Source organism: Paracoccus broussonetiae, from assembly GCF_031854425.1.
Lineage (GTDB): Bacteria > Pseudomonadota > Alphaproteobacteria > Rhodobacterales > Rhodobacteraceae > Paracoccus > Paracoccus broussonetiae.
In genome coordinates, this window is record NZ_JAVRQI010000001.1 from 278,875 (window position 1) to 390,381 (window position 111,507).

Genomic DNA, 111,507 nt, shown 5'->3' on the forward strand with positions numbered 1-111,507 from the left:
TAGAACTTGTTGACCTTGCGGATCTCGACGGCAGAAGCCTGCATCGCTCAGGTCCTTTCGATCAGATGTTTGCTGATGCGCGTCTCAAGCCGGCGGCCAAGACGCGAGATGGTTTCGACCAGAACCCAGAAGAACAGCGCCAGGACGAGGTTGGCCTCGAGATAGCGGAAGGTTTCGGCCGACATGCGGTTCACCTGATACATCAGCTCGGGCACGGTGATGATGGACAGGATCACGGTTTCCTTGGTCAGGATGATCGAGAAGTTGATCAGCGCCGGCAGCGCGGAAACCAGACCAAGCGGCAGCAGGATGCGCCGCACGATAGAAAGCTCGGTCATCCCGATGGCGCGGGCGGCCTCGATCTGGCCATGCGGCACCGCGCGGAACCCCGAGCGGAAGATCTCGGCGAAATATGGGCTGCCGTAAAGGGTCAGGCCCAGAAGGCCCGCGGGCAGCGCATCAAGCCGCAGCCCGATCAGGGGACCGCCGTAATACAGCACGAACAGCTGCACCAGAAAGGGCGTGCCGCGGATGATCTCGATATAGGCCTGAATGATCCAGCGCACCCAGCGCGGGGCATAGCGCTGGACCAGCGCGATCAGCAGACCCAGCCCCATGCCGAAGATGGTGCCAAGGATCCAGCACAGGATGGTGATGCCAAAGCCCCTGAGGAGCGCAGGGCCGTATTGCTGAAAGATGCTGAAATCCATCAAACGGCCGTCCTGTGTTCGAGATAGCGGCCCAGTGCCGCAAGGCACAGGTTGATCGCCAGATAGATGATGGCCGCGGCGATATAGACCTCCAGCGGGCGGAAGGTCGTCGCGGCCTGCGCCTGGCTTGCGCGCGTGATTTCAAGGATGCCGACGACCGAGACCAGCGAGGATGCCTTGACCAGCAGGATCAGTTCGTTGACCAGCGCCGGCAGCGACATGCTGAAGGCTTGCGGCAGGATCACACGGGTCCAGACGTCGCGCGGCCCCATGCCGATCGCGGTGGCCGCTTCGGCCTGGCCCTTGGGCAGCGCCGCGATGGCACCCCGCCAGATTTCCGAGATATAGGCCGAGGCGCAGATGCCGACGCAGATCACGGCCGCCGCGATCGGCGGGATGTCGATGCCGATCACCGGCAGCGTATAGTAGAAAACCAGAAGCTGCACGAGCAGCGGCACGCCGCGCAGGAAGCTGACCCAGACCGACGCGAAGCGGCGCAGAAGGCCATAGGGCGACAGGCGTGCGGCACAGATCAACGTCCCGATCACCAGCCCCAGCACGATCCCCAGGACCGAGATCAGCAGCGTATAACGCGCCGCCCAGACGAGCGGCCAGAAACTTTCAAGAAAGACCGGGATGGAAAACATGCATGTCTCACCTTGGCCCAGAAAGACGGGCGGAGGAATGCGTCCCTCCGCCCGCTGACAGGCTTACTTCGTCGGAACTTCGCGGGGCAGCTCGGTATAGGAACCCAGCCACTTTTCCTGGATCGCCTTGACGCGGCCGTCATCCGTCATCTTCAGCAGGGCGTCGTTGATCGCCTTGGCAAACGAGTCGGAATCCGCATCCTTGCGCAGCACCCACGAGAAGTACTTCGGCTCGCCGAACTTCGCCGGCTCGAACAGCGCGAAGGATTCGGGGCGGTTCTTGACCAGGTAGGTCAGGTTCGGCAGCGAACCCGCGACCGCATCCAGACGGCCCGCGGCGAGGTCGGCATAGGCCTCGTCGGTGGTGCCGTATTCCTTGATCGTCACGCCGCCCAGGCTCGCGCCATAGGCTTCAAGCTGCTTGAACTGCGCGGTGCCCTGCTGGACGCCGACGGTCTTGCCCTTGATGTCCTCGGGCTTGGCCAAGTCGCTGTTGGCGGCCTTGACCAGCGCAACGGTGGCATCGGCGATCGGCAGGGTGAACGTGTAACGCTCAAGCCGTTCGGGCGTGATGGTCACGGGGGCGATCACGATATCGAACTTCTTGACCTCAAGGCCCGGCAGCTCGGCGGTCCAGGGAATGTCCTGATAGACCGGTTCGACGCCGATTTCCTTCGACACTTCGTCAAACAGATCCTTGGTCATCCCTTCATAGGTGCCGTTGTTCAGCATGTCGAAGGGCGTGTAGTGCATGTCGGTCGCAGTAACGATCTTGCCCGCCGCCTTGATGTCGGCCAGCTGGTCGGCCGAGGCCGCCGTGCCCGCGCCAAGCGCGATCAGGCTGACAAGCGCGGCCCGCAGGGTCATGTTGAAACTCATGTCTTTCTCCTTGTTGGTCGGGTGATGGGGGCGACGGCGGTTCGTTGCGTCGTCGTCCCCCTTGGATCAGAGAATGCCGGGCAGATTCAAGCCATGCTCACGCGCGCAATCCTGCGCGATGTCATAACCTGCATCCGCATGACGCATCACGCCCGTCGCCGGGTCGTTCCACAGCACGCGGGCAATGCGCCGGTCGGCATCTTCGCTGCCATCGCAGCAGATGACCATGCCCGAATGCTGGCTGAAGCCCATGCCGACACCGCCGCCGTGATGCAGGGACACCCAGGTCGCGCCCGATGCTGTGTTCAGCAGCGCATTCAGCAGTGGCCAGTCGGACACAGCGTCCGAGCCGTCCATCATCGCCTCGGTTTCCCGGTTGGGCGAGGCGACCGAACCCGAGTCCAGATGGTCGCGGCCGATCACGACCGGGGCCTTAAGTTCGCCATTGCGCACCATTTCGTTGATAGCCAGACCCGCGCGGTGGCGATCCCCCAGACCGATCCACATGATCCGCGCCGGCAGGCCCTGGAACGCGATGCGCTCCTGCGCCATGTCCAGCCAGTTGTGCAGATGGTGGTTGTCCGGGAACAGTTCCTTCATCTTGGCGTCGGTTTTGTAGATATCCTCGGGGTCGCCCGACAGGGCGGCCCAGCGGAACGGCCCGACACCACGGCAGAACAGCGGGCGGATATAGGCGGGCACGAAGCCGGGGAAGGCGAAGGCGCGCTCGAAGCCCTCTTCCAGCGCCATTTGGCGGATGTTGTTGCCATAGTCGACGGTCGGGATGCCGGCATCCGCAAAGGCGACCATCGCCTCGACCTGAACGCGCATGGAGGCGCGAGCGGCCTTTGCGACGCCCTTCGGGTCGCTTTCCTGTTTCGCGCGCCATTCCGCGACGGTCCAGCCGATCGGCAGATAGCCATGCACCGGGTCATGCGCGCTGGTCTGGTCGGTGACGATGTCGGGGCGGACACCGCGCTTGACCAGTTCCGGGAAGACCTCGGCAGCGTTGCCGATCAGGGCCACGGACTTTGCCTCGCCCGCCTTGGTCCAGCGGTCGATCATCGCCAGCGCCTCGTCCAGGTCGTGGGTCTTTTCATCGACATAGCGGGTGCGCAGACGGAAATCGGCGCGGGTCTCGTCGCATTCGACGGCCAGACAGCAGGCCCCGGCCATGACGGCGGCCAGCGGCTGCGCGCCGCCCATGCCGCCAAGGCCGCCCGTCAGCACCCATTTGCCTTTCAGGTTGCCGTCATAGTGCTGGCGCCCTGCCTCGACAAAGGTCTCGTAGGTGCCCTGAACGATGCCCTGCGTACCGATATAGATCCACGAACCGGCGGTCATCTGGCCGTACATGGCCAGGCCCTTCTTATCCAGCTCGTTGAAATGGTCCCAGTTCGCCCAGTGCGGCACCAGGTTCGAGTTCGCGATCAGCACGCGCGGCGCGTCCTTGTGGGTGCGGAAGACACCGACCGGCTTGCCGGACTGGACCAGCAGCGTCTCGTCCTCTTCCAGCTTGCGCAGGCTGTCGACGATCAGGTCGAAATCCTTCCAGGTGCGCGCGGCACGGCCGATGCCGCCATAGACTACCAGCTCATGCGGGTTCTCGGCCACGTCGGGATGCAGGTTGTTCATCAGCATCCGCAGCGGTGCCTCGGTCAGCCAGCTTTTCGCGGTGATCTCGGTTCCGGTCGCGGGATAGATGTCGCGGGTGTTGTGACGGGGGTTGTCCATGTCATGCCTACTCGGTCAGGCCAGCATATTGCCGGAAATGATGATGCGTTGAATTTCCGACGACCCTTCGTAGATGCGCATGATGCGCAGGTCGCGGTTGATGCGTTCGATGGGGAAGTCGCGGGTATAGCCATAGCCGCCCAGCAATTGAAGCGCGGTGTCGGCGATCTTGCCCGCCGCCTCGGAGGCGGCAAGCTTGGCCATCGACGAAGCGAGCGAAAAGCGCCCGCCGCCATGATGAGCCGCCTGACGCTGGCGCGCCGCGTCCTGAGACAGCAGCAGCGCCTGACGATAGGCCAGCCCCATATCCGCGATCATCCACCGGATGCCCTGTCGGTCGCTGAGAAGCTGGCCACCGATGACGCGGTCCTTGGCATAGCCGATCGCGGCCTTCATCGCGGCTTCGGCAAGGCCGAGGCATTGGGCCGCGACCTCGATCCGGCCATTGTCCAGCACCTGCATGGCGGTGCGGAAACCCTTGCCCTCTTCGCCCAGCAGCGCGTCGCCAGGCAGGTGGCAGTCGATGTTCAGGGTGAAGACATGGCCGCCCTTCAGCCCCATCGTCCGCTCGGGCGCGCCCGGCTCCAGCCCCGGCGTCCCTTTCGGCAGGATGAAGGCCGAGATGCCGCGATGGCCCTTGTCGGGATCGGTCACGGCATAGACGACGATGAAATCCGCCACTCCGCCATTCGAGATGAAGCATTTCGTGCCCTTCAGATGCCAGCCTTCCGGCGTGCGGCGGGCGCGGGTCTTCATGTCGGCGGGATCGGAACCGGCGGTCGGCTCGGTCAGGGCGAAGGCCCCCAATGCCTCGCCACTGGCCGCGCGGGGCAGCCATTCCTGCTTCTGCGCCTCGGTTCCGCCCAGCAGGATCGAGTCGGTCGCAAGGTAATGCGCCGTCAGGGCCGAGGCGGTCGACCCGCAGGCCCCCGCGACAATCGCCACCGCACGCAGCAGGGCCGGGGCAGAAATGCCGCTGCCGCCATATTCCTCGGGCAGGTTCGCCCCAAACATCCCGGCCTCGGCCAGCGTGACCAGTTGCGCATGGACAAAGGTCGAGTTTTCGTCGGTCTCGGCAGCCTTCGGCGCGATCTGTTCGGCACAGATCCGTTCCAGCATGTCGCTGAACAGCCGCTCCTCCTCGGCCAGCATGTGCCAGTCGTCGTTCATGCCATCTCCTCCAGTCCAAGATCGCGCAGGATCGCCGCGCGGTCGCCGCCCAACGCCGGGGACGAATGTGCCGCGACGGGCTTTTCGCCGTCGAAGCGCACCGGCTGGCCGATGGTCGGCGCCATGCCCAGCAGATGATGCGGCAGGCTGCTGACCAGCCCCCGCGCCAGCGCGTGTTCGTTCCCGGCTGCCCGCGCGATGTCCCAGATCGGCGCAGCTGGCAGGCCCGCCCCGGCCAGCGCCGAGACAGCCTCTTCGGTCGACAGGGCGCGCGACCAGTTCTCGATCAGCGCCTTCAGCGCGGATTCATGTGTCGTGCGGCTTTCGTCACTGGCAAAACGCGGATCCGACGCTGCCTCGGGCGTGCCGATCAGGGTTGCAAGCGTCGCGAACTGGCGCGCGTTCAGCACCGCGATGACCACCTGTCCGTCGCGGGTCGCGAAGCAGCCGAAGGGCGTCGACAGCGGATGGCGGTTCCCGACGCGCTGCGGCAACTGGCCCGCGTAAAGATGCAGCGCGTGGCTGGTCGTCAGCATCGAGAACAGCGCGTCATACATCGCGACATCCAGCACCGCGCCTTGCCCGGTCCGGTCGCGCTGGACCAGGGCGGCCATGATCGACCAGCTTGCGAACAGGCCCGCGATCAGGTCGGCGATGCTTTCGCCGGTCTTCAGCGGCGGACCACCCTCTTCGCCGGTTCCGGCCATCAGGCCGGACATGGCCTGCACCACCAGATCATAGGCCGGCAGGTCGCGGAACGGCCCCTCCTGCCCGAAACCCGAGATCGAGCAATAGACAAGGCGCGGGTTTGCCGCGCTCAGCGCCTTTGGCCCCAGACCCAGCCGCTCGGCCACGCCGGGACGGAAATTCTCGACCACCACGTCGACGCGGGCGGCCATGGCCTGCGCCAGTTTCAGATCAGCAGGATCCTTCAGGTCCAGCGCGATGCTTTGCTTGCCGCGATTGTTCAAAGTGAACAGCGCGCTTTCGCCGTCCTTGAAAGGGCCGATATGGCGATAGTCGTCGCCTTGCGGCGGCTCCAGCTTGATGATCTCGGCCCCCAGATCGGCCAGAAGGGCCGTGCAATACGGCCCCGCCAGCACGCGGGACAGGTCGAGGACGCGGATGCCCGAAAGCGGCTTCATGCGCGCAACTCCGGCGCAAGTGCCGCGAGGCGTTCAAGGATCGCCTTCAGCGTGACGCGCAGCACCTCGGCCTTGGCCTCGTCATAGGCAAAGGGCGGCGTTTCCGTAGCGAGATGGCTGGATTGCGCCAGCTCCATCTGGATCGCGTGGACGCCAGTACCGGGCTGTCCGTAGTGGCGCGTCGTCCAGCCGCCCTTGAAGCGACCGTTCAGCACATGGGTCCGCCCGGTCGCGGCGCAGGTGTCGAAGACAGCTTTCTCGATCCGCGGATCGCAGGCTGCACCGCTGTTCGTGCCGATGTTGAAGTCGGGCAGCGTGCCTTCGAACAGGAACGGGATATGGCTGCGGATCGAGTGGCAATCATAAAGGATTGCCACGCCATGCCTTGCCCGCACCCGCTGGATCTGCGCGTCAAGCGCGGCGTGATAGGGGGCGTGGAAACGCGCCTTGCGGTCCGCGATCTCTTCGGCCGTGGGTTCCTCGGTCCAGATCGGGTCGCCGTCGAAATCGGTGACCGGGACAAGCCCGGTGGTGTTCTGACCGGGGTAAAGGCTTGCATCGTCCGGCCCGCGATTTGCGTCGATGACATAGCGGTGAAAAGTCGCCCGCACCGTGGTCACGCCGGGCAGCAGCCCGTCGTAAAGCCGCTCGATATGCCAGTCGGTATCGGCCAGCACCTGCCCGCGCGGGTTCAGCCTGGCCCGGACATCCTCGGGAAGCCACGTCCCGGTATGGGGCAGGCCAAGGATGACGGGGCCTTCCCCCTCGTGAATTTCGACGGGGTTCACAGCGCCACCTCGGCCAGCAGGTCGGCAGAGACGGTCCCGGTCAGCACGCCGTCGCGGACAAGCCGCGCGGCCTCGGCAAGATCGGGAGCCATGTAGCGGTCCTGATCCAGCGCGGGCACGGTCTCGCGCAGCTTTGCGATCACCGCCTGCAAGGGGCCCGAGGTCGCCAGCGGCGCCCGGAACTCGACCCCCGCCGCGGCGCAAAGCGCCTCGATCCCCAGAATATGGGCCAGGTTCGCGTTCATGCGCTTCAACCGGCGCGCGCCATGCGCGGCCATGCTGACGTGATCCTCCTGATTGGCCGAAGTCGGGGTCGAGTCGGTCGAGCAGGGATTCGCCAGATGCTTGTTCTCGCTCATCAGCGCGGCGCTGGTGACTTCGGCGATCATCAGGCCGGAATTCAGGCCCGGATCGGGGGTCAGGAAGGGGGGCAGATCATGGGACAGCGCCGGGTCCACCATCAGCGCGATGCGCCGTTGCGAGATAGCGCCGATCTCGGCGATGGCCAGCGCGATCTGGTCGGCGGCAAATGCCACCGGCTCGGCATGGAAGTTCCCGCCCGAGACGATCAGGTCGGCGCTGGTCAGCACCAACGGGTTGTCGGTCGCGGCATTCGCCTCGATCTCCAGCGTGCGGGCGACCTGCCAGAGCAGGTCGATGCAGGCGCCGGTGACCTGCGGCTGGCAGCGGATGCAATAGGGATCCTGCACGCGGGTATCGCCCTCGCGGTGGCTTTCGCGGATCTCTGACCCCTCCATCAGCGCGCGGATGGCGCGGGCGGCGACGATCTGGCCGCGATGGCCGCGCAGCGTGTGGATCTCTTCAAGGAAGGGTGCGGTCGAACCCATGATCGCATCGGTCGACAGCGCGGACGTGACCAGTGCCGCGCGCGCCGCCGCAAGGGCGTCGAACAGCCCGGCCAGCGCGAAGGCGGTCGAGGCCTGCGTGCCGTTGATCAGCGCCAGACCCTCTTTCGCGGCCAGCACGACCGGTTTCAGGCCAGCGGCAGCCAGCGCCTCGGCCCCCGAGGTTTCGCGCCCGTCAAAGGTGGCGCGCCCCTCGCCCAGCATGGCGGCGGCCATATGCGCCAGCGGCGCAAGGTCGCCCGACGCGCCGACCGACCCCTGCGAGGGGATCACGGGCAGGACGCCGCGGGACAGCATGTCCTCGATCAGCTGGATGACCTCGGGGCGCACGCCCGAGGCGCCGCGGCCCAGCGACAAGAGCTTCAGGACCATGATCAGGCGCACGGTTTCCGGTTCGACCGGCTCGCCCACGCCGCAGCAATGCGACAGGATCAGGTTGCGCTGCAGTGTCGCTGTATCCTCGGACCGGATCTTGATCGAGGCGAGCTTGCCGAAGCCGGTATTCACGCCATAGACCGGGACCGCGCCGTTCGCGGCAGCCTCGATCCGCGCGGCGGATGCGGCGATACCGGGCCGCGCGCTGTCGGCCAGCCGGACGGCAAGTCCTTGGCGCCACACCTTTTCAAGCTGGACCAGCGTGGTGTCACCGGGGGTCAGGATCAGTTCAGACAAGTTCGCCTCCGACAAAGCGGGTATGAAGGGGATTGAAGCCGATGCGATAGGTCAGTTCGGCCGGGTGCTGGATGTCCCAGACAGCAAGATCGGCGCGCAGGCCGGGCGCGATCACGCCACGATCCGACAGGCCCAGCGCCGCTGCGGCATGGCGCGTCATGCCGGTCAGGCATTCGGTGGGCGTCATGCGGAACAGCGTCGCCCCCATGTTCATCGTCAGCAGCAGCGAGGTCATGGGCGAGGTGCCGGGGTTGCAATCGGTCGCCAGAGCGATCCTGACGCCGGCATCGCGCAGCGCCTGCACCGGCGGATATTGCGTTTCCCGCAGGGTATAGAAGGCGCCGGGCAACAACACCGCAACGGTGCCCGAGACGGCCATCGCGTCGATCCCGTCCTGCCCCAGCCATTCCAGGTGATCCGCGGACAACGCGCCATGCTGCGCCGCCATCGCCGCGCCGCCCAGATCGGACAACTGCTCGGCATGCAGCTTGACCGGCAGGTCAAGGCGCGCAGCGTGGTCAAAGATCCCCGCCATCTCTTCACGGGAAAAGGCGATGCCCTCGCAGAAACCATCGACAGCATCGATCAGCCCCTCGGCATGGCCCCGCTCCATCCCGGCGATCACGACATCGCGGATATACCCCGCGCGGTCGTCCTTGTATTCCGGCGGCAGGGCATGGGCGGCCAGCCAGGTGGTGCGCACGGTCACCTTGCGCAACTCTCCGATCCGGCGCGCGACGCGCAGCATCTTCAGCTCGCTTTCGACATCCAGCCCATAGCCCGACTTGATCTCGATCGTGGTGACGCCTTCGGCCAGCAGCGTGTCGACGCGCGGCAGGGCCGAGGCCAGCAGCGCCTGTTCGTCCGCTTCCCGCGTCGCGCGGACGCTGGACAGTATGCCACCGCCAGCCCGCGCGATCTGTTCATAGCTAGCGCCTTCCAGCCGCATCTCGAATTCGCGCGCCCGGTCGCCGCCAAAGACGATGTGGGTATGGCAATCGACCAGCCCCGGCGTGACCAGCCGCCCGCCAAGATCATGGCGGGGAAGCGTGGTATATTCCGCGGGCAGCGCCGCTTCCTGCCCGACCCAGATGATTCGTCCGCCCCCAAGGACTGCGGCGCCCTGTTCGATCAGGCCGTAACCGCCTGATTCAGCGTCCATGGTGGCAAATCTTCCGTGGGTGAGAAGCAGCATGCCGAAGCTCCCGCATTGATTTCTTGCTTTGCTTATGTCTAAACTTAATTATACTCTATGTCTAAACTTATTTTGGCGAAAAGAAGGGCAACGACATGGCGCGGATCTGGGCTGAGCGGGCCTTGCTGCCCGAGGGCTGGGCAGAAAACGTATCGGTGACGATCGAACAGGGCCGCATTGCCGCGGTCGAACCCGGCACCGCCCCCACCGGACATCGAGTCGGCCTGCTGCTTCCGGCACTTGCGAACCTGCACAGCCACGCCTTTCAGCGCGCCATGGGGGGCCTCAGCGAGGCGAAGGGGCCGGAACCGCGCGACACTTTCTGGACATGGCGGCAGATCATGTACCGCTTCCTTGACCATCTGACGCCCGATGATGTCGAGGCGATCGCGGCCCTCGTCCAGATGGAGATGCTGGAGGCGGGCTATGCCACCAATGTCGAGTTCCATTACCTGCACCACCGGCCGGGCGGCGGGCATTACGACAACATCGCCGAGATGTCCGAACGCGTCGCCGCCGCCGCAAGCCGCACCGGGATCGGCCTGACCTTGCTGCCGGTGCATTACCAGTTCGGCGGCGTCGACCGCCGCGCCTTGACGCCCGGCCAGAATCGCTTCGGCACCAATCCGGACGAGTTCCAGCGGCTGCTGGAGGGGGCCGAACGCGCGCTGGCCACGCTGCCCCCTGATGCCGGGATCGGGGTTGCCCCGCATTCGCTGCGTGCCGTCTCGCCCGAAGGCTTGCGCCTGTGCGAAAGCCTGCGCCCGGATCGCCCGCTGCACATGCACCTGGCCGAGCAGGTCCCCGAGATCGAGGAGATCAGCGCCGCCTATGGCCGCCGCCCGGTCGAATGGCTGCTTGAGAACCATCGGCCCGACCGGCGCTGGACGTTGATCCACCTGACGCACATGACCGAGGACGAGACCCGCCGCCTTGCCGCGACTGGCGCTGTCGCGGGCCTGTGCCCGATCACCGAATCATCCCTTGGCGACGGCATCTTCAATGGCACCATCTGGGCCGAGGCAGGCGGGCGGCTGGGTTTCGGCTCGGACAGCAATATCCGCATCTCGCTGGTCGAAGAGCTGCGCACCCTTGAATACAGCCAGCGCCTGCGCGACCGCGGCCGGGCGATCCTGGCCAGGCCGGACCGCTCGACAGGGCGCGTCATCTATCAGGCCGGACTTGACGGCGGGGCGACGGCGGCGGGCCGGGAAACGGGCGCGATCCGCGCGGGGCTTTGGGCCGATCTTTGCGCCGTGGACCTGAAGAATCCGGTAATGTTCGGCCGCGACGGAGACCAGATGCTGGACAGCCTGATCTTTGCCGGGCACGACGGGCTTGTCAGCGACGTCTGGTCCGCAGGCCGCCACATGGTCCAAGGTGGCCGCCACCTTGAGCGTGACGCGATCATGGCCGAATATCTGGCAGCCATTTCCCGCGTGCAGGAGCGCATGTGAACGACCGCCCCGCCCCCTCGTCCTCGAAAGCACAGGCCATCGTGGCCGAGGTCCGGCGGCGCATCGTCGATCGCGAATGGCGCCAGGGCGACCGCATCCCGGACGAGGCGGCGCTGGCCATCGAGTTCGGCGTCGCCCGCGCCACTGTGAACAAAGCCCTGCAAATGCTGGCAGATGAGGGGCTTCTGGACCGCAAGCGCCGGGCGGGCACGCGTGTCACCGTGAACCCCGCGCGCAAGGCGACGCTGACCATCCCGATCGTGCGCGAGCAGATCGAGGGTGCGGGCATGATCTATCACCACCGCATCGTCTCGCAAAAGACAGCGCTGGCGCCGGACGAGGTGGCCCAGCGGATGGACCTGCCCCCCGGCCGGATGCTGATCCATCTGCAGACCGTTCATTACGGCGACGCCAAGCCCTTCCAGGTCGAGGATCGCTGGATCAACCCCGTCGCCGCCCCCGGCGTCGAACTGGTCGATTTCCAGCGAATCAACCCGAATGAATGGCTGGTGCGCAACTTTCCCTGGCTGCGGGCCGATATCGAGTTCCGGGCCGAGAATGCCGACGCGCGCGACGCCCGGCTGCTCGATACCCGGCAGGGAACGGCGCTTCTGATCCTGCAACGGACCACCTGGAACGACCTTGGCGCGATCACCGCGGTGCGTCTTGCGTTCCGTCCCGGCTATTCCCTGACGGCCAGCCCCTAGTGCGGCTTCACTTTTTGCGGCCCTTTGGCTAATAGGCTTCCCAATCCCAAAAAGGAAAAGCCATGGCCAGCGCCAATCTCAACATCATGATCAAGGCCGCGCGCAAGGCGGGCCGCAGTCTCGTCAAGGACTTCCGCGAGGTCGAAAACCTTCAGGTCAGCGTCAAGGGCGCGGGCGATTTCGTCACCCGTGCCGACCGCGAGGCCGAACGGATCATCAAGGAAGACCTGCGCGGCGCGCGTCCGAACTATGGCTGGATCGGCGAAGAGACCGGCGAAGAGGCGGGCGAGGATCCCACCCGCCGCTGGATCGTCGACCCGCTGGATGGCACCACCAACTTCCTGCACGGCCTGCCGCACTGGGCCGTCTCGATCGCGTTGGAGTATAAGGGCGAAATCGTCGCGGCCGTGGTCTATGACGCCGCCAAGGACGAGATGTTCACCGCCGAAAAGGGCGATGGCGCCTTCCTGAACGACCGCCGTATCCGCGTCTCGGGCCGCCGCCAGATGATCGAATCGATCTTTGCGACCGGCGTGCCTTTCGGTGGGCGTGGCACCCTGCCCGCGACCATCCGTGACCTTAGCCGGCTGATGCCGGTCACTGCTGGCGTGCGCCGCTGGGGCGCGGCATCGCTTGACCTTGCCTATGTCGCCACGGGTCGCTTCGACGGCTACTGGGAACGCGGCATCAAGTCCTGGGACATCGCCGCGGGCATCCTGCTGGTGAAAGAGGCGGGTGGCTTCGTCGAATCGATCCGCTCCGAGGACAACCCGGTCGAATCCGGCTCGATCATCGCAGGCAATGCACAGTTGTTCGAGCCCTTTGCGGAAATCATCCGCAGCCGCGACTGAGCCGGTTGACCTTTGCCCCAAGCGGGCGCATGGCTGCCATACCACAGGAAAGCCGCCATGACCAAGAACAGCCAGACGGGGCCTGCTTTGGCCCCGCCCGCCATGCCCAATGCTGCCACGGCTGAAGACCGCCAGGGCAAGGCGATCCTGATGATCTGCGCCTCCGCCCTGATCTTTGCGGCGCAGGACGGGATTTCGCGCTATCTGGGCACGGCCTATCCCCCGACATTCATCATCATGCTGCGCTACTGGTTCTTCGTGGCCTTCGTGCTGGTGCTTTGCGCCCGCGCGCCCGGCGGCATCCGGGCCGCGATGCGGACCCGGCGGCCGGTGACGCAGATCTTTCGCGGCGTCCTGCTGGCGCTCGAAGTCGTGGTCACGGTCGAGGCCTTCGTCCGCCTTGGCCTGATCAACACCCATGCGGTTTTCGCCTGCTACCCGCTGCTGATTTCGGCCCTGTCCGGCCCGATCCTTGGTGAGAAGGTCGGCTGGCGGCGCTGGGTCGCGGTCGGGGTCGGATTCGCGGGCATCCTCGTCGTGCTGAAACCCGGAAGCGGGGTCTTCACGGCCGAGGCCGCCCTGCCCTTCCTTGCCGCCGGTATGTTCGCGCTTTACGGCCTTCTGACGCGGCTCGTGGCGCGCGATGATGGTGCCATGGTCAGCTTTTTCTGGACCGCGGTGGGCGGCGCCGCAGCGATGACGGTGATCGGCATCGGGGATTGGCAGCCGATTGCGCGCGCCGACCTGCCCTGGCTACTGATCCTCTGCTTCTGTGGCGCGGTCGGGCACATGCTGCTGATTAAGGCCTATGAATTCGCCGAGGCTTCGGCCCTGCAGCCCTTTTCCTATACTCAGCTGGTCTGGGTCAGCATCTTCGGCGTCGTGATCTTCGGCGAAACGCTGGCTCCGAACGTCGCCATCGGCGCGGCCATCGTGGTCGGCGCGGGGCTGTTTACCTGGTGGCGGTCTCGGCTGCGGGAGAAGGCAGCGCGGGGCTGATCGCCGCGCCAGCGGGCAGGCTTGCGGCGGCGCTTGCCTCTTCGATGACAAGCGCGGGGCGGACCACCTCGGCCAGAACCCCGCCTGCCCCCATGAAGGCCAGCGCGCGCGCCGACATCGGCGGGCGACTGGAGAAGGCCAGCCGGATCGGCGGCTGCGGTGGCACGGGCATCATGCCGCCCCCGGTCAGGTCGAAGGTCGGCACGATCGGCGCGGGATGGCCCATGATCCGTGCGCGATAGATCGGCAGCGCCTCGGCCACGCGCATGACATAGTTGCGGGTTTCATCCAGCGGGATCATCTCGACCCAGTCGACGGGATCGGCCGATCTGCGCAGGTCGCCGAAATCATCAAGCCAGCGCGCCGGGCGCCCCGGCCCGGCATTATAGCCCGAGCTGACCAGCGCGATCGAGATCCCGAAGCGTTCCCGCAACCCCGCCAGATAGGCCGAGCCGAGGCGCGCATTATAGGCCCCGTCCTGTGTCAGGCGGCCCTGCTCGAATGGCTCGCCGACCTTGCGTGCCATCGCGCGGGCCGTTTCGGGCATGACCTGCATCAGCCCCAGCGCACCGGCATGGGACGAAACCGTGTGGTTGAATTCGCTTTCACGCCGGGCAATCGCCATCACCAGTTCCGGCGGCAGGCCGAATGTGGTCTTTTCCAGACCCGTCAGCGGAAAATAGGCAGCGGGATAGATGACGCCCTTGGCCGCCGCCGCCTTCGCCAGTCGCAGGGCATACCAGGGACGACGCACCTCAAGCATCAGCCGGGCCATGCGCCCGATATCCTCGGGGTCGGCGGTCTCGGCCAGATGCAGGAAGAAGCGCCCCGCCTGATCGGTATCCCCTGCCGCCAGCAGCCAGACGCCCGCCTGCCAGACCGGGTCAAAGCGCAGCTTGCTGCCCCGCCAGTCGGGCAGGCTGTCTGCGGCCAGTCCCGGCTGCGCCAGCGCGGGCTGCATCGGCTGGCCCAGCTTTTCGGCGGCAAGCTGCCCGTAATAGGCGGTCTGCCAGGTCGCGGCATGGCCATAGGCTGCCCGCGCCTCGTCCGTTCGCCCAGCAGCCTCTTGGCTGCGGCCCTGCCAATAGAATGCGCGGGCCAGTGAAATCGGGCTGGTCACGCCCGCTTCAAGTCGTTTGAAATGCCCCAGCGCGCGGTCGAATGCGCCCTGTTTCAGCGCCGCATATCCCGCGATCCATTCCAGATCGATGAAGGACTCGTCGCCCTCGGGCAGGAAATGCGGTGCGGCCAGCTTTTCGGCCAACGCCCAGTCGGAACGGCGCAGCGCGGCGCGGGCGTAATCGGCGCGCGCATCAGCCCATGCGGCAGGGTCACGCAGCGCCTCGGCGCTGGTCGAACGCTCGATCATCAGGTCGCGGGCAAGGTCGGGCATCTTCGCGCGCGCGCGCCAGCGGAACCGATCCAATGCCAGTCCGGCATCATCCCGCTGCGGTTCGGGCAGGGCCAGGATCAGCGCATCGACACCAGCCTGTCCGGCCTGCAGCGCGATCCGCGCGCGGCCGACCTCTTGCGCGGGGACTGAAGCCAGGGGCAGCAGCTTCTGCGCCGCGGCCCATTCACCCTGATCCAGCAGGCTGGCCAGCCGGGCATCGTGCAGACCCCTCAGTTCCGCGCCATAGATGGCCACGAAATTCTCGCTATCGGCATCGCTCAACGGCTGGCTGCCCCAGAACCGCGCAAGTTCCGCCGTCGCGGCCGTCTGGTCCGTCGCCTTCAGCGCGGTGATCAGCGCCTTGGCGCCGGCCAGGGTATCGGGCTGGCGGTCGCCGAACCACTCCACGATCTCGGCCGGGGGCAGGTCTGGACGCAGCAGCGCATCGCCCCGTCGATACAGCAGCGCCATTCCGGGCCAGTCGCGATGGGCACGGGCAAAGGCCAGGTATTCGGGCCAGCTTCCCTGCCCCGCCCGCAGCCTTTGCCACTGGATCAGCGCCGTCCCCATGGGACCCGATCGCGCCGCTTCGGTCGCGGCGGTCGTCCAGTCCCGCGCGCCCGACGCCGCCAGGGCCCGCGCGATGGCCTTGGCATCCTCGGCGACAGCCGGGATCGGACCGGCAGCCAGCAGGACTGCCAGCGACCAGACCAGAATCCTGTCGCGCAAAGGATACATCATGGCCCCCTTTGTGCGGGGAAGCGAAGGGCCGCGCAACTCACATCCTTGGCAAGCGGCCCTGCCGGCTGTAAGTCCGACGGATATGCAAACTCAGGATACCGTCATGTTCAAAGGCTCTCTGCCCGCGCTGGTCACGCCATTCACCCCCCAAGGGGAGGTGGATCTCCCTGCGCTGAAGAAGCTGGTCGAGTGGCATATCTCGGAAGGAAGCGACGGCCTGGTGCCCGTCGGCACCACCGGCGAAAGCCCGACCCTGAGCCATGACGAACACCGCCAGGTCGTGGAAGAGGTCGTCCGCGTCTCGGCCGGGCGCATCCCGGTCATCGCGGGCGCTGGCTCGAACTCGACGCGCGAGGCGATCGGGCTGGTCCAGCACGCGCAGGCCGCGGGCGCCGATGCCGCGCTGGTCGTGACCCCCTACTACAACAAGCCGACCCAGATCGGGTTGGTCGCGCATTTCACCGCTCTGCACGACGCGAGCGAGCTGCCGATCATCATCTACAACATCCCCGGCCGCTCGGTCATCGACATGACCCCGGAAACGATGGGCGAGCTGGCGAAGCTGCCGCGCATCATCGGCGTCAAGGACGCGACCGGCAAGCTTGAACGCGTGTCGATGCAGCGCGCGACCTGCGGCAAGGATTTCGTCCAGCTTTCGGGCAATGACGACACCGCGCTTGGCTTCAACGCGCATGGCGGGGTCGGCTGCATCTCGGTCACCGCGAACGTGGCACCGAAACTCTGCGCCGAGTTCCAGGCCGCGACCCGCGCGGGCGATTACACCAAGGCGCTGGAATACCAGGATCGCCTGATGCCGCTGCATATCGCGATCTTCCTGGAGCCGGGCGTCTCGGGCGCGAAATACGCGATGTCGAAGCTGGGCCTGTGCTCGGACCGCGTGCGCCTGCCGCTGGTCGGCCTGACGGACGAGACGAAGGCAGCGATCGACAGCGCACTGGCCCATGCCGGCCTGATCTGAGGATCGCCCAGAACGCAACCGCGAATGGCCGCCCAAGGGGCGGCCGTTTTCGTTCCGCCCTTACCGTGGCGCGGAATAGACCACCGACCAATAGGCGACGCGGCCATCGGGCGACAGCGCGTGACCGATTCCCATCTCTTTCAGCTGGGGGATGACCGTGTTCGCGCGGTGCTTTTCGGACCGCGCCCATTCGCTCAGCGTGCCGTTCAGGTCGAAGATCGAGGATGCGCCGGCAGCGATGTTCTCGGCCGTGATCCGGGGCTTGTAGCCCAGTTGCTTGACCCGCATTCCCGGCCCGGTCGAGGATGTGCCGCGATGATCCATCACCCCCCGGCTGGCCATGTCACAGGCCTGAAGCTCGGCCGCGCGCTGCAGGCGGGCATTCAGGCGCAGCGCCGGAAGCCCGGCGGCCGCGCGCACCGCGTTGCTGTGGGTCAGCGCCGCGCGCGCCTGATCGCGGTCAAGGCTTTGGCATTGTGCCGTCCCCGCGACCGAAACCGGAACCGCGCCATGCCCGTCGGTCCTGACGATGCCGCGCGGCATCGCCGATTTGGTCGAGACCGCCACGCTCCCCGGTGCCGAAAGCGCTGCCTGCGCGCAGGCCGCCAGCACCGCACAGGCGGCAAGAAGGGTCAGTTTCCCCATGATGCTATCCAGAAATTGCCAGGTCGCGCGAAACTGGCATGACGGCAGCGGTATGAAAATGGAACCGACGGTATTTTAAGGTTTTTCCAGGCACCGTGCCGGGGTCAGTGACCACGCCCGGCATCGTGATCCGGGTCGTCGAAGGTCGACCATGTCTGGCCCGGCGATGGCTCTGGGATCTCGTCCGGGCGCCAGTTCATGTGCATGTTCGCCTTGGCGATGACATTGCCGGTGACGGGGGCCGTCAGGAACAGGAACAGGGTGATCAGCAGCTCGTGCCAGGTCACGCCCTGCCCCTGCGTCGGGAACCACACCAGCGACGCGATCAGGACCGCCCCCACGCCCAGTGTCGCGGCCTTGGTCGGGGCATGCAGCCGGGTCATCGGATCAGGCAGCTTGACCAACCCGTAGGAACCGACCAGCCCGAAGAAGCCGCCGATCACCAGCAGTGCCGAGACAAGGATTTCCGCCAAAAGCTCCATGCTGCCCCCCTATTCGATGATATCGCCGCGCAGGATGAATTTCCCATAGGCGACGGTCGAGATGAAGCCGACCATCGCGAACAGCAGCGAGGCCTCGAAATACATGCCGGTGCCCTTGTCGATGCCGAACAGCGCCAGCAGTGCGATGGCGTTGATCGTCATCGTGTCCAGCGCCAGCACCCGGTCGGCGATCCCCGGAGCGCGCACCACGCGATACAGGCAGAACAGCATTGCCAGACCGAAGCAGCCATAGGCAAAGGCAAGGGCATAGCCGATCATGCGAAGATCTCCTTCAGCCGGGCCTCGTAGCGGGTCTTGATCTCGTCCACGACCGAATCCGGGTCGGGGGCATGCAGGCAATGGACCAGCAGCGCCTGCCCGTCCGCCGACAGATCGCATGTCAGCGTGCCGGGCGTCAGGGTGATCGTGGCAGCAAGCGCGGTGATCGCCTCGGGCTGGCGCAGTTCCAGCGGGATGACGATCCATGCGGGCTTCAGCGCGCGGCGCGGCAGGAACAGCACGATCTTCGCCACGGCGAAGTTGGCCTTGACGATGTCAAGGATCACGACAGCAAGATAGCCGGGAATCCGCCCCGGAGATTTCAGCCGGGCGCTGTCCGGCCAATATGGCGCGGTCAGCCAGGGAATCACGATTCCGATCATTGCGGCAAAGACCAGCGAGCCGACCGCCCAGCGGTTGACCAGCAGCATCCAGACCACGGCCAGCGTCACCGACAGATAGGGATGGGGCAAAAGTCGGCGCATCATTTCGTGCCCTCCTGCCCTTCCAGCACCGCATGCAGGTAAAGCGCGGGGTTGTGCAGCTGATCGGCCGTCGCGCGCGCGAATTGCGTCACCGGCCCGGCAAAGACCGTCAGCGCGACGATTCCCGCCAGCAACGCGCCCACCGCCACCGCCGCCAGCGCCGGAGAGGCCGCATCTCCCAGATCCTGGATATGCTCGTCCGGCTCCAGCTTGGTCGGGATGCGCCTGCCTCGGCTGGGAAGGGGGGCGGGCTCATGCGGGACCGGACGCTCCTGCAGGCCATAGGGCTTCCAGAAGACCAGCGACCCGGCGCGGACCATGCCGTAGATCGCGATCAGGGATGAGACCAGCACCGTCGCCCAGATCCAGACCACCTGCGGCGCGGTGCGCGTCGCGTCCAGGACCAGAAGCTTGCCGATGAAGCCGGAAAAGGGCGGCATTCCCACCACCGCGATGGCCGTGACAAAGAACATCGCACCGATCAGGGCATTGCCCGGCATCACCGTGTCCAGACGCAGCCACAGGTCGCCGCGCCGGGCGCCGATCATGTCCACGATCAGGAACAGCGCCGCCCCGGCAAGGGTCGAATGGATGATGTAATAGATCGCCGCCGTGGTCCCCTGCGGCGTGAATTGCGACACCGCAATCATCAGCGTCCCGACGGACCCGATCGCGGCATAGGCCGCCAGCCGGCCCAGGTTGCGCGTGCCCATGATGCCGATCTGGCCGATCGCCAGCGTGAACAGCGCGGCGGGCAGCAGCAGGTCCATGACCACGGATTCGATGACGGTGTCCTGCGGAAAGACCAGCGTATAGAAGCGCAGGATCGCATAGACCCCGACCTTGGTCATGACCGCGAACAGCGCCGCAACCGGCCCCGGCGCGTTGGCATAGGTCGAAGGCAGCCAGAAATGCAGGGGCACCAGCGACGCCTTGATCGCGAAGACCAGCATCAGCAACACCGCCCCGGTCCTCAGCAGCGCCGTATCCTCGACCGGCATCACCGCCACGCGCGCCGCCATGTCGGCCATGTTCAGCGTCCCGGTGACGGCGTAAAGCACCCCCAGCGCGACCAGGAACAGCGTCGAGCCCGCCAGGTTATAGGCAATGTATTGCACGCCCGCGCGCAGGCGCATCGGTCCACCACCGTGGATCATCAGCCCATAGCTGGCAATCAGCAGCACCTCAAAGAAGACGAACAGGTTGAAGGCGTCACCGGTCAGGAAGGCGCCGCAGACGCCCATCAGCTGGAACTGCCACAACGCATGGAAATGCCAGCCCTTGCGGTCCCAGCCCGAACCAAAGGCGTAAAGCTGCACCGCCAGCGCCAGCGTCGCCGTCAGCGCGACCATCAGCGCCGACAACCGGTCCAGCATCAGCACGATCCCGAAGGGCGCGGCCCAGTCGCCCAGACGATAGACCTGGACCTGGCCCGATGCGGCAAGCACGTTCAGATAGATCGCGACCGCCAGCAGCGCCGCGGTCCCCGCGATGGAAAAGACGCGCTGCAACAGCAGGTCCGCCCGCATCCACAGGATGATAAGCGCGCCGATGACCGCCGGCAGGATGACGGGAGCAATCAGGACATGGCTCATGCGCGAAAGTCTTCCCGGCTGCGGGCCAGATCCGGTTCCCGGTCGGCGCGGGGCATGTCGACGCGGTCATCGCCCCCTTCCAGAAAGGCGCCAAGCGCCATCATCACCGTCACTGCCGTCATCCCGAACGAGATGACGATGGCGGTCAGCACCAGTGCCTGCGGCAGGGGGTCGGTATAGGCGGTCGCCCCCTCTTGCAGGATCGGGGGCCGATCAACGACCAGTCGCCCGGTCGAGAACAGGAACAGGTTGATCGCATAGCTGAGCATGGTGGTGCCCAGCACCACCGCAAAGCTGCGGCGGCGCAGGATCAGATAGATGCCCGCCGCGGTCAGCATCCCTATTGCGCTGGACAGCAAAAGCTCCATCAGCGGCCTCCCTTGGATCGGCTGGGGTTGATGTCCATCGGCTCGGCATTGACGGTCTCTCCCGCCTGCCGGGCGATGCGCGACAGCGAATTCAGCGCCAGCATCACCGCGCCGACAACGCACAGGAATACGCCAAGATCGAAGCCCATCGCCGAGGCCAGCTCGAACTTCTCGATCCCCGGCAGCTTCACATAGCCATAGACCGAGGTCAGGAATGGCTCGCCCGCGAACCAGGCGCCGATGCCGGTCGCCCCTGCCGCGATCACGCCCGCCCCAATCAGCGCGTGATAGGGAACGTGGTTGCGTTCCTGCGCCCAGGCAAAGCCCGAGGCCATGTATTGCGATACAAGCGCGATGGCCACCACCAGCCCGGCGATGAAGCCCCCGCCTGGCGCGTTGTGGCCACGCAGGAAGATATACAGGCCGACGACCAGCGACATTGGCAGGATCAGCCGGGTGATGACCACCAGAAGCAGCGGGTGTCGCGCCCCCGCCCGGCGGCTGTCATGGGTCCAGTTGCGCAGCCGCCGGCCGCTGGCGCCCAGAAGCAGCGTTTCGGTCAGGGCAAAGATGGTCAGCGCGGCAATGCCAAGAACGGTGATCTCGCCAAAGGTGTCATAACCGCGGAAGTCGACCAGGATGACGTTGACGACGTTGTCCCCTCCGCCCAGCTTGTGGCTGTTCTCGATCATGTAATTCGCGATCGAAGGCAGTGCGAAATCGCTGCGCATGACGGCATAGGCAAGCCCGCCGAAGCCCAACCCGGTCAGCGCCGCGATGAAGGCGTCGAAGCCGCGCTTGCCGTCGCGGCTTTCGCGCAGCGTGCGCTTGGGCAGGAAGTTCAGCGCCAGCAGCAGCAGAATGATCGTCACCACCTCGACCGAGATCTGGGTCAGGGCAAGGTCGGGCGCGGATAGATAGACGAAGCAACCCGAGACGATCAGCCCGATGATCCCGACCAGGACCAGCGCCAGCACCCGCTGCCGGTGAAAGGCGACCATGCACACCGTGGCGACCATCAGCAGCACCCAGCCGACCAGCGGGACCACCGAGATCGGCAGCATCGGACGGGAGGCACCACCGTAACCCCCGGTCGAAAACGCCCAGCCGCCGCACAGCAGCACCGTCAGCGAAAAGGCCGCGAAGGCCCGCGCCATCGAGCCGTTGGTGAATCGGTCCGTCAGCCGGTGCGACAGGCGCAGCGACCAGTCGGTCAGGGCGTCGAACATGACCTTGGCATCGGGTCGCCAGAATCGTGCGCGCAGCGCCTCAAGCCCGGCATAGCGCGCCAGCACCAGCGCGCCGCCAACGATGGCGATGACGGACAGCAGCAAGGCCAGCGTGATCCCGTGCCACAACGCCAGATGCGGATGTTGTGTGCCCTGCGTGACCGCCGCGGCCGAGGCATCGACCAGCCAGCCGACCATGGTGTTCGGGAACAGCCCGACCAGGACCACCAGCACCGCAAGGATGGCGGGCCCCGCGATCAGCCCAAGACCGGGATCATGCGGCTTGTGGGGGTAATCGTGACGCTCGGGGCCCAGGAAGACGTGCCAGATCAGGCGCAGCGAATAGGCGACCGAGAAGATCGCGCCAAGCGTCACCATGACAAAGACCAGGCTGCCATTGCCCGCCCAGTCGGTGCGGGTTGCGCCCTCAAGCATCATCTCTTTCGACAGGAAGCCGTTCAGGGGCGGAATGCCCGCCATCGACAGTGCCGCGATGGTCCCGATCAGGAACGTGACCGGCATCAACCGCCTGAGGCCGCCAAGCCGGGCAATCGAGCGTGTCCCGGCCTCGTGGTCGATGATCCCGGCGGTCATGAACAGCGCGGCCTTGAAGGTCGCGTGGTTGATGATGTGAAACACCGCCGCCACCGCCGCGCTCTCGGTCCCGAAGCCCAGAAGCATGGTGATCAGGCCCAGATGCGACACGGTCGAGAAGGCGAGAAGCGATTTCAGATCGTCCCGGAACAGCGCGATCCACGCGCCGATGATCATGGTGACAAGGCCGGTGGTCGCGACGATGTAGAACCATTCCGGCGTGCCCGAAAGCACCGGCCAAAGCCGCGCCAGCAGGAACAGCCCTGCCTTCACCATCGTCGCCGAATGCAGATAGGCCGAAACAGGGGTCGGCGCGGCCATCGCGTGCGGCAGCCAGAAATGGAACGGGAACTGCGCCGATTTGGTAAAGGCGCCCAGCAGGATCAGCAGCAAGGCGGGCAGATAAAGCGGGCTGGCCTGAATCGCCTCGCGCGCGTTCAGAATGTCCGAGATGTCATAGCTGCCCGCGATATTCCCCAGGATCAGCATCCCCGCGATCATGGCCAGCCCGCCGAGGCCAGTCACGGTCAGCGCCATGCGCGCGCCCTGCCGCCCTTCGGGAAGGTGCTTCCAATAGCCGATCAGAAGGAAGGACGAGAGCGAGGTCAGCTCCCAGAAAACCAGCAGCAGCAGGATGTTGTCGGACAGCACGATGCCCATCATCGCGCCCTGGAACAGCATCAGATAGGTATAAAAGACCCCGACCGGATCTCGCCGCGACAGGTAGAAGCGCGCATAGGCGATGATGAGCAGGCCGATCCCCAGGATCAGGATCCCGAACAGCAGGCCCAGTCCATCGATGCGGAAATTCGCATTCAGCCCAAGTTGCGGCAACCATTCGAACCGGGCGGTCACGACCTCTCCGGCCAGAATCGCCGGGATGTGCAGGCACAGTCCCAGCAGTGCCGCGGCGGTCGCCGTGGCGCAAGAGATCGCGGCGACGTCCCGTCCGGAACGGATCAACAGGCCCGGCAGCAATGCGCCGATGAAAGGCAGGGCGGCGATGAGTGCGGGCGACATGGATCCTCTTTCCGGCTGCGCCCTTATGTCCTTGAGACGGTCCCGCAATGTCAACCCGAAGTCGAACTTGCGGCTAGGCGATGTTCGCCTTTCGTGCTAACCATCGGGGAAAAATCGGGACAGGCATGAAGATTATCGGCATTGATCCGGGCTTGCGGAACATGGGCTGGGGCGTGATCGACGTCGATGGCCCGCGCCTGCGGCATCTGGCGAACGGCATCATCCATAGCGATGCGGGCGATCTGGGGCCGCGACTGGCCGTGCTGTATCGCGGCCTTTGCGAAGTGCTGACCCAGCACGCGCCCGACGCCGCCGCGGTCGAACAGACCTTCGTCAACAAGGACGCCGTGGGCACGCTGAAGCTGGGTCAGGCGCGCGGCATCGCGCTGCTGGCCCCGGCGGCCGCGGGGATCGAGATCGGCGAATACGCCCCGAATGCCGTCAAGAAAAGCGTCGTTGGGGTCGGCCACGCCGCCAAGGAACAGATCCAGCATATGGTGCGCTTCATGCTGCCCGGCGTCGAATTTGCCGGACCGGACGCCGCCGACGCGCTGGCCGTGGCAATTTGTCACGCCCATCACTTGCAGGGCCGCGCGCTCCGCATCAAGATCAAGGCATGAGGAACAGCATATGATCGGACGCATCGCCGGGATCATCCTGCACCGGGCGCAGGACCATGTCCTGATCGACGTGCGCGGCGTTGGCTATATCGTCCATGTGAGCGAACGGACGGCAGCCAGCCTGCCCCCCGCCGGACAGGCGACCGCGCTTTATACCGAACTTCTGGTGCGCGAGGATCTGCTTCAGCTTTTCGGCTTTCCGACGCTGCTGGAAAAGGAATGGCACCGTCTGCTGACCTCGGTCCAGGGGGTGGGCGCCAAGGTCTCGCTTGCGATCCTTGGCACGCTCTCGGCCGAGGGTCTGTCGCGCGCGCTGGCGCTTGGCGACTGGTCGGCCTTGCGCAAGGCGCCGGGTGTCGGGCCGAAGCTTGCCCAGCGGATCACGATGGAGCTGAAGGACAAGGCCCCCGCGATCATGGCGCTTGGCGGCAGCCTGACCGTCGATCCGGGTCCCCTGCCCGATTCCGAAGTGGTCGAGTCCCCCGCCGCGACACGAACCGCCCCCGCCCCGCGCATCGACGGCAATGCGCAGGCAACGGCGGATGCGCTGTCTGCGCTGTCCAATCTGGGCTATGCTCCGTCCGAGGCGGCGGGCGCGGTGGCCGAGGCCCAGGGCCGGGAACCGGGCGCCACCACAGCGGCGTTGATCCGCGCCTCGCTGAGGCTTCTGGCTCCGAAGGAATGAGGTCGGGCATGATGGGGAACCTGCGCACATTCATCCTGATGGCCGCGATGACCGCACTGGTCATGGGCATGGGCTATCTGCTGGGCGGGACGGGCGGTGCGGTGATCGCGCTGGTCATCGCTGGCGCGGGCAACATGTGGGCCTGGTGGAACAGCGACAAGGCGGTGCTGCGCCAGCAGGGCGCGATGCTGGTCACGCGCCAGCAGGCCCCGGAACTGATCGACATGGTGGCCGGACTGGCGCAACGGGCGAACCTGCCCATGCCCAAGGTCTATGTCCTGCAGACCGACCAGCCCAACGCATTCGCCACCGGCCGCAATCCCCAGAACGCTGCCGTCGCCGTGACGCAGGGCATCATGCGCGTCCTTGACCGCGACGAACTGGCCGGCGTGATCGCCCACGAGCTTGCCCATATCAAGCATCGCGACACGCTGACGATGACCGTGACCGCCACGATGGCCGGGGCCATCGCGATGCTGGGCAACATGCTGATGTTCTCGGGCCTGTTCGGCGGACGCAACGACAACCGCGGTGGCGGGCTGGCGGCGATCCTTGCCATGGTCTTCGCCCCGATCGCTGCGGGCCTGGTGCAGATGGCGATCTCGCGCACCCGCGAATACGAGGCTGATCGGACCGGGGCGCAGATCTGCGGCCAGCCCCTGGCGCTGGCCGGTGCGCTGGCAAAGATCTCGCGCGCGGCAGGTCAGGTCGTGAACATCCCGGCCGAGCGAAACCCCGCCTCGGCCAGCATGTTCATCGTGAACCCGCTTCACGCGCTGCGGATGGACCGCCTGTTCGCCACCCACCCCGCAACCGAGGATCGGATCGCCCGCCTGCGCGAGATGGCGGGCCGCGGCGGACAGGGTGGCAGCGCCCCCTGGGCTGACGCCCAGCCGGTCCGGTCGCGGATCCCGCCCAGCGGTGGCCCCGATTCCGGGCCCTGGGGCAAGGGATGATGCAGCCCGATCCAATGCTGCGCCCCGAACCGATGGAAACGGATGGCGAGGATCGCGCGCTGCGTCCGCAGATGCTGTCCGATTTCGTCGGGCAGGCCGAGGCGCGCGCGAACCTGCGCGTCTTCATCGAAAGCGCCCGGATGCGCGGAAAGGCGATGGACCACACGCTGTTCCATGGGCCTCCGGGGCTGGGCAAGACCACGCTGGCGCAGATCATGGCGCGCGAATTGGGCGTGAATTTCAAGATGACCTCGGGGCCGGTCCTGGCCCGCGCGGGCGATCTTGCCGCGATCCTGACCAACCTCGAGGCGCGGGACGTCCTGTTCATCGACGAAATCCACCGGATGAACCCGGCGGTCGAGGAAGTCCTGTATCCCGCGATGGAGGATTTCGAGCTGGACCTCGTGATCGGCGAGGGTCCCGCCGCCCGCACCGTCCGGATCGAGCTTCAGCCCTTTACCCTGGTCGGGGCGACAACGCGGCTTGGCCTTCTGACGACGCCGCTGCGCGACCGCTTCGGCATTCCGACGCGGCTGCAATTCTATACCATCGATGAGCTTGACCTGATCGTCACCCGCGGCGCGCGGCTGATGGGCATCCCTTCAGAACCGGCCGGCACGCGCGAAATTGCAAAACGCGCGCGCGGCACGCCGCGGATCGCGGGCCGCCTGCTGCGCCGGGTGATCGACTTTGCCCTGGTCGAGGGTGACGGCCGCCTGACACGAGAGATTGCGGACAGCGCCCTGACCCGGCTGGGCGTCGATCATATCGGGCTGGACAGCGCCGACCGCCGTTACCTGACGCTGATGGCCGAACATTACGGGGGCGGCCCGGTCGGTGTTGAAACCTTGTCCGCCGCCCTGTCCGAAAGCCGCGACGCCATCGAAGAGGTCATCGAGCCCTTCCTGATGCAGCAGGGGCTGGTCAGCCGCACCCCGCGTGGAAGGATGCTGGCGCGGCTGGGCTGGCGGCATCTGGGGCTGGACGCACCACGGATGCAGGACAGCCTGTTTGATGACTGAGGTCGAAACCCGCATCCGCGACAGCTTCGACCGCCAAAGCATGATGCTCACTCTGGGCGCGACCTTGGCCGAGATTGCGCCGGGCCGGGTCGTCATCCATGCGCCGATCCTGCCCGGATCGCTTCAGCAGCACGGGGCCGGCCATGCGGGGCTGGCCTTCAGCATCGGAGATTCCGCCGCGGGCTATTCCGCGCTCAGCCTGATGCCCGAGGGTGCCGAGGTGATGACGGTCGAAATGAAGATCAACCTGATGTCCCCGGCCATTGGGGACCGGCTTGAGGCCGAGGGGCGGGTCATCCGCCCCGGCCGCCGCATCATGGTCGTGGCCGCCGATGTCTGGGCCGTCAGCAACGGCACCCGAAAGCATGTCGCGATGCTGCAGGGGACGATGATCCCGGTCTAGCCTTCGGCACCGGGCGGAGCGGACAGGACACGATCCTCCTGCGCGATGAAATGCTCCATCATCAGGCGCCACAGCGCGTCGGCAAGGCCGGGATCCAGCCCCTCCTGCGTGGCAAGGCGACGGGCATTTGCCGCAACCTCCTCGACCCGGCTGTCGATCCGGGCGGGCAGGTGTTCACGGGTCTTGATGCGCGCGGCCTGATCGATCAGGCGCGACCGCTCGGCCAGCAGCGCGATCAGCCGCGCGTCCAGCGCGTCGATCCGGCGGCGCAGCGCGGGCATCTGGGAATCGGGCGAAAGCTTCGGTTCGGTCGGGTTCATGCCGTGCTTTTACGCCGGAACGCCCCGCCGCCGCAAACGTGCATGATGCCTGACTGTGGCCCCGCTGCCATGCGGAACGGCGCATTTCCGCCGGGCCGGGGAACGCTCGCCACGCGTCAGGGTTGATCTGGACCGGGGGAAACAGGCCCCCGTCCAAGAAGGAGGAGACCGATGAAGGCAGCAAGTATTGCGATCAATATCGGTTTCGGCCTCAGCATCGCACTGGGCGCAGTGGCGCTTCTGGTGCTTTGATCGCGGTCGGACTCTGACCGGACACATGCAAAACCCCCGGCCAACAGGTCGGGGGTTTTTCGTTTCAGGTGATCGCAGATCTCAGCCCTGCGGCTGGGGTGCCGGGGTGGCGTCGGCCGGTCCCGCCGTTACGCCCGCGCGCGGGATCGAGGTGACCGACGGGATCGAAGAGCCGGGCGTATCGTCGTCCCCGCCCAAAGTCTCGCCCCGGATGATCTTTCCGATATCCTCGCCAGTCAGGGTCTCGTATTCCAGCAGCCCCTTGGCCATGCGCTCGAATTCCTCGGTCTTCTCGGTCAGGATCCGATAGGCGTCCTGATAGCCCTGTTCGATCAGGTCATGGACTTCCTGCTCGATCAGTTCCTTGGTCGCTGCAGAAACCGAGAAGCCGCCGGTATTGCCCGAATAGCCCTCATGCGCCTCGGCATAGTCGATATTGCCGACCTTGTCCGACATGCCCCAGCGCATCACCATGGCGCGCGCAAGCTGGCTCGCCTGCTGGATGTCGCCCGCCGGGCCGTTCGAGACGCCCTCTTCCCCGTACTTGATGATCTCGGCCGCCTTGCCCGCCATGGTCATGGCCAGCTTCTGCTTGGCCTCGTCCTTGTGGTAGTTCAGCCGGTCCATCTCGGGCAGCGAGACCACCATCCCCAACGCGCCACCGCGCGGAATGATCGTCGCCTTGTAGACAGGGTCGCATTTCGGCAGGCTCAGCCCGACGATGGCGTGGCCGGCCTCGTGATAGGCGGTCTTTTCCTTCTGCTCGGGCGTCAGGACCATGCTGCGGCGTTCGACGCCCAGCATTACCTTGTCCTTGGCATTCTCGAAATCCTCCATCGCGACGAAGCGACGGCCCAGGCGCGCGGCCATCAGCGCGGCTTCGTTCACGAGGTTCATCAGGTCCGCGCCCGAGAAGCCGGGCGTGCCGCGTGCGATGATGCGCAGGTCGACATCGGGGCCGACCGGCACCTTGCGGCTGTGAACGGCCAGGATCTTCTCGCGCCCCTTGATGTCCGGGTTCGGGACATAGATCTGGCGGTCGAAGCGGCCGGGGCGCAGCAGCGCGGGGTCCAGCACGTCCTTGCGGTTGGTCGCGGCGATGATGATGACGCCTTCGTTCGCGTCAAATCCGTCCATCTCGACCAGAAGCTGGTTCAGGGTCTGCTCACGCTCGTCATTGCCCCCGCCGATGCCCACGCCACGGGCACGGCCCACGGCGTCGATCTCGTCGATGAAGACGATGCAGGGGGCCGATTTCTTGGCCTGCTCGAACATGTCGCGGACACGGCTGGCGCCGACGCCGACGAACATTTCGACGAAGTCCGAGCCCGAGATGGTGAAGAAGGGCACGCCCGCCTCACCCGCAATGGCGCGGGCGAGCAGCGTCTTGCCGGTGCCGGGCGGACCGACCAGCAGCGCGCCTTTCGGGATCTTGCCGCCCAGGCGGCTGAATTTCTGCGGGTTGCGCAGGAATTCGACGATCTCTTCCAGCTCTTCCTTGGCCTCGTCGATGCCTGCGACATCGTCAAAGGTCACGCGGCCATGCTTCTCGGTCAGCAGCTTGGCCCGCGATTTGCCGAAGCCCATCGCGCCGCCTTTGCCGCCGCCCTGCATGCGGTTCATGAAGAAGATCCAGACGCCGATCAGCAGCAGGAACGGCAGCCAGACGCCCAGAAGCGACATGAAGCCGGATTGTTGCTGGCGTTCGACGCGGACTTCGACGCCCTTGTCGATCAGGCGGTCGGCGATTTCCTCGCCTTGCGGGCGGACGGTCGAGTATTGTTTGCCGTCCTTGGCGGTGATGCCGATGGTTTCACCGTCAATCGTGACGGCGTTCACCTCGTCCTTGTCGACCCGCTGGATGAAGTCGGAATAGCTGATCTGGCGGCTGTTCATCTGCGACGAGCCGTCGCTGAACAGGTTGAACAGCGCCAGAATCATCAGGAACAGCACCACCCAGAAGGCGATATTGCGCGCGTTGCCCAAAGGCATATCCTCCACGGGTAGACAGGCTTTGGCCTGAAAATAGGGATTCCGGCGTCAGGTTCAATGAGTATACAGCAAAGCCATGAACTCTGGGACGCCGGCAAGCGGTCTTGCGGTCATTTCCGCCCGCGATTCCAGCAGCGGTGCGGCGATCAGTTGGGCCCCTTTCCAAATGCCGGGGCTGGCTGCGGCCTCGTCGCGGGCAAGGCCTGACAGCCGCCATTTCAGCCCCGGCAAGGGATCGTATCCCAGCGCACGGACCTGCTGGTCGGCGCAGAGGCCGGACAGAAGCCAGCGCCCGTCCCAGCGGCATTCCCCCTGCGCATCCGGCACGCCCGGCGCCCCACGGGCCGCTGCCACAGGCTCACGCATGATCCGCAGCCAGTCGCCTGCCGGCTCGGCGATCGCGCCCTCCAGCGTGGCCCTCGCCCCCGTCAGGATGGCGGTCAGGGCGCGCAGAACGGCCTCGCGCCGCGGCGGGTAGTCGGCGCCGCCGACAAGACGCAGCCCCGCGACAATTAGTCGCCGCCTGACTTCTTGCGGCGCACGGCGAAAGGGCGTCCAGGGCAGATAAAGGCTGCCATTGCGAATCTCGGCACCGGATGCCGCAGCCGCAGCCACGTCTTGCAGGGCATCCCGCGCGCTTGCCAGATTCGCCGCCGATTGGGCAATCCGCGCGGCGGGCAGGCCAAGGGCCTCAACCGCCTTGCGAATGCGGACACGGTCATAATCGGCATTCTCGTTCGACGGATCATCAACCCAGCCGATGCCCCGGGCGGTCAGCCAGTCGCGCAACTCGGCGCGCGAGACGGCCAGCATCGGCCGCAACCAGACCGTGCCGTTTGCGCGGCGGCTTGCGGACATGCCAGCCAGCCCGTCGACGCCCGCGCCCCGAGCCAGCCGCATCAGCACGGTTTCCGCCTGATCGTCCAGCGTATGCCCCAACAGGACCGCGTCCAGCCGGTTCTGCGCCGCCCAGTCGGAAAGCAGCCGCAGGCGGGCATCCCGCGCCGCGGCCATCAGGTTGCCGGAAGCGGGCCCCCGCTGCCAGGAAAGGGTCGCATGGTCTATCCCCAGAGCTGCCGCCGCGCGGCCCGCCCCCGCCGCCTCGGCCGTGGATTCGGGGCGCAGGCCATGATCGATGGTCGCGGCCATCAGGCAACGGCCCCGCGCCCAGCCCTGCGCAAGATGCAGCAGCGCAGTCGAATCGCCCCCGCCGGAAAGCGCGATGCCAAGGCGCGACATGTCGCCCGCCAGCCGGTCAAGGGCAGCGTGGACCCTGCGCGTGACGGGGTCGTCGGTCGTGGGGTCGGGGTCTTCGTCGCAAGGGCCTGCGGGATCACATCCCATCGGCCATGTCCGCCGCCTCTTCCGGGTCCATCATGGCCGGATCGGTCGCGTCATTCATGTCGGCACCCAAGTCGACGCCCGGCTCGGCACCCATGCCGGCATCGGGCTGGGCCGCGCCTTCGGTCACGGCGGCGCATTGCGCATCGGCGATCCGCTTTTCCGCCTCGGCCGCTTGCGGGGCATCGGGGAAGCGGGCCAGGATTTCCTGAAGATAGAAGCAACCTTCCTGCGGGCCACCCTTGGCGCTCATGGCGCGGGACAGGCCCAGAAGGGAATCGGGCGCCTGCGGCCCGTTCGGATTGGCAGCGAAGCTTTCAAGCCAGGCGATTCCTGCCCCGGACAGATCGCCCGCAGAATCCAGCGCCGCCCCCCGCAGGAACAGCGCCTCGGCGGTCAGTGGACCGCCAGCATGGGTTTCGGCGACGGCCGCGAAGAGGTCCGCAGCACGACGAAAGTCACCTTGACCGAGCACCTCCCGGGCCCGGTCAAAATCGGCCCGTTCCGCCGCGGTGGCGACCCCGGCCGAGGGGAGCTTGGTGGCCGGACCGGTCAGCGCGCCGCCCCGGTCCGAGGATGGCATGGGCGACGAGGCGCCGCTCTGCTCGCCCAGTGTCGGTGTGGTCAGGCTGCCAAGGTCGCAGCCCTCCTCCATTTCGCAAAGCCGGAACTCGATGTCGCCGATGCGGCTGGTGCCGTCCTTGACGATGCGGTCGACGCGGTTCTGCAACTGCTCGGTCTGGCCGGTCAGTTGCTGAAGACGCGCCTCCATCGTGTTCATGCGGTCGATGGCGCTGTCGCCGCCCGCCGCGGCAAAGCCCGCCGGGCCCGAGGCGACCAGCTCGCCGCGCAGCCCCTGAAGGTCGGCGGTCAGCTGGTTCAGCTCGGCGCGGATGTCGGCCAGGCTTTGCTTGTCCTGCGCCGCGGCGGGCAGCGCGGCCAGCACCAGCCCCGCCGCAAGCATCATGCCCCGAAGGCGGCCCATCACATGCCCGCCCCTGGGCTGACCACGGTCACCGCGCGGCGGTTCTTGGCATAGCAATCCTCGGTCGAGCAGACGGCAAGCGGACGCTCTTTGCCATAGCTGACCGTGCGCAGGCGACCCGAAGCCACGCCTTGCGAGATCATGTATTCCTGGACCGAGTTCGCACGCCGCGCGCCAAGGGCCAGGTTGTATTCCCGCGTCCCCTGCTCATCCGCGTGCCCCTCGATCAGCGCCGAGAAGCCCTGGTTCTGGTTCAGCCAGCCGGCCTGGTTGGCCAGGATCGTGCGCGCCTCGGGGGTCAGCGTCGACTGGTCGACCGGGAACAGGACGGTATCGCCCGCCACCGCCTTGAAATGCTCGGCCGTGCCGGGCAGCACGCCGGTCCCGACCCCGCCTGCGCCCATGTTCGCATAGGGGTCGTTCACCATCGCCCCCTGCTGGGCCGGGCGCGAACAGGCCGCCATGGTCAGCATCGCGCCGATGGCGGCAATTTTCACGAAAGTCTTCATCATCCTGTCCCGTTCCCGCGGTTACGGCAGCAACGGACCCCAGTCGGGATCCGAGGCCGCGCCATTCAACTTGACCGGGCGCATGTTCCGCCCGGTGATATCGACCGAGTGCAGGCGAGGTTCGCCGTCGCCGCCCGGAGTGACGCGCGTGAACATCACGACGCGCCCATTGGGGGCCCAAGTCGGGCCCTCGTCAAGGAACGATTCTGTCAGCATTTTTTCTTCCGATCCATCGGTTCGCATGACTCCGATGTGGAATTTTCCGCCCACCTGCCGGGTAAAGGCGATCATGTCCCCGCGCGGCGACCAGACCGGCGTGCCATAGCGGCCCTCGCCAAAGCTGATGCGCTTGGCGTCGCCGCCATTGGCCGACATGATGTAAAGCTGCGGCACGCCCGAGCGGTCGCTTTCAAAGACGATCTGCTTGCCATCGGGGCTGAAGCTTGGCGAGGTCTCGATCGAGGGCGCGTTCGTCAGCGGGCGCTGCGCGCCGCTGCCGGCATCCATCTGGTAGATGTCGGTATTGCCGTTCTTCTCCAGCGAATAGACGATCCAGCGCCCGTCGGGCGAGAAGCGCGGCGAGAAGCTCATCGTGCCCTGTTCGCCCGCCAGCGCCCGCACGCCCAGCGAATTGACGTCCATCAGCATCGCCTGCGGGAAGCCGCTGGCATAGCTGGTGTAAAGCAGGCGCGAGCCGTCGGGCGAGAAGCGCGGCTTCAGCACCAGCGTGGAATCATCGGTCAGCCATTTGATGTTGGCCCCGTCGTAATCCATCACGCCCAGCCGTTTGCGGCGGGCGTCCTTGGGACCGCTTTCCTGGACAAAGGCGACACGGCTGTCGAAATAGGGGCCTTCGCCCGTCAGGCGGGCATAGACCTGGTCCGCCGCCTTGTGCGCCGCGCGCCGCCAGTTGCCGGTCGAGGCGTCGAACTGCATCCCGTCGCCCAGGGGCTGGCCCGCGAAGACGTCGAACAGGCGGAACTTGACGATCACCTTGCCACCTTCGACACGCACCGCGCCCGTCACCAGCGCCTGCGCATTGATCGCCTTCCAGTCCTCATAGGAGACCGGTGCGTCAAAGCTTTCGGGGCGCGCAATATGGGCGCTGGCCGGGATCTCGCGGAACAGACCGGTGCCGGTCAGGTCCGCCGCGATCAGGTTCTGCACCTGCGCAAGATATTCGCCCGCGCCGCCCTCGTCATGGAACTTGGCAATGGCGAAGGGCATCGGTTCGACCACGCCGTCGGTGATCTCGATCCGCAGGGGCCCGTCCTGTGCCAGAACCGGCGCGGCAAGGCCAAAGCTGGCCAGGATCATGACCGGAGCCATGACGGAGGTCGTCAGGAATTTACGCAACATGTATCGCCTCTGAAGGTCTGGTTGCAGAATATCGGGTCGGTCGGCTGCTTTCCACCGTCACTGGATGCGAGCCCCACCACCAGGGTTGAAGTCAATGATCGTTGTCTTCCAACGGTTATATTTCTCGGAAGGCAGCGGATAGCCGTCCTTCTGGCAGCGCAGAATGGCGCGCCGCGCCGCCTCATAGGCCTGTTTCGCCGCCGCGTCCGACCCGCCGGAATGGTCGATCATCTTCAGCGAATTCGCCTCGACCCGGCCGTCCGGCGACATCGAGAACTGCACCGAGACCTTGGTCCGTGATGCCTCGCTGGACAGCGAGCCAATGTTCCAGCACGCCTCGACCGCGACGCGGAAGCCGTCCTTTTCGCCTTGGTTCAGCGGTGGGCCACTGGCCGCCGCACCGCCCCCGCCCGTACCGGCGGCGCCTTCCTTGTCCTTCTTGGCCTCGGCCTGTGCCGCCTTCTTCGCGGCCGCATCCGCGGCCTTGCGCTCGGCCTCGGCCTTTTCCTTGGCCTTGGCCGCAGCGGCGGCCTCTTCGGCTTCCTTCTTCTCGGCGGCGCGTTTTTCCTCGGCGGCCTTTTCGGCGGCGGCCTTTTTCTCGGCCTCTTTCTTTGCCTTGGCGGCAGCTTCGCGCTTTTCGGCCTCGGCCTTCTCTGCAGCGGCTTTCTCGGCCTCTGCTTTCTCGGCAGCCGCCTTCGCGGCTGCGGCCTTGTCCGCGGCAGCCTTTTCTTCTGCAGCCTTGGCGGCCGCCTTTTTCTCGGCCGCACGTTTCTCGGCAGCGGCCTTTTCCTCTGCGGCTTTCTCTTCGGCAGCTTCGGCGGCCTCGGCTGCGGCCTGACGGCGCGCGCGCGCGTCGGCCTCGGCGGCCTTGCGGGCGGCCTCTGCCTCTTCGCGACGCTCGGCGGCCTCGCGGCGTTCTTCCTGCGCGCGCTCCTCGGCGGCACGGCGTTCGGCTGCTTCCTCGCGTCGCTTGGCCGCGGCTTCGGCGGCGGCGGCTTCAGCCGCCTCGCGTGCCAGCACCTGCTCGCGCTGACGCGCGGCCTCGGCGGCTTCCTGACGGGCACGGGCCGCATCGGTCACACCCTGCGGGCGGCCGTTCGGACGCGACGCCGCAATCGGCGCATCCACCGAACGCTGAGGAATCGGGGCCGGAGCCTGTGGTTGCGCCGCTTCGCGCGACGGGTTCGGACGCGAGGCATCTTCCGGAAGCGCGGCCGGATCGTCGGACGCTGCGGGCTGGTTCGGCTGCGGTGCCAGAGTCGCGACCGCGACGGGTCGGGCCTGATCCTGAAGATCCGACAGATCGGGTTGCGCCTCGGGTCGTTCGGCGGGGGCCGTCAGCTCGGCCGCATCCGAAACTGGCGCGGGCGGGCTTTGCGCTTCGGGCGCACCGGTCACCACCTCGTCAGCGGGCGGGCGCGGCTGGGCCGGGGTGGACTCGGCCAGATCGGCAAGGGGGGCACTTCCCTCGGCCGCCGAGGCCAGGGCCTGGAATTCGGCCTCGGACATGGTCGAGACCTCGGCCATGCGAATCGCGTCATGCGGTTGCGGACGGAACAGCGCCCCGCCCACGATCGCAAAGCCCAGCAGGCCGACATGCGCGACGCCCGAAACCCAATAGCCGATGCGATCGGCGCGATCCATGGCGTCAGCCTTCGGGGTTCTGGCCGTCCATCCGGGGCCCGCCCGAATCCGTCACCAGCACGATGTTGTTGAAGCCAGCCGCGTTCAACGCCCCCATCACCTCCATGATGCGGGCATAGGGGATCGAGCCGTCGGCGCGCAGATAGATCTTGTCGCTCTGGCGCTCTTCGGCCACGGCACGCAAGCGCGTGACCAGCTCATCCTCGGGAACCTCGGTGGTCATGACCATGATCGGACCCTCGGGCGTGACGGAAACCGACAGCGGCTCCTCAGGCTCGGCGGGCACCGATTGCGCGGCAGTCTTGGGCAGCTCCAGCGGAACGCCCACGGTCAGCAGCGGCGCGGCGACCATGAAGATGATCAGCAGCACCAGCATCACGTCCACGAAGGGCGTGACGTTGATTTCGGCCATGGGCTGGGACTTGCCGCGCCCCCTGCGCCCGCGGCTGCTGCGCTTGACGACCCCGGCCCCCATCAGTCGTCTTCCAGCTGGCGCGACAGGATGGTCGAGAACTCATCCGAGAAGGATTCGTAGTTCCCGACGATGCGGTCGGAATCGGCGCTGAGCTTGTTGTAGAAGATGACCGCCGGGATCGCGGCCAACAGGCCCAAGGCGGTCGCGACCAGCGCCTCGGCGATGCCGGGGGCGACAACGGCCAGCGAGGTATTCTGCGAAATCGCGATTTCCTCGAAGGCGGTCTTGATCCCCCAGACGGTACCGAACAGCCCGATGAAGGGCGCGGTCGACCCGACGGTCGCAAGGAAGGGCAGCCCGCGGGTCAGGCGGTCATTCTCGCGGTTGATCGCGACGTTCATCGCGCGGTCGATCCGCGCCGTCGCACCGGCGATCAGCCCGCCATCGTCGCGGTGGCTGCGGCGCCATTCGGTCATGCCCGCTGCGAAGATCCGCTCGGACGCGCCCGAAGGCTCCTCTCCGACACGGTCGAACAATTCGTCAAGCGGCTGGCCCGACCAGAAGGCACGGTCGAACCGCCCAGCTTCGCGCTTGGCGGCAGCAAAGCTGATGAATTTCTGGATGATGATCGCCCAGGCCCAGAACGAGGCCAGAATCAGCATGATCATGACGATCTGGACGGTCAGCGACGCGCGCGCGAAAAGAGCGATCAGTGAAAAGTCGACCGGCTGACCGGCTCCGACGATTTGTTCCATGAAATAGGCCTGTGCTTTTTGCACCGCTGCGCCGCGGCTTCTGGCGTCGATTACCAGAATGCCCGCAACAGACAAACCCCAACAGCGTCAATTCTGCGTCAGATGCAGCCCTTTGCATCACCGGGAAAGACCGCGGCGATGTCGGCGGGAATCCGGACAGGCCGTCCGGCATCGTTGATGCAGACGAGCGTCACCACCGCCTTGAACAGCACTGCCCCGTCCCGCATCACCTTCTGGCACATCGAGATGCGCGCCGCGCCGCAATCGTTCAGGGTCGAGACAACCTCCAGCACATCGTCGAACCGCGCTGGAGAGATGTAATCGGCCTCGATCCGGCGCACGACAAAGACCATGCCCCGCTGCTTCAGGCCAACCTGGTCTATCCCCAGCGCGCGCAACCACTCGCTGCGGCCGCGTTCGATGAAGCGCAGATAGTTCGCGTAATAGACGATCCCGGCAAGGTCGGTATCCTCGTAATAGACGCGGATGGGAAAGCTGTGCATCGGGACAATCCTCAGACAGGCAGCCGCGCGGCCAGACGCAGCGCGTGCGACGCATCGCGCGCAACCACCGGCAGCGCCGGATCATAGGCGGCGCGGATCAGGTCAGCGACCTGCCGCGAAGGTTCCACATCCCGCGCAAAGGTCAGCAGCGAACGCATCACCATCGTCTCGGCCAGCCCGGCGGGGTGCGCTTCTGCCAGCCCCCCACCCATGTTCACAAAGTTCATGCAGGCCCTGATCCCACCATCGGCATCAAACCGGAAGATGCGGTACTGGTCCGCGGCCTGGGTGGTCAGCCGCTCGACAAGCTCGCCCTGCCCAGTCAGCCGCTCAAGATCCGGCATATCCGCCAGCTCCTGCCAGTCGCGCACGAAAAAGGACAGCATGTTCGCGCCCATCTCGGGATCGGTCTCGGCCATGGGATGACCGGCATGGGCCAGCGCGGCGCGGGTCACGGCGCGAAAGATGTCCAGCGTCTCGTCGGCAAGACCGAAGATCACCGGGACGACCGGCCGTCCCCAGCGCGCGCAAAGAAAGCGCCCGTCACGGGTGAACAGCCCGGCGATCTGGTCGGGATCAAGCACCACGGTCCCTCATCATCCTTTTCCAAATACCCTCGGGGTTGAATTGCGGCAGGGCCGCAAGAGGGGCTGAAAGCCCCTAATGCCGATCCCTGCGAAACTCAACCGACGATCGTGGCCTCGGTTGCCGCCCGCAGCTCGTCCTCGGTGACGCCATCCGCCAGTTCGACGATCCGCAGCCCGCCCGGGACGACATCCAGCACGCCAAGGTTGCTGATGATGCGGTTGACGACGCCCTTGCCGGTCAGGGGCAGCGTGCATTCGCGCAGCACCTTCGATTCGCCTGCCTTGTTGGTGTGGTCCATGACCACGACCACGCGCTTGACGCCCGCGACCAGGTCCATCGCACCGCCCATGCCCTTGACCAGCTTGCCGGGGATCATCCAGTTTGCCAGATCGCCATTCTCGGCCACTTCCATCGCGCCAAGGATCGCCATTGCGATCTTGCCGCCCCGGATCATGGCAAAGCTTTCCGCGCTGTCGAAGAAGGCGGTCTGCGGCAGTGCGGTCACGGTCTGCTTGCCCGCGTTGATCAGATCGGGATCTTCCTCGCCCTCGAAAGGAAACGGCCCGATCCCCAGCATCCCGTTTTCGGATTGCAGGGTCACGTGGACCCCCTCGGGGATATAATTCGCGACCAGCGTCGGGATACCGATGCCAAGGTTCACGTACCAGCCGTCCTGCAGTTCCTGCGCGGCCCGCGCCGCCATCTGGTTGCGGTCCCAGGGCATCACGCGGTCTCCTTTTTTCGGGTCGTGCGCTGTTCGATGCGCTTTTCGTGCTGCCCTTGGATCAGGCGATGGACATAGATGCCGGGCAGATGGATCGCATCGGGATCAAGGCTGCCGGTGGGCACGATCTCCTCGACCTCGACGATGCAGACCCGCCCGCATTTCGCCGCGGGCACGTTGAAGTTGCGCGCGGTCTTGCGGAACACCACATTGCCGGATTCGTCGGCCTTCCAGCCCTTGACGATGGCAAGATCGGCGATGATCCCGCGTTCAAGGATATAGGTTTCGCCGTCGAAATCCTTGTGCTCCTTGCCCTCGGCGATCACCGTGCCGACGCCGGTCCGGGTGTAGAAGCCGGGAATGCCCGCGCCACCCGCCCGCATCCGTTCGGCCAGCGTGCCCTGGGGGTTGAATTCAAGCTCAAGCTCACCCGACAGGTACTGGCGCATGAATTCCGCGTTCTCGCCGACATAGGACGAGATCATCTTCCGGATCTGGCGGCTGTCCAGCAGGATGCCCAAGCCGAACCCGTCGACGCCGCAATTGTTGCTGGCGACGGTCAGATCCTTCGTTCCCGCCTCGTGGATCGCCCCGATCAGAAGTTCGGGGATGCCGCACAGGCCAAAGCCCCCCGCGGCGATCAGCATTCCGTCCTTCAGGACCCCGTCCAGCGCCTCAGTCGCGCTGCCATAGATCTTCTTCATCCGCTCCTCCGCCAATGCCCGGAAATTTTTGGCGGGCTTGCGTGCCGGAGTCAACGCGCCGCACCGCCGCGTGACGGTTGCATATGCAACCGTCCGCGGGATGCCACGATATCGGGCTTCTATTCGTCGGCAGGCTTCGCCTTGGGCGCGGCCTTCTTCGCGGCGGGCTTCTTGGCCGCGGGTTTCTTGGCCGCAGGCTTCTTCGTGGCGGGCTTTTCAGCCTTGGCCGCCGCCTTCTTCGCCGGTTTCTTGCCGGATTTGGATGCCTTTTCGGCAATCAGTTCCAGTGCGCGCTCCAGCGTGACGGAACCCGGCTCCAGGTCGCGTGGCAGGGTCGCATTGACCTTGCCCCATTTGACATAAGGCCCATAGCGCCCGCTCAGCACCTGGATCGGCCCGCCTTCGGGATGCTCGCCCAGTTCCGCCAGCGGCGCGGCGGCGGCGGCGCGACCACGCACCTGCTTGCTGGCAAGTACCTCGACCGCGCGGTTCATGCCGATGGTGAAAACCTCGTCCACCTCGGGCAGGTTCGCATATTTCGACCCGTGCTTCACATAGGGACCATAGCGGCCGATCCCGGCCTCGACAGCGACGCCATCCTCGGGATGCGGCCCGATCTCGCGCGGCAGCGCCAGCAGCGCCAGCGCGCGCTCGAGATCGATCGAGGCGATTTCCCAGCCCTTGGGGATCGAGGCCCGCGGCGGCTTCGGCACTTCGGCCGTGGCCTCGCCACGCTGGACATAGGGGCCGAAGCGGCCGTTCTTCAGGCTGATCTCGTCGCCCTTATCCTCGCCCAGCACCGTATCGCCGACGACCTCACCCTCGGGGCTGCTGATCGGGCGGGTGAAGCGGCACTCGGGATAGTTCGTGCAGCCGATGAAGGCCCCGCCCGACCGCGCCGTTTTCAGATGCAGCCTGCCCTTGTGGCAAAGCGGGCATTCGCGGGGATCGCCACCATCGGCGCGCGGCGGATAAAGATGCGGTGCCAGCGCCTCGTCGATCGCCTCCAGCACCTCACTGATGCGCAGCTCGCTGGTCCCTTCCAGCGCCGCGGTGAAGTCCTTCCAGAAACGGCGCAGCACCTCGCGATAGGCGCGCTCACCCGACGAAATGTCGTCAAGCTCGCCCTCAAGGCTCGAGGTGAAGTCATAGCTGACATAGCGCGGGAAATATTTCAGCAGGAAGATCGTGACCAGCCGTCCCTTGTCCTCGGGGATCAGGCGGTTCTGCTCCTTGCGGACGTAGTCGCGGTCCTGAATGGTGGTCACGATGCTGGCATAGGTCGACGGCCGGCCGATCCCCAGCTCTTCCATGCGCTTGACCAGCGTCGCCTCGGTATAGCGGGGGGGCGCCTGGGTGAAATGCTGCTCGGGGCTGACCGAGCGCTTGTCGGCCTTTTCGCCTTCCTTGATCAGCGGCAGACGGCGGCTGTCCTCGTCTTCCTCGTCGTCGCGGCCCTGATCGTAGACCTTCAGGAAGCCGTCGAACATCATGACCTGGCCATTGGCCCGCAGACCGACCTGCGCGTCGGCCGACGCAATCTCGACGGTCGTGCGCTCCATCCGCGCCGATTCCATCTGGCTGGCAATGGTGCGCTTCCAGATCAGGTCATAAAGCGCCTTCTGGTCCTTCTCGGCCACCGGCAGCTTGTCCGGCGACATGAACATGTCCGTCGGCCGGATGCATTCATGGGCTTCCTGGGCGTTCTTGGCCTTGTTCTTGTACATGCGCGGCGATTTCGGCAGGTACTCCTCACCGAACCGCTTCTTGATCGCATCGCGGGCGGCCATCACCGCCTCGGGGGCCATGTCGATGCCATCGGTCCGCATATAGGTGATATGGCCGGCCTCATACAGCCTCTGCGCCGCCGACATGCAGGCCTTGGCACCCATGCCCAGCTTGCGGCTGGCCTCCTGCTGCAAGGTCGAGGTCATGAAGGGCGGCCAGGGATTGCGGCTGGCGGGCTTGGCAGTGACGCTTGTCACGTTCAGGTCGCGCGCGGCAATGGCCGAAACCGCCAGCATCGCATCCTTCTCGGTGGCGATGTCGAAACGCTCCAGCTTCCTGCCGCCATAGACGGTCAGTGTCGCGTCGAACTGGTCGCCGCGCGGGGTCGCCAGCTTGGCATGGACCGACCAGTATTCGCGGGCCCGGAACGCCTCGATCTCCATCTCGCGGTCGACGATGACGCGCAGCGCGACCGATTGCACCCGACCGGCCGATTTCGCGCCGGGCAGTTTGCGCCACAGCACCGGGGACAGGTTGAAGCCGACCAGATAGTCCAGCGCGCGGCGCGCCAGATAGGCATCGACCAGCGGCTGGTCGATCTGGCGCGGGTTGGCCATCGCCTCGGTCACGGCGTTCTTGGTGATCGCGTTGAAGGTGACGCGGCTGACCCCGGCGCCCTTCTTCAGCGCGGGTGCCAGCGTCTCCAGCAGGTGCCAGGAAATCGCCTCGCCCTCGCGATCGGGGTCGGTGGCAAGGATCAGGTTCGGATCGGATGCCAAGGCATCCTTGATCGCCTTGACGTGTTTCTTCGACTCCGACGCAACTTCCCATTTCATCGCGAAATCGGCTTCCGGATCGACGCTGCCATCCTTGGGCGGCAGGTCGCGGACATGCCCGAAGGACGCCAGAACCGTATAGTCGTCGCCCAGATACTTGTTGATCGTCTTGGCCTTGGCCGGAGATTCGACGACGACGACAGGCATGGATAATCCTTCGAGATGATTCGGGCCGGAAAAATGAGCATAGCCCGGCGCAGTGTCAACGCCGGGCATTCATCGTTTCAAAAATACCCCACGGGGGTCCGGGGGTGTGAAACCCCCGGCAGCCGCCTCAGACGCCGTCGCCGACAAAGGCCTTTTCGACCACGAACTCCTTGGGATCGCTGTTGGCGCCCTCGGTCAGGCCAAAGCCTTCCAGCACCGCTTTCACGTCGACGTTGAAAGCCAGGCTGCCGCAGACCATCGCGCGGTCATTGGCAATATCCATGGGCGGCAGACCCAGATCCTCGAACACCTTGCCCGAGGTCAGGTTGTCGGTGATCCGGCCCATGAAGGGGCTCTCTTCGCGGGTGGTGGTCGGGTAATACAGCAGCCGGTTGGCGAAATCCTCGCCATAGATCTCGCCCAGCAGCGGGTCATGCTTCAGGTTCTCGACCAGCTCGCGACCATAGGTCAGCTCCTCGGCGGTGCGGCAGGTATGCATCATGATGACCTGCTCGTAACGCTCATAGGTTTCCGGGTCGCGCATCAGGCTGGCAAAGGGCGCAAGCCCGGTCCCGGTGGCCAGGAACCACATCCGCTTGCCCGGCAGCAGCGCGTCCAGCACCAGCGTGCCGACCGGCTTCGGACGCAGGATGATTTCGTCGCCCGGCTCGATCAGTTGCAGCTTCGAGGTCAGCGGCCCGTCCGGCACCTTGATCGAATAGAATTCCAGCTCATCATCCCAATTGGGCGAGGCAATGGAATAGGCGCGCAGGATCGGCTTGCCGTTGTCGCCCGGCAGACCGATCATCACGAACTCGCCCGAACGGAAACGCAGGCTGGCGGGACGCGTCACGCGGAACGAAAACAGCGTATCGCTCCAATGCTGGACCGAGGTGACGGTCTGGGCATCAGGCAGGGTCTTGGCGGGTTTCACGGCAACATCGGCCACGGAGAGATCCAGTGTCATATCAGGGTCCCGGTCTATCTAGGTCATCAGGAAGCCGGGGAAAACCCCGGCAAGCTCAGCCGGCAAGGCGCGAACGGTGATCCCATTGCTGCCAGTCGGCGCGGTACAGCCACTGTTCTTGCGGCTGGCGAGCCGCCAGGGCCGCTGAGATCCGCACCTCGTCGAAACCGACGCGGCGCGCCATGGCATATTGGTCCGAAATCATCCCGCCAACGGCGCGCAGCCGCCCCTTGTAGCCCTTTTCGCGCAGGATGCGCGCCAGCGAAAAGCCGCGTCCATCGCTGAACGAGGGGAACTCGATCGCAAGAAGATCGTGGTCCAGATAGTCATCCAGCGTCGCCGGATCAACATCGGGCGCCAGCACGACAGGCTCGGCCCCGTCATCGGGGTGGAAGCCGTCATCGCGGACCAGATAGAAATCGCTCATGAAGTCGCTCCTGCGCGGACCATGCGCCCGCCGATGAAATGGATGCCGCACTCGGTCTTCTGGCTGCCACGCCAGCGACCGGCCCGCGGGTCTTCGCCCGGCTTCACCGGCGAGGTGCAGGGGGCGCAGCCGATCGAGGCAAAGCCCTTGGAGACCAGCGGATGCCGCGGCAGGTTGTTTTCGGCCAAATAGTCCTGAACGTCCTCGGACCGCCAATGGGCCAGCGGGTTGATCCGCAACCGGGCCGGAGGCTCGGCCTCGAAGAACTCCAGCTGCTGGCGCTCGCCACCCTGGAACCGTTTGCGCCCGGTGATCCAGGCATCGAACTTGCCCAGCTCGCGTTCAAGCGGGACAGTCTTGCGGAAGTTGCAGCAGGCATCGGTGCTGAACTGGTGCAGCGTGCCGTCGGGATCGTTCAGCGCGACCTCGCGTTCGGTCGCACGGACGACGCGCACATCGGTCAGCTTCAACCGTTCGGTGACCTCAAGCTGATAATCCAGCGTCTCCTGGAACAGCATCTGCGTGTCGATGAACAGGACCGGCGTGCCCGGCGCCACGACCGAGACCATGTGCAGCAGCACCACCGATTCCGAACCGAAGGACGACACCAGCGTCACCCGGCCCAGATCGGGGTCGTTGAGGGCACGCCGCAACACCTCGGTCGCGGCGTGATGCTTGTAGCGGTCGTTCAGAAGCGCCGCGCGATCGTCCAGGCTTCCATCAAGCATCGGCCGGATACAGCGCCGCCTTGAACGGAGCTGCCCCTACGCGACGATAGGCGTCGATGAAGCGTTCCTCGGCCGAGTCGCGCAGGTCCAGATAGGTATCGATCAGGCGGTCGATGGCGCCCACCACCTCCTCGGCCGGGAAGCCCGCGCCGGGCTTCTGGCCGATGGCGGGAATGTCGTAGCCGTCTCCGCCCAGCGTGATCTGGTAATTCTCGACACCGGCACGGTCCAGGCCGAGAATGCCGATATGGCCCAGATGGTGGTGGCCGCAGGCGTTGATGCAGCCCGAGATGCGGATGTCGATCTTCCCGATCTCGTCTTCGATGTCACGGGCGCGGAAATGATCCGCGATTTCTTGTGCGATCGGGATCGAACGCGCGGTGGCAAGGGCGCAGTAATCCATGCCCGGGCAGGCCACGATATCGCTGATCAGCCCGGCATTCGCAGTCGCCAGCCCCGCTGCCTTCAGCTCTTGGTAAAGCGCATACAGGTCCGACTTGTGGACATGCGGCAGGACGATGTTCTGGTCATGGCTGACGCGCAGGTCGTGATGGCCGTAACGCTCGGCCAGGTCCGCCAGCAGGCGCATCTGTTCGGCCGAGGCGTCGCCCGGCGTCTGGCCCGGCGCCTTGAAGGTCACCATCGCGCTGGCATAGCCCGGTGCCTTGTGGGCCGAAAGGTTGGTATCCGTCCAGCTGCGGAAACCCGGATTTGCAGCGCGCTGCGCTTCGAAATCGCCATCTTCCTCATTGCGGAAGGCGGGGGGCGAGAAAACGGCCTTGAACTCGGCCAGAAGCTCCTGATCGGCGCCGGTGAAGGTCGAGCGACGGTTCAGGAATTCCGCCTCGATCTCGTCCCGCATGACGTCAAGTCCGCGCTCGGCGACGGTGATCTTGATGCGGGCCTTGTACTTGTTGTCGCGACGGCCCGACAGGTTGTAGGCCGAGATGATCGCCTCGACGTAGGGAAGCAGATCACCCTCGGGCAGGAACTCGCGCACGACCTGACCCAGGATCGGGGTCCGGCCAAGGCCGCCGCCGATCCAGACCTGGAAGCCCAGCTCACCCTGCTCGTTGCGGCGCAGGCGCAGGCCGATATCGTGGGCTGCGATGACGGCGCGGTCCTTTTCGCCGCCGGAAATGGCGATCTTGAACTTGCGCGGCAGGAACTGGAATTCGGCGTGATCGGTGGACCAGGCGCGCAGCAGCTCTGCATAGGGGCGCGGATCGATGACCTCGTCGGCGGCCGCGCCGGCATAGGCGTCGGTCGTGACGTTGCGGATGGTGTTCCCCGAGGTCTGGATCGCGTGCAGCCCGGCATCGGCCAGCGCATCCAGCATGTCCGGAATGTCCACCAGCTTCGGCCAGTTGTACTGGATGTTCTGCCGCGTGGTCCAATGGCCATAGCCTTTGTCCCATTTCCCGGCCAGCAGGGCCAGCGTACGCATCTGGTCGGGGCTGATCGTGCCATAGGGGATCGCCACGCGCAGCATATAGGCGTGAAGCTGCAGATAGACCCCGTTCATCAGGCGCAGCGGTCGGAACTCGTCCTCGGTGAGGCTGCCGTCCAGGCGGCGCTCGACCTGCTGGCGGAACTGCTGCGCCCGGTGGCGCAGATATTCGTTGTGCTGGGGACGGGCATCAAACATTGCTGGCCTCGAGATCGGCTTGCTTGCCATGGAAATAGTTGGACGGACCGCGGCGACGGAAAGCCTCGCGGAAATGGGTCGGCTCGGGGCGGCCATCTGCGCCGCGCTTCGCCTCGGCCAGATAGGGGCCAACGACGATGCTCGCCTGCCCGATCGCGTCCAGCAGGGCGAGATCGGCGATGGCCTCGTCCTCGAAAAGCTGCGCCTCGCGCGGATCGGCGGTCCAGCCACCGTCACTCATCCAGACGCAATGGCCCATGCGCAGATCATTCGCGGTGATGACGGCGGGTCGTGCTTGCGTGGGGGTGAAGGTCTTGGACATGGCCTTTTGCCTTTCGGATTGGGTCTGTCTTATATAGAAAATTCTCCCCCATATTGACGAGTGGGGCAGAAAAATAAGAAACCGTTTCCAGTAACCAGCCATGCAAACAGGACCAAATTTCGCGATGAGCCAAGACAGACAAACTCCGGTCCGGCTGGACGACACGGATCGTAAAATCCTGTCCCTTCTGCAGGAGGATGCCACCCTGTCGCTGGACGATATCGCGGCCCGCGTGGGCGCCTCCAAGACCCCGGTCTGGAACCGGATTCGCAAGCTGCGCGAGGCGGGGGTGATCCGCGGGCAGGTCGCGCTGCTTGATCCGGATTCACTGGGGCTGGACGCGTGTTTCTTTGTCCTGATCCGAACCAGCGAACATGACCCGGATTGGGCGCGGAAATTTCTGACCGCCGTGCGCGCCCGCCCCGAGGTGATCGAGGCACACCGGCTGGCCGGCGATATCGACTATATCCTGAAGGTCCGGGTCCGGAATGCGCGCGCCTATGACCGCTTCTATCAGGCGCTGATTTCCGAGGTGAAGATCCACAACGTCACCGCGCTTCTCTCGATGGAAGAACTGAAGGCGACGACCTCATTGCCGCTCGACTGACCCGCGCGACTGCAAGCGCCGCGGGGGTATTTGGAAAAACGGTGAAGCGCGCAGGCCGGCGCGCGTCAGGCGGTGCGCGCGCGCGTCAGTGCCAGGGGAAGCGCCTCGGCGAAGGCTGCCAGCTCGGCTTCCGGCCCGCAAGAGATGCGGATGCAACGGTCCATCGGCGCGACACCGGGCATCCGTGCAAAGATGCCCTGTGCCTCAAGCGCCGACAGCACGGCACGGGCGAAGCTTCCATCACGCCCGCAATCGATGGCGACGAAATTGGTGGCCGAAGGCAGCGCCGACAATCCGTTGTCTTGCGCAATCCCGGCGATCCGCAAGCGGGCAGCGGCGACATTGGCGCGGGTCAGTTCCAGCCAGGCCTTGTCCTGCAACGCAGCCAGGGCCCCGATCTGTGCGGTGCGGTTGATCCCGAAATGGTTACGGATCCGGTCGAAACCCGCGATAAGTTCGCGCGGGCCGATGGCATAGCCGACACGTGCGCCCGCCATGCCATAGGCTTTCGAGAACGTGCGCATGCGGATGACGCGGTCATCCTCGGGATCGATGCGGGGAATGGCATCTTCGGGCGCAAATTCGGCGTAGGCCTCGTCCAGGACCAGCAGCGTTCCTGCCGGCAGGCGATCCAGCATCGCCAGGATCGTCGCTCCGGAATGCCAGCTGCCCATCGGATTGTCGGGATTGGCGAAATAGGCCAGCCGCGCCCCCGCGTCATGCGCAGCGGCGACCAGCGCGTCCGGATCCTCGGCATCGCCACGATAGGACACCTTGTGCAGCCGCCCGCCGAACCCCGCCACGTGGTAATTGAAGGTCGGATAGGCCCCGTCCGAAGTCACCACGATCTCGTCCGGTGCAACCGTCAGCCGGACCAGAAGACCCAGCAGCCCGTCGATCCCCTCGCCCAACATGATCTGGCCAGGATCAATGCCATGCAGTTCGGCCAGCGCGGCGCGCAGGTCATGGCTGTCGGGATCGCCGTATTTCCAGACTTCGGCAGCGGCACGCGCCATCGCCTGGACCGCCAGGGGCGAGGGGCCAAACCCGTTCTCGTTCGCGCCCAGCCTGGCACGGAACGCGGCCCCCCGGCGGCGCTCCAGCGTTTCGGGGCCGGTGAAGGGAACAGAGGCGGGAAGGCTGGCGGGGATCGGGGCAAAGCGAAGGCGTGTCATGGCGAAACCAGAACCTCAATTGGCCCGCGGGTGCAAGGGGCGCGAACGGCGCGGCCCGCCCCCTGCGGCATGGCTTCACCGTTTCTCAAATACCCCTTCAACGCCGATCGCAGGTGCAGGTTCAGCCTTCGGGCCCCGACCTCTCGCGCGCACCGTGCCGGATCAGGCGGCGATCCTCGTCCATTTCCAGCCACATCGCGTTCAGGACCGCAAAGCCCGCGGCCAGCGGCAATCCCAGGATCCAGGCGAAATACCACATCGCATTCTCCTCAATAGGCGTGACGTTCGGGGTCCTCGACATCCTCAGGGCCGACCTTGCCCCAAAGCACGCGATAGACCCAGGCCGTATAGGCCAGGATGATCGGCAGGAAGATCAGCCCCGCCACCAGCATCACGAACAGCGTCTGGTGCGAGGAAGAGGCATCCCAGACCGTCAGCGAACTGTTCGGATCGGTCGAGGACGGCAGGATGAAGGGAAACATCACCAGCCCGACCGACGAGATCACGCCGAAGATCGCCATCTTCGACCAGAGCAGCGGCGAAAGCTCTCCCTGCCCCGACAGCGCGCGCCGCGCCATGAAGGTGCCAAGGAACCCCAGCACCGGGGCAATGATGATCCAGGGCCGGGCGGAATAGGCTGCAAGCCAGCTTCCCGTGCGCGTCACCTCGGACAGAAGCGGGTTCGACGGCCCGTCATGGGGAGGCTCGGTGACGAAGGCAAAACCGCCGATCCCGAAGGCCAGCCATAGCCCGGCAAGGGCATAGCCCGCCATGACGATCAGCGCCGCCGTCTGGCCAAAGCGTCTGGCGCGCGCCTGCACGTCTCCGGTTGTCTTCAACACCAGCCAGCCCGCGCCATGCATGACCAGCATCGAGATCGACACGATCCCGCATAGCAGCGCGAAGGGGCGCAACAGCCCGAACAGCTTTCCGAAAAGCCCGCCTTCATAGATTGGCATCAGGTCGGGGGTCAGATGGAAGGGCACCCCCAGAAGGACGTTCCCCACCGCCACCCCGAACAGCAGCGCGGGCAGCGCGCCGCCGAAGAAAAGCACCCAGTCCCAGAAATTGCGCCAGGCCGGGTCCTCTCGCTTGCTGCGATACTTGAACCCGACCGGACGCACGATCAGCGCGACCAGGATCAGGAACATCGCCAAATAGAAGCCCGAGAAGCTGACTGCGTAAAGCGGTGGCCAGGCAGCGAAGATCGCCCCGCCGCCCAGGATGAACCAGACCTGGTTGCCCTCCCAGACCGGGCCCACCGTGTTGATGACGACCCGTCGCTCGGTGTCGGTCTTGGCGACGAAGGGCAGCAAGGCCCCCGTCCCCATGTCGAAGCCGTCGGTCAGGGCGAAGGCAATCAGCAACACGCCCAGCAGCAGCCACCAGATCACGCGCAGGTATTCAAACGGAATAAGCTCGAACAGGATCATTTGCGCACCTCCGCACCGGCGGTCAGCAGGCTTTCATGCCGCTCGACCCAGGCCCGCGTGAACTCGACATCCTCATGCGGGCCCTTGCGGATGTACTTCAGCATCAGGCCCATCTCGACGACGAACAGCGCGGAATAAAGCAGGAAGAAGCCGCACAGCGTCAGCGCCACCTCGGCCACGCTGAGGTGGCTGACCGACAGCGCGGTTGGCAGCACCTCGGCAACCGTCCAGGGCTGGCGCCCGTATTCGGCCACGATCCAGCCCATCTCGACCGCGATCCACGGGGCGGGGATCATCAGGACTGCAAGGCGCAGCGACCACCGCGGAAAGCTCATCCGCTTGAACGAGGCCCGCCAGAAGAAGAAGGCCATCGTCGCGATGAAGCAGAAGCCAAGCCCCGCCATGATGCGGAAGGCCCAGAAGATCGGCCAGACGGTCGGGATGGTGTCCATCGCCGCCTGCTGGATCTGCGCCTCGGTCGCCTGCCGCGGATCGTCCAGATAGCGCTTCAGCAGCAGGGCATAGCCCAGGTCGCCTCCATGTTCGCGGAACTGCGCGACCAGCGCCGGATCGACATCGCTGCTGCGCTGATCCTGGATCTGCATGAGCAGGTCATAGGCGATGATTCCGTTGCGCACCCGGACCTCGGCCTCGCGCTCCAGATCGGCGATGCCCCGGATCTCCTCGGTCAGTGACCGGGTTCCGATCAGGCCCATGACATAGGGGATATGGATGCCCCACTTGGTCTCTCGGGCGTCCTGATCGGGCCAGCCGAACAGCGTGAAACTGGCGGGCGCGGGTTCGGTTTCCCACATGGCCTCGATCGCGGCCATCTTCATCTGCTGGTTCACCCCGGCATCATAGCCGGATTCATCGCCCAGCACGACGACCGAGAACGCCGCCGCCAGCCCAAAGGCCGACGCGATCCCGATCGAGCGTCGCGCCAGATCGACATGGCGGTTCTTCAGCAGGTACCAGGCCGAAACCCCAAGCACGAACACCGAGGCCGTGACATAGCCTGCGCTTACGGTATGGACGAATTTCGCCTGCGCGACCGGATTGAAGATGACGTCGTAGAAACTGACCATCTCCATCCGCATCGAGATCGGGTTGAACTCTGCGCCGACCGGGAACTGCATCCAGCCATTCGCGATCAGGATCCACAGCGCCGAGAAGTTCGACCCCAGCGCAACCAGCCAGCCGACGACCAGGTGTTGGCGCTTGGACAGTTTTTCCCAGCCAAAGAACCACAGGCCGACAAAGGTGGCCTCAAGGAAAAATGCCATCAGACCTTCGATGGCCAAGGGGGCACCGAAGATGTCCCCGACATAATGCGAGTAGTAGGACCAGTTCATACCGAACTGGAATTCCATCGTCACCCCCGTCGCCACACCGATGGCGAAGTTGATGCCGAAAAGCATGCCCCAGAACTTGGTCATCTGCCGCCAGATCGGGCGATCGGTCATGACATAGACCGTCTCCATGATCGCGACGATGACGGACAGGCCAAGGGTCAGGGGAACAAACAGGAAGTGAAATAAAGCAGTGGCAGCAAATTGCAGACGGGAAAGCTCGACGACTCCGAATTCCATGGCTCTCTCCTCGGGGAATCGGGAAAAAGTCTAGTCCAAGGCAATGAATTGGGTAGCGAGGGCAAGGTCGCAGCGACGATGTGACGCAACCACCAGCGGAACATCGCATGAATATCGCGCAATTGCAGTCATAATCTGTACGGCAAGGGCGTCGTCCAAGCCTTCGGTGGGTTCATCCAGCAACAGGATTGCCGGACGTTTCAGCAGAGCGCGCGCAATGGCGACGCGCCGGGCCTCGCCCCCGGAAAGCGGCGCCCCCCCGTCGGCCAGGCGCATGTCCAGCCCGCCCGGCAGATGGTCCAGCCGCATTGCGGCCAGCATTCCGGCCAGTTCTTCCTCGCTTGCCCCGGGCGCGGCCAGGGCAAGGTTCTCGCGCAGGGTTCCCGCGACCAGCGCGGTTCGCTGCGGCACCAGCGTCAGGACGGTGCGCAACTCGTCCTCGGGCCAGTTCTGGACCTCGCGCGCTCCAAGGATGATCCCGCGTCCCGCCGGCGGGATCAGCCCGGCAATCTGCGCCAGCAAGGTCGACTTTCCGGCGCCGCTTGGCCCGGTGATCCCCAAAATGTCGCCGGGGCCAACCGTGACCCCGTCCACGACCAGCGGCACCGGATTTCCTGCATTTTCCCTTACCCGCGGCATGGGCTGTTCGAGAACGGGCGCGACTCGCAGCATCGCCTGCCGGATGCGGCCCCAATCCCCGACCGCGCGACGCAGCGGCGCCACCGCCTCGGACAGGGCCAGCGCGGCAAAGAAGCACATGGCGGCGATCGCGGGATCCAGCGCCCCTTGCGCGACGGCGCGGCCGCCAAGGACCAGCGCCCCGACCATCGCCGCAAGGCGGCCCAGTTCCTGCACCGCCACGACTGCGCGCTCGGTCGCCTCGATCTCATCGGCAAGCGCCCCTGCCCGCCTTTCCGCAGCCATGGCCTGCGCGATCTGCGCATCGATGCGGCCGTGAACCAGCAGGTCGTCCCGCGCTGCGGCAAGATCCAGCGCGTGGCTGCGGAAATCGCTCTCGGCATCGTCAAGCGGACCGCCGAGGCGTGCGGACCGGGCAAATCCCCAGGCCCCGGACAGGCCCGAGGCAAGCAGATGGCAGCCGCAGATCCACAGCGCCATGACCCAGCCGGCCAGCCAGCCCAGGACCAGCAGCGACAGCAGGATCACCACCGCCGCCGCGACCCCCGGCAAAACCAGGCGCAGCGGCAGGCCGTCAAGGCGGTCGGTATCGGCGATGACCCGCGCCAGCGCCGGGCCGCGCCGCAGCATCAGCAGCCTTTGCCAAGGTAAGTCCGACAGACCCGACAGGACCGCGCCGCGCAGGTCGACGACCGCCCGCAGCGTCGCATCGTGGCCCAGCATCCGCTCGCCATAGCGTGCGGCGGTGCGGATCAGGGCCAGACCGCGCACGGCGGCGGCCGGGCGGAACACGTCGAACATGACGGCACCCCCGGCATAGCCCGCCAGCCCGGCCAGCGCGGCGGCGCTGATGAACCAGCCCGACAGCATCAGCAGCCCGACGCCCGCCAACAGGACCAGCACCGCCAGTCCCATCGCCCGCAGCATGGCAGAGGAACGGGCCATGACCTTCCACAGTTGCCACATCACGCCGCCCCGATCCGGTATTCGCGGCCGATGGCGCGGATCAGAGCGCCGTCATGGGTGGCGATGACCAGCCCCGCCCCGGCGCGGTGTGCTGCCAGCAGGCCCTGGATGACGCGGGCCGCCGTCTCGGCATCAAGGTCAGCGGTCGGTTCATCCGCAAGGATCCAGTCAGGCTGGCCATGCAGTGCACGGGCCAGCGTCAGGCGCCGCCCCTCGCCGCCCGACAGGCCGGCGCCACGCTCGCCCAGCCGCGTCTCCAGCCGCTGCGGCAGGACATCGACCAGATGCGCCGCCTGCGCCCCCGCCAGCGCCGGGCCCAGATCGCCGCCCCTTCCCAGCCGCAGGTTGTCCTCAAGGCTGGCGTCCAGGAAATGAACCGACTGCGGCATCCAGCCCAGGCGCGCGCGCGAAGGACGCATGACCTCGCCTCCGTCCGGCGTCTCCAGCCCGGCCAGCAGGCGCAGCAGCGTGGTCTTGCCCGCACCGCTGGGTCCAGTCACCACAAGCGCCTCGCCGGGCAGAAGCTCAAGGTCGGGATAGTCAAGTCCACGCAGCGACACCCCCCGCAGTGCAAGGCCGCTTGGCCCTTTGGCGGCAGCGTCGCGTGGCAGCATCTTTGCCGGGGCAAGCTCATCGACCAGAATATCTGCTGCGGCCTCGGCGGCAGCACGGTCATGCCACAACCCGGCCAGATCGCGCAGCGGCTGGAAGAATTCGGGCGCGATCAGCAGCAGAAACAGCGCCGGGCGGATCCCCAGTGGCCCGCCCCAGGTGCCGGTGCCGATCTCACCCAGCACCGAAAACCCGCAGAACACCGCCATCATCGCGATCCCCAGCGCCGCGAACAACTCCAGCACGGCCGAGGACAGGAACGCGATCCCCAGCACCCGCATGGTGCGCCGGCGCAGTCGATCGGCGGCCATCCTGAAGCCACGGGACAGCGCGGGCACGGCATCCAGCAGCCGGATATCGGGTAGCGCTCCGATGCGGTCGGCCAACAGCGCGCCCATATTCGCCATCTCGCCCAGTTGCGCGCGGCTGGCACGCCCCGTCGCCTGTCCGATCAGGACCATAAAGACGATGATCGCCGGCCCCGCAACCAGCAGGATCAAGCCCGCCGCCCATGCACTTGCAAATGCAGCCGCGCCAACCGCCAGCGGCACCGCCAGGCTGCGGTCGCGGATCAGCGCATTGCGCGCGGCGAATGTCCCCAGCAAGGCCAGTTGATCCCCCGCAAGCGTCGCGATCGCCCCGGCGCGCGATCGCGCGGCCCGGAGGGCGACATGCTCCAGCAGCTCGCCCCGCAAGCGTCCCACGGCAATCCGCCCGGCACGCTGCGCCAGACGTTCGGCGACCAGCGTCAACGCCAGCCGCAGCAATCCGGCCCCGCCCAGCAGCCAAAGCGAGGCCGGACCCGCAGCCCGTTTCTCGATCATCGCCGACAGCATATCCGCGGCCCCCCAGGCCATCGGCAACCAAAGCAGCCCGGCCAGCACCGACAGGGCCGAGGCTCGACGCAGCAGGACAGCCTCGGACGCGAGCAGGCGCGCAGCAGAACCAGATCGCGCGTCAGGCATGAACGCTCACCCGGCTTCGCCGTTTCGGAAATACCCCAGGGGAGTCGCGCGGAACGCGCGGCGGGGGCAGCGCCCCCATGCCCTCGCCCCCCGCTCAGAACGCCTTGAAGGTCATCGTCGTCAACGTGCGCGAGATATGGGGAATGTCGAACAGGTTCTCGGCCAGGAACCGGCCGACATCCTGATCCTCGGGGACATAGATCTTGGCAATCAGGTCGTAATCGCCCGAGGTCGAGTAAAGCTCGCTGACGATTTCCCGGTCGTAGATCGCATCGGCAACCTCATAGGTCTTGCCGGGCGTGCAACGAAACTGGACGAATACCGGACGCATGGCGAACCTCCTGGGCTTGGCGCGGACAACCTAGACCGCGCTCGGCGCCGGGGTCCAGTCCCCGCGCGCATGGCCGCGCCAGAACCGGCGCATCAGCAACGTCGCGGCAAGGGTCAGGCCTGCGACCAGCCCCAGCCACAGGCCCTTGGGGCCCAGTCCCAGCACAAAGGCCAGGCCATAAGCCACCGGAATCCCGACCAGCCAATAGCTGATCCCGGCAATGACCATCGGCATCCGGGTGTCCTGCACGCCGCGCAGCAGGCCAAGCGCGATCACCTGCAGCGCATCGGCCATCTGGAACAGCGCGGCATAGAACATCAGCCCGGTGGCGAAATCGATCAGGGCCGGCGTCTCGGGATGGTTCACGTCCAGATACAGGCCGACCAGCGCGCGCGGGAACAGGATGAAGGTAGCGACCGCGATCAGGGCGATGCAGACCGAAACCACGGTGACCGTTACCGCGGCATCGCGCATCCAGCCGCCATCACCCCAGCCCTTGGCCTGACCGACACGCACGGTCGCGGCATTCGACATGCCAAGATGCAGCATGAAGGTGATCGAGGCCAGTTGCAGTGCGATCCCATGCGCGGCCAGTTCGCGCGTCCCGATCCAGCCCATCATCACGTTCGAGCCGACGAACAGCCCGCCCTCGGCCACCATGGTCAGACCGATGGGCAGGCCCAACAGGAAGACCTTGCGCATATAGGCCCAGTCAGGGCGCCAGAAACGCTTGAACAGGTGATACTTGCGCGCCACGGGCAGCCATGCCGCATAGGCGGTGATCGCGGCCAGTTGCAGGAATTGCACGATGATCGCGGCGACGGCCGCGCCTTCGACCCCCAGCTCGGGTACCCCAAGGTTGCCGAAGATCATCACCCAGTTCAGGAAAATCACCAGTGGCAGACCTGCCAGCGTGATCCACAGCACGACCTGCGGACGCTCCATCGCGGCCAGATAGCTGTTCAGCGTCAGTTGGCACAGGACGGCCAGCAGGCCGAATCCGGCAATGCGCAGATAATCCTGCGCCAGCTCGGCCACGACGGGGGCCTGGCCGATGGCCAGAAGGATCGTCTCGGAGTGCCACAGCAGCGGCAGCATGACGATGGCATGGATGATCGACAGCCACAGCGCCATCCGGGCCGAGCGGCGGACCTCGGTCTCGTCATCGCGGGCGATCGCGGCGGCGATCACGCCCATCACACCGATGCCGAATCCCATGCCCAGGAAGAACAGGATGTTGAAGAACGAAACGGCGATGACCAGCGCCGCCAGTTCGTTGACCCCGTACCAACCCACCATGATGGTATCGGCGACGCTGATCGCCATGCGCGCAAGATGGCTGCCGACCAGTGGCAGGCCGAGCGCGAGCGTCGCGCGCAGATGGGGGGCATAGCGATCAAAGGTCATGCCCCTGCCTTATCCTTGGGCAAAGGCCAGAGCAAGCTGCACGTTTCAGGGCCGGATCTCGACCTCGGTTCCGATCCTCGCCAGCGCATAGATTTCCTCGATCTCGTCATCCAGGATGGCGATGCAACCTTCGGTCCAGTCGCCCCGCACGCGATAGCCCTTGGGGATCTGGTTCGGCTGTCCGTGGATCATGATGTCGCCGCCCGGATCGATCCCGGCCTTGCGCGCGGCCTCGCGGTGGCGGCGCTGGGGATAGTCGATGCCCAGGGACAGGTGAAAGCGGCTGCGATCGTTCAGCCTGTCGATGCGGAAAACCCCCTCGGGCGTCCTGCCGTCCCCTTGCCGCGACTTGTCGCCGCGTGGGGATGAACCCAGCGCGACGCGAAATGTCTTGGGCGGCCCGTCCTGCTGAAAGACGGTCATGCGCCGGGCGGCCTTTTCGACAAGGATCCTCTCGATGGGCGATGTCAGGCGGGCGGGTTCCTCGGGTCCGGTCTGGGGGACATAGCCGCCCTGTCCGGGCCGCGTCGGAAATTCGGGCAGGCGCGCCATGATGCCCGGATGCGGGCGCACCAGCATCCACCCGCTCCAAAGCAGGAAAAGCACGGCCAAGGCCGAAAACAGCGCCGCCAGCCTTTTCATCGCTCGCTTCCTTCAACCTCCTGCTATTGCAGGTCGGCAAAGGCCTTTTTCAGACGGGCCACGGCCTCGACCACGCGCCCCCGCGGCGTCGCCAGATTGAACCGCAGGAAGCTTTCGCCCCCGGTCCCGAAGGTCGGCCCATGATTCGCCGCGATGCGCGCGCCCTGTTCGACGCGGGCAGTGAATTCGGCGGCAGTCATGCCCGTCCCCGAAAAATCGACCCAGGCCAGATAGGTCGCCTGCAGCGGCATCGAGCGCAGACCGGGGATCGCGTTCACGCCCTCGTCGAAGATGCGGCGGTTGCCGTCCAGGTATTCGACCAGGGCATCGACCCATTCCGCACCCTCGGGGGAATAGGCGGCGGTGACCATCTGCGGGCCGAACATGTCCGGCTTGACCCCAAGCGCCAGCAGCCGCTGCCTGATCCGGTCGCGCAGGGCTTCATCGGCGATGATCATGTTGCCGATATGCGCGCCCGCGATATTGAAGGTTTTGGTCGCGGCATTCAGCGTGACCAGTCGCGGCGCCAGTTCCGGCACGACTTTCGCAGTTACCAGATGACGCGGCGCGCCCGGCATCACGAGGTCGCTATGCACCTCGTCCGAAATCAGGATCAGATCATGCGCCTCGCAGAAGGCGGCGACTTCGCGCAACTCCTCGGCCGACCAGACACGCCCGCCGGGATTGTGGGGCGAGCACAGGATCAGCATCTTCTCGCGCCCGGTCATCAGCGGGCGCCAGTTGTCCCAGTCCATGCGGTACTGGCCGTCGTGCATTGCCAGCGGCAGTTCGACGACCTCGCGCCCCGACGCGCGGGCCACGCGGGCAAAGGCGTGATAGACCGGGGTCATCAGCACGATCCCGTCGCCCGGTTCGGTCAGCGCGTCGATGCAAAGCCCGGTCGCGTTCACCAGCCCCTGCGTGGTCAGGATCCAGTTCGCCTCGATCTCCAAGCCGTGGCGCGTCTTCAGCCACCAGCGGATCGCGTCGCCATAGGCGCGGGTGTCGGACGGATAGCCATAGACCCCGTGGGCGGCGATCGCCTCGACCGCACGCTGGACCGAGGTCGGGGGGCGGAAGTCCATGTCGGCGACCCACATCGCGATGCCATCCGAGGCGGACACGCCAAAGCCCTGTTCCATGTCGTCCCATTTGGAACAGTCGGTGCCCACGCGGTTGATGATCTCGTCGAAATCGGGTCTGGTCATGGCGTCGCTTTCTCTCAATTCCCCGCGCCACCATAGCGGCTTGTTGCGCAAGGCCAAGGGTTGCCCTAGATCACAGTCATGACATTGCGCAGCATCATCCTTCACCCCGATCCGCGGCTGAAAAAGCCTTGCGACCCCGTCGCCCGCATCACGCCCGAGATCGAGACCCTGGCCGCCGACATGCTGGCGACCATGTATGACGCACCCGGCGTCGGCCTGGCCGCACCGCAGGTGGGCGTGATGTCGCGCCTTTACGTCATGGATTGCGAAAAGGATCCGGACGCGCCGCACAATCCGATCGTCATGGTGAACCCGCAGATCACCTGGACCTCGGAAGGGCTGAACACCTATGAGGAAGGCTGCCTGTCTATCCCCGACCAATATGCCGACGTGACCCGCCCGGCCGAGGTCCGCGTGGAATGGCTGGGCCTTGACGGCAAGACGCATGAACGCGAATTCGACGGCCTTTGGGCGACCTGCGCCCAGCACGAGATCGATCATCTCGACGGGCGGCTGTTCATCGACTATCTCAGCCCGATGAAGCGCCAGATGATCACCCGCAAGATGGTCAAGCTGAAGCGCGAGCGCGCGCGCCCCTGACCGCAGCCGCCTCTCAACGACTTATGCAAAGGCGCCGCAGATGACCGTCCGCCCGTTCATTCCCTATTCCGATCGCCGTCTGCATGTCGCGGCCGAACCCGTCGCCGCGATCACCGAGACGGTGCGCATGATCTGGGACGACATGATCCACACGATGGACGCGATGCCCGGCGTGGGACTTGCCGCGCCGCAGATCGGCATCATGCAGCGCCTGGCGGTGGTCGACGCCTCGGACAAGCGCGGGCAGGCCGTCCGCATGGCCAACCCCGAGATCCTGCACGCCTCGGTCCAGTTGCGCGCCCATGACGAGGCAAGTCCGAACCTGCCCGGAGTCTTTGCCCGGATCGAACGCCCCCGCGCCGTCACCGTCCGGTTCCTGAACGACCGCGGCGAAGTCGAGGAACGCGATTTCGTCGGCCTGTGGGCGACCTCGGTCCAGCACCAGATCGACCACCTGAACGGCAAGCTCTATGTCGACCACCTGTCGCCGCTGCGCCGCAAGATGCTTGTCGCGAAATCCGCGAAGCTTGCCCGCGCCTGACACGTCAAGCGCGCTTTCCTTTGCCAAAGGCGCCGTCTAACCTTGCGCCGATGCGCCCGTCTACGCGGGTCCGATCCTGAAGGAAGGGACCGAAATCCGCATGATTTCAGTTTTGCCTTTGCTTGCCGGGCTGCTGCTGGCCGCCGCTTCACTGACGCCATCGCTGATTCCGCGTGACTGGGTCATGCAGGGGGCGCTGGCCGGTATCTCGACCGCGGCCGGTTATCTGGTGACGGTTTTCCTGCTGGCGCTGTGGCGCACGCTGCAGATCCCGATCTTGTCGCGCAAATGGGCGATGATCTGCCATTCCGTTCTGGCTGTCCCTGTGCTGGCGCTGCTGGTCCGCTGCATCGCGCTGTCCGACGACTGGCAGAACAGCATCCGCGAACGCATGCAGATGCCCCCGCTCGAGGCCGCGAACACCACCAAGATGCTGCTTCTGGCGGCGGCGGTCTTTCTGGTTCTGGTGGTGCTTGGCTGGACGCTTCAGGGGTTGTTCAACCTGCTGCGCAACCGCCTTGCCCGCTATATCCCGGCCGCCAGCGCCAACGTGCTGGGCCTGCTGCTGGCGGCGCTGATCGTGGTGACGATCACCCGAGACGGCGTCGTGAACTGGGCGCTGAAAGTGGCCGACAGTTCCTATGCCGCCGCCCAGCACCTGACCGATCCCTCGACCGCGCCGCCGACCGAAGGCTGGCGCTCGGGCGGGCCGGGATCGCTGGCGGACTGGGATCTGATGGGCAAGCCCGGCCGCGACTTCGTCCTGGACGGGCCGCGCGCCGCCGCGATCCAGGCCTTTACCGGCCGCCCCGCGCATGAGCCGCTGCGGATCTATGTCGGCCTTGCGCAGGAAAAAAGCGCCGAGGCCCGCGCCCGCGTCGCCTTGGCCGAGATGATCCGCGTCGGCGCCTTCGACCGCAAGATCCTGATCGTCTCCAGCCCGACCGGCACCGGCTGGATGGACCCGGCCAGCTATGACGCGCTGGAATACATGAACGATGGCGATGTCGCGACCGTGGCGGTGCAATATTCCTATCTGCAAAGCCCGCTGGCGCTGATCTTCGAAACCGAATCCGGGCTTGAACAGGCGACCGCCACCATGCGCGCCGTCTATGACCATTGGCGCGAACTGCCCGCCGACGCCCGGCCAAGACTTTACCTGCACGGCATCTCACTGGGGGCGTGGTCGTCGATGTATTCGATGAACCCGTTCCAGATGATGAACGAGCCGATCTCGGGCGCGTTCTGGGCCGGACCGCCCTTCCCGTCCGAGCTGTGGCGGCAGGCCAACACCGCACGCCGCCCCGGCAGCCCCTTCATCCTGCCCGAGGTCGATGAGGGAGAGGTGATCCGCTATGCCAGCCAGTTCGCACCGCCCGACCGTTCGGGCCGGCCCTGGGGCAGGCTGCGCATCCTGTTCCTGCAGCATGCCAGCGACCCGATCGTGTTCTACAACCCCGCATCATTGTGGCGCGCGCCGGAATGGATGCACGAGCCGCCCGCGCCCGATGTCTCGCCCCGGCTCAGCTTTACGCCCATCGTCACGCAGCTTCAGCTTGCGGTGGACATGCTGGTCTCGACCTCGACCCCTCCGGGATTCGGGCATATCTATGATGCCGATGAATATATCGACGGCTGGGTGTCGATCACCGCACCCCAAGGCTGGACTGCCGAGGATACCGCGCGGCTGAAGGCGAAATGCGGCAAGGGCGGGCTGATCGGATGCGACAACGGTTGATCGTGATGGGCGGAGCAGCGGCGGCAATCATCCTTGTGATCCTGGGGCTCAACACGGCGCGTAACGCGGCCGGGTGGCAGCCGATCACCCAGACCCCGGCAGAGCGGGAAGCGATGCTGGCTTCGGCGTGGGAAATTCGCCAGCCGCCGACGCCCGGCCCCCACAAGGCGGCCGTCCTGCTGTCCGGCTGTGACGGGGTCCATGACAACATGGATTACTGGGCCAATGTCCTGCTGGGCCAGGATCGCACGGTGATGATCCTGGACAGCCATTCACCGCGCAAGCTGGACAAGGTGCAATCCTGGCGGGCGGTCTGCGCGGGCCAGATCCTGCCCGGCTCGGAGCGCGCGGGCGATCTTGCGGTGGCCATGGCCGCGCTGCGCCGGATGCCGGGGATCAGGCCCGAAGACACGATGGTCCTTGGCGCGTCACATGGCGGCTGGACGGCGATGGAATTCATGGCCGAGCTGGACAGCGACAAGCCCCCGCCCGGCCTGACCGAATGGCCCGAGGATCCCCACTCCCTTGCCGCCCGCGTCGGCCCGGTCGTGCTGCTTTACCCCTATTGCGGGTTGCTCAGCCGGGGCGAGGAAGGCCGCTGGCCCGAGGGCGCGCGCGGTTTGATGATCCTTGCCGAGAAGGACAGCATCACCGACCCCGATGCCTGCCGCCTGATGGCGGACAAGCTGGTCAGCAAGGGCGTCGACCTGCACAGCATCACCCTGCCCGGCATCAATCACGGCTTCGACCAAAGCGAGCGGTCGGCCCTGTCCTCCTTGCAACTGGACCCTGCGGCGCGGAAGAAAGCGACAAGCCTTGTGACGCGGTTCCTGCAGGGTTTTGCATTGCGCAAGGCCGGTCTATAGGGGCCGGATCAGCACAAGGGCCAGGATCATGCGCGTCGTTTTCATGGGAACTCCGGATTTTTCAGTGCCCGCGCTGCGCGCCATCGCGGCCCGGCACGAGGTCGTCGCGGTCTATTCCCAGCCGCCGCGCGCCGCCGGACGCGGACAGAAGTCGCGCCCCTCTCCCGTCCACAAGGTGGCCGAGGAACTGGGGCTGACCGTGCGGGTACCCGAAAGCCTGAAATCGCCCGAGACTCGGACCGAGTTCGCGGCGCTGGCCGCAGATGTCGCGGTGGTCGTGGCCTATGGCCTGATCCTGCCCCGCCCCGTGCTGGACGCGCCGCGGCTGGGCTGCCTGAACATTCACGCCTCGCTGCTGCCGCGCTGGCGGGGGGCCGCACCGATCCATCGCGCGATCATGGCCGGGGACGCGGAAACCGGCGTCGCCATCATGCAGATGGAGGCGGGGCTGGACACCGGCCCCGTCCTCGCCGAAAGCCGTACCGCCATCGGCACCGACGACACGACCGCCGACCTGCACGACCGGCTGTCCGAGATGGGCGCGCAACTGATCGTCCAGACGCTGGACCGCCTGCCCCTGCCCGCGACGCCGCAGCCCGAGGCGGGCGTGACCTATGCCGCCAAGATCGACAAGGCCGAGGCCCGGATCGACTGGACCCGGCCCGCGGCTCAGATCGACCGCCAGATCCGCGGCCTTTCTCCGTTTCCGGGTGCGTGGTGCATGATCGGCGAGGAAAGGGTCAAGCTGCTCCGCTCTCGACTGGCAGAGGGGTCGGGTCAGCCGGGACGCGTGCTGTCGGACTTCACCATCGCCTGCGGCCAGGGCGCGGTCGAAATCGTCGAGGCCCAGCGCGAAGGCAAGCGCCCGATGCCCGCGACCGAGATCCTTCGCGGCCTGACCCTGCCCGATACGCTGGGCTAACCCGTCGGCTTTGCTGCATTTTCATCACAGGCGCTGCGTGAATTCACCGGGCGTGGGCGCGGCGGCAAAAGCGCGTGCTATCCTCTTGCAGGTTTGAACCCAAGGAGGGGCTTTCGATGGACGATTTGGTCCGCATGATGGCTGCGAACTGGTGGATGGTCCTGTTGCGCGGGATCGCGGCGGTGCTGTTCGGCATCATCGCGCTGGCCTGGCCCGGCCTGACGGTCTATGTCCTGCTGCTGACCTTCGGCGCCTATGCGGTTTTCGACGGCATCCTGGCGCTGGTCACGGGCTATCAGCGGCGCAAGACCGACGAACGCTGGTGGGCCTGGGGGCTGGAGGGGCTGCTGTCCATCGCGATCGGCCTGATGGCCCTGTTCTGGACCGAGGCCACGGCCTTGGCCTTCATCATCTGGATGGCGATCTGGGGCGTCATCGCGGGCGTCTTCCGCATCGTCGCCGCGATCCGCCTGCGTCACGAGATCGACGGCGAATGGGCGCTTGTCCTCAGCGGCGTGCTGCTGGTCATGTGGGGCCTTTTGATGGCGATGCTGCCGGCCGCGGGCCTGCTCAGCATCGCATGGCTTCTTGGGATCTTTGCGGTGCTGATCGGGATCACCCTGATCGCGCTGTCGCTGCGCCTGCGCAAGCTGAACGCGGGCTAGGTTCCGCGCGGTTTGGCCCGCGTGGTCGGATCGGCCTCCAAGGGATTTTCGGGCCAGGGATGGCGCGGATAGCGGCCCCGCATGTCCTTGCGCACATCGGCATAGCTTCCGGCCCAGAAGCCGGGCAGGTCGGTCGTCACCGCGACCGGCTTGCCCCCCGGTGACAGCATCGAGATGCGCAGCGCCCGCCCGCCGACGACCGGATGCTGCGCGACCCCGAACAGTTCCTGCAGCTTCAGTTCGATTGAGGGGGTCTCGTGGTCATAGTCGATGGGCACCTTGCGGCCCAAAGGCGTCACGAAATGCGCGGGCGCGGCGCGGTCCAGCCGTTGCTGGCCGTCCCAGCCGATGCGCGCCTTCAGCGGCTCGGTCAGGTCCAGCCCGCGCAGGTCCGCGGCGGTCCGCACCTTGCCCAGCCAGGGCAGCAACCATTCGGGATCGGCCAGAAGCGTTTCGTCATCGACCGGGCCAAGTTCCGGGATCAGCGCGACGCGCGCCCGCAGCCGGGCCGCACCGGGCGTCCAGTTCAAGCCCGACGCACGCAAACCCTCGACCGCCGCGCGGGCGATCGAAGCCGGTTCGGGGCTGTCCAGCGCGTGATCTGCCAGCACCAAGGCCCCCAGCCGCTCTTGCCGCCGGGCCAGGATCCGGTTGTCGCGCCGCGACCATTCGACCAGTTCGACTGACCGGATCAGGTCGGGAAACAGCGCGCGAAGATCGCCTTCGTCGACGGCGGCGGCCATACGGACCCGGGCCTCGCGCGCATCTCCGTCCAGATCGGTCGCCACGATAAAGAGGGACGCGCCCAGCGCGTCGCCTTCGGGCAGGATCGCCCCCTTGCCGCCCGACAGGACATAGCACGGCTGGTCGCCCTTGCGGCGCTGGCCGATGCGGTCGGGATAGGCCAGCGCGGCCATGGCGCCCGCCGCCATCCCCTGCCCCTCTGGCGCAAGACGACGCAGGCGGCGGGCCTCGTCGCGGATGCGCTGGACTCCCCCGGCATTGAGCGGCCAGGGATGGCGCGCCTCATAGGCCCGCGCGTCGCGGATCGCGGCAAGGCGCAGGGTCAGATCGACTGGGGCGCCGGTCAGGGGATCGCGCTCGCCCATCAGGGCGGCAAGATCGGCGGCATCCTTGCCGGCAAGAACCAGCATATGCGCAAGCCGCGGATGCAGCGGCAGGGCCACCAGCGCGCGACCATGCGCGGTGATGCGGTCACCTGCGTCCAGCGCGCCAAGATCGCGCAAAAGCGCCCTTGCCTCGGCCATTCCGGCTTCGGGCGCGGGCGTCAGAAAAGCCAGATCCGACCCGTCCGAGCCCCAGTTCGCAAGCTCCAGCGCCAGCCCCGCAAGATCGGCGACCGCGATCTCGGGTGGGGCGAAAGCGGGCAAGGCGCCTTCTTCGGCGCGCGCCCACATGCGATAGCAGATGCCCGGCGCGACCCGCCCCGCTCGACCGCGGCGCTGTTCGGCTTCGGCCCGGCTGACACGCTCGGTCACAAGCCGCGACATGCCCGAGCCGGGATCGAAGCGCGACCGGCGCGCCCGACCGGCATCGACCACCACAGTCACGTCGGGAATGGTCAGCGAAGTCTCTGCGATCGAGGTCGCCAGCACGATCCGGCGCCGCCCGCTGGCGGGGCGCATCACCGCGCGCTGCGCCTTGAAATCCATCGCGCCGAACAGCGGCGCGACCTCGGCATCGACATCCCCCAGCATCGCAGCGACGCGCCGGATCTCTCCCTCGCCCGGAAGGAAGCACAGCAGGGTGCCGCCGGTGGCGCGGGTCTCGGCCTCGGCGTGACGGACCAGCCGCGCGGCTTCGGGCACCAGCCGGACGCCTGCGGGCAGCGGACGGTCCAGCCAGCGCGTCTCGACCGGAAAGGCACGCCCATCGGACCGGATCACGGGGGCCGCGTCCAGAAGTGCCGCCACGGGTTCGGCATCCAATGTCGCCGACATGACCAGCACGGCAAGATCGGGCCGCAGCGCCTGACGCGCCTCCCATGTCAGGGCAAGGCCAAGATCGGCATTCAGATTGCGTTCGTGGAATTCGTCGAAGATCACGCAACCGATCCCCTCAAGCGAGGGGTCGGACTGGATCATCCGGGTCAGGATGCCCTCGGTCACGACTTCGATGCGCTGACCCGCGACGGCCTCGCCCCGGATGCGATAGCCGACGGTCCGGCCCACCGGCTCGCCCAGCGTCTCGGCCATGCGTTCGGCGGCGGCGCGTGCGGCCAGCCGGCGCGGTTCCAGCATCAGGATGCGGCCCGCGACCACCGGCAGCAGCGCCAGCGGGACGCGCGTCGTCTTGCCCGCGCCGGGCGGGGCCATCAGGACAGCGCGACCCTGCGCGGCAAGCGCGGCGGTCAGTTCGGGCAGGACGGCGTCGATGGGCAGGGTCATGCATGGCTTATGGCAAAGCCATAACGGCGCGAAAAGCCTTCACACATCCGATTGACTGGGTTCGCGACGAATGTCCGAATACCGACGCACAACTTTGTCGGGAGGCATCGTGGAAAGCCTGCTCCTGCTTCTGATGGTCCCGCTTGGTGCGGCGGCGCTGGCGGAGTTGTTCAACCAAGATGATGAGCATGTTGACGGATCAAGGACTGAGCCCGAGCCAGAGCCAGAGCCGGAACCACAGCCGGAAACGGTGATCCTTGGAACCGAGGGCGATGACACCATTTGGGCGACCGATCCCGTGACCGAGGTTCATGCTGGTGACGGAGACGACTTTGTCGGGATCCGCGGATCGATCCTTGTCGAGGGGGGAAATGGCGCTGACCTTCTCACCAACGACTACAGCCACGCGGGCCACTCGACCCTGTCCGGTGGCGCGGGGGATGACACAATCCGCGGGAATGACGGGATGGGCTTTCACGCCTCCTCTCAAGTCGACCAACATTCCTGGCATGTGGGATTGTCCGACGACGTCCTGCGGGGCGGTGACGGCGACGATATCATCGGCTTTGACCGCGCGGACACCGTCACCGGTGGCGCGGGGGCCGACGTGATGGACGGTTTTGTGAATCAGGGCCACATTGCCCACGTGACCGATTTCGACCCCGCCGAGGATCGCCTGCGGATCAATGTCGACCCTCAGGAATCGGCGCAGGGATCCGATCCATTCGGACGCGTCTCTGTCGTCGAGGTCAATGGCGATACCGTAATCCGGCTGGGCGGCGAAGACGTGGCCCGGATTGCCGGGCGCACTGGCCTGAATGTCGGATTCGAAACGAACTGGTATAGCGAGGAACTGGGCGGCACCGTCTATACCGTAGAGTCGAGCAGCGACCTCGAACTGGGGCCGAACCCCATCCACACGGACCTGAACGGCAACGAGGTCGATCGCGCGACGCTGGACGTTGTCATCAACGCCTATATGCGCTTCGACACCTGAGCGTGAACGCCCCCTGTAAATCCCGCGCATGCCTGCATATCTTTGGACGCGCGGAACAAGGCCGGGGACAGGATGGGTATCGCTGACGATCTGATGCAGGGGCTGGGAATCTCGGACCCGGTCATCCGGTTGGGCGTGACGGGGCTGTCGCGGGCGGGCAAGACGGTGTTCATCACCTCGCTTGTCGCGAACCTTCTGGACCGCGGCCGGATGAGCGCGTTGCGCGCGGCGGCGGACGGATCGCTGAAATCCGCATGGCTGCAACCCCAGCCCGACGATACCGTGCCCCGCTTCGATTTCGAGCGGCATCTGGCAGCGATGACCGGACCCGATCCGCATTGGCCCGAAGGCACGCGCCATGTCAGCCAGTTGCGGCTGTCCCTGCGCGTCCAGCCGCGCGGCCTGCTGACGGGCTGGCGCGGACAGCAGGTGCTGCATCTGGACATCGTGGATTATCCCGGCGAATGGCTGCTGGACTTGCGCCTGATGGACAAGGACTTCGACAGCTGGTCGGCCGAGGTGCTGGACCGCATGAAGGGACGCCCCGGCGCCGCGCGGTTCCAGGACGTGCTGGCCGCGACCGACCGCACGCGCTTTGACGAAACCGCCGCGCAGGCGCTGGCGGCCGCCTATACGGGCCATTTGCACGAGGCCCGCGACGCCGGCTGGTCGGACTGCACGCCGGGCCGCTTCCTGATGCCGGGCGAGCTTGAGGGGTCGCCCGCCCTGACCTTCACGCCGATGCCGCCCGAATTCCGCGACACCCCCGTCTGGCGCGAATTCGCGCGCCGTTTCGGGGCCTACAAGTCGCGTGTGGTGAAGCCCTTCTTCCGCGACCATTTCGCGCGGATCGACCGGCAGGTCGTGCTGATGGACGTGCTGGGCGCAATCCATGCCGGCCCCCAGGCAGTCGAGGACATGCGCCGCGCCATGGCCGACATCCTGACCGCCTTTCGCCCCGGTCGCGCGGGGTGGCTGTCGCAACTGCTGGGCTCGCGCAGGGTGGGGCGCATCCTGTTCGCAGCGACCAAGGCCGACCACCTGCACCATATCCAGCACCCGCGTCTGACCGCGATCACGGGGGCGATGCTGCGCGAGGCCCGCGACCGGGCCGATTTTTCGGGCGCGCGGACCGAAGCGATGTCGATCGCCGCCCTGCGAACCACCACGGAAGAGATCATCCACCAGGATGGCGACGAGCTGCCCGCCGTGCGCGGCACCCTGATGGACGGGCGGCAGGCCGCCTTCTATCCGGGCGAGCTGCCCGCCAACCCCGCCGACCTGCTGGTCCACGCCCGGAATGGCGCGGATCGCTGGCTGGATGGCGATTACGCGATCATGGATTTCGCACCCGCACCCGGCACCCTGCGTCCGGGCGACGGCCCGCCGCATATCCGGCTGGACCGCGCGGCCGAGTTCCTGTTCGGCGATCAGATCTGAAGGGATTCAAGATGGCTGAACCTCCGAAACGCCGCGGCCCTGTCCTGATCGAGATGGATGCCGCACCCGCCACCCCCGCCCCGGGCGGGCCGGAAACCACACCTCAGGGTGCGCAGAGCACGGCCGAGCCCGACCGCCGCAGCCGCCGCGCCCCACGCAGCGCGCCCCGCGATGGCGAGGACGCGCCCTCGCCCGCGGATGCACCGATGATCGATGACGGGCTGTCGCCGGCGATGCCACAGCCGCGCACCATGCAGCTTGTGGCGCGCATCGCCGGGGCCGGGCCGTCGCCGCTGACCCGATTCTTCCTGAACACCGGGGCCGCGCTTCTGACTTTCCTTTTGTCGGTCGCCACGCTGCGCTTTCTGTCCGACCTGCTTCGGACCTATCCCCTTCTGGGATGGATCGGCATCTTCCTGATGGTGCTGTTCTGCCTTGCGGCGCTGGCGATGGGCTGGCGCGAATACCGCGCCTGGTCGCGCTTTGCCGCCATCGATGGGATCAATCGGGCGGCGGGGGCGGCGCTGGCCTCGGGCGATGTCGCGGCGGCACAGGACGTCGTCGGGCGGCTTGAACGGCTTTACCGCGCGCGTCCGGAACTGGAATGGGGACGCGAGCGGCTGGCCCGCCACAAGGCCGAGGCCTATGAGGCGCAGACGCTGATCGCGATGGCCGAGACCGAGCTTCTGGCCCCGCTGGACCAGCAGGCGCGCCGCGAAATCGAGGCCGCCTCGCGCACCGTCGCTGCAGCGACCGCCCTGATCCCGCTGGCTTTGGCCGATGTCGTCGCCGCATTGGCAGCGAACATGCGGATGATCCGCCGCATGGCCGAGATCTATGGCGGGCGCGCCGGGGCCGTGGGCGGCTGGAGGCTGGCGCGCACCGTGATGACGCATCTGGTCGCGACCGGCGCCGTCGCGGCGGGCGATGACCTGATCCATACCGTGGCCGGGGGCGGCATCCTGGCCCGCGTCTCGAAACGCTTTGGCGAAGGCGTCGTCAACGGCGCCCTGACCGCCCGCGTGGGGATCGCCGCGATGGAAGTCTGTCGCCCCCTGCCCTTCATCCAGCAGCCGCGACCAAAGGTCGGAAACCTGATCGCGCGCGGCCTGAAGGGTCTGTTCGGCGAGGATCAAGAGGCGAAGTGACCGCCCGGTCGCTGTGCCGCGGCGGGTATTTGAAAAACGGTGAAGCGGTGCGGTTCTTTCTGCTGCATCGCTGCGCTAGTTTGAAACCATGACATCGCGCCGCCTCGCCCTGATCCTTTTCGCGCTGGCCCTGGGCCTTGGCCTGGCGGCCTGGGGGCGGGACCGGGTGGATGAATGGGTCGATGCCACCCGAATGCCGCGCCTGACCGTTCCCGTCGGGACCGAGGTGCTGGCGCGCGACGGCAGCCTGCTGCGCGCCTTCCAGGTTGCGGACGGGCGCTGGCGGCTTGATCCGGGACCTGTCGATCCGCTGTTTCTGGACATGCTGGTCGCGTGGGAAGATCGCCGGTTTCCGCGCCATCACGGCGTCGACGCGCTCGCCGTCCTGCGCTCGGCCGGTCAGGCGCTGCGGTATCGCCGCGTGGTTTCGGGCGGATCGACCCTGACCATGCAGGTCGCCCGCCTGATCGAGGAGGGACCCACCGGCGAATGGGCCGGAAAGCTGCGGCAGATGCGGCTGGCTTTGGCGCTGGAGCGGCAGCTGGACAAGGCCGGGATCATGGACCTTTACCTGCGGCTGGCCCCCTATGGCGCGAATGTCGAGGGCGTGCGTGCCGCAAGCCTGCAATGGTTCGGCAAGGAGCCGCGCCGCCTGACCCCCTCCGAGGCGGCTTTGCTGGTCGCCCTGCCCCAGTCGCCCGAAACGCGGCGCCCCGATCGCTTCCCGAAAGCCGCGACCGCGGCGCGCAACCGCGTGCTGGAACGGGCTGCGGATCGGGGATTGATCAGCCAGGGCGACGCGCGCGCGGCGATGACCGAGCCGGTTCCCCGCCGTCGCCGTGCTTTTCCGGCGCTGGCTCCACTGCTGTCGGGACGGCTGGCACGGGAAAACCCCGGCGCGGTGCGGATCGAAACCACGATCGATGCCGGCCTGCAGCGACGGGCCGAGGCGCTGGCCCTGCGCGCGGCACGCGGGGCGGGACGCAGCGTCTCGGCCGCGATCCTGCTGGCCGACCATCGCACGGGCGAAATCCTGGCCGATGTCGGCGCGGCCGACTGGACGAATCGCGGGGCGGCAGGATTCGTGGACATGACCCGGGCCTGGCGCTCTCCCGGATCGACGCTGAAGCCCTTTGTCTATGGGCTGGCCTTTGACCAGGGTTTGGCACATCCCGAGACGCTGATCGAGGATCGTCCGACCGTCTTCGGCCGCTGGCAGCCCCAGAATTTCGACCACATGTTCCGGGGCACGGTCAGCCTGCGGCAGGCGCTGATCTGGTCGCTGAACATCCCCGTGGTGAAATTGGCCGAGGCGCTTGGACCGAACCGCGTCGCGCAGGCACTGGACCGCGGCGGCATCCTGTTGCGCCTGCCAGGCGAGGCTCCGGGGCTTGCGCTGGTGCTGGGCGGTGGCGGGGTGACGCTGGAGGGGCTGACCTCGGGCTATGCCGCGCTGGCGCGGGGCGGGCTCGGCATTACCCTGTCCGCACTGCCGGGTGGATCGCGCGACATGCCCTCGGCCATGTTCGGGCCGGTCGCCGCATGGCAGGTCGGGAACGTGCTGGCCGCCAATCCTGCGCCACAGGGCGCGCGGCTGCGGCCGATGGCCTACAAGACCGGGACATCCTATGGGCATCGGGATGCGCTGTCGGTGGGATTTGACGGCGCCCATGTCGCCGCGGTCTGGCTGGGACGCCCGGACGGGACGCCGGTTCCCGGCGCCTTCGGCGGCGATCTTGCGGCACCGGTGCTGTTCGATCTGTTCGACGCACTGGCGCCTGTGCCGCTGCCTCCGCCGCCGCCGCAGACACTGACGGTCCCGAACAGCGCACTGCCCTTGCCGCTGCGCCGCTTTGCCCCGGCGGGCGAGGTCAGCCGCACCGCCGCGCAGCCGGCCGCGCCCGATAGGTTGGTCCTGCTTTACCCGCCCGACGGCTCGGTGCTGGATCCCGCGGGTGGGTTGGTCGTCAAGGCGCGGGGCGGGCGCGGGCCGTGGACCTTTCTGGTCAACGGCGCGCCCGCCGCCCTTGCCCTGCCCCGACCGGAAAGCCTGCTGCCCGATCCCGGTCCGGGCTTTGTGCAATTGTCCGTCATCGATGCCGCAGGAGCCTCGGCCAGTGCCACGATTTGGTTGCATCCTGCCGAATTGACGTCACGCTGAGCGAGAGTGGTCTTTTCATCCCCGCGCGTTGCGACATATTCGCGTTATGTTGCGCATTGACGATCAGATCACGATTCATGAATGGGAACTGTCCGAACAGTTCAGCCGGTCGCAGGGACCGGGCGGGCAAAACGTGAACAAGGTGGAAACCGCGGTCGAGCTGCGGTTCGAGGCCGAGCGTTCGCCCAGCCTGTCCCCGGCGGTCAAGTCCCGCCTGCAACGACTTGCGGGGCGGCGCTGGACGCAGGACGGTGCTATCCTGATCCGGGCCGAGGAAACCCGGAGCCAGTTGCGCAACCGGGAAATCGCCCGCGAGCGGCTGGTCGAACTGATCCGCAAGGCGCTGGTCGCCCCGCGACGCCGCATCGCGACGCGACCGACATTGGGAAGTCAGAAAAGAAGGCTCGCGGCCAAGACGCAAAGGGGAACCGTCAAATCCCTGCGCGGCAGGATCAGCGGGAGCGAGGAGGAAGGGTGAGGAGGAGCATTCGGGACAGGCTGACAAGCCTTCTGGGCCGCAAGCCGCCGGACATGCAGGTGGCGGCGCTTTGCCGCGACAGCCGCTCGGGGCGGGTTCTGCTGGTGACGAGCCGCGGCACCGGGCGCTGGATCGTGCCCAAGGGCTGGCCGATGCCCGGCCGCAGCCTTGCCGATGCCGCCCTGCGCGAGGCCTGGGAGGAGGCCGGCGTGCAGGGAACGGTCGTGCAGACCGCCATCGGCAGCTATCACTATGACAAGCAGCAGGAGCAGGGCTTCGCCATCCCGGTCGAGGTTCATGTCTTCGCGGTCGAAGTCGACGGGCTGTCCGAGCAGTTCCCCGAAGCCTCGCAACGACGGCGCGAATGGTTTGCCCCGGTCCGCGCGGCAGAGCTGGTCGCCGAGGCGGGGCTGAGAAAGCTGCTTCTGGCGCTGCCCGCATCGGCGCGGTCGCGGACCTGACATGCCAAAGGGCGATCGGGACTATCGCATCCTCGACAAGGATCTGGGACGCGTCACCAATGCCGAGCGCGCGGCGCTGGCCTCGGCCCGCCCGATGGTCAGGATCGGCATCGCGGTCGTCTTCGTGGCCGCGGTCGCCGAATTCGCGGCGGCTGCCACGGCCGGCCAGCCGATGCTGGGGATCATGGCAGCCTCGGTCGCGGTCGCAACTTACCTGGCGCTGTCCATCGGCGCGAACGACGTGGCGAACGCGTTGGGGCCAGCGGTCGGCGCAGGCGCGATCGGGCTGACCACGGGGCTGGTCCTGGTCGCCGGCATGGACGTGCTGGGTGCGGTTCTGGCGGGCGAGGCCGTCACGCGGACCCTGACCGAGGGGTTGATGGGCGAGACGCTGGGCGACAGCGCCCCCGCAGCCTCGATGATGCTTGCGGCGCTGATCGGCGCCGCAAGCTGGATCAGCGTCGCGACCCGGATGAACGCACCGGTCAGCACCACTCACTCGGTCGTCGGCGCCATCGCGGGCGCGGGGATCGCGACTTACGGTTTCGGCGCGGTCAACTGGTCGGCCATGGCGGTGGTGGCGCTTGGCTGGATCGTCTCGCCCGTGATTTCGGGGCTGCTGGCGGCGGGGATCCTGTCCAACCTGCATCGCCATGTGTTGGAAAAGGACGACCCGATCCGGTCTGGCAGGATCTGGCTGACGCTGCTGGTCGCCTTGGTCACGGGGCTGCTGGCGGCCATGATCGCATTGGCCTTCAAGGGGGCCGGCTGGATCCCGGTCCTGCTTTGGACTGCCGCCGGATGCGGCCTTGGCGGGATCTATTCTCATGTCATGCTGGGCCGACAGATCCGGCGCGAAGCGGGGGGCAAGCTGGCGCTGAAAAACCTGCTGGGCGTGCCCCTTACTGCGACCGCGCTGGTCATGGGTTTCGGTCACGGGGCCAATGACACCTCGAACGTCGCCGCGCCGCTGACGATCATCCTGGGCCAGATCTCGGACCGGCCGGGCGAATTGATGGACATGCAGATGGTGCTGCTGCTGTCGGGTCTGGGGATCGCGGGCGGGATCATCCTGTTCGGCGGCAAGCTGGTGACGATGGTCGGCAGCGGCATCACCCGGCTGAACCCGTCGCGGGCGCTGTGCATCTCGCTTGCGACAGCGCTGACGGTCCTGGGCTTCTCGATGATGGGACTGCCCGTCTCGACCACCCATGTCGCGATCGGCGGGGTCTTCGGCGTCGGCTTCTATCGCGAATGGCGGGACCGCCGGAAAACCAAGAAGCGCGCGCCGATGCCCGACGAGGAACTGCGCCGCCGCCATCTGGTGCGGCGGTCGCATGTGCGCACGATCCTGGGGGCGTGGCTGATCACCGTGCCGGTCAACGCGGCGCTGGCCGCCGCGTTGGTCCTGATCCTGAGGCTTTAGGCCCGGCGCTGCAGAGCCTCGCCCGCCGCGCGGGTTTCGGCCAGGGTTGCGCCTGTCGTCAGCGCCTCGGGGTCAAGGCGCAGTTCTATGACCGCAAGCGTGCCCGCCTGAACCGCCCGCTGGAAGGCGGGGCCGAAATCGTCCTGCGTCGCCACGATTTCGCCGTGACCGCCATAGGCGCGGGCAAGGGCTGCGAAATCGGGATTGCTCAGGTCGGTCCCCGACACGCGGCCGGGATAGGTCCGCTCCTGATGCATCCGGATGGTGCCATAGCGGCCGTTATTCGCCACGATCACGATGACCGCGGCGCCGTGCTGGGCAGCGGTCGAAAGCTCGTTCAGCGTCATCTGGATGCAGCCGTCGCCCGCGACGCAGACCACGGTGCGTTCGGGATGCGCCAGCTTTGATGCGATCGCGGCCGGCAGGCCATAGCCCATAGACCCTGACGTCGGCGCGACCTGGCTGCCCCAGCGACGGAAGCTGTAATAGCGGTGGATGAAGGCCGCGTAATTGCCCGCGCCGTTGGTGATGACCGCATCGGGCGGCAGGTTGGCGGACAGCCACAGGATTACATCCTCCATCCGCACGGCGCCGGGCGTGGCCTTGGGCTTTTGCCACGCCAGATACCTGCCCCTCAGGTCGGCAGTCCATTCGTCCCAGCGCCGGGGCGCCGGCAGGCTGGCCAGCGCCGCCACGACCTCGCGCGGGTCAGCGACCAGCCCCGGCGCGGGGCGCCACAGATGGCCCAGCTCATCCGGCGAGGGGTGGACATGGATCAGCCTTGCATGGGGATTGGTGGGCGACATCAGTTCATAGCCGCGGGTCAGCGTGTCGCCCAACCGCGAACCAAGGGACAGGATGCAATCCGCCTGTTGCAGCGCATTGCCCAGCGCCGGATTCATGCCGACGCCGAGATCGCCGACATAATGGGGATCGGCATTGTCCATGTGGCCTTGCCGACGAAAGGGCACCGCGACCGGCAGGCCCCAATTCGCCGCAAAACAGGCCAGATCCTCGGCGGCGCGCTGCGACCACAGCGTGCCGCCCGCGACCACCAGCGGACGTTCGGCCCCGGCCAGCGCCTCGGCCAGCGCAGCGACGGATTCGCCCGCGACGGCGGACAGGGGCGGGTCATACGGGGCAAGGTCCGGCGTCTCGGCCCGGGCGGACAGAACATCCTCGGGCAGGGCCAGCACCACGGGGCCGGGACGGCCCGACATTGCCAGATGGAAGGCGCGGGCGACATATTCGGGAATGCGCTCGGTCTGGTCGATCTCGGCCACCCGTTTCGCCAGTGGGGCGAACATGGCACGGTAGTCAACCTCCTGAAAAGCCTCGCGGTCGCGATCCGAGCTGGAGATCTGGCCGACGAACAGGATCATCGGGGTCGAATCCTGGCGCGCGACATGGACGCCCGAACTGGCATTGGTGGCGCCGGGTCCGCGGGTCACGAAGGCGATGCCGGGCCTACCCGTCACCTTGCCATGCGCTTCGGCCATCATCGCCGCGCCGCCCTCGTGACGGCAGACGACATTCTGGATCCCTGAAGCATAGAACCCGTCCAGCGCTGCCAGAAAACTTTCACCTGGCACAGAAAAGACGCGCTCCACCCCGTTTCGTGCCAATGTATCGGCCAGGATCTGCCCACCATGCCGCATTACTGCTCCCTCCTTTTGCCTTTCCTCAACTCAGGGGGTAGCGTGCGGGCGGCATGCAAGGCAATGCCCGTCGATTGAGGAATGATATGCGAGCCCAGTCTGTTCTTTTTGTCTGCCTTGGAAACATCTGCCGTTCGCCTTTGGCCGAAGGCGCGTTGCGCGCCGCCGCAGATGAGCGCGGCACCGAGGTCATCGTGGAATCGGCTGGAACCAGCGACTGGCATGTCGGGTCCGAACCGGACCGCCGCGCCCAGGCCATCGCAGCGCGCAACGGGATCAACATATCGCGCCTGCGCGCGCGCCAGGTGCGCCCCGACGACTTCATGCGCTTTGACCATATCGTCGCCATGGATGCCGAAAACCTTGCCCACATGCGCGCCATCATGCCCGAAGGGGCGCGCGCGCGACTGTCGATGCTGCTGGACCATGTGCCGGGGCGCGAAGGCCAGGCCGTGACCGACCCCTATTTCGGCGACAGCGCCGGGTTCGAAGGGACCTGGCAGGATGTCTCGCTGGGTATTGCCGGACTGATCGCCATGCTGGACCGGCAAGGACAGGCGCAATCTTTACTTTACGCCGCCGCGCCCCTATCTCAGCCGGATCATGGCCGCCAAGACTGACCCCAATTACAAGATCATCGCCGAGAACCGCCGGGCACGCTTCGATTACTTCATCGAGAGCGACCTTGAGGTGGGCATCGTCCTGACCGGGTCCGAGGTGAAAAGCCTGCGCACCGGGCAGTCGAACATCGCCGAAAGCTATGCCTCGGTCGAACAGGGCGAGTTGTGGCTGATCAACAGCTATATCGCCGCCTACAAGCAGGCGGGCGTCTTTGGCCATGAAGAGCGCCGCAAACGCAAGCTGTTGGTGTCGCGCAAGGAACTGGCGCGGCTGTGGCAGGCCATCGGGCGCGCGGGCATGACGCTGGTGCCGCTGGTGATGTATTTCAACGATCGCGGCACGGTGAAGCTGAAGATCGGCGTCGCCAAGGGCAAGAATGTCGCCGACAAGCGAGAAACCTCGGCCAAGCGCGACTGGAACCGCCAGAAACAGCGGCTGCTCAAGCAAGGCTGACCTTCTGCCATTGCAGGGGCCGGTCCCTCCGGTTAGATGGGGGCGCTTTCGCGTCTACCGGGGGAAGGACGATGACCACAGATCCCGATGATCCCAGGCTGCTCGTCTCGACCGACTGGCTGGCCGCGCACCTGTCCGATCCCGATCTGCGCATCCTTGATGCGACCTGGTTCCTGGAACCGGGACGGGATGCCCGCGCCGAATATGCCGCGGCGCATATTCCGGGGGCGCGCTTCTTCGATCTTGACGAAATCACCGACAAGCGCAGCAGCCTGCCCCACATGGCCCCCCTGCCCGAGCTGTTCATCAGCCGGATGCGGGCGATGGGCATCGGCGACGGCCATCAGGTCGTGATCTATGACAACTCGCCGGTGCGTTCGGCCGCGCGGGTATGGTGGACCTTCCGCCTGATGGGCAAGACCGACGTGGCCGTGCTGGATGGTGGCCTTGGGAAATGGCTGGCCGAGGGCCGCCCGGTCGAGGATCTGCCCCCGGTCATGCGCGACCGCCACATGACCACGCAGCGCCAGGCCGCGCTGGTCCGCGACGTGACCCAGGTCGCCGCGGCCAGCAAGCTTGATTCGCATGTCATCATCGATGCCCGTTCGGCCGAACGCTTCCGGGGCGAGGCGGCCGAGCCGCGCGCCGGGCTGCGCTCGGGTCATATTCCGGGGTCGCGCAACCTGCCCTTTGGCCGGCTTTACAATCCCGACGGCACGATGAAATCCGCCGACGCCCTGCGCGTGGAATTCGAGGCGGCGGGCGTCGACCTGACCAGGCCGGCGATCACCACCTGCGGCTCGGGCGTGACCGCCGCGACGCTGTTTCTGGCGCTCGAGCGTGTCGGGCACAGGGATCATTCGCTTTACGACGGAAGCTGGGCCGAATGGGGCAGCTTCCCGGACCTTAAAATCGCAACCGGAGACGCGTGATGCTGGGCAATCTGAAACCGCAAGCCCCCGACAAGATCCTGGCCCTGATAGGTGAGTTCAGGGCTGATCCCCGTCAGGGCAAGATCGATCTGGGCGTGGGGGTCTACAAAGATGCGACCGGCCACACCCCGATCATGCGTGCGGTGTTGGAAGCCGAAAAGCGGATGCTGGAGAACGAGACCACCAAGACCTATGCCGGTCTGGCGGGTGAACCCGAATTCCAGAGGGCGATGGGCGAGCTGATCCTTGGCGCGGGCCTGAAGCCCGAGACGACGGCGGCGCTGGCCACCGTCGGCGGCACCGGCGCGATCCGTCAGGCGCTGGAACTGGCACGGATGGCGAATCCCGAACTGCGCGTTTTCGTCAGCGACCCCACCTGGCCGAACCACGTCTCGATCATGAATTTCATGGGCGTGCCGGTCGTCACCTATCGCTATTTCGACGCCGAAACCCGTGGCGTCGCATTCGACGCGATGAAGCAGGACATTTCAGCCGCGAAAAAGGGCGATGTCGTCCTGCTGCACGGCTGCTGCCACAATCCGACCGGCGCGAACCTGACGCTGGATCAATGGGCCGAGGTCGCCTCGATCCTTGAAAAGACCGGCGCCACCCCGCTGATCGACCTGGCCTATCAGGGCTTCGGCGACGGACTGGAAGAGGATGCGGCTGGCACCCGCCTGATCGCCTCGCGCATCCCCGAAGTGCTAATCGCGGCCTCGTGCAGCAAGAATTTCGGCATCTATCGCGAACGTACCGGCTGCCTGCTGGCCCTGTGCGACAATCCCGCGACCAAAGAGCTGGCACAGGGCGCGATGGCGTTCCTGAACCGTCAGACCTATTCCTTCCCGCCCTTCCACGGCGCGAAAGTCGTCGCAACCATCCTGAACGACGCGGGTCTGCGCGCCGACTGGCAGGCGGAGCTTGAGGAAGTCCGCGGCGGCATGCTGCGCCTGCGCGAGCAACTGGCGACGGAATTGCGCGACCTTGCGGGTTCGGATCGCTTCGGCTTCCTGGCCGAGCATCGTGGCATGTTCTCGCGCCTTGGCGCCTCGCCCGAGCAGGTTGCCCGCATGAAGGAAGAATTCGGGATCTACATGGTCGGGGATTCGCGCCTGAACATCGCGGGTCTGAACGAAGCCACCATCCCGGTCCTTGCGCGCGCAATCATCGAAGCCGGCGTCTGACCGACAGCTTTCGCGGAAAAGGAAAAGCCCGGTCACAGGACCGGGCTTTTTACATTTCAGGCATGTTTGCCAAGGCGTCGCTCGATATAGTCGCGCAACTCCTCGATCTCGACATGGCTTTCCTTCAGCTCGCCCTGAACCGATTGCAGTTCGGATTCCGCCTTGCCGACACGGCCGACCAGTTCGGCCTCGCGTTCTTCCAGTTCGCGCACGGCTTTGTCGCGCGCCTCTTCGGCGTCGTGAAGCTGCTGCGCCATGCTCTCCAGCTCGCCCATCTCGGCGCGGGTGACGCGCCCAAGGCGGTGGATCAGCCAGCTTGCGAACCAGCCCAGCAAGAAGGCGGCGAACAGGATGACCGCAGTCGCGATGATGAATTCGTTGCGATTCATGCGAAACCCTTTCGGTTCGTTACCAGCGCGCGGGCCGAGGAAAAGGCCCCACGCGTCATTTCTTGTCCGCCTTCACGGCCGCCTCGACATCGGGCGGGCCCATCGGCTCAATCTTCGGCAGGTCTTCGACGGGGATGTCGGCAATCTCGCCGTCTTGCCCGTCCGACTCGGCCACGCCTTCCATGTTGTCGGGGAAGGCAGCCTCCAGCGCGGGAACGGTCAGGGCCTCGATCACCTGGATCGAGACCTGGGCATTCGCCACCGCATTGGCGGGGGCGGTTGCCGCGGCGACAATCACCTCGGCCCCCGTCGGGCCGCCCGGATGCCCGGCGTCAGCAGCCACCGGCCCCTCCAGCGCCACGCGGATGGCGCCGCTGGCAGCGGCAGCGGCTGAGCGGGCGATCTTTGCAGCCGTGACCTCGGCACTGTCGGTGATGCCCGCGAACTGTTCGGGTGCCGAAATGTCGTCGTCCGAGACCGGTTCCTCGGACAGCAGGGTGAATTCGATGCGGCGGTTCGCCTCGCGCCCGGCTTCGGTTTCATTGTCGGCGATCGGGCGGCTTTCACCATAGCCGGTCGAGGTCATGTGGGGCGCAGCCACGCCATGCGCGCGGATCGCGTCCATGACCGCCTTGGCGCGGTCCCGCGACAGCTTGGCATTCATGTCCTCGCTGCCCTGACTGTCGGTATGGCCCGCCAGCTCGATCTTGTAGTCGGCGCAATCCTGCATGGCGGCGGAAATCCCCGCCAGCGTCGGTTCGGGATCGCCCGCGATAATGGATTTGCCCGGCTCGAACCCGATTTCGGATTGCGACATGACGCTGTTCAGCCGGTCCACGCATTCCTCGCCCGTCGGCACCACCAGAAGCGGGTCCAGCCGCTTGTCATAGCGGATCGACAACTCGTAGCGCGCACCAGCGCCCAGACGCTGCGACAGTCGTGCAACGGCCATGTCGGACGCCGTCGGGCTGCCGGAGATCCCCGACAGCCGGATCAGATCGGGGGTCACGCTGACCGAACCCTGATCCAGCGTCGCCAATGCCTCGATCGCGGCGATGGTGCGCAGCGTCCAACCCTCGGGCAGGGATGGATCGATCCGCAGGCCATTATCGACATCGCCGAAGCGCGAACTGGCCAGGCTGTCGACTGCGCCGCGCATCCGTTCGTTTCCGATCCGGCCGCGCAATTCGACGTGATCGTTGGCGATCACGGCCGAAAATTCGGCGGGGCCTCGAATGGGTTCGATCTGCTTTTCATGTTCGGCGCGCAGGTTGAACAGCGCGGGCAGCGCCGCATCCAGCTTCGCCACGGCCGCATCATAGGTCGCCGGCGGAACCGAGGCGGGGGCAAACAGCGTGATTTGGGTATCGGTCAGCGTGACGGCGCCTGCGCCAAGCGTGGCGACCGCCTGGATCGCAGGAACGGCGGCATCGGCCCAGCGCGTTGTGGGCGCGCCAAGGCCAAGCGTGCAATGCGCCTCGCCCGCGACGCCCGCGCCGGCGCCCGCGGCGACGATACGATCGCGGCCCGCTTCATCATTGGCCGCGCAGGCTTCGAACCGGGCGCCCTTGTCGTCCTTGACGAAGCGCAGGGTAAACGGGGTGATGACCGGGCGCGGCGCGGTGACATCCGCCTTCAGCGAGATCCCGGCGGGCCGGGTTTTTTCCAGCGCCGTTTCCAGATCTGCCTTTTCCAGCGCGCTGTCGGTGATCGCGCGCACCTCGACCGAACCGGGCGCGATCGAGACCTTGGCCTGATGCGCCAGCTTCGCGGCCCGAAGCCCGTAATCGAAAGCCGCCTGCCAGCCGTCGGGGGCGGGATAATCGGCGGTCTCGACAAGATCCGAAATCTCGCCCCCCGCCGCCTCGGCCCGAAGCGAGGCGACCATCGCCTTGCGGTCCAGCGCCGCCGGAACAAGCCCGACAATCGAGATGCCGTGGTCATTGCGCAGCAACTCGATCTCGAATTGCGGCGCGCCCATGCTTTCGCGGGCGGCGACCTGAATCTCGTCGATGACGCGATCGGGTTCGACCACGGATTCGGCGCGGGACTTGGCGCGGAAGCGCTGCACCTCGTCCGGTGCGGTGCCGGTCAGGCGGACCAGAAGCCCGTCGGTGGTGACCGTCGCCCAGTCATATCCGCCCTGCTTCAAGGCCGCGGCGACCTCGGTGGCAGAGTGGGTCTCGATAAAATCCGCCGCGGCGCGCGCCCCGACGAACGAGAGGCCACCAGCGGCTGCGATTGCGATCAGGCTTGCGACGACGGCAGGACCGCGGCGCGTTCTTCGATTGGCCATAAAGGGGGGCCTTCGGCTGTTTCCGACCCGGGGGATTTAATGCCCGGGGCCGAAAATCGCAATCAGACCAGCCCAGCCAAGGTAAGAAACAACGCAACGACAAGTCCCGCATCCCGGTTTGCGCGGAAAAGTCGAAGGCATCCGGCGCTGTCATTCATGTCGAAGCGCTTGAGTTGCCACGCAAGATGCCCGGCGAATCCGACAACGCCCGCCAGAGCCAGCCACAGCGCCGTGCCATGCGGCCGCGCCGCCAGAACTGCCAGCGCCAGGCCGACGACCGCACCCGCGCCAAAGCGCAAAAGCCAGCGGCGCGAATCAGTTCCGAACAGCCGCGCAGTGGATTTCACGCCGATCAGGGCGTCATCCTCAGCGTCCTGATGGGCATAGATCGTGTCATAAAAGACCGTCCAGGCGATCCCCGCCAGATAGGCGATGACCGGTGCCAGCCCGATCCCGCCCATATGCGCCGCCCAGGCCAGAAGCACGCCCCAGTTGAAGGCAAGCCCCAGAAAGACCTGCGGCCACCAGGTAAAGCGCTTGGCGAAAGGATAGATCGCCACCAGCGCCAGCGATGCGACGCCCAGCAGGATCGCAGCCTTGCCCAGCGTCAGCAGGATCACCAGCCCGGCCAGCGACTGGGCCACCAGCCAGGCGACTGCCCCCCAGACCGAGACCTGCCCCGACGGAATCGGGCGAGAGCGCGTGCGGCTGACGCGGGCGTCGATGTCGCGATCGGTGATGTCGTTCCAGGTGCAGCCCGCGCCGCGCATCAGGATCGCCCCCAGGGCGCAGGCGATCACGATCCACAGGTCGCGCCAGGTCGGGCGGTCGGCGATCATGGCCAGCCCGACGCCCCACCAGCAGGGCAGCAAAAGCAACCATGTCCCGATCGGGCGGTCGGCGCGCGACAGGCGCAGCCAGGGGCGCCATCCTTCGGGCGCATAGCGGTCGACCCAATTGTCGGGCGGAGCATCGGCGACGCTGCGCTGCGCCTCTGGCGTCTGGTGTGGGGTCTGCATTAGTCTGCGCCTCATCATGGCGAAAATCAGGTTGTTCATAGATCACCCGCTGACCCTCGGACAAGGCATCGCGCTTGGTTCCGACCAGGCACATTACCTTTCTTCGGTCATGCGGCAGGGCGTCGGAGACGAAGTCCTGCTGTTCAACGGCCGCGACGGCGAATGGCTGGCGCGGATCGAACGGCTGGCCAAGCGCAACGGCGACCTTGTCGCGGTCAGGCAGACGGCACCGCAGATGGACCCGCCCGACCTGTGGCTGGTCTTTGCCCCGATCAAGAAGGCCCGCACCGACTTCATCGTCGAAAAGGCGGCCGAGATGGGCGCATCCCGCATCCTGCCCGTCCAGACCGAGCACACCAACTCCGAACGTATCCGCCAGGACCGCCTGCAGGCCCATGCGGTCGAGGCGGCCGAGCAATGCGGCGGCACCTTCGTCCCCGAGGTCACGGACCTGCTGGCGCTCTCCCGGCTTCTGGATGGCTGGGACGCGAACCGACGCATCCTTTGGGCGGATGAGGCGCTGGTCGGTCCCGCCGCCACGCTGGCCGGGCTGAAGCGCGGTCCCTGGGCGATCCTGATCGGCCCCGAAGGCGGGTGGAGCGAATCGGAACGCGCCCGGCTTTCGGCGATGGATTGTGTCACCCGCATATCCCTGGGTCCCCGGATCCTGCGCGCCGACACTGCCGCCGTCGCGTCACTTGCGTTGTGGCAAGCCGAATTGGGCGATTGGAATTAGTCGCGCCCTGAAATTGGCGCAACTTCCTCCCGCGAATTGGCAGATGCGCGACAGTTTATTGCACCAAAGCCGCGCAATCACCTCTTTGTCATAAAAATTTAATGAAAACGGCGCCTTATGCGTGCGCTGCATAGCGGCAATGTCGCTGCGGTCGTAGAATTCCGAAATTGCCCAGCCTATATGCTGGCCATCAGATAACCGCCCGTATTCAGGGCATTTCCAAGAACAGGTGACATCATGTCGGCGATTGACACGAACCGCGTCCATGGCGGGACGCGCTCTTTCGGTATTGGCTCGAAATTTCTGGCGGCTTTCTCTGCCTGGAACGATGCACGCGTTACCCGTAACGCGCTGAGCCGCCTGTCGGACCGCGAGCTGGACGATATCGGTCTGTGCCGCGGCGACATTGAGCGGATTGCACGCGCCCGCTAATACCGGCGAAGAGCGATGCGAAACGGGCCCCGGTTGCTCCGTGGGGCCTTTTCAACTCCCCCTTGTCGCGATGTGAAAAACCCGCCCCTTTTCGGGGGCGGGTTTTTCCTTATTTGCGATGCACCACCAGCGTCGACCATTCGCCGTGATCGTCGCGCCGGTCCAGGGGCAGACCGCCTGCGGCATAGGCGGCAATCACCTCTTCCGCCTGAGTGACCAGGATACCCGACAGGATCGCCTTGCCGCCCGGGGCAAGCTGGCGCGCCATGTCAGGAACAAGATCGATCAGCGGCTGCTTCAGGATATTGGCAAAGACCAGGTCGAAAGGAGCGGCACTCTCGATCAACGGATGGTCGAAGCCCACGGCCTCGACGCATTCGACCCGTCCATCCAGGCCGTTCGCGATCACGTTGGCCCGCGCCACGTCGACGGCAACCGGATCGATGTCGCCCGCCAGCACGATAACCGGAAAGGCGCGCGCGGCGGCCATCGCCAGAACCGCGGTCCCGCAGCCGACATCGACGATGCGCTGAGGCTGTTCGCCCGCCTCGATCATGCGGTCCAGCGCCAGCAGGCAGCCCTTGGTCGTCGCATGATGGCCGGTGCCAAAGGCCATTGCCGCCTCGATCAGCAGACCTTCCGATCCCTCGGGAACCTTGTCGGCATCATGGCTGCCGTGGACGAAGAAGCGCCCGGCCTCGACCGGGGACAGCTCGCGCTTGACATGGGCGACCCAATCGACCTCGGGCAGTTCCGAGATGACAAACGGGTCCGCCCCCCAGGCCGCGGCCATCAGAGCCAGGGCGACCTCGTCCGGGCTTTCGGTGAAGTACAGGCCCACCTCCCACCGGTCGCTGCCGTCTTCGATCTCAAAAACGCCGCTGCCGACGGGTTCCGGGGTCAGATCCTCGCCCAGCTCTGCTATGGCCTCGGCGGCCTCGCGTCCGGCGGTCTGGGTCAGCGCGGTCCAGGTGGGCATCAGATCTCCTCGGGAATATCGGTCAAAGGCGCCTCTACGCCCGTGCCGCGCAGCCCGCAATAGCCGTCCGGATAACGGTCCAGGTATTGCTGGTGATCCTCATGCGCCAGATAGAAGGGACCGGCCGGCTCGATCCGGGTGGTGATGTCCGCAAGTCCCGCGACGGCCAGACGGTTGCCGTAATCGGCCTTGCTGAATTCCGCCGCCGCCTTCTGGCTTTCGGTGAAATACATGATGAGCGAGCGGTATTGCGAACCCACGTCATTGCCCTGGCGGTTACCCTGGGTCGGGTTGTGGTTTTCCCAGAACACCTGCAGCAGACGCTCAAAGCTGATGCGCGAGCTGTCATAGATCACGCGCACGACCTCGGCATGGCCGGTAGTTCCGGCGCAGACCTGCTTGTAGGTCGGATTCTCGACCGTGCCGCCGGCAAAGCCGACCTCGGTCAACCAGACGCCGTCCAACTGCCAGAACAGCCGTTCGACACCCCAATAGCAGCCCATGCCGAAAATGGCCTGGTCGAAGCCCTTGGGAACCGGCGCGTCCAGAGGCCGGCCAAAGATACGGTGGAGGGGAGCGGTCATTGGCGCATCCTTTCAAAGCTATTGCCGTGGATTTAGGCACGGCCCTACGTTCGTGCAACATGGCATACCCCGTGCCGGTTGATTCCGGCACCGGGAAAAACGAAAAGGAATCCCATGCAACCCGGTTCCCTGAACCTTATCACCGATGTCGATGGCCTTCTGGTCGGAAATGCGCGGGACGATGCGCTGCGGTCGGGGACCACGGTCCTTCTGGCCGACCGCCCGCTGACCTGCGGGGTCAGCGTCATGGGCGGCGCACCCGGCACGCGCGAGACCGAGCTTCTGGCCCCCGACAAGACAGTGCAGGGGATCGACGCGCTGGTGCTGTCTGGCGGCTCGGCTTTTGGCCTTGCCGCCTGCGATGGCGTGTCCGAGGGGCTGCGCCGTCTTGGCCGGGGTTTCCCGGTCGGGCCGGTCCGGGTGCCGATCGTGCCGGGCGCCATCGTCTTTGACCTGCTCAACGGCGGCGACAAGGAATGGGACCAGAATCCCTATCCCGCGCTAGGCAGAAGGGCGTTGGAAGCCGCCTCGGCCCGGTTTGCGCTTGGCAGCGAAGGCGGCGGCACGGGCGCGCTGACCCATCGCTGGAAGGGTGGACTGGGCTCTGCCTCGGCGGTGCTTGACTGCGGCGTGACGGTTGGGGCGCTGGTGGTCGTGAACGCGCTTGGCTCGGTCACCGCGCCGGGGGGACGGCAGTTCTGGGCCGCGCCGTGGGAAATGGAGCAAGAATTCGGCGGTCTCGGTCTTGCCGGTCCGTTCGATGCCGCCCATGAGCCGCCAATGACAAAGCAACTGGGCGAGGCCACGACCATCGCCATCGTCGCTACGGATGCGGCGCTGGACAAGGCGGCGTTGACCCGAATGGCGACCGCCGCGCAGGACGGCATGGCTCGTGCGATCGTTCCCAGTCATACCCCTTACGACGGGGACCTGGTGTTTGCCGTCTCGACCGGCGCGCGGCCCCTGCCCGATCCGGTGCTGACACCCTTTCAGCTTGGACATGCCGCGGCATCGGTGCTGGCGCGGGCCATCGCCCGCGGCGTCCATGCCGCCATCCCCCGTCCCGGCGACCTGCAGCCCTGCTGGTCCCGGAAATGAAAGGGGCGACGGGAGAGAGAGTCCGCCGCCCCAGTCTGAACACGTCAAGAGGGAAAACCTGACGATAGGCGCTCAACGCCCAAGCCTTGATCCGGATCCATGACATTTCCGAGAGCAGGAAAAAATCCCGCCGCCCTTGCTTTGCGGGCGCGAAAGGTAAAGCTTTCGGATCGACGGAAAGCAGGAGTCTGGCGATGAACACACATGCAACCGATTTGAAAATGCTGCTGAAGGATCCGTCCCTGCTGGAAACCCGCGCCTATGTCGCGGGGGCGTGGACAGATGCAGATGACGGCGCAACCTTTGACGTCATCAATCCCGCGCGCGGGGATGTCATTGCGCGGGTCGCCGATCTGGGCCGGGCCGAGGTCGCCCGCGCAATCAGCGCCGCGGCCGAGGCAATGAAGGCCTGGACCGCGCGCACAGCCAAGGATCGCGCGCAGGTCATGCGCAAATGGTTCGACCTGATGATGGAAAACCAGGACGATCTGGGCAAGATCCTGACCGCCGAGATGGGCAAGCCGCTGGCCGAGGCCAAGGGCGAAATCGCCTATGGCGCCAGCTTCATCGAATGGTTCGGCGAAGAGGCCAAGCGCATCTATGGCGAGACTATCCCCGGCCATATGCCCGACAAGCGCCTGACCGTCATCCGCCAGCCGATCGGGGTCGTCGCCTCGATCACGCCCTGGAACTTTCCAAATGCCATGATCACCCGCAAATGCGCCCCGGCGCTGGCTGCGGGCTGCGGCTTCGTGGGGCGTCCCGCTTCGGAAACGCCGCTGTCGGCGCTGGCGATGGCGGTGCTGGCCGAACGCGCGGGCATCCCCAAGGGGCTGTTCAGCATCGTGCCGTCGACGAAGGCTTCCGATATCGGCAAGGAGTTTTGCGAAAATCCGTTGATCCGCAAGCTGACCTTCACCGGCTCGACCAATACCGGTCGCATCCTTTTGCGGCAGGCGGCGGATCAGGTGCTGAAATGCTCGATGGAACTTGGCGGGAACGCGCCCTTCATCGTCTTCGACGACGCCGATCTTGATGCCGCGGTCGAAGGGGCGATGGCCTCGAAGTTCCGCAACAACGGCCAGACCTGCGTCTGTGCAAACCGCATCTATGTGCAGGCCGGTGTCTATGACGCCTTCGCCGACAAGCTGGCAGCGGCGGTCGAGAAGCTGCGCGTGGGAGACGGCCTGGCCGAAGGCGTGACGACCGGCCCCCTGATCAACGAAAAGGCCGTCGAGAAGGTTCAGGACCACATCCAGGACGCGCTGTCCGGTGGCGCCCGGATCCTGACCGGCGGCAAGCCGATGGAGGGGCTGTTCTTCGAACCCACGGTCGTCACCGGGATCACCCAGTCGATGAAGGTCGCGACCGAGGAAACCTTTGGCCCGCTTGCCCCCCTGTTCCGCTTCGAGACCGAGGACGAGGCCGTGGCCCATGCCAATGACACGATCTTCGGCCTTGCCGCCTATTTCTATGCGCGCGACATCGGGCGCGTGACGCGGGTGCAGGAGGCGCTGGAATACGGAATCGTCGGCGTGAACACCGGCATCATCTCGACCGAGGTTGCGCCATTCGGGGGCGTCAAGCAATCCGGGCTTGGCCGTGAAGGATCGAGGCACGGGATCGAGGATTACCTTGAGATGAAGTATATCTGCCTGTCGGTCTGACTTTCTGGCACGAACGGCCCAGTCAGGCGGTGGCGACACCTTGCCGTAAGCCGCTTGACACACGCCCATCCCGAGGCGGACTGTTGGGAGCATGCATGTAGGAGGTTCTGAGAATGCCTTTCGTGCCTGCTCCCCAATATGTCGTAAACGCTCATGCCCAGGCTCAGGCAGGTCTGGTCACGCTCAACAATCCAGCAGCCACCAACGTCCCCAGAAATAACCGGACCTGGAAAGTCGCCGTCCCGCGCGCAAGATCGGCCGTCGCCCATCCCGTCCACGCGATACCGATGTCAGCCGTGACCGGCAGCGAGATCGTGCTGCGGGGCGACACCCGCACGCCGCAGGCGATCGAGGCCGCTGGCGGGCTCTATTCGCAGCGCGTCGGTCAGGCTTTGCCGACCCAGGCCGTCGGTCCCGGCACGCCGATGAGCGCGCATCGCGGTCCCACGGTCATGGAGGAATATGTCCACAATCCACATGATCCCGACGCCCATCAGGCATTCGCCCACGCGACAAGATTTGTGTCCTGCACCAGGGATATAGGCATTGCAAAGGGGTTTGCGACACCGCACGGACATGTCTATCTGGCGCGCGCGAACGTCGGTGTGGACTACAACGCCTATCGGGGCGGAGGCAATGCCGGGCAGGCCGAGGTCATGGTGATACAGGGCCTGGCAATGAACGACATCATCGCGGCAAGGCGGATGGCGGACAACGCAATCTTCGTCAACAGCACCTTCCAGCAGGCCAATATGCCTCAGGCGACGTTCAATGCCGCGATGAACCTGCTGATGGGCTGATGGGCAGTATCCGCAGCGCAGCGAAACGCCCGAAATGAACCCCGAGGAAAGCGGTTCACGGCGACGGTCGCCGTGAACGGTCCGGATGCGGAAAACTCCAGAGCAATGCGCTGGAGTTCCCGGAATCAGCGCTTGTCGTCTTCGTCCTCGTCCGCGTCGTCATCCTGCGCGGGCAGGTTGAAGAAGCTGTCGGCGTCGAGGTTTTCTTCCTTCTTCGGCTTCTCGTCCGAGCCGCCAAGGGTGAAGCCCTCAAGCCCGGCGATCGAGCTGGGCATCCGAGGCTCGTCCGACATGGCCAGCGAGGTTTCCGTCGACAGCAGCTTGCGACGCTCGTCATCGGTCATCGCGCCGCCTTCCGAGGCCTTGCGCTTGGCGGCCTTCTGCACGGCCGCGTCCAGTTCGGACTGGCGGCACAGGCCCAGGGCAACCGGGTCGATCGGCTGCATGTTTTGGATATTCCAATGCGTCCGCTCGCGGATCGAGGCGATGGTCGGCTTGGTCGTCCCGACCAGCTTGGCGATCTGGGCATCGGCCAGTTCGGGATGGAACTTGACCAGCCACAGGATCGCATTCGGACGGTCCTGACGCTTGGAGAGCGGGGTATAGCGGGGGCCGCGGCGCTTTTCCTCGCCCTCAGCGGCGGGGTTGTGCTTGAGCTTCAGCTTGTAGCGCGGGTCTTTCTGACCCTTCTCGATCTCGATCGGATCAAGCTGGTTCGAGGCAACCGGATCGAAGCCCTTGACGCCTGCCGCCACGTCGCCGTCGGCAATGCCCTGGACTTCAAGCTCGTGCATGCCACAGAAGTCGCCGATCTGTTTGAAGCTGAGAGTCGTGTTGTCGACCAGCCAGACGGCGGTGGCCTTGGCCATCAGCGGCTTATTCATGACCTTCTCCTTAACAATATCTTCTTCGGCCGGGAAAACGGCTTTTGGCGGGCGCCATTCCATTTTCAGGGGGGATTGACCGCGTATATAGGCGTTTCAGGGCCCGGAATAAAGCCTGAATTTCGTGGCACCGCTGGCGCGACCGGGCTAGTTTTGCGCCATGATGCGATTTCTTCTGCTTGCCGCCGCCCTGCTTTGCGCCGCCCCTGCCGATGCCCAGGACCGAAAAAGGGACCGGGCCGGAGAGTTCGACTATTACGTCCTGTCGCTTAGCTGGTCGCCCAGCTGGTGCGCGCAAGAGAAGGGGCGCGACGATGCCGGGCAATGCGATCCCGGTCGCGCGCTTGGCTTCACCGTCCACGGGCTTTGGCCCCAGCACGAACAGGGCTGGCCTTCGGATTGCCGCACGGATGCGCGCGATCCGTCCCGACGCGAAACCCGGCAGATGGCGGACCTGATGGGTTCGGGCGGTCTGGCCTGGTACCAGTGGAAGAAACATGGCCGCTGTTCGGGCCTGTCGGCGCATGATTATTTCGCAACGATGCGCGAGGCGGCAGAGCGCGTTCACCTGCCCGACGTCCTGCAGCGGCTGTCGCGCGATGTCACCCTGCCCGCCGATGTGGTCGAGGCCGCGTTTCTTGAGACCAATCCGGCGATGACCCGCGACGGCATCACCGTCACCTGCCGCGACCGCGCCCTGCAGGAGGTCCGCATCTGCCTGACACGCGACCTGGAGCCCCGCGCCTGCGCGCCCGACAGCCGGCGCGATTGCCGCGGCAGCATCCAGATGCCGGCGCCCCGCTGACGGGGCCGCAGCCGGCCTCCGGCGGGGGTATTTGGCAAACGGTGAAACCGGGCGCCTCGCCCTATTCCTCGGTCACGCGCAGGACGATCTTGCCGATATGGTCGCCCCCTTCCATCCGGCGATGCGCCGCGTCTGCCTCGGCCAAGGGGAAGCTGCTGTCCATCAGCGGGCGCACGGCCCCGGTTTCGACCAGCGGCCAGAGGTCGCGGGCAAGCTCCGCGGCGATCGCCGCCTTGGCGAGGTCGGATTGCGGGCGAAGCGTGGCCCCGGTCACGGTCAGGCGGCGCATCATGATCTGGGCGAAGTTGATCTCGGCCTTGGGACCGGACAGGAAGGCGATCTGGACGAGTCGCCCTTCATCCGCCAATGCCTTCAGGTTCCGTGCGATATAGCTGCCGCCCACCATGTCGAGGATCAGGTCCGCGCCCCCTGCCTCTTGCAGGATCTGGACGAAATCCTGGTCGCGGTAATTGACCGCACGGGCACCCAGGGCCGCGCAGGCCTGACACTTGGCGTCGGACCCCGCGGTGGCCCAGACCCTTGCGCCAAGCGCGCGGGCGACCTGGATTGCCATCGTGCCGATGCCGGACGAGCCGCCATGGACCAGAAAGCGCTCGCCGCCCTTCAGCCCGCCGCGCGTCACCACGTTCGACCAGACGGTGAAGGCGGTTTCGGGAAGTGCCGCGGCCTCGCGCAGGGTCAGCCCCTCGGGAACCGGCAGGGCGTGATCGGCGGGACAAAGCGCGTATTCGGCATAGCCTCCCCCCGGAAGCAGCGCACAGACGCGGTCGCCGACTTTCCAGCGCGTGACGCCCGGACCGATCGAGGCAACGGTGCCCGCGCATTCCAGCCCGGGCAGGTCCGACGCTCCGGCAGGGGGCGCATAGACCCCCATGCGCTGCAAGACATCGGGACGGTTCACCCCGGCCCAATGGACCCGGATCAGGATCTGACCGTGACCCGCCACCGGGACCGGTCGATTCGTCACTTCCAGCACATCGGCTGCCCCCGGCGCGGTGATCGCGACCGCCCGCATCATGTCCGGGATCATGCGTCGGCCCGCCCTTCGGGTCCGGCGGCGGGGTGGCCGACATGACCCGGCGCGGCGCGCCTGCGCGGGGCGCGGATCCAGCCGGTCGCAAAGGCGCCAAGGGCACCGACGCCCGGCAGGCTGCCCAGCTGCCCCTTGAACTTTTCGAAGCGCATCACCCCCTCGATCCGGCGGTCGAGGAAGGCGCGCGTGTCCTGAAACCCCGGCGAATCGTCGCCCAGCCAGTAAAGCACCGTCGCGCCATAGACGGTCGAGAGCGTGGCGCGCTTGGAATACCAGTTCACGTCCTCGGACGTGTCGCCAAGGCCATCCCAGATCGTATCCGCGGTTTCCCAGATCAGCCGCGCACCCACCGCCGCGTGCTGGGGCAGCGCCATGACCACGGCCCCGGCGCGCGCCATTTCGCGGTCGGTCGAGGTCAGGCGGTGCATCACGGCATCGGTGATGCGGTCACGGAAACGGCCCTGAAGCGTGCCGCGCGCCAGCCATTCGCGCAGCGCCGCGTCCCCGCGGCGGTGATAGGCTGCGGCAAGGTCGACCCCGCCCCGGGGCAGGTGGACGCGAATCAGGCCGGGCGCCAGGCCGATGTCGCGCGCACCCGCAGCCACGGCCTTGTCGCTCATCCCGTCGAAGACGACATGCACCAGCGCCGCGTCGATCAACCTGTCCCGTTCATTCGTCATTCTTCACTCCTGCGGATCGCGGGGAAAATCTGGACAAAAGCGATTCGCCCTGTTATGAGGCCGCTTCCTGCAATTCAGATCAACTTTAACCTAGGAAGGTGGTGACAACCACATGCAGGTAAGTGTTCGCGACAATAACGTCGAACAGGCGCTTCGTGCTCTGAAGAAAAAACTTCAGCGCGAGGGGGTGTTCCGTGAAATGAAGCTCAAGCAGCATTTCGAGAAACCCTCGGTCAAGAAGGCCCGTGAAAAGGCCGAGGCCGTCCGCCGTGCCCGTAAGCTGGCGCGCAAAAAAGCGCAACGTGAAGGCGCACTGTAAGACAAGCGACACGTTTGTTTTCCAAAACCCCCGTGGCCCAGCCTCGGGGGTTTTACTTTGCTCAGACCGGCAGCGCGGTGGTGAAGGCCACCGTCCTCAGCGAGAACGAGGAATGCATCTGCGCGACGCCCGGCAGCTTGGTCAGGCGCTGGCGGTGGATGCGGGCAAAGTCGTCGGTGTCGCGGGCCACGACCTTCAGCAGGTAATCCGCCGATCCCGCCATCAGGTGACATTCCAGCACGTCGGGGATCTTGCGGACCTCGCGCTCGAACGCTTCGAGCAGCTCGTCGGCCTGACCGGACAGGGTGATCTCGACAAAGACGGTTGTCGGGCGTTCCAGCTTGCGGGCATCCAGCAGCGCGACATAGCCGCGGATCATTCCCATTTCCTCAAGCCGCTGGACGCGGCGGTGGCAGGCACTGGGGGACAGGCTGACCTCGGCCGCAAGCTCGGCATTGGTGATGCGCCCATCCCGCTGCAGAACGGTCAGGATGCGGCGATCTGTTGCGTCGATGTCGCCCATGTCGAAAGAGCCTGCCCGTTTTCTGCCCGCATGCGGGATGATGTCCCAAGCCGGTCCGGGCTGCAAGCGTCAGGGCGCGGCGCGCCCTGCCCCGGCACGCCGCCCGCATCGGCTGGCCGGAGGATCAGGCGCGGTTCGCGCGCAATTCGTCCCGGATCTCGATCAGCAGCTCCTGCTCGGACGGACCGGCGGGGGCCGCTTCCTCGACCTTTTTCTGGACGACGCTGTTTTGCAGCTTGTTCACCGCCTTGACGAGCAGGAAGACCGCCCAGGCGATGATCAGGAAATTGATGATCGCGGAGAGGAAGGAACCCCAGGCAAAGACCGAGGCGCCGGAATCGCGCGCAGCCTTCAGGCTGGCGCCATCGGGAACCTGACCCTTGAGCACCACGTAATGCCCGCTGAAATCGGTACCGCCGGTCAGCAGGCCGATGATCGGGTTGATCAGGTCGGTGACCAGCGAGTTGACGATCGCAGTGAAGGCGGCGCCGATGATGATGCCGACGGCAAGATCGACGACATTGCCGCGGGCGATGAACTCCTTGAACTCCTTGAGCATGTGCTTACCTTTCCTCAGACCTGTCGCGCCGATGGGGCAAAGCGTTCCCCGCGGCAACCATCCCTCAAAGATTGTTCAGGATCTTCCCAAGATGTCTACACTTTCCGACTTTCCGATCACGCATCGCTGGCCGCCCGTGCGTCCCGACGTGATCCAGCTTTACACATTGAATACCCCCAACGGCATCAAGACTTCGGTCATGCTGGAGGAGTGCGGGCTGGATTACGACGCCCATCGCATCAGCATCGGCGACCCCGAGGATCAGTTCACGCCGGAGTTCCTGTCGCTGAACCCGAACAACAAGATCCCGGCGATGATCGACCCGAACGGACCGGACGGAAAGCCGATCGGCCTGTTCGAGACGGGGGCCATGCTGATCTATCTGGGCGACAAGACCGGGAAGTTCCTGCCGCGCGAGGGTGCCGCGCGCTATCACACGATCCAGTGGCTGATGTGGCAGATGGGCGGCGTCGGACCGATGTTCGGCCAGGTCGGATTCTTCCACCGCTACAAGGGCAAGGAGATCGAGGATCCGCGTCCCCGCACCCGCTATTACACCGAGGCGCGGCGGCTTCTGGGCGTGCTGGACCGCCAGTTGCAGGGCAAGGACTGGATCACCGGCGAATATTCCATCGCCGACATGGCCATAGGCCCCTGGTTGCGCACCGTCCGCGTGAATTATGAGGCCGAGACCGAAACAGGCATGGCCGAGATGGGGAACGTCCAGGCCTATCTGGAACGGTTCCTGGCACGCCCTGCCGTGCAGAAGGGGATCGAAGTCGGCGCGGCGTGAACCCGCGATTGGGGGCTCTGCCCCCGACGCGCGTGCCGCGCGCCTCCCCCGGGGTATTTGGTAAACGTTGAAATGGAAAAGGCCGGGGTGTGATCCCCGGCCCTTTTACATCAACTGCGCAGCGTGCCGCCGGTGGCCTTGGTCACCTTTTCGACGATCTTCGCGCTGACGGATTCGATATCCGCGTCGGTCAGCGTCTTGTCCTTCGGTTGCAGGCGGGCGGTGATCGCGATCGACTTCCGGCCGCCTTCCAGCCCGGTGAACTGATCGAAGACCGAGACCTTTTCGATCAGCGCCTTGTCCGCGCCCGCAGCGGCATTGACCAGCGTCAGGGCCTCGACCCCGGCATCGACGACGAACGCGAAGTCGCGTTCCACCGCCTGCAGGCCAGAAAGCTCCAGCGCGGGGCGAGACGGCGTCTTGACCTTCGGCAGCGGCACGGCGGCAATGCGGATGGTGAAGCCCACCGCAGCGCCCTTGATGCCGAAATGGCGCAGGATCTTTGGGTGAATTTCGCCAAATGTGGCCAGCGCCTTCGGTCCAAGTGCGATATTGCCCGCGCGGCCGGGATGCCACCAGGCGTCCAGCTTGCGGTTGATCTGGGCCTTGGCGGGCGCGCCGATGACCTGCAGGATCGCCTCGGCATCGGCCTTGGCGTCATAGATGTCGACCTTGCGGCGCGAGGCGAAAGGATCGCGGGGCGCGGTATTGCCGACGAGAATGCCGGCAAGGTGCAGATCCTGATCGCCCGGCTCGCCGCCCGAAAAGACCGGGCCGCATTCGAACAGCGCGAGATCCATGAAGCCGCGCGCCTGATTGCGGGCCGCAGCCGCCAGCAGGCCGGGCAGAAGGTCGGGACGCATATGCGTCATCTCGCTGCTGATCGGGTTCTCGATGCGGACGGCATCGCTGCCACCGCCGAAAAGCGCCGCCGCCTGCTGGTCGATGAAGCTGTAGGTCACGCATTCGTTGTAGCCAAGGCTGGCCGCCATGCGGCGGGCGGCCTTTTCGCGGCTTTGCAGCGGCGTCAGCACCGGCTGCGGCACACCCGCCTGCGGACGGGCCAGCGGCTGGCCCTTGAGCTTGGTCAGCGAGGCGATGCGCGCGACCTCTTCGACAAGGTCGGCGCTGCCCAGGACGTCGGGACGCCAGCCGGGGACGAAGGCCTGATCGCCTTCCAGCCGGAAGCCCAGGGCCTCCAGCGTGGCGCGCTGCTCAGCCTCGGGGATGTCCATGCCGACCAGACTGATGACGCGGGCCGGCTCCAGCCGATAGCTGCGGGTGGTGTCGGGAACAGCACCGGCGGTAACGACCTCGGAGGCCTCGCCGCCGCAAAGATCAAGGATCATCCGGGTCGCAAGCTCCAGCCCCGGACGGGTGAAGCTGGGATCCGCGCCCCGTTCGAAGCGATAGCGGGCGTCAGAGTTGATCTTCAGCGCCCGGCCCACGGTCGCGATGGCGATCGGATCCCAATAGGCGCTTTCCAGGAAGACATCGACCGTGTCATCCGAACAGCCGGAATGTTCACCACCCATGATGCCGGCGATGCTTTCGGGTCCATTCTCATCAGCGATGATCATGGTTCCGGCGGCGAAGGCATAAGTCTTTCCATCCAGCGCCAGAAGCTCTTCCCCCTCGCGCGAGGGGCGGACCGTCAGGTCGCCCTGCACCTTGGCGGCATCGAAAACATGCAGCGGGCGGTTCAGGTCGAAGGTGAAGAAGTTGGTGATGTCGACCAGCGTGTTGATCGGCCGCAGCCCGATCGCGGTCAGGCGCTTTTGAAGCCATTCCGGCGAGGGGCCGTTCTTCACGCCACGGATCAGGCGGCCCGAGAAGAAGGGCGCGCGCGCGGCGACCTCGGCATCGATCACGACCTTGATCGGCGACGGGAAGCTGCCCGGAACCGTGATGTCCTTGACAGGCTTCAGCTTGCCCAGACCACGCGCGGCAAGATCGCGGGCGATCCCGTGGACGCCAAGGGCGTCGGGACGGTTCGGGGTGATCTTGATCTCGATGACCGGATCGACCGTTTCCGGGCGGTTCGCGGCCAGCCAGTCGACGAATTTCTGACCGACTTCGCCCGAAGGCAATTCGATGATGCCGTTATGTTCGTCGGAAAGCTCCAGCTCGCGTTCCGAGGCCATCATGCCATGGGATTCGATGCCACGGATCTTGCCCACGCTCAGCGTGACGTCGATGCCGGGGACATAGTCGCCCGGTTTCGCCAGCACGACGGTGATGCCTTCGCGGGCATTGGGCGCGCCACAGACGATCTGCTTTTCGCCTTCGTCCGTCATCACCCGGCAGACGCGCAGGCGGTCTGCATCGGGATGCTGCTCGGCCGCAATGACCTTGGCGATGGTAAAGGACGACAGCTTCGCGGCCGGATCGGTCACGCCCTCGACCTCGAGGCCGAGATCGGTCAGCGCCTCGGTGATCTGATCAAGCGAGGCGGTGGTGTCGAGATGCTCCTTGAGCCAGGAGAAGGTGAATTTCATGGCGCGGCTCCGTCGGGTTTGGCGTCCCTTAGCGCATGGCGCGGCGGATTGGTAGGGTGGTGCGCCGCGTGGACGTGACACGGCCGGGATTCCCTGCGTTGGCGACGCTTTCCTTCGGTCCCTGACCTTGCGCTGGGTCCGGGCCACCCTATGTTAATGGTGCAAACATCAAGGATACGAGGTCGATGGACACCCAACGGGAATTGCTGATCGAACAGAGGGTCGCGAATGACGCGAAGTCGCCGCTGGTGGCCTATCTGCTGGCGATCCTGCTGTGGGGCTTTGGCGCGCACCGCATGTATCTGGGCCGCTGGTTCAGCGGCATCGTCATGCTGGTGATGTGGGGGCTGGGCTGGCTGCTGACGCCCGTTTTGATCGGCTGGCCGCTGGTCGGTCTGGTCTGCCTGTGGGCGCTGATCGACCTGTTCCTGATCCCCGGCATGATCCAGGACGACAAGGATGACATGCGCCGCCGGTTGGGATCCAGCTTGGCCTGACGCCTGAGCAGTGGAATGCCCGCCCCGCCCCGTGCATGGAGCAAGGCGGGCTTGGTCTGTCAGCTGACCAGCGCGCGCGCGTTCTGCGCGTGACGCCCGGCAAGGCGGCGGCCCTGCCGTCCCGAGGCCAGCACACGCGCCGGGGCGGGGACATGGTCCATCTCGGCCAGTTCAGGGAACAGGGCAAGGATCTCATCCGCCGCAGCCGGACCGACGGATTTCAGCGCCTCGGCACCGGGATAGAAGGACTCGGTCTTTGCCCCGTTGGCGATGACCACCTCGTGGCGTTCGAACAGCATATGGAAATATTCGACTTCGGCCAGCTCAGAGGCGATCTCGACTCCGGGCAGGTCCAGAAGCTGCTTGGCCGCGACCAGAACCTCGGACGTGCCGAACATGCGCTGCGCAATGCGCGAACGGACCAGCACGCGATGCTGGGGCGACACGACCAGATCCTGAACCGGCAGACCATCACCCAGCGCACCCGCGCGGATGCGGATCGGACGCAGGTTGGCATGCAGCATCAACGCGCCAGAGCCCAGCCTGCGCGCCCCGATCCAGCGGATGGGCTGGATGCCGTTGTCCAGCGTGACGACCATGTCGCCGACGGCCAGATCCTCAATCGCGACGGGACCGTCGGGCGTCTCGATCAGGGTGCCCCGCGCGAAGCAGAAGATGGTGATGTCATTGCCCTGCAAGGCCATCGTGCCGACATCCTGACCATCGGCGTTAACGACGGTATAGCCGGTCGAAATCAGCGGAGGGGTTTCGGTGTCATCGACGGTCGACGCCGTTTCGACTAGCGACCAGCCCGGCGGCAGATTGACGACCACGGTGTCGATCTCGCCATCCGCAGGTGCAGAGGTAACGTTAATCGTGCCAGAGAAACCTTCGCCGATGTTTACCGTGACCGTATCGTCCGAACCGCTTCCCCCCGTGGCCTGATTGTAGGAACCAAAGGTGGAGGCATCGATAACATAGTCTGCCATTCTTACTTCTCCATAAAACAGACCGCTCGGGTCGACGGAAATCGCATCTAGCGGTTGCAGGCTGCACGACTCCCGGATCAAGTGAAAGCCCGTTGCGTGAAATGCGCATAACAAGGTCGCCAGCTTCCGCGACGGAACCCGCAATTGGGCGAAATGCCGCCGGACGGGGCAGATATGCGAAACGCCCGTGAAGCGGGTTCACGGGCGTTAGTCGGTCTCCGGTTCGGTCTTATCGGCTGAGGCCGCCCGACACGGTCGGCATGTCACCGGCGGCGAAACCGTAATGCCGAAGCCAGCGCAGGTCGGATTCGAAGAAGGCGCGCAGGTCGGGAATGCCGTATTTCAGCATCGCGATGCGGTCGATACCCATGCCGAAGGCAAAGCCTTGCCATTGTTCGGGATCCACCCCGGCGGCGGCCAGAACCTTGGGATGGACCATGCCCGAACCCAGGATCTCCATCCACGAGTTGCCCTGCCCCAGCGTCAGCTTGCCGCCTTCCCAGGAACAGCGGATATCGACCTCGGCCGAGGGCTCGGTAAAGGGGAAATGGCTGGCGCGGAAGCGCAGCTCGACCTCGTCCAGTTCGAAGAAGGCGCGGCAGAACTCCTCAAGCGTCCATTTCAGGTTCGCCATCGAAATGTCGCGGCCAAGCGCCAGCCCCTCGACCTGGTGGAACATCGGCGCATGGGTCTGGTCCATGTCCATGCGATAGACACGCCCCGGCGCGATGACGCGGATCGGCGCGCCCGTTTCCTGCATGGCGCGGATCTGGACCGGCGAGGTATGCGTGCGCAGGACGTGCGGGGGGCGGGCATCACCTTCGGCGCGGGCCATGAAGAAGGTGTCATGCTCTTGCCGTGCGGGGTGTTCCGGCGGAATGTTCAGCGCGTCGAAATTGAACCAGTCGGATTCGATCTGCGGCCCTTCGGCGACGCGGAAGCCCATGTCGGCAAAAATCGCGGTGACTTCTTCGGTCACCTGGCTGACGGGGTGTATGGTGCCTTGCGGACGCGGACGGCCCGGCAGGGTGACGTCCAGCCATTCCTCTTTCAGGCGGGCATCCAGCGCCGCATCTTCAAGCCCCTGCTTGCGGGCGCGCAGCGCGGCGTCGATCTCGTCCTTCAGGCGGTTCAGGTCGGCACCGCGGGTCTGACGCTCTTCCGACGTCATGCGGCCCAGTTCCTTCATCATGCCGCTGATCTCGCCCTTCTTGCCAAGGGCACCCAGGCGGACCTGTTCAAGCGAGTCACCATCGGCGGCGCCCGCGATACGGTCGAGATAGGACTGGCGAAGGGTGGTCAGATCGGACATGGCGGCTTTCCTTGCGGTTCCCGCGCGCCTTATCACGCACGGGCGGATTGCGAAAGTGCGGGGCCTCAGAAGGTTTCGGACAGGCGTTCGACCGGCCGGCACAGGCGCGTCGCCAGGGGGCCCGCAACGATCGGGCGTTCGACCAGGATCGGGTTCTGCACCATGTGATCCAGGATCGTCGCGTCATCGGCCCCGACCAGCCCGCGTTCGGCCGCGTCGGTGCCCTTGACGCGCAGCGCCTGCGTGGGCGTCAGGCTGGCCGCGCCAAGCAGCGCCGCCAGCTCGTCCCGGTCCCAGCCCTGCTGGATATAGTCCACGACGCGCGGTTCATGCCCGGCGTCCCGGATCATCTGCAAGACCTTGCGCGAGGTCGAGCAGTTCGGCTTGTGGTAGATCGTGATCACGTCTTGCTTCCAGATTGGCCTGCGTCCGCCCGGCGCCGGGCGGACGGTCATCGCGGCTCGGGATTGTCGCAGGTGACATAGGGGATCGTGCCCGGCAGTGCAACGATGCCCGTCTTGCCGGCCCTAGCGCGGTGTAACGGTCAGCCAGACACCGCCATGCGGTCGAAGGGTCAGGATCATGCGCGGCTCGGGCGCGCGCGCGGTCAGGCCGAAGCGCAGGCCCGCGACCAGTGTGGACAGGATGATGACCGCTTCCTGCACCGCGAAGCTTGCGCCGATGCAGATTCTTGGCCCCGCCCCGAACGGCAGGAAGGCAAAGCGGTCGCGTGGCGCGCCCGGCGCAAAGCGGTCCGGGTCGAAGCGATCCGGATCCTCCCACAGCATATGGTGGCGGTGCAGCGCATAGACCGGCAGCATGATGGTGTCGCCGGGCCTGACTTCGCGCCCGCACAGGCGGTCATGGATCAGCGCCGTCCGCGACAGGAAGGCCGCGGGCGGGTAAAGTCGCAACGCCTCGTCAACGATCTGGCGCAGATAGGGCAGGCGTGGAACATCGGCCGCGGTGGCGGCGCGCGCGCCCAGAACACCGCGAGCCTCGGCCGCGGCGCGGTCCTGCACCTGCGGATCGAAGGCCAGCAGGTAAAGCGCCCAAGCCAGTGTCAGCGCCGTCGTCTCGTGCCCGGCAACGATGAAGGTCAGCAGGTTGTCCCGCAGCTCGCCCGTCGACATGGCGCGGCCCGTCTCGGGGTCCTGCCCGGCCCGCAGCAGGTCCAGAAGATCGGGCGTCGGCCGCGGCCCCGACTGCGCCCGGGCACGGATGGCATCGTCCGCGACCCGCTTCATCCGCTTGAGATCGCTGCCCGACCGCACGCGGCCAGGGCGCGGGATCCAGCCGGGCAGTCCCAGGATGTCCATGACCGACAGCCGCGCCGCGCTGGAGATATAGGAATCGATCGCCTGGTGGACCGCGTCGCGATCAAACCCCTCGCCCCCGGAAAAGGTCACGTCCGAGATGACCTCGAAGGTCGCGGCGACGGTTTCGGCAAAGACGTCGACTGGCCCCGTGGCCGAGGCAAGGCGGCGCCGACTGGCTTCGGCCGCGGCGGTCATTACCGGGGCCAGGGCTTCCACATGGCGCTGCGCAAAGGCGGGTGCGGCGGCCCGGCGCTGCCAACGCCAATGCGCCCCCTCGGCGACAAACAGGGACTGGCCGATGGCAGGTTCCAGAAGCAGCTTGGTCACGACGGATTTCGGGTAATCGTCGACCCGGTCCTTCAGAACGATGGCCAGCGCGCCGGGATCCATGACCATGTGCCAGCGCTTGCCGGTCCGGCCTGAAACCATGGGCTGGCGCGTCGCAATCTCGGGGATCAGTTCCAGCACGTTGCGCCGCGCGACCAGCGCCGAGCCCAGTATGCCAAGCGGCCTGCGTCCCAAGGGAACACGGGCCGGATAGTGGGAACTTTGTTCGCTCAGCTGGGGTGCGGCAAGATCGTCCATGACGAAAAAACCCGCGCCTGGGGCGCGGGTTTCATTCACGTTCCGTCTTTTTCAGACGAAAGCGATCAGGCGGCTGCCTTGGCCTGGGCCACGACCGCAGCGAAAGCGTCGGGCTCGTGCACGGCCAGGTCGGCCAGAACCTTGCGGTCCACCTCGATGCCGGCCTTGGCCAGCGCCGCGATGAAGCGCGAATAGGTCATTTCCGCATCCACCGCGCGGACGGCGGCGTTGATCCGCTGGATCCACAGCGCGCGGAAGTTGCGCTTGCGGTTCTTGCGGTCGCGGGTTGCGTATTGGTTGGCCTTGTCGACAGCCTGGGTCGCGGTGCGGAAGTTGCGCGAACGGTTGCCGTAATAGCCTTTGGCCGCGTCAAGAACCTTCTTGTGGCGGGCGTGGGTGACTTTTCCCGACTTGACTCGTGACATGTCTGGTTCTCCTTAGCGGTTGTAGGGCATGTATTTCTTGACGATTTTCGCGTCCGCATCGGACAGGATCATGGTCCCAGTCACATCGCGGATGAATTTCGTCGAGCGTTTGATCATGCCGTGGCGCTTGCCGGCCGGGCCAGCCTTGACTTTGCCCGAGGCCGTGAACGAGAACCGCTTTTTCGCGGCCGCTTTGGTCTTCATCTTCGGCATTTTACTCTCCTTGCGGTCAGAGTGAACGCACGACTCGGCAATGCCATATTGGCCGGCCGTGCGGGTGGAAGCGCGCCCTATACGGGTGCGCGGGCGAAAAGGCAAGCCCTATTGGCTGGACTGGCCGGTAGTCGGCGCACTTGCCGCCGGAGCATCAGCAGCGGGTGCATCGGTCGAGGTCGTCGGCGAAAGCTGGCCACTGGTAACGCGGAACCAGGATTGCGCGACGCTGTTCAGGCTAAGCGGGCGGTCGTCAAGCGCGTTGGTCGCCAGCAGCACCAGCAAACCCAGCACCAGCGAGATCGCCGCCCCGCGCGGGGCTTGCGTCCGGGCCAGCGCCAGGATCGCCAGCAGCACCGACAGGATGCACAGGGCAACGCCCGCTAGCAGCAGAATATCGATCATCGCGCCGTTCCCTCGCCTTCGCTGATCCGTCTGATCCTAGGACCTATTCTGGATCGGTGCGATAGATCAAGCGTTCGTCGCAGGGGGCGATGCGCAGGATGTTCGTGGTGCCGGCCTGATTGAAAGGCACGCCTGCGGTGACGACAATCTGGTTCGTCTCGTCGGCAAAACCGAAGTCGCGCGCTGCCTTGGCCGCGTTCACAACTGCCTGCTTGAACCGCTCGAGCGAGGGTGTCAGCACGCAATGCGTCCCCCAGGTCAGGCACAACCGCCGCAGCGTCGGCGTTTCCGAAGACATGGCAATGATCGGCACACGCGGACGTTCGCGTGCGATCAGGCTGGCCGTGGTGCCCGATTGCGTAAAGGCGCAGATGCAGGAAATGTCGGTCGTTTCAGCAATCTCGCGCGCGGCGGCGACGATGGCGTCGGCCACGGTCTGGCGCTTGGCCGAGCGCGAGCTTTCGATGATCTCGCGATAGGTGGGATCGGTCTCGACCGAACGGGCGACATTGTCCATCGTCGCCACCGCCTCGATCGGATAGGCCCCGGCGGCGCTTTCGGCGGACAGCATGATCGCGTCGGCGCCTTCATAGATCGCGGTCGCGACATCGGACACCTCGGCCCGCGTCGGCATCGGGCTTTCGATCATCGACTCCAGCATCTGGGTCGCGACGATCACCGGCTTGGCCGCCGCGCGGCAGGCACGGGTCAGGCGCTTCTGGATCGGCGGCACGGAATGGACCGGCAGTTCGACCCCAAGGTCGCCTCGCGCCACCATGATCCCGTCCGAGACCTTGAGGATCTCGGAAAAGGCGCGGACCGCGGCGGGCTTTTCGATCTTGGACAGGATGGCGGCGCGGCCATTGGCCAGCTTGCGCGCCTCGATCACGTCCTCGGCCCGCTGGACAAAGGACAGGGCCAGCCAGTCGACGCCAAGCTGACAGGCGAATTCCAGGTCTTCGCGGTCCTTGTCGGACAGCGCGGCCAGCGGCAGAACCACGTCGGGCACGTTCACGCCCTTGCGGTTCGAGATGGCCCCACCCACTGTCACCACGCATTCGGCGAAATCGGCACCACAGCTTTCGACCTTCAGGCGGATCTTGCCGTCGTTGACCAGAAGTTCGGAGCCGGGTTCAAGCGCCGCGAAAATCTCGGGATGAGGCAGCTGGACGCGGGCGGGCGTGCCGGGCGCGTCGTCCAGGTCAAAGCGGAACGCCTGACCGGCCTGCAGATCATGCGGCCCATCGGCAAAGGCGCCAACGCGCAGCTTCGGCCCCTGCAAATCGGCCAGCACCGCGATCGGGCGGCCCGATTCGGCCTCGACCCGGCGGATGATGTCATAGCGGGCCTTTTGCTCGGCATGCGTTCCGTGGCTCATGTTCAGCCGGAACACGTCCGCGCCCGTCTCGAACAGGCGGCGGATGGTGTCGAAGTCGCTGGACGATGGCCCAAGGGTTGCAACGATCTTGACCTTGCGGTGGCGTCTCATCCGTTTCTCCGTCGTGTTTGCGCTAGCAGACGCTGTATAAACCCATGCACCGCGTCGCGGCAACTGTGCCCGGATCAGGGCTTGCACTAAACCTTGCCGCATGCAAGGCGAAGGGACCATGACGGTAGCAGCTTTTACCACCATCGGACGCGACCGGAAATCGCGCTGGCTTGTCACCTGCGACCACGCGTCGAACCGGGTGCCGGACTGGATCAATGGCGGCGATCTGGGCATCGCGGCCGAGGACATGGCCCGCCACATCGCCTTTGACGTGGGCGCGGCGGGACTGGCGCGGCATCTGGCCGACCGGCTGGACGCGCCCGGCATCCTGTCGAATTTCTCGCGTCTGGTCATCGATCCGAATCGCGGCGAGGATGATCCGACCCTGCTGATGCGGATCTATGACGGAACCGTCATTCCCGCGAACCGCGTCATGGACACGGCGGAACGCGAGCGTCGGCTGGACCGGCTTTACCGTCCCTATCACGACGCCTATGCCCGGCTCGCCGATACTCATCCGCGCCGCGCGATCTGCGCCATCCACAGCTTCACGCGCCAATTGCGCGGCCGCCCGCGCCGACCCTGGGCGGTGGGCATCCTTTATTCGCATCGCGACGACCGCCTTGGCCCCGCGCTGGTCCGCGAATGCCGCGACAAGGGCTGGATCACGGGCGAGAACGAGCCCTATTCCGGCCATCTCGACGGCGATTCCATCGACAAGCACGCGCTGGCGCATGGTCGCCCGAACGTCCTCATCGAGATCTGCAACGACCTGATCGAGGACGAGGCGGGTCAGATTATCTGGGCCAACCGTCTGGCCGGGGTGCTGGCGGGGATCCTGGACCGGCAAGAGCTTTAGCGGACCGCGATTTCCGCCCATGACTTGCTTTGGTCATCGGCAATTTGCCATGCGGGGTCGGATGGACGTCTACATCTTCTCGCCCGGCAGTTTGCTTGCCTGCCTGATCCATTCGGCAAACAGCGCCTCGTCGGGTGTCTCGCCTTCCTGGATATGGACATAGCGCACATGCGCCTGCTTCGAGGCGACCGGCGGCACCGGCTCAAGCTCGGCCCCGCGGAAGAAGGCGACCTTGATGTATTTCGTCATGCAATGCAGGCTGAGGAACCAGGTCTGGCCGTCCATCCCGTAAAGGGGTGAGTTCCATTTCACAGCCTTTTGCACATCCGGCACCGTCCTGACGACCAGCCCGTCAAGCCAGGCGCCGACCCCGCTTTTCCAGCCCGGCATGGCCGCGATGTAATCCTGGACCGGTCCGTCACCATAGCCCTTGGGTATCTGGGGATTGCCACCCGAAAGCAGGACAGGCTGCGTTTTCGCTGTTGTCTTGTCGGTCATGCGTCACCTTCGTCCCGGTTGCATTCCGCCCCAGCCTAGCACGCAAAGCCCGGCGCACCGCAACCGCGGGCAGGTTGCCGCCCGTGCGCGACCGTCAGAGAAAGCCTTGCGGGTCGATGTCCACGGACAGCCGCAGGTTCGAGGGTGGCTTCGGCGCCAGCGCCAGCCAACGCGAAATCGCCGTCTGCACCGGCGCCTGCCGGGGCGCGCGGATCAGCATCCTGACACGATAGCGGCCCCGGACGCGGGCAATGGGTGCGGGCGCCGGACCCCAAAGCTCGGCCCCGATCTGGTGCAGTGGATCGGCGCGACGGGCCATTTCTCGGGCATGATTCTCGACCGCCGACTGGTCGGGATGTGACAGGATGATCCCGGCCAACCGGCCAAAGGGCGGCATCCCGGCCTGCTGGCGCTGCGCAGCCTCGGCATCCCAGAACGCCTCGTCCTCGCCCGACAGGATGGCGCGGATCACGGGATGCGCAGGCTGGTGGGTCTGAAGCAGCGCAAGCCCCCGCGCGTCGCCCCCTTCGCGGCCCGCGCGTCCCGCCACCTGGCGCATCAACTGAAAACTGCGCTCGGCCGCGCGCATGTCGGCGCCCTGCAGGCCAAGATCGGCATCGATCACGCCCACCAGCGTCAGGCGTGGGAAATTGTGTCCCTTGGCCACGATCTGCGTGCCGATGATGATGTCGGTTTCCCCGGCGCTGATCTGGGCGATCGCCTCTTTCAGCGCGCGGGCCGAGTGGAACAGGTCCGAGGACAGGACCGTTGCGCGGGCATCGGGAAAACGCTCGGCCACCTCTTCGGCCAGACGCTCGACCCCCGGACCGATCGCGGTCATCCTGCCCTCGACCCCGCAGCTTGGGCAGGCGACCGGGATCGGCTTCGTTTCGCCGCACTGGTGGCAGACAAGGCGATTCTGGAAGCGGTGCTCGACCATGCGGGCGTCGCATTGGTCGCAGCCGACCTGCTGACCGCAGGCCCGACAGGCGGTGATCGGGGCATAGCCGCGCCGGTTCAGGAACAGCAGCGACTGCTCCCCCCTGCCCTTGCGCGCCCGGATCTCGGCGGCCAGTCGGGGAGAGATCCAGCGCCCCTTCTCCATCTCGGATTCGCGCAGGTCGATCGCCCCCATCTCGGGCAGCTCCGCGGTGCCATAGCGCGACCGCAGGTCGATCCGCGCGTATTTTCCCGCCCCCGCGTTCACCCAGCTTTCGACCGAGGGCGTGGCCGAGGCCAGCACCACCTGCGCCCCGGCAATACTGGCCCGCAGGACCGCCATGTCGCGGGCGCTGTAGAAGACGACGTCTTCCTGTTTATAGCTGGAATCGTGCTCTTCATCGACGACGATCAGGCCAAGGTCGGCAAAGGGCAGGAACAGGGCCGAACGCGCGCCGACCACCATGCCGACATGGTGCTGCGCGGCCATGGTCCAAAGCCGGCGGCGTTCTGTGCGGGTGATGCCCGAATGCCATTCGCCCGGGCGCGCGCCGAGCCGCGCCTCGACCCGGGAAAGGAATTCCGAGGACAGCGCGATTTCCGGCAGCAGGACCAGCGCCTGACGCCCCTGTCGCAGACATTCGGCCACGGCCTCAAGATAGACCTCGGTCTTGCCCGAACCGGTGACGCCCCGCAAAAGCGTCGTGCCATAGCGTCGGGTCTTCAGCGCATCACGCAACTGTGCCGCCGCCTCGCCCTGGTCCGGGGCAAGGGGCTTGCCGGGCAGGTCGGGATCCAGCCGGGGATAGGGCGTGTCGCGGGGGGCAAGGGTTTCGGCCAGCGTCCCCGCCTTGACCAAGCCCTGCACCACGCTGCCGGTGACCCCCGCCAGTTGCGCCAACTCGCCCGGCGCGAAACCGGCACCGCCGTGATCCTCGATCACCCGCAGGACGGCGGCGCGGGCATCGGTCATCCGATCGGGCGGCGGCCCCGCCCTGTGGATGATCCGCCGCGCCGAGGGGGGCTGGTCCAGATCCGGCGCCCGCGTCGCCATGCGCAGCATCGAGGGCAAGGGCGTCAGGGTATATTCGCCCATCCGGGTCAGGAACTCGATCATCTCGGGCGCAAGCGGGGGGGCGTCGATCAGCCGCGCGACAGGGCGCAGCTTGGCCATGTCGAAATCGCCCATGCCCTGTCCCCAGACCGCGCCCATGACCCGACGCGGTCCCAGCGGCACGACGACAAGCTGACCCAGCCGCACGCCGCCTTCGGGGGCCAGATAATCCAGCACGCCCACGACTTCCTGCGTCAGCACGGCGATGCGTGCACCGTGGGGATAGAACAGCGGCCTGCTCATCCTTGGATCAGGCGGGTTCGGAACGGGAACAGGGCGGGCACGGCTTTGAGCATCGCGCGGATACTGGCACGGTGCGTCGTCGGGCCGCAAGCCGCCCGCCCGGACTTCACCCGCAGCGGTTTATGGGCTAAACCCTGCATCAAAGCCGCAACAAGGGCCATTGCCATGAAATTCTTCGTCGATACCGCCGACACCGCCGCCATCCGTGAACTGAACGACCTGGGTATGGTCGATGGCGTCACCACCAACCCCTCGCTGATCCTGAAATCGGGCCGCGACATCGTCGAGGTCACGAAAGAGATCTGCGGCATCGTCACTGGCCCGGTCAGCGCCGAAGTCGTCGCCAAGGACGCCGCCGACATGATCCGCGAAGGCAAGCATCTGGCCGAGATCGCGCCGAACATCGCGGTCAAGGTGCCGCTGACCTGGGACGGGCTGAAAGCCTGCAAGGCGCTCAGCTCGGAAGGTCACATGGTCAACGTCACGCTGTGCTTCAGCGCGGCGCAGGCGCTTCTGGCCGCCAAGGCGGGCGCGACCTTCATCAGCCCCTTCATCGGCCGTCTGGACGACATCAACCTGGACGGCATGCAGCTGATCGAGGACATCCGCACGATCTATGACAACTACGATTTCAAGACCGAGATCCTGGCTGCCTCGATCCGTTCGGTGAACCACATCACCGACGCCGCCCGTATCGGCGCCGATGTCATCACCGCGCCGCCGTCCGTCATCAAGGCGATGGCGAATCACGTTCTGACCGACAAGGGCCTGGCGCAATTCGACGCCGACTGGGCCAAGACCGGGCAGAAGATCGGCTGATGAGCGGGGATCAGGCCGTCGATCTTCCCGAGGATCTGCGCGCCCGGCTTCTGGCCCGGCCCGAACTGATCCTTTCTGACCGAGACCTGATGCGCGCGCTGATCGGCGCGCGCGAGGCCGACCGGGGCGAGAATGTCATCGACATTCGCGGCCGCGCCATGCAGGCGCTGGAAAGCCGCCTCGACCGGCTGGAGGAGACCCATGAAACGGTCATCTCCACCGCCTATGAGAACCAGTCAGGGATGAACACCGTGCATCGCGCGGTACTGTCCCTGCTGGAGCCCATGGATTTCGCGGCATTCCTGGAAAATCTGGAATCCGCGGTCGCCCCGATTCTGCGGGTCGAAACGCTGCACCTGATCATGGAATCGGGCTCGGTCGAACCGGCGCGCGAATTGGCCGGTCCGCTGACCATCGTGCCCGCGGGCACGATTGCGGCAATGCTGTCCGGCGGACGGCGGGCACCGCGCGCCGATGACATCATCCTGCGCGCCGTCGCCGGGGAATCGCTGCCCCATCACGGCGATGCCCGCGCCCCGATCAAATCCGAGGCGCTGCTGCCGATCGACCTTGGCCCCGGCCGCTTCCCGGCGCTGCTTCTGATCGGTTCGGCCGAGGCGGGGCGCTTTACCCCGGCGCAGGGCACCGATCTGCTGCGCTTCTTCAGCCAGGCCTTCCGGCTGGTCCTGATCTCCTGGCTGCGCGAATGACCCAAGGGGCCACGCCACCGCTGGCCCTGGCCCCGCTGATGGCCGAGCAATTGCAACGCTGGCTGGATGCCGAGCGCGCGGCCCGTGACCGTTCCCATCACACCATCGTCGCCTATCAGGCGGACCTGCTGGCGTTCCTGTCCTTTCTTGGTGGCTATCACGCCACCCCTGCCCTGCCGCAGACGCTGGGTCAGCTGACACAATCCGACATGCGCGCCTTTGCCGCGGCCGAACGCGGACGTGGGCTTTCGGCGCGCTCTCTCGCGCGCCGGCTGTCGGCGGTGCGCAGCTTCATCCGCTGGATGTCGGACCGCCACGGCTTCGACGCCTCGAAGGCACTGGCATCGCGCGGGCCGAAATTCACCCGCTCACTGCCGCGTCCGCTTGCCCCCGAACAGGCGCTGGAGCTTCTCGACATCGCCGCGGAAAGCCATCGCGAACCCTGGATCGCGGCGCGCGACACCGCGGTCCTGACCCTGCTTTACGGCTGCGGCCTGCGGATTTCCGAGGCGCTGCAGCTTGACGGCTCGGACTGGCCCCTGCGCGAAGCGCTGACCATACGCGGCAAGGGACAGAAGGAACGCCAGGTTCCGGTCCTGCCCGTGGCGCGCGCGGCGATCGCCGAGTACCTGCGTCTTTCCCCTTGGCCGGTGCAAGGCGACGCACCGCTTTTCCGTGGCGCAAGGGGGGCAAGGCTGAACCCCTCGGTCCTGGCCGGCGCGATGCGCACCATGCGGCAGTCGCTGGGCCTGCCGCCAACCGCGACGCCGCACGCGCTGCGCCATTCCTTTGCCACCCATCTGCTCGCCGCCGGGGGCGATCTGCGGACGATCCAGGAACTTCTGGGCCATGCGAGCCTGTCGACCACGCAGGTCTATACCGGGGTCGATGACGCAAGGCTGCTTTCAGTCTATCGCGCCGCCCATCCCCGCAGCTAGGGGCTGGGCACGGACCAGGCAGCTTCACCGTTTTCCAGATACTCGCCGCAAGGCTGCGGTTGGCGCGATCTTTACAATCGCGCGCGGCAGGACCAAAGACGCGCCATGTTCGATCTCTCCCTCCACCTTGTCCTGATGCTGACCGGCGCCGCCTTTGCCGCCGGCTTCGTCGATGCCATAGCCGGCGGTGGCGGCCTGATCACGGTGCCCGCCCTGATGCTTGCGGGCCTGCCCCCGGCCCAGGCCTTGGCGACGAACAAGGTGCAGGGCGTCTTCGGTGCCGCGACCGCTTGCATCTCCTATGCCCGTCGCGGCCTCGTCGACCTGCGCCACCAGAAGATCGCTGCCGTCGTCGCCTTTGTCGCGGGACTGGCGGGGGCGTTTTTCGTCACCTCGATCCCGACCGACGCGCTGCGCTATGGCCTGCCGGTGCTGCTGATCGGAATTGCGGTCTTCTTCGCGCTGAAGCCGGGGCTGGACGACCGCGACCGCCATCGGCGCATGTCCTCTGCCGTCTTCACCGCCAGCTTCGTGCCCGCCATCGCGTTTTATGACGGACTGGTCGGACCGGGAACCGGGTCGTTCCTGATGCTGGGCTTCGTCCTGCTTGCCGGTTACGGCGTGCTGAAGGCGACGGCCCATACCAAGCTGCTGAACTTTGCGTCGAACCTGGGCGGGCTGGTGGCCTTTGCGCTGGTCGGCAAGCCGCTTTGGGCGCTGGGCGCGGTCATGGCCGTGGCCCAGATCGCAGGAGCGATGCTGGGCGCACGCCTTGCCATGCGGATCGGCGCAAGAGTGATCAAGCCGCTTCTGGTCATCACCTCGACGGCGCTGGCGCTGCGGCTGATCTGGCAACTTCTCTGACCTAACCCGTCACCGTCAGACGAAATCGAACATCGAGGATTCAAGCTGCGCCATCGGCACGCCCTGCAGCGTCAGGACATTGCCATCGCCGAAGTTGAAGACGACGTTCTTGCCGACCTGGGTGGCGGCATCCATCAGGTCGCCGAAATTGTCGACGCAATCGATATCGACGGTGACACTTTCTGCCGGGGCGCCAGTCGAGCTGCCATCGGCGCGCAACCCGGTCTCGAAATCGCGAATCACGTCCTTGCCGCCGTCGAAGACAAAGGCATCATGCCCCCAGCCACCCAGCATGGAGTCGTTGCCGGCACCGCCGCTCAGCGTATCGTCACCAAAATCGCCATGCAGCGTGTCGTTACCCGCATTTCCGGCGACGAAGTCATTGCCATAGCCGCCATGCAGGGAATCGTTGCCAGCCTCGCCCAGCAGGCTGTCATTGCCTTCGACCCCGAACAGGCTGTCATTTCCGACCCCGCCAAAGACGGTGTCATTGCCCGTTCCGCCGGAAATGAAGTCGTTCCCTTCCTGCCCCCAGATCTTGTCGTTCCCAAGATCGCCGAACAGGAAATCTCCGCCGGTGCCGCCCCAGACGCTGTCATCCCCGGTTCCGGCCGAAACGAAGTCGATCCCGCCCTTGCCAAAGATCTGGTCGTTTCCGGCCAGCCCAAGCAGGCCTTCATCCCCGGAT

The 111,507-nt window shown here is 66.2% G+C and carries 113 protein-coding genes (2 of these 113 cut by a window edge); 42 read left to right on the top strand and 71 right to left on the bottom strand.

Annotated elements, in window-relative coordinates; all coding sequences use genetic code 11:
• The 10 genes from RM190_RS01425 to hutI form a co-directional block, all read right to left on the bottom strand.
• Positions 1-44, bottom strand: partial view of an amino acid ABC transporter ATP-binding protein gene (locus tag RM190_RS01425; RefSeq protein WP_311757593.1) — the start only. Its footprint begins 727 nt before the window's first position; only the first 44 of its 771 coding nucleotides appear in the window; the start codon lies at positions 42-44; its stop codon lies off the left edge, out of view.
• 3 nt (positions 45-47) lie between these two features.
• The gene (locus tag RM190_RS01430; RefSeq protein ID WP_311757594.1) at positions 48-710 is read right to left on the bottom strand and encodes an amino acid ABC transporter permease; all 663 of its coding nucleotides are present in this window, start codon (positions 708-710) and stop codon (positions 48-50) included.
• A complete protein-coding gene (locus RM190_RS01435; RefSeq protein ID WP_311757595.1) occupies positions 710-1,357 on the bottom strand; it encodes an amino acid ABC transporter permease in 648 nt (215 codons plus the stop codon). Before RM190_RS01435 ends, RM190_RS01430 begins: the two co-directional genes overlap by 1 nt.
• 63 nt (positions 1,358-1,420) lie before the next feature.
• Positions 1,421-2,236 carry a transporter substrate-binding domain-containing protein gene (locus RM190_RS01440; protein ID WP_311757596.1) on the bottom strand — a complete coding sequence of 272 codons (816 nt, stop codon included), beginning with the start codon at positions 2,234-2,236 and terminating at the stop codon, positions 1,421-1,423.
• Positions 2,237-2,302: 66 nt separating this feature from the next.
• Positions 2,303-3,970 carry a urocanate hydratase gene (gene hutU, locus RM190_RS01445; protein ID WP_311757597.1) on the bottom strand — a complete coding sequence of 556 codons (1,668 nt, stop codon included), beginning with the start codon at positions 3,968-3,970 and terminating at the stop codon, positions 2,303-2,305.
• Between the two features lie 15 nt (positions 3,971-3,985).
• Complete coding sequence (locus RM190_RS01450; RefSeq protein WP_311757598.1) at positions 3,986-5,140, bottom strand: acyl-CoA dehydrogenase family protein; 1,155 nt, start codon at positions 5,138-5,140, stop codon at positions 3,986-3,988.
• Positions 5,137-6,285, bottom strand: a complete 1,149-nt coding sequence (locus tag RM190_RS01455) for a CaiB/BaiF CoA transferase family protein (RefSeq protein WP_311757599.1) — start codon at positions 6,283-6,285, stop codon at positions 5,137-5,139. The genes RM190_RS01450 and RM190_RS01455 overlap by 4 nt, the downstream gene beginning before the upstream one ends.
• Positions 6,282-7,073, bottom strand: coding sequence for an N-formylglutamate deformylase (gene hutG / locus RM190_RS01460; protein WP_311757600.1), 792 nt, complete (start codon positions 7,071-7,073; stop codon positions 6,282-6,284). The genes RM190_RS01455 and hutG overlap by 4 nt, the downstream gene beginning before the upstream one ends.
• A complete protein-coding gene (gene hutH, locus RM190_RS01465) occupies positions 7,070-8,611 on the bottom strand; it encodes a histidine ammonia-lyase (RefSeq protein ID WP_311757601.1) in 1,542 nt (513 codons plus the stop codon). Before hutH ends, hutG begins: the two co-directional genes overlap by 4 nt.
• Entirely contained in the window at positions 8,604-9,773 is a 1,170-nt protein-coding gene (gene hutI / locus RM190_RS01470) for an imidazolonepropionase (protein ID WP_390907732.1), read from the bottom strand. Before hutI ends, hutH begins: the two co-directional genes overlap by 8 nt.
• A 128-nt stretch (positions 9,774-9,901) precedes the next feature.
• Here hutI and RM190_RS01475 point away from each other — a divergent pair, with 128 nt between their 5' ends.
• From RM190_RS01475 to RM190_RS01490, 4 genes are all read left to right on the top strand, one after another.
• Positions 9,902-11,263, top strand: coding sequence for a formimidoylglutamate deiminase (locus tag RM190_RS01475; protein WP_311757603.1), 1,362 nt, complete (start codon positions 9,902-9,904; stop codon positions 11,261-11,263).
• The gene (locus RM190_RS01480; RefSeq protein WP_311757604.1) at positions 11,260-11,970 is read left to right on the top strand and encodes a GntR family transcriptional regulator; all 711 of its coding nucleotides are present in this window, start codon (positions 11,260-11,262) and stop codon (positions 11,968-11,970) included. The genes RM190_RS01475 and RM190_RS01480 overlap by 4 nt, the downstream gene beginning before the upstream one ends.
• Positions 11,971-12,032: 62 nt before the next feature.
• Positions 12,033-12,821, top strand: a complete 789-nt coding sequence (locus RM190_RS01485) for an inositol monophosphatase family protein (RefSeq protein ID WP_311757605.1) — start codon at positions 12,033-12,035, stop codon at positions 12,819-12,821.
• A 57-nt stretch (positions 12,822-12,878) separates the two neighbouring features.
• A complete protein-coding gene (locus RM190_RS01490; RefSeq protein WP_311757606.1) occupies positions 12,879-13,820 on the top strand; it encodes a DMT family transporter in 942 nt (313 codons plus the stop codon).
• On the opposite strand, the gene RM190_RS01495 is transcribed toward RM190_RS01490, so the two are convergent.
• Positions 13,774-15,954: a lytic transglycosylase domain-containing protein gene (locus RM190_RS01495; RefSeq protein WP_311757607.1), complete on the bottom strand. Its 2,181-nt coding sequence runs from the start codon at positions 15,952-15,954 to the stop codon at positions 13,774-13,776. The two genes, RM190_RS01490 and RM190_RS01495, sit on opposite strands and share 47 nt — an antisense overlap.
• 103 nt (positions 15,955-16,057) lie before the next feature.
• Here RM190_RS01495 and dapA point away from each other — a divergent pair, with 103 nt between their 5' ends.
• Positions 16,058-16,933: a 4-hydroxy-tetrahydrodipicolinate synthase gene (dapA, locus tag RM190_RS01500; RefSeq protein WP_311757608.1), complete on the top strand. Its 876-nt coding sequence runs from the start codon at positions 16,058-16,060 to the stop codon at positions 16,931-16,933.
• A 60-nt stretch (positions 16,934-16,993) separates the two neighbouring features.
• Here dapA and RM190_RS01505 read toward each other — a convergent pair whose 3' ends face one another.
• The 7 genes from RM190_RS01505 to RM190_RS01535 form a co-directional block, all read right to left on the bottom strand.
• On the bottom strand, positions 16,994-17,578 hold the full coding sequence (locus RM190_RS01505) for a CAP domain-containing protein (protein ID WP_311757609.1): 585 nt from the start codon (positions 17,576-17,578) through the stop codon (positions 16,994-16,996).
• Positions 17,579-17,682: 104 nt separating this feature from the next.
• Positions 17,683-18,060, bottom strand: coding sequence for a Na+/H+ antiporter subunit G (locus tag RM190_RS01510; RefSeq protein WP_311757610.1), 378 nt, complete (start codon positions 18,058-18,060; stop codon positions 17,683-17,685).
• A gap of 9 nt (positions 18,061-18,069) precedes the next feature.
• Positions 18,070-18,339: a K+/H+ antiporter subunit F gene (locus tag RM190_RS01515; RefSeq protein ID WP_311757611.1), complete on the bottom strand. Its 270-nt coding sequence runs from the start codon at positions 18,337-18,339 to the stop codon at positions 18,070-18,072.
• On the bottom strand, positions 18,336-18,827 hold the full coding sequence (locus tag RM190_RS01520) for a Na+/H+ antiporter subunit E (protein ID WP_311757612.1): 492 nt from the start codon (positions 18,825-18,827) through the stop codon (positions 18,336-18,338). The genes RM190_RS01515 and RM190_RS01520 overlap by 4 nt, the downstream gene beginning before the upstream one ends.
• Complete coding sequence (locus tag RM190_RS01525) at positions 18,824-20,419, bottom strand: monovalent cation/H+ antiporter subunit D (RefSeq protein WP_311757613.1); 1,596 nt, start codon at positions 20,417-20,419, stop codon at positions 18,824-18,826. Before RM190_RS01525 ends, RM190_RS01520 begins: the two co-directional genes overlap by 4 nt.
• Positions 20,416-20,787, bottom strand: coding sequence for a Na+/H+ antiporter subunit C (locus RM190_RS01530; RefSeq protein WP_311757614.1), 372 nt, complete (start codon positions 20,785-20,787; stop codon positions 20,416-20,418). Before RM190_RS01530 ends, RM190_RS01525 begins: the two co-directional genes overlap by 4 nt.
• Positions 20,787-23,630, bottom strand: a complete 2,844-nt coding sequence (locus tag RM190_RS01535; RefSeq protein WP_311757615.1) for a monovalent cation/H+ antiporter subunit A — start codon at positions 23,628-23,630, stop codon at positions 20,787-20,789. Before RM190_RS01535 ends, RM190_RS01530 begins: the two co-directional genes overlap by 1 nt.
• A 125-nt stretch (positions 23,631-23,755) precedes the next feature.
• Between RM190_RS01535 and ruvC the strand changes: the two genes are divergently transcribed.
• The 5 genes from ruvC to RM190_RS01560 are packed head-to-tail and all read left to right on the top strand — an operon-like array spanning position 23,756 to position 27,316.
• Positions 23,756-24,250 (top strand): crossover junction endodeoxyribonuclease RuvC, encoded by a 495-nt coding sequence (ruvC, locus tag RM190_RS01540; RefSeq protein WP_311757616.1) that lies wholly within the window; start codon positions 23,756-23,758, stop codon positions 24,248-24,250.
• Between the two features lie 10 nt (positions 24,251-24,260).
• Complete coding sequence (ruvA, locus tag RM190_RS01545; protein WP_311757617.1) at positions 24,261-24,935, top strand: Holliday junction branch migration protein RuvA; 675 nt, start codon at positions 24,261-24,263, stop codon at positions 24,933-24,935.
• A gap of 11 nt (positions 24,936-24,946) precedes the next feature.
• On the top strand, positions 24,947-25,891 hold the full coding sequence (gene htpX / locus RM190_RS01550) for a zinc metalloprotease HtpX (RefSeq protein ID WP_311757813.1): 945 nt from the start codon (positions 24,947-24,949) through the stop codon (positions 25,889-25,891).
• Positions 25,888-26,913: a Holliday junction branch migration DNA helicase RuvB gene (ruvB, locus tag RM190_RS01555; RefSeq protein WP_311757618.1), complete on the top strand. Its 1,026-nt coding sequence runs from the start codon at positions 25,888-25,890 to the stop codon at positions 26,911-26,913. Before htpX ends, ruvB begins: the two co-directional genes overlap by 4 nt.
• Positions 26,906-27,316, top strand: a complete 411-nt coding sequence (locus RM190_RS01560; protein ID WP_311757619.1) for a PaaI family thioesterase — start codon at positions 26,906-26,908, stop codon at positions 27,314-27,316. The genes ruvB and RM190_RS01560 overlap by 8 nt, the downstream gene beginning before the upstream one ends.
• Here the strand turns inward: RM190_RS01560 and RM190_RS01565 are convergent.
• From RM190_RS01565 to RM190_RS01655, 19 genes are all read right to left on the bottom strand, one after another.
• Positions 27,313-27,636 carry a chorismate mutase gene (locus tag RM190_RS01565; RefSeq protein ID WP_311757620.1) on the bottom strand — a complete coding sequence of 108 codons (324 nt, stop codon included), beginning with the start codon at positions 27,634-27,636 and terminating at the stop codon, positions 27,313-27,315. The genes RM190_RS01560 and RM190_RS01565 overlap by 4 nt on opposite strands.
• A gap of 333 nt (positions 27,637-27,969) precedes the next feature.
• Positions 27,970-29,874: an ATP-dependent zinc metalloprotease FtsH gene (gene ftsH / locus RM190_RS01570; protein WP_311757814.1), complete on the bottom strand. Its 1,905-nt coding sequence runs from the start codon at positions 29,872-29,874 to the stop codon at positions 27,970-27,972.
• 60 nt (positions 29,875-29,934) lie between these two features.
• Positions 29,935-31,224, bottom strand: coding sequence for a tRNA lysidine(34) synthetase TilS (tilS, locus tag RM190_RS01575; protein WP_311757621.1), 1,290 nt, complete (start codon positions 31,222-31,224; stop codon positions 29,935-29,937).
• The gene (locus tag RM190_RS01580) at positions 31,214-32,206 is read right to left on the bottom strand and encodes a tetratricopeptide repeat protein (protein ID WP_311757622.1); all 993 of its coding nucleotides are present in this window, start codon (positions 32,204-32,206) and stop codon (positions 31,214-31,216) included. Before RM190_RS01580 ends, tilS begins: the two co-directional genes overlap by 11 nt.
• On the bottom strand, positions 32,206-32,715 hold the full coding sequence (gene pal, locus RM190_RS01585) for a peptidoglycan-associated lipoprotein Pal (RefSeq protein ID WP_311757623.1): 510 nt from the start codon (positions 32,713-32,715) through the stop codon (positions 32,206-32,208). The genes RM190_RS01580 and pal overlap by 1 nt, the downstream gene beginning before the upstream one ends.
• Before the next feature lie 21 nt (positions 32,716-32,736).
• Positions 32,737-34,071, bottom strand: a complete 1,335-nt coding sequence (gene tolB / locus RM190_RS01590; protein ID WP_390907805.1) for a Tol-Pal system beta propeller repeat protein TolB — start codon at positions 34,069-34,071, stop codon at positions 32,737-32,739.
• A gap of 60 nt (positions 34,072-34,131) precedes the next feature.
• Positions 34,132-35,718: a protein TolA gene (locus RM190_RS01595; RefSeq protein WP_311757624.1), complete on the bottom strand. Its 1,587-nt coding sequence runs from the start codon at positions 35,716-35,718 to the stop codon at positions 34,132-34,134.
• Between the two features lie 4 nt (positions 35,719-35,722).
• Complete coding sequence (locus RM190_RS01600; RefSeq protein WP_311757625.1) at positions 35,723-36,193, bottom strand: ExbD/TolR family protein; 471 nt, start codon at positions 36,191-36,193, stop codon at positions 35,723-35,725.
• Entirely contained in the window at positions 36,193-36,888 is a 696-nt protein-coding gene (gene tolQ / locus RM190_RS01605) for a protein TolQ (RefSeq protein ID WP_311757816.1), read from the bottom strand. Before tolQ ends, RM190_RS01600 begins: the two co-directional genes overlap by 1 nt.
• A 98-nt stretch (positions 36,889-36,986) precedes the next feature.
• A complete protein-coding gene (ybgC, locus tag RM190_RS01610; protein WP_311757626.1) occupies positions 36,987-37,391 on the bottom strand; it encodes a tol-pal system-associated acyl-CoA thioesterase in 405 nt (134 codons plus the stop codon).
• Positions 37,392-37,402: 11 nt separating this feature from the next.
• Positions 37,403-37,975 carry a hypothetical protein gene (locus RM190_RS01615; RefSeq protein WP_311757627.1) on the bottom strand — a complete coding sequence of 191 codons (573 nt, stop codon included), beginning with the start codon at positions 37,973-37,975 and terminating at the stop codon, positions 37,403-37,405.
• A 98-nt stretch (positions 37,976-38,073) separates the two neighbouring features.
• Complete coding sequence (locus RM190_RS01620; RefSeq protein WP_311757628.1) at positions 38,074-38,703, bottom strand: 3-oxoacid CoA-transferase subunit B; 630 nt, start codon at positions 38,701-38,703, stop codon at positions 38,074-38,076.
• The gene (locus RM190_RS01625; protein ID WP_311757629.1) at positions 38,703-39,407 is read right to left on the bottom strand and encodes a CoA transferase subunit A; all 705 of its coding nucleotides are present in this window, start codon (positions 39,405-39,407) and stop codon (positions 38,703-38,705) included. The genes RM190_RS01620 and RM190_RS01625 overlap by 1 nt, the downstream gene beginning before the upstream one ends.
• Before the next feature lie 119 nt (positions 39,408-39,526).
• Positions 39,527-42,118 (bottom strand): type I DNA topoisomerase, encoded by a 2,592-nt coding sequence (topA, locus tag RM190_RS01630; RefSeq protein ID WP_311757630.1) that lies wholly within the window; start codon positions 42,116-42,118, stop codon positions 39,527-39,529.
• Between the two features lie 127 nt (positions 42,119-42,245).
• A complete protein-coding gene (locus RM190_RS01635; RefSeq protein WP_311757631.1) occupies positions 42,246-43,085 on the bottom strand; it encodes a ferredoxin--NADP reductase in 840 nt (279 codons plus the stop codon).
• Between the two features lie 55 nt (positions 43,086-43,140).
• Positions 43,141-43,512, bottom strand: coding sequence for a DUF934 domain-containing protein (locus RM190_RS01640; RefSeq protein WP_311757632.1), 372 nt, complete (start codon positions 43,510-43,512; stop codon positions 43,141-43,143).
• Complete coding sequence (locus RM190_RS01645) at positions 43,509-44,240, bottom strand: phosphoadenylyl-sulfate reductase (RefSeq protein WP_311757633.1); 732 nt, start codon at positions 44,238-44,240, stop codon at positions 43,509-43,511. The genes RM190_RS01640 and RM190_RS01645 overlap by 4 nt, the downstream gene beginning before the upstream one ends.
• Positions 44,233-45,888 carry a nitrite/sulfite reductase gene (locus tag RM190_RS01650; protein ID WP_311757634.1) on the bottom strand — a complete coding sequence of 552 codons (1,656 nt, stop codon included), beginning with the start codon at positions 45,886-45,888 and terminating at the stop codon, positions 44,233-44,235. The genes RM190_RS01645 and RM190_RS01650 overlap by 8 nt, the downstream gene beginning before the upstream one ends.
• Entirely contained in the window at positions 45,881-46,210 is a 330-nt protein-coding gene (locus tag RM190_RS01655) for a DUF2849 domain-containing protein (RefSeq protein ID WP_311757635.1), read from the bottom strand. Before RM190_RS01655 ends, RM190_RS01650 begins: the two co-directional genes overlap by 8 nt.
• 124 nt (positions 46,211-46,334) lie before the next feature.
• Here RM190_RS01655 and RM190_RS01660 point away from each other — a divergent pair, with 124 nt between their 5' ends.
• Positions 46,335-46,817, top strand: coding sequence for an Lrp/AsnC family transcriptional regulator (locus tag RM190_RS01660; protein WP_311757636.1), 483 nt, complete (start codon positions 46,335-46,337; stop codon positions 46,815-46,817).
• Between the two features lie 65 nt (positions 46,818-46,882).
• Here RM190_RS01660 and RM190_RS01665 read toward each other — a convergent pair whose 3' ends face one another.
• From RM190_RS01665 to RM190_RS01710, 10 genes are all read right to left on the bottom strand, one after another.
• Positions 46,883-47,992, bottom strand: a complete 1,110-nt coding sequence (locus tag RM190_RS01665) for a pyridoxal phosphate-dependent aminotransferase (protein WP_311757637.1) — start codon at positions 47,990-47,992, stop codon at positions 46,883-46,885.
• Between the two features lie 121 nt (positions 47,993-48,113).
• Positions 48,114-48,251, bottom strand: coding sequence for a cytochrome bd-I oxidase subunit CydX (cydX, locus tag RM190_RS01670; RefSeq protein ID WP_311757638.1), 138 nt, complete (start codon positions 48,249-48,251; stop codon positions 48,114-48,116).
• A gap of 10 nt (positions 48,252-48,261) precedes the next feature.
• Positions 48,262-49,425, bottom strand: coding sequence for a cytochrome d ubiquinol oxidase subunit II (cydB, locus tag RM190_RS01675; protein WP_311757639.1), 1,164 nt, complete (start codon positions 49,423-49,425; stop codon positions 48,262-48,264).
• The gene (locus tag RM190_RS01680) at positions 49,422-51,017 is read right to left on the bottom strand and encodes a cytochrome ubiquinol oxidase subunit I (protein WP_311757640.1); all 1,596 of its coding nucleotides are present in this window, start codon (positions 51,015-51,017) and stop codon (positions 49,422-49,424) included. Before RM190_RS01680 ends, cydB begins: the two co-directional genes overlap by 4 nt.
• A 30-nt stretch (positions 51,018-51,047) precedes the next feature.
• Positions 51,048-52,622: an amino acid ABC transporter ATP-binding/permease protein gene (locus RM190_RS01685; protein WP_311757641.1), complete on the bottom strand. Its 1,575-nt coding sequence runs from the start codon at positions 52,620-52,622 to the stop codon at positions 51,048-51,050.
• Positions 52,622-54,199 carry an ATP-binding cassette domain-containing protein gene (locus RM190_RS01690; protein WP_311757642.1) on the bottom strand — a complete coding sequence of 526 codons (1,578 nt, stop codon included), beginning with the start codon at positions 54,197-54,199 and terminating at the stop codon, positions 52,622-52,624. The genes RM190_RS01685 and RM190_RS01690 overlap by 1 nt, the downstream gene beginning before the upstream one ends.
• A gap of 94 nt (positions 54,200-54,293) precedes the next feature.
• The gene (locus RM190_RS01695; protein WP_311757643.1) at positions 54,294-54,530 is read right to left on the bottom strand and encodes an Lrp/AsnC ligand binding domain-containing protein; all 237 of its coding nucleotides are present in this window, start codon (positions 54,528-54,530) and stop codon (positions 54,294-54,296) included.
• Positions 54,531-54,560: 30 nt separating this feature from the next.
• Entirely contained in the window at positions 54,561-55,937 is a 1,377-nt protein-coding gene (locus RM190_RS01700; RefSeq protein WP_311757644.1) for an MATE family efflux transporter, read from the bottom strand.
• Positions 55,938-55,982: 45 nt separating this feature from the next.
• Positions 55,983-56,579: a L,D-transpeptidase family protein gene (locus tag RM190_RS01705; protein ID WP_311757645.1), complete on the bottom strand. Its 597-nt coding sequence runs from the start codon at positions 56,577-56,579 to the stop codon at positions 55,983-55,985.
• Positions 56,580-56,602: 23 nt separating this feature from the next.
• Entirely contained in the window at positions 56,603-57,787 is a 1,185-nt protein-coding gene (locus RM190_RS01710; protein ID WP_311757646.1) for a MalY/PatB family protein, read from the bottom strand.
• Between the two features lie 78 nt (positions 57,788-57,865).
• Between RM190_RS01710 and def (RM190_RS01715) the strand changes: the two genes are divergently transcribed.
• The 6 genes from def (RM190_RS01715) to RM190_RS01740 all read left to right on the top strand — a co-directional run bounded on the left by def (RM190_RS01715) (position 57,866) and on the right by RM190_RS01740 (position 63,119).
• Positions 57,866-58,387, top strand: coding sequence for a peptide deformylase (def, locus tag RM190_RS01715; protein ID WP_311757647.1), 522 nt, complete (start codon positions 57,866-57,868; stop codon positions 58,385-58,387).
• Between the two features lie 40 nt (positions 58,388-58,427).
• Positions 58,428-58,928, top strand: a complete 501-nt coding sequence (def, locus tag RM190_RS01720) for a peptide deformylase (protein WP_311757648.1) — start codon at positions 58,428-58,430, stop codon at positions 58,926-58,928.
• A 100-nt stretch (positions 58,929-59,028) separates the two neighbouring features.
• Complete coding sequence (locus RM190_RS01725; RefSeq protein ID WP_311757649.1) at positions 59,029-60,666, top strand: alpha/beta hydrolase; 1,638 nt, start codon at positions 59,029-59,031, stop codon at positions 60,664-60,666.
• Positions 60,651-61,532: a dienelactone hydrolase family protein gene (locus RM190_RS01730; RefSeq protein ID WP_311757650.1), complete on the top strand. Its 882-nt coding sequence runs from the start codon at positions 60,651-60,653 to the stop codon at positions 61,530-61,532. Before RM190_RS01725 ends, RM190_RS01730 begins: the two co-directional genes overlap by 16 nt.
• A gap of 28 nt (positions 61,533-61,560) precedes the next feature.
• Positions 61,561-62,454, top strand: a complete 894-nt coding sequence (gene fmt / locus RM190_RS01735) for a methionyl-tRNA formyltransferase (RefSeq protein WP_311757651.1) — start codon at positions 61,561-61,563, stop codon at positions 62,452-62,454.
• Between the two features lie 116 nt (positions 62,455-62,570).
• Positions 62,571-63,119, top strand: coding sequence for an HdeD family acid-resistance protein (locus tag RM190_RS01740; RefSeq protein WP_311757652.1), 549 nt, complete (start codon positions 62,571-62,573; stop codon positions 63,117-63,119).
• On the opposite strand, the gene hrpB is transcribed toward RM190_RS01740, so the two are convergent.
• Positions 63,116-65,527, bottom strand: coding sequence for an ATP-dependent helicase HrpB (hrpB, locus tag RM190_RS01745; RefSeq protein WP_311757653.1), 2,412 nt, complete (start codon positions 65,525-65,527; stop codon positions 63,116-63,118). The genes RM190_RS01740 and hrpB overlap by 4 nt on opposite strands.
• A gap of 109 nt (positions 65,528-65,636) precedes the next feature.
• Between hrpB and RM190_RS01750 the strand changes: the two genes are divergently transcribed.
• The 7 genes from RM190_RS01750 to RM190_RS01780 all read left to right on the top strand — a co-directional run bounded on the left by RM190_RS01750 (position 65,637) and on the right by RM190_RS01780 (position 73,638).
• Positions 65,637-66,524, top strand: coding sequence for a hypothetical protein (locus RM190_RS01750; RefSeq protein ID WP_311757654.1), 888 nt, complete (start codon positions 65,637-65,639; stop codon positions 66,522-66,524).
• Positions 66,525-66,596: 72 nt separating this feature from the next.
• Complete coding sequence (locus RM190_RS01755; RefSeq protein ID WP_311757655.1) at positions 66,597-67,964, top strand: YcjX family GTP-binding protein; 1,368 nt, start codon at positions 66,597-66,599, stop codon at positions 67,962-67,964.
• 11 nt (positions 67,965-67,975) lie between these two features.
• Positions 67,976-69,112 carry a YcjF family protein gene (locus tag RM190_RS01760; RefSeq protein ID WP_311757656.1) on the top strand — a complete coding sequence of 379 codons (1,137 nt, stop codon included), beginning with the start codon at positions 67,976-67,978 and terminating at the stop codon, positions 69,110-69,112.
• An 88-nt stretch (positions 69,113-69,200) separates the two neighbouring features.
• Positions 69,201-71,273 carry a penicillin-binding protein 1C gene (pbpC, locus tag RM190_RS01765; RefSeq protein ID WP_311757657.1) on the top strand — a complete coding sequence of 691 codons (2,073 nt, stop codon included), beginning with the start codon at positions 69,201-69,203 and terminating at the stop codon, positions 71,271-71,273.
• 46 nt (positions 71,274-71,319) lie between these two features.
• Positions 71,320-71,751 carry an alternative ribosome rescue aminoacyl-tRNA hydrolase ArfB gene (arfB, locus tag RM190_RS01770; protein ID WP_311757658.1) on the top strand — a complete coding sequence of 144 codons (432 nt, stop codon included), beginning with the start codon at positions 71,320-71,322 and terminating at the stop codon, positions 71,749-71,751.
• Positions 71,748-72,212, top strand: a complete 465-nt coding sequence (locus tag RM190_RS01775; RefSeq protein WP_311757659.1) for an NUDIX hydrolase — start codon at positions 71,748-71,750, stop codon at positions 72,210-72,212. The genes arfB and RM190_RS01775 overlap by 4 nt, the downstream gene beginning before the upstream one ends.
• A gap of 1 nt (position 72,213) precedes the next feature.
• On the top strand, positions 72,214-73,638 hold the full coding sequence (locus tag RM190_RS01780) for an inorganic phosphate transporter (protein ID WP_311757660.1): 1,425 nt from the start codon (positions 72,214-72,216) through the stop codon (positions 73,636-73,638).
• Here RM190_RS01780 and RM190_RS01785 read toward each other — a convergent pair.
• Positions 73,635-75,296, bottom strand: coding sequence for a thiamine pyrophosphate-binding protein (locus RM190_RS01785; protein ID WP_311757661.1), 1,662 nt, complete (start codon positions 75,294-75,296; stop codon positions 73,635-73,637). The genes RM190_RS01780 and RM190_RS01785 overlap by 4 nt on opposite strands.
• 86 nt (positions 75,297-75,382) lie before the next feature.
• Here RM190_RS01785 and RM190_RS01790 point away from each other — a divergent pair, with 86 nt between their 5' ends.
• The 4 genes from RM190_RS01790 (at position 75,383) to RM190_RS01805 (ending at position 78,486) form a co-directional block, all read left to right on the top strand.
• Positions 75,383-75,916, top strand: coding sequence for a low molecular weight protein-tyrosine-phosphatase (locus RM190_RS01790; RefSeq protein ID WP_311757662.1), 534 nt, complete (start codon positions 75,383-75,385; stop codon positions 75,914-75,916).
• Entirely contained in the window at positions 75,900-76,370 is a 471-nt protein-coding gene (gene smpB, locus RM190_RS01795; RefSeq protein ID WP_311757663.1) for an SsrA-binding protein SmpB, read from the top strand. The genes RM190_RS01790 and smpB overlap by 17 nt, the downstream gene beginning before the upstream one ends.
• A gap of 71 nt (positions 76,371-76,441) precedes the next feature.
• Positions 76,442-77,302 (top strand): 3-mercaptopyruvate sulfurtransferase, encoded by an 861-nt coding sequence (gene sseA, locus RM190_RS01800; protein WP_311757664.1) that lies wholly within the window; start codon positions 76,442-76,444, stop codon positions 77,300-77,302.
• Positions 77,302-78,486: an amino acid aminotransferase gene (locus RM190_RS01805; RefSeq protein ID WP_311757665.1), complete on the top strand. Its 1,185-nt coding sequence runs from the start codon at positions 77,302-77,304 to the stop codon at positions 78,484-78,486. The genes sseA and RM190_RS01805 overlap by 1 nt, the downstream gene beginning before the upstream one ends.
• Before the next feature lie 56 nt (positions 78,487-78,542).
• Here the strand turns inward: RM190_RS01805 and RM190_RS01810 are convergent, their stop codons facing one another.
• From RM190_RS01810 to ubiA, 3 genes are all read right to left on the bottom strand, one after another.
• Positions 78,543-78,875 carry a hypothetical protein gene (locus RM190_RS01810; protein WP_311757666.1) on the bottom strand — a complete coding sequence of 111 codons (333 nt, stop codon included), beginning with the start codon at positions 78,873-78,875 and terminating at the stop codon, positions 78,543-78,545.
• 55 nt (positions 78,876-78,930) lie between these two features.
• A complete protein-coding gene (locus tag RM190_RS01815) occupies positions 78,931-81,171 on the bottom strand; it encodes an OmpA family protein (protein ID WP_311757667.1) in 2,241 nt (746 codons plus the stop codon).
• 62 nt (positions 81,172-81,233) lie between these two features.
• Positions 81,234-82,190, bottom strand: coding sequence for a 4-hydroxybenzoate octaprenyltransferase (gene ubiA, locus RM190_RS01820; RefSeq protein WP_390907807.1), 957 nt, complete (start codon positions 82,188-82,190; stop codon positions 81,234-81,236).
• A gap of 16 nt (positions 82,191-82,206) precedes the next feature.
• Here ubiA and RM190_RS01825 point away from each other — a divergent pair, with 16 nt between their 5' ends.
• Positions 82,207-82,926, top strand: a complete 720-nt coding sequence (locus tag RM190_RS01825) for a 16S rRNA (uracil(1498)-N(3))-methyltransferase (protein ID WP_311757669.1) — start codon at positions 82,207-82,209, stop codon at positions 82,924-82,926.
• Positions 82,927-83,163: 237 nt separating this feature from the next.
• The gene (locus tag RM190_RS01830; RefSeq protein WP_311757670.1) at positions 83,164-83,358 is read left to right on the top strand and encodes a DUF1127 domain-containing protein; all 195 of its coding nucleotides are present in this window, start codon (positions 83,164-83,166) and stop codon (positions 83,356-83,358) included.
• A gap of 109 nt (positions 83,359-83,467) precedes the next feature.
• Here the strand turns inward: RM190_RS01830 and RM190_RS01835 are convergent, their stop codons facing one another.
• The gene (locus RM190_RS01835) at positions 83,468-84,337 is read right to left on the bottom strand and encodes a 50S ribosomal protein L11 methyltransferase (RefSeq protein ID WP_311757671.1); all 870 of its coding nucleotides are present in this window, start codon (positions 84,335-84,337) and stop codon (positions 83,468-83,470) included.
• Complete coding sequence (msrA, locus tag RM190_RS01840; protein ID WP_311757672.1) at positions 84,337-84,921, bottom strand: peptide-methionine (S)-S-oxide reductase MsrA; 585 nt, start codon at positions 84,919-84,921, stop codon at positions 84,337-84,339. Before msrA ends, RM190_RS01835 begins: the two co-directional genes overlap by 1 nt.
• 114 nt (positions 84,922-85,035) lie before the next feature.
• Here msrA and RM190_RS01845 point away from each other — a divergent pair, with 114 nt between their 5' ends.
• The 3 genes from RM190_RS01845 (at position 85,036) to RM190_RS01855 (ending at position 88,486) form a co-directional block, all read left to right on the top strand.
• Positions 85,036-86,019: a P1 family peptidase gene (locus tag RM190_RS01845; protein ID WP_311757673.1), complete on the top strand. Its 984-nt coding sequence runs from the start codon at positions 85,036-85,038 to the stop codon at positions 86,017-86,019.
• A gap of 194 nt (positions 86,020-86,213) precedes the next feature.
• Complete coding sequence (locus tag RM190_RS01850; RefSeq protein ID WP_311757674.1) at positions 86,214-87,686, top strand: NAD-dependent succinate-semialdehyde dehydrogenase; 1,473 nt, start codon at positions 86,214-86,216, stop codon at positions 87,684-87,686.
• A gap of 287 nt (positions 87,687-87,973) precedes the next feature.
• A complete protein-coding gene (locus tag RM190_RS01855; protein ID WP_311757675.1) occupies positions 87,974-88,486 on the top strand; it encodes a hypothetical protein in 513 nt (170 codons plus the stop codon).
• 125 nt (positions 88,487-88,611) lie between these two features.
• Here the strand turns inward: RM190_RS01855 and RM190_RS01860 are convergent, their stop codons facing one another.
• Positions 88,612-89,370 carry a DUF1013 domain-containing protein gene (locus RM190_RS01860; protein WP_311757676.1) on the bottom strand — a complete coding sequence of 253 codons (759 nt, stop codon included), beginning with the start codon at positions 89,368-89,370 and terminating at the stop codon, positions 88,612-88,614.
• Between the two features lie 163 nt (positions 89,371-89,533).
• Between RM190_RS01860 and RM190_RS01865 the strand changes: the two genes are divergently transcribed.
• Positions 89,534-90,175, top strand: coding sequence for a ribonuclease T2 (locus RM190_RS01865; RefSeq protein ID WP_311757677.1), 642 nt, complete (start codon positions 89,534-89,536; stop codon positions 90,173-90,175).
• Between the two features lie 61 nt (positions 90,176-90,236).
• Here the strand turns inward: RM190_RS01865 and RM190_RS01870 are convergent, their stop codons facing one another.
• Positions 90,237-91,226, bottom strand: a complete 990-nt coding sequence (locus RM190_RS01870; protein ID WP_311757678.1) for an NAD(P)H-quinone oxidoreductase — start codon at positions 91,224-91,226, stop codon at positions 90,237-90,239.
• Positions 91,223-91,909 carry a COQ9 family protein gene (locus RM190_RS01875; protein WP_311757679.1) on the bottom strand — a complete coding sequence of 229 codons (687 nt, stop codon included), beginning with the start codon at positions 91,907-91,909 and terminating at the stop codon, positions 91,223-91,225. Before RM190_RS01875 ends, RM190_RS01870 begins: the two co-directional genes overlap by 4 nt.
• A gap of 112 nt (positions 91,910-92,021) precedes the next feature.
• On the opposite strand from RM190_RS01875, the gene rpsU reads away from it, so the two are divergent.
• Positions 92,022-92,228, top strand: coding sequence for a 30S ribosomal protein S21 (gene rpsU / locus RM190_RS01880; RefSeq protein WP_011748553.1), 207 nt, complete (start codon positions 92,022-92,024; stop codon positions 92,226-92,228).
• A gap of 61 nt (positions 92,229-92,289) precedes the next feature.
• On the opposite strand, the gene RM190_RS01885 is transcribed toward rpsU, so the two are convergent.
• Both RM190_RS01885 and mscL read right to left on the bottom strand, forming a co-directional pair.
• The gene (locus RM190_RS01885) at positions 92,290-92,751 is read right to left on the bottom strand and encodes an Lrp/AsnC family transcriptional regulator (protein WP_311757680.1); all 462 of its coding nucleotides are present in this window, start codon (positions 92,749-92,751) and stop codon (positions 92,290-92,292) included.
• 124 nt (positions 92,752-92,875) lie between these two features.
• The gene (gene mscL, locus RM190_RS01890) at positions 92,876-93,310 is read right to left on the bottom strand and encodes a large conductance mechanosensitive channel protein MscL (protein WP_311757681.1); all 435 of its coding nucleotides are present in this window, start codon (positions 93,308-93,310) and stop codon (positions 92,876-92,878) included.
• 91 nt (positions 93,311-93,401) lie between these two features.
• Here mscL and RM190_RS01895 point away from each other — a divergent pair, with 91 nt between their 5' ends.
• Complete coding sequence (locus RM190_RS01895; protein WP_311757682.1) at positions 93,402-94,103, top strand: glutathione binding-like protein; 702 nt, start codon at positions 93,402-93,404, stop codon at positions 94,101-94,103.
• Between the two features lie 110 nt (positions 94,104-94,213).
• Here the strand turns inward: RM190_RS01895 and pheT are convergent, their stop codons facing one another.
• Complete coding sequence (gene pheT, locus RM190_RS01900) at positions 94,214-96,601, bottom strand: phenylalanine--tRNA ligase subunit beta (RefSeq protein WP_311757683.1); 2,388 nt, start codon at positions 96,599-96,601, stop codon at positions 94,214-94,216.
• 185 nt (positions 96,602-96,786) lie between these two features.
• Here pheT and RM190_RS01905 point away from each other — a divergent pair, with 185 nt between their 5' ends.
• Positions 96,787-97,098, top strand: a complete 312-nt coding sequence (locus tag RM190_RS01905) for a TM2 domain-containing protein (RefSeq protein WP_311757684.1) — start codon at positions 96,787-96,789, stop codon at positions 97,096-97,098.
• 59 nt (positions 97,099-97,157) lie between these two features.
• Here RM190_RS01905 and RM190_RS01910 read toward each other — a convergent pair whose 3' ends face one another.
• The 8 genes from RM190_RS01910 to pyk form a co-directional block, all read right to left on the bottom strand.
• Complete coding sequence (locus RM190_RS01910; RefSeq protein ID WP_311757685.1) at positions 97,158-98,087, bottom strand: Hint domain-containing protein; 930 nt, start codon at positions 98,085-98,087, stop codon at positions 97,158-97,160.
• Between the two features lie 229 nt (positions 98,088-98,316).
• Positions 98,317-99,399 carry a phenylalanine--tRNA ligase subunit alpha gene (gene pheS / locus RM190_RS01915; RefSeq protein ID WP_311757686.1) on the bottom strand — a complete coding sequence of 361 codons (1,083 nt, stop codon included), beginning with the start codon at positions 99,397-99,399 and terminating at the stop codon, positions 98,317-98,319.
• A gap of 65 nt (positions 99,400-99,464) precedes the next feature.
• Positions 99,465-99,803 carry an arsenate reductase family protein gene (locus tag RM190_RS01920; RefSeq protein WP_311757687.1) on the bottom strand — a complete coding sequence of 113 codons (339 nt, stop codon included), beginning with the start codon at positions 99,801-99,803 and terminating at the stop codon, positions 99,465-99,467.
• Between the two features lie 123 nt (positions 99,804-99,926).
• Positions 99,927-101,303 carry a cytochrome P450 gene (locus tag RM190_RS01925; protein ID WP_311757688.1) on the bottom strand — a complete coding sequence of 459 codons (1,377 nt, stop codon included), beginning with the start codon at positions 101,301-101,303 and terminating at the stop codon, positions 99,927-99,929.
• A 65-nt stretch (positions 101,304-101,368) separates the two neighbouring features.
• Entirely contained in the window at positions 101,369-101,728 is a 360-nt protein-coding gene (gene rplT, locus RM190_RS01930) for a 50S ribosomal protein L20 (protein WP_311757689.1), read from the bottom strand.
• Between the two features lie 12 nt (positions 101,729-101,740).
• Complete coding sequence (gene rpmI / locus RM190_RS01935) at positions 101,741-101,941, bottom strand: 50S ribosomal protein L35 (RefSeq protein WP_020949155.1); 201 nt, start codon at positions 101,939-101,941, stop codon at positions 101,741-101,743.
• Positions 101,942-102,049: 108 nt separating this feature from the next.
• Entirely contained in the window at positions 102,050-102,346 is a 297-nt protein-coding gene (locus RM190_RS01940; protein ID WP_311757690.1) for a hypothetical protein, read from the bottom strand.
• A 43-nt stretch (positions 102,347-102,389) separates the two neighbouring features.
• Positions 102,390-103,835 carry a pyruvate kinase gene (gene pyk / locus RM190_RS01945; RefSeq protein WP_311757691.1) on the bottom strand — a complete coding sequence of 482 codons (1,446 nt, stop codon included), beginning with the start codon at positions 103,833-103,835 and terminating at the stop codon, positions 102,390-102,392.
• Between the two features lie 118 nt (positions 103,836-103,953).
• Here pyk and RM190_RS01950 point away from each other — a divergent pair, with 118 nt between their 5' ends.
• Positions 103,954-104,694 carry an N-formylglutamate amidohydrolase gene (locus RM190_RS01950; protein ID WP_311757692.1) on the top strand — a complete coding sequence of 247 codons (741 nt, stop codon included), beginning with the start codon at positions 103,954-103,956 and terminating at the stop codon, positions 104,692-104,694.
• 69 nt (positions 104,695-104,763) lie between these two features.
• Here the strand turns inward: RM190_RS01950 and RM190_RS01955 are convergent, their stop codons facing one another.
• Positions 104,764-105,192, bottom strand: a complete 429-nt coding sequence (locus RM190_RS01955) for a DUF1801 domain-containing protein (protein ID WP_311757693.1) — start codon at positions 105,190-105,192, stop codon at positions 104,764-104,766.
• A 94-nt stretch (positions 105,193-105,286) separates the two neighbouring features.
• Complete coding sequence (locus RM190_RS01960; RefSeq protein WP_311757694.1) at positions 105,287-107,488, bottom strand: primosomal protein N'; 2,202 nt, start codon at positions 107,486-107,488, stop codon at positions 105,287-105,289.
• Between the two features lie 165 nt (positions 107,489-107,653).
• On the opposite strand from RM190_RS01960, the gene fsa reads away from it, so the two are divergent.
• The 4 genes from fsa (at position 107,654) to RM190_RS01980 (ending at position 110,819) form a co-directional block, all read left to right on the top strand.
• Positions 107,654-108,307, top strand: a complete 654-nt coding sequence (fsa, locus tag RM190_RS01965; protein ID WP_311757695.1) for a fructose-6-phosphate aldolase — start codon at positions 107,654-107,656, stop codon at positions 108,305-108,307.
• Entirely contained in the window at positions 108,307-109,017 is a 711-nt protein-coding gene (locus RM190_RS01970) for a DUF484 family protein (RefSeq protein WP_311757696.1), read from the top strand. Before fsa ends, RM190_RS01970 begins: the two co-directional genes overlap by 1 nt.
• Entirely contained in the window at positions 109,014-109,955 is a 942-nt protein-coding gene (locus tag RM190_RS01975; RefSeq protein ID WP_311757697.1) for a tyrosine recombinase XerC, read from the top strand. Before RM190_RS01970 ends, RM190_RS01975 begins: the two co-directional genes overlap by 4 nt.
• Positions 109,956-110,060: 105 nt before the next feature.
• On the top strand, positions 110,061-110,819 hold the full coding sequence (locus RM190_RS01980) for a TSUP family transporter (RefSeq protein ID WP_311757698.1): 759 nt from the start codon (positions 110,061-110,063) through the stop codon (positions 110,817-110,819).
• Between the two features lie 15 nt (positions 110,820-110,834).
• On the opposite strand, the gene RM190_RS01985 is transcribed toward RM190_RS01980, so the two are convergent.
• A protein-coding gene (locus tag RM190_RS01985; protein WP_311757699.1) for a calcium-binding protein crosses the window boundary here: on the bottom strand, positions 110,835-111,507 show its 3' portion. The gene runs 146 nt beyond the window's last position; the window shows 673 of its 819 coding nt (coding positions 147-819); its start codon lies beyond the right edge, outside the window — the gene reads right to left on this strand; the stop codon is at positions 110,835-110,837.

Bases quoted from the DNA above. Each gene is read 5' to 3' on its own strand.
- fsa (WP_311757695.1), top strand. From the start codon at position 107,654: ATGAAATTCTTCGTCGATACCGCCGACACCGCCGCCATCCGTGAACTG.
- smpB (WP_311757663.1), top strand. From the start codon at position 75,900: ATGGCCGCCAAGACTGACCCCAATTACAAGATCATCGCCGAGAACCGC.
- RM190_RS01940 (WP_311757690.1), bottom strand. From the start codon at position 102,346: ATGATCGATATTCTGCTGCTAGCGGGCGTTGCCCTGTGCATCCTGTCG.
- RM190_RS01680 (WP_311757640.1), bottom strand. From the start codon at position 51,017: ATGGAATTCGGAGTCGTCGAGCTTTCCCGTCTGCAATTTGCTGCCACT.
- rpsU (WP_011748553.1), top strand. From the start codon at position 92,022: ATGCAGGTAAGTGTTCGCGACAATAACGTCGAACAGGCGCTTCGTGCT.
- RM190_RS01710 (WP_311757646.1), bottom strand. From the start codon at position 57,787: ATGACCAGACCCGATTTCGACGAGATCATCAACCGCGTGGGCACCGAC.
- dapA (WP_311757608.1), top strand. From the start codon at position 16,058: ATGTTCAAAGGCTCTCTGCCCGCGCTGGTCACGCCATTCACCCCCCAA.
- msrA (WP_311757672.1), bottom strand. From the start codon at position 84,921: ATGACCGCTCCCCTCCACCGTATCTTTGGCCGGCCTCTGGACGCGCCG.
- RM190_RS01450 (WP_311757598.1), bottom strand. From the start codon at position 5,140: ATGAACGACGACTGGCACATGCTGGCCGAGGAGGAGCGGCTGTTCAGC.
- rplT (WP_311757689.1), bottom strand. From the start codon at position 101,728: ATGTCACGAGTCAAGTCGGGAAAAGTCACCCACGCCCGCCACAAGAAG.
- mscL (WP_311757681.1), bottom strand. From the start codon at position 93,310: ATGCTCAAGGAGTTCAAGGAGTTCATCGCCCGCGGCAATGTCGTCGAT.
- RM190_RS01785 (WP_311757661.1), bottom strand. From the start codon at position 75,296: ATGCGGCATGGTGGGCAGATCCTGGCCGATACATTGGCACGAAACGGG.
- RM190_RS01955 (WP_311757693.1), bottom strand. From the start codon at position 105,192: ATGACCGACAAGACAACAGCGAAAACGCAGCCTGTCCTGCTTTCGGGT.
- RM190_RS01510 (WP_311757610.1), bottom strand. From the start codon at position 18,060: ATGGAGCTTTTGGCGGAAATCCTTGTCTCGGCACTGCTGGTGATCGGC.
- hrpB (WP_311757653.1), bottom strand. From the start codon at position 65,527: ATGACCCTGCCCATCGACGCCGTCCTGCCCGAACTGACCGCCGCGCTT.
- RM190_RS01640 (WP_311757632.1), bottom strand. From the start codon at position 43,512: ATGAGCGATTTCTATCTGGTCCGCGATGACGGCTTCCACCCCGATGAC.
- hutI (WP_390907732.1), bottom strand. From the start codon at position 9,773: ATGGACGCTGAATCAGGCGGTTACGGCCTGATCGAACAGGGCGCCGCA.
- RM190_RS01620 (WP_311757628.1), bottom strand. From the start codon at position 38,703: ATGCCCTGGGACCGCAACCAGATGGCGGCGCGGGCCGCGCAGGAACTG.
- RM190_RS01780 (WP_311757660.1), top strand. From the start codon at position 72,214: ATGCCAAAGGGCGATCGGGACTATCGCATCCTCGACAAGGATCTGGGA.
- RM190_RS01440 (WP_311757596.1), bottom strand. From the start codon at position 2,236: ATGAGTTTCAACATGACCCTGCGGGCCGCGCTTGTCAGCCTGATCGCG.
- pal (WP_311757623.1), bottom strand. From the start codon at position 32,715: ATGAAGACTTTCGTGAAAATTGCCGCCATCGGCGCGATGCTGACCATG.
- RM190_RS01950 (WP_311757692.1), top strand. From the start codon at position 103,954: ATGACGGTAGCAGCTTTTACCACCATCGGACGCGACCGGAAATCGCGC.
- ruvA (WP_311757617.1), top strand. From the start codon at position 24,261: ATGATCGGACGCATCGCCGGGATCATCCTGCACCGGGCGCAGGACCAT.
- fmt (WP_311757651.1), top strand. From the start codon at position 61,561: ATGCGCGTCGTTTTCATGGGAACTCCGGATTTTTCAGTGCCCGCGCTG.
- RM190_RS01790 (WP_311757662.1), top strand. From the start codon at position 75,383: ATGCGAGCCCAGTCTGTTCTTTTTGTCTGCCTTGGAAACATCTGCCGT.
- arfB (WP_311757658.1), top strand. From the start codon at position 71,320: ATGTTGCGCATTGACGATCAGATCACGATTCATGAATGGGAACTGTCC.
- RM190_RS01740 (WP_311757652.1), top strand. From the start codon at position 62,571: ATGGACGATTTGGTCCGCATGATGGCTGCGAACTGGTGGATGGTCCTG.
- RM190_RS01905 (WP_311757684.1), top strand. From the start codon at position 96,787: ATGGACACCCAACGGGAATTGCTGATCGAACAGAGGGTCGCGAATGAC.
- RM190_RS01515 (WP_311757611.1), bottom strand. From the start codon at position 18,339: ATGATCGGCTATGCCCTTGCCTTTGCCTATGGCTGCTTCGGTCTGGCA.
- RM190_RS01980 (WP_311757698.1), top strand. From the start codon at position 110,061: ATGTTCGATCTCTCCCTCCACCTTGTCCTGATGCTGACCGGCGCCGCC.
- pheT (WP_311757683.1), bottom strand. From the start codon at position 96,601: ATGAAATTCACCTTCTCCTGGCTCAAGGAGCATCTCGACACCACCGCC.
- pheS (WP_311757686.1), bottom strand. From the start codon at position 99,399: ATGTCCGATCTGACCACCCTTCGCCAGTCCTATCTCGACCGTATCGCG.
- RM190_RS01825 (WP_311757669.1), top strand. From the start codon at position 82,207: ATGGCGAAAATCAGGTTGTTCATAGATCACCCGCTGACCCTCGGACAA.
- RM190_RS01855 (WP_311757675.1), top strand. From the start codon at position 87,974: ATGTCAGCCGTGACCGGCAGCGAGATCGTGCTGCGGGGCGACACCCGC.
- RM190_RS01525 (WP_311757613.1), bottom strand. From the start codon at position 20,419: ATGAGCCATGTCCTGATTGCTCCCGTCATCCTGCCGGCGGTCATCGGC.
- RM190_RS01455 (WP_311757599.1), bottom strand. From the start codon at position 6,285: ATGAAGCCGCTTTCGGGCATCCGCGTCCTCGACCTGTCCCGCGTGCTG.
- RM190_RS01430 (WP_311757594.1), bottom strand. From the start codon at position 710: ATGGATTTCAGCATCTTTCAGCAATACGGCCCTGCGCTCCTCAGGGGC.
- RM190_RS01665 (WP_311757637.1), bottom strand. From the start codon at position 47,992: ATGACACGCCTTCGCTTTGCCCCGATCCCCGCCAGCCTTCCCGCCTCT.
- RM190_RS01925 (WP_311757688.1), bottom strand. From the start codon at position 101,303: ATGGACGATCTTGCCGCACCCCAGCTGAGCGAACAAAGTTCCCACTAT.
- RM190_RS01865 (WP_311757677.1), top strand. From the start codon at position 89,534: ATGCGATTTCTTCTGCTTGCCGCCGCCCTGCTTTGCGCCGCCCCTGCC.
- RM190_RS01700 (WP_311757644.1), bottom strand. From the start codon at position 55,937: ATGACCTTTGATCGCTATGCCCCCCATCTGCGCGCGACGCTCGCGCTC.
- RM190_RS01910 (WP_311757685.1), bottom strand. From the start codon at position 98,087: ATGGCAGACTATGTTATCGATGCCTCCACCTTTGGTTCCTACAATCAG.
- RM190_RS01835 (WP_311757671.1), bottom strand. From the start codon at position 84,337: ATGCCCACCTGGACCGCGCTGACCCAGACCGCCGGACGCGAGGCCGCC.
- ruvB (WP_311757618.1), top strand. From the start codon at position 25,888: ATGATGCAGCCCGATCCAATGCTGCGCCCCGAACCGATGGAAACGGAT.
- RM190_RS01845 (WP_311757673.1), top strand. From the start codon at position 85,036: ATGCAACCCGGTTCCCTGAACCTTATCACCGATGTCGATGGCCTTCTG.
- RM190_RS01660 (WP_311757636.1), top strand. From the start codon at position 46,335: ATGAGCCAAGACAGACAAACTCCGGTCCGGCTGGACGACACGGATCGT.
- RM190_RS01565 (WP_311757620.1), bottom strand. From the start codon at position 27,636: ATGAACCCGACCGAACCGAAGCTTTCGCCCGATTCCCAGATGCCCGCG.
- RM190_RS01655 (WP_311757635.1), bottom strand. From the start codon at position 46,210: ATGTCCAAGACCTTCACCCCCACGCAAGCACGACCCGCCGTCATCACC.
- RM190_RS01475 (WP_311757603.1), top strand. From the start codon at position 9,902: ATGGCGCGGATCTGGGCTGAGCGGGCCTTGCTGCCCGAGGGCTGGGCA.
- RM190_RS01600 (WP_311757625.1), bottom strand. From the start codon at position 36,193: ATGGGGGCCGGGGTCGTCAAGCGCAGCAGCCGCGGGCGCAGGGGGCGC.
- RM190_RS01895 (WP_311757682.1), top strand. From the start codon at position 93,402: ATGTCTACACTTTCCGACTTTCCGATCACGCATCGCTGGCCGCCCGTG.
- cydB (WP_311757639.1), bottom strand. From the start codon at position 49,425: ATGATCCTGTTCGAGCTTATTCCGTTTGAATACCTGCGCGTGATCTGG.
- topA (WP_311757630.1), bottom strand. From the start codon at position 42,118: ATGCCTGTCGTCGTCGTCGAATCTCCGGCCAAGGCCAAGACGATCAAC.
- cydX (WP_311757638.1), bottom strand. From the start codon at position 48,251: ATGTGGTATTTCGCCTGGATCCTGGGATTGCCGCTGGCCGCGGGCTTT.
- RM190_RS01690 (WP_311757642.1), bottom strand. From the start codon at position 54,199: ATGCCTGACGCGCGATCTGGTTCTGCTGCGCGCCTGCTCGCGTCCGAG.
- RM190_RS01960 (WP_311757694.1), bottom strand. From the start codon at position 107,488: ATGAGCAGGCCGCTGTTCTATCCCCACGGTGCACGCATCGCCGTGCTG.
- RM190_RS01860 (WP_311757676.1), bottom strand. From the start codon at position 89,370: ATGAATAAGCCGCTGATGGCCAAGGCCACCGCCGTCTGGCTGGTCGAC.
- RM190_RS01625 (WP_311757629.1), bottom strand. From the start codon at position 39,407: ATGAAGAAGATCTATGGCAGCGCGACTGAGGCGCTGGACGGGGTCCTG.
- RM190_RS01730 (WP_311757650.1), top strand. From the start codon at position 60,651: ATGCGACAACGGTTGATCGTGATGGGCGGAGCAGCGGCGGCAATCATC.
- hutU (WP_311757597.1), bottom strand. From the start codon at position 3,970: ATGGACAACCCCCGTCACAACACCCGCGACATCTATCCCGCGACCGGA.
- tolQ (WP_311757816.1), bottom strand. From the start codon at position 36,888: ATGGAACAAATCGTCGGAGCCGGTCAGCCGGTCGACTTTTCACTGATC.
- pbpC (WP_311757657.1), top strand. From the start codon at position 69,201: ATGACATCGCGCCGCCTCGCCCTGATCCTTTTCGCGCTGGCCCTGGGC.
- def (WP_311757648.1), top strand. From the start codon at position 58,428: ATGACCGTCCGCCCGTTCATTCCCTATTCCGATCGCCGTCTGCATGTC.
- pyk (WP_311757691.1), bottom strand. From the start codon at position 103,835: ATGAGACGCCACCGCAAGGTCAAGATCGTTGCAACCCTTGGGCCATCG.
- RM190_RS01970 (WP_311757696.1), top strand. From the start codon at position 108,307: ATGAGCGGGGATCAGGCCGTCGATCTTCCCGAGGATCTGCGCGCCCGG.
- RM190_RS01705 (WP_311757645.1), bottom strand. From the start codon at position 56,579: ATGAAAAGGCTGGCGGCGCTGTTTTCGGCCTTGGCCGTGCTTTTCCTG.
- RM190_RS01520 (WP_311757612.1), bottom strand. From the start codon at position 18,827: ATGATGCGCCGACTTTTGCCCCATCCCTATCTGTCGGTGACGCTGGCC.
- tilS (WP_311757621.1), bottom strand. From the start codon at position 31,224: ATGGGATGTGATCCCGCAGGCCCTTGCGACGAAGACCCCGACCCCACG.
- RM190_RS01850 (WP_311757674.1), top strand. From the start codon at position 86,214: ATGAACACACATGCAACCGATTTGAAAATGCTGCTGAAGGATCCGTCC.
- RM190_RS01805 (WP_311757665.1), top strand. From the start codon at position 77,302: ATGCTGGGCAATCTGAAACCGCAAGCCCCCGACAAGATCCTGGCCCTG.
- RM190_RS01635 (WP_311757631.1), bottom strand. From the start codon at position 43,085: ATGACACTGGATCTCTCCGTGGCCGATGTTGCCGTGAAACCCGCCAAG.
- RM190_RS01830 (WP_311757670.1), top strand. From the start codon at position 83,164: ATGTCGGCGATTGACACGAACCGCGTCCATGGCGGGACGCGCTCTTTC.
- ybgC (WP_311757626.1), bottom strand. From the start codon at position 37,391: ATGCACAGCTTTCCCATCCGCGTCTATTACGAGGATACCGACCTTGCC.
- RM190_RS01485 (WP_311757605.1), top strand. From the start codon at position 12,033: ATGGCCAGCGCCAATCTCAACATCATGATCAAGGCCGCGCGCAAGGCG.
- RM190_RS01695 (WP_311757643.1), bottom strand. From the start codon at position 54,530: ATGCGTCCGGTATTCGTCCAGTTTCGTTGCACGCCCGGCAAGACCTAT.
- rpmI (WP_020949155.1), bottom strand. From the start codon at position 101,941: ATGCCGAAGATGAAGACCAAAGCGGCCGCGAAAAAGCGGTTCTCGTTC.
- RM190_RS01885 (WP_311757680.1), bottom strand. From the start codon at position 92,751: ATGGGCGACATCGACGCAACAGATCGCCGCATCCTGACCGTTCTGCAG.
- RM190_RS01595 (WP_311757624.1), bottom strand. From the start codon at position 35,718: ATGGATCGCGCCGATCGCATCGGCTATTGGGTTTCGGGCGTCGCGCAT.
- def (WP_311757647.1), top strand. From the start codon at position 57,866: ATGACATTGCGCAGCATCATCCTTCACCCCGATCCGCGGCTGAAAAAG.
- RM190_RS01650 (WP_311757634.1), bottom strand. From the start codon at position 45,888: ATGTTTGATGCCCGTCCCCAGCACAACGAATATCTGCGCCACCGGGCG.
- RM190_RS01495 (WP_311757607.1), bottom strand. From the start codon at position 15,954: ATGATGTATCCTTTGCGCGACAGGATTCTGGTCTGGTCGCTGGCAGTC.
- RM190_RS01810 (WP_311757666.1), bottom strand. From the start codon at position 78,875: ATGAATCGCAACGAATTCATCATCGCGACTGCGGTCATCCTGTTCGCC.
- RM190_RS01560 (WP_311757619.1), top strand. From the start codon at position 26,906: ATGACTGAGGTCGAAACCCGCATCCGCGACAGCTTCGACCGCCAAAGC.
- RM190_RS01755 (WP_311757655.1), top strand. From the start codon at position 66,597: ATGGGTATCGCTGACGATCTGATGCAGGGGCTGGGAATCTCGGACCCG.
- ubiA (WP_390907807.1), bottom strand. From the start codon at position 82,190: ATGCAGACCCCACACCAGACGCCAGAGGCGCAGCGCAGCGTCGCCGAT.
- RM190_RS01975 (WP_311757697.1), top strand. From the start codon at position 109,014: ATGACCCAAGGGGCCACGCCACCGCTGGCCCTGGCCCCGCTGATGGCC.
- RM190_RS01530 (WP_311757614.1), bottom strand. From the start codon at position 20,787: ATGGAGCTTTTGCTGTCCAGCGCAATAGGGATGCTGACCGCGGCGGGC.
- RM190_RS01815 (WP_311757667.1), bottom strand. From the start codon at position 81,171: ATGGCCAATCGAAGAACGCGCCGCGGTCCTGCCGTCGTCGCAAGCCTG.
- RM190_RS01505 (WP_311757609.1), bottom strand. From the start codon at position 17,578: ATGGGGAAACTGACCCTTCTTGCCGCCTGTGCGGTGCTGGCGGCCTGC.
- RM190_RS01535 (WP_311757615.1), bottom strand. From the start codon at position 23,630: ATGTCGCCCGCACTCATCGCCGCCCTGCCTTTCATCGGCGCATTGCTG.
- RM190_RS01580 (WP_311757622.1), bottom strand. From the start codon at position 32,206: ATGGGCCGCCTTCGGGGCATGATGCTTGCGGCGGGGCTGGTGCTGGCC.
- sseA (WP_311757664.1), top strand. From the start codon at position 76,442: ATGACCACAGATCCCGATGATCCCAGGCTGCTCGTCTCGACCGACTGG.
- htpX (WP_311757813.1), top strand. From the start codon at position 24,947: ATGGGGAACCTGCGCACATTCATCCTGATGGCCGCGATGACCGCACTG.
- RM190_RS01725 (WP_311757649.1), top strand. From the start codon at position 59,029: ATGATTTCAGTTTTGCCTTTGCTTGCCGGGCTGCTGCTGGCCGCCGCT.
- ruvC (WP_311757616.1), top strand. From the start codon at position 23,756: ATGAAGATTATCGGCATTGATCCGGGCTTGCGGAACATGGGCTGGGGC.
- RM190_RS01435 (WP_311757595.1), bottom strand. From the start codon at position 1,357: ATGTTTTCCATCCCGGTCTTTCTTGAAAGTTTCTGGCCGCTCGTCTGG.
- RM190_RS01870 (WP_311757678.1), bottom strand. From the start codon at position 91,226: ATGATCCCGGACATGATGCGGGCGGTCGCGATCACCGCGCCGGGGGCA.
- RM190_RS01645 (WP_311757633.1), bottom strand. From the start codon at position 44,240: ATGCTTGATGGAAGCCTGGACGATCGCGCGGCGCTTCTGAACGACCGC.
- RM190_RS01685 (WP_311757641.1), bottom strand. From the start codon at position 52,622: ATGTGGCAACTGTGGAAGGTCATGGCCCGTTCCTCTGCCATGCTGCGG.
- RM190_RS01490 (WP_311757606.1), top strand. From the start codon at position 12,879: ATGACCAAGAACAGCCAGACGGGGCCTGCTTTGGCCCCGCCCGCCATG.
- RM190_RS01875 (WP_311757679.1), bottom strand. From the start codon at position 91,909: ATGACGAATGAACGGGACAGGTTGATCGACGCGGCGCTGGTGCATGTC.
- RM190_RS01760 (WP_311757656.1), top strand. From the start codon at position 67,976: ATGGCTGAACCTCCGAAACGCCGCGGCCCTGTCCTGATCGAGATGGAT.